Annotated in this window: 107 protein-coding genes and 1 riboswitch (2 of these 108 cut by a window edge); of the genes, 72 read left to right on the top strand and 35 right to left on the bottom strand. The window is 72.9% G+C overall.

Annotation, left to right across the window (positions count from 1 at the left end; genetic code table 11):
- On the bottom strand, positions 1 to 1,264 hold the 5' portion of the coding sequence (locus BUE30_RS08810) for a peptidoglycan-binding domain-containing protein (protein WP_073328773.1). The gene continues 386 nt to the left of window position 1, outside the view; only the first 1,264 of its 1,650 coding nucleotides appear in the window; it begins with the start codon at positions 1,262 to 1,264; its stop codon lies beyond the left edge, outside the window.
- Between the two features lie 181 nt (positions 1,265 to 1,445).
- On the opposite strand from BUE30_RS08810, the gene BUE30_RS08805 reads away from it, so the two are divergent.
- Both BUE30_RS08805 and BUE30_RS08800 read left to right on the top strand, forming a co-directional pair.
- Positions 1,446 to 2,303, top strand: coding sequence for a hypothetical protein (locus BUE30_RS08805; protein WP_073328768.1), 858 nt, complete (start codon positions 1,446 to 1,448; stop codon positions 2,301 to 2,303).
- 9 nt (positions 2,304 to 2,312) lie between these two features.
- A complete protein-coding gene (locus BUE30_RS08800) occupies positions 2,313 to 3,374 on the top strand; it encodes a saccharopine dehydrogenase (RefSeq protein ID WP_073328764.1) in 1,062 nt (353 codons plus the stop codon).
- A gap of 10 nt (positions 3,375 to 3,384) precedes the next feature.
- Here BUE30_RS08800 and BUE30_RS08795 read toward each other — a convergent pair whose 3' ends face one another.
- Together BUE30_RS08795 and BUE30_RS08790 are read right to left on the bottom strand one after the other, a co-directional pair.
- A complete protein-coding gene (locus BUE30_RS08795) occupies positions 3,385 to 3,738 on the bottom strand; it encodes a DUF3775 domain-containing protein (protein WP_073328761.1) in 354 nt (117 codons plus the stop codon).
- A gap of 23 nt (positions 3,739 to 3,761) precedes the next feature.
- The gene (locus tag BUE30_RS08790; protein WP_073330204.1) at positions 3,762 to 4,496 is read right to left on the bottom strand and encodes an SDR family NAD(P)-dependent oxidoreductase; all 735 of its coding nucleotides are present in this window, start codon (positions 4,494 to 4,496) and stop codon (positions 3,762 to 3,764) included.
- 794 nt (positions 4,497 to 5,290) lie between these two features.
- Between BUE30_RS08790 and BUE30_RS17780 the strand changes: the two genes are divergently transcribed.
- The 11 genes from BUE30_RS17780 to BUE30_RS08735 all read left to right on the top strand — a co-directional run bounded on the left by BUE30_RS17780 (position 5,291) and on the right by BUE30_RS08735 (position 18,501).
- The gene (locus tag BUE30_RS17780) at positions 5,291 to 6,028 is read left to right on the top strand and encodes a sulfite exporter TauE/SafE family protein (protein ID WP_073328756.1); all 738 of its coding nucleotides are present in this window, start codon (positions 5,291 to 5,293) and stop codon (positions 6,026 to 6,028) included.
- 72 nt (positions 6,029 to 6,100) lie between these two features.
- The gene (locus BUE30_RS08780) at positions 6,101 to 7,039 is read left to right on the top strand and encodes a phosphate acyltransferase (protein WP_073328752.1); all 939 of its coding nucleotides are present in this window, start codon (positions 6,101 to 6,103) and stop codon (positions 7,037 to 7,039) included.
- A gap of 292 nt (positions 7,040 to 7,331) precedes the next feature.
- Positions 7,332 to 8,405: an acetate/propionate family kinase gene (locus tag BUE30_RS08775; protein WP_073328749.1), complete on the top strand. Its 1,074-nt coding sequence runs from the start codon at positions 7,332 to 7,334 to the stop codon at positions 8,403 to 8,405.
- 75 nt (positions 8,406 to 8,480) lie between these two features.
- Positions 8,481 to 11,306, top strand: coding sequence for a molybdopterin oxidoreductase family protein (locus BUE30_RS08770; RefSeq protein WP_073328745.1), 2,826 nt, complete (start codon positions 8,481 to 8,483; stop codon positions 11,304 to 11,306).
- A gap of 649 nt (positions 11,307 to 11,955) precedes the next feature.
- Positions 11,956 to 12,717 (top strand): 4Fe-4S dicluster domain-containing protein, encoded by a 762-nt coding sequence (locus BUE30_RS08765; protein WP_073328741.1) that lies wholly within the window; start codon positions 11,956 to 11,958, stop codon positions 12,715 to 12,717.
- A gap of 691 nt (positions 12,718 to 13,408) precedes the next feature.
- Positions 13,409 to 14,338, top strand: a complete 930-nt coding sequence (locus BUE30_RS08760; RefSeq protein WP_073328737.1) for a dimethyl sulfoxide reductase anchor subunit family protein — start codon at positions 13,409 to 13,411, stop codon at positions 14,336 to 14,338.
- Positions 14,339 to 14,352: 14 nt separating this feature from the next.
- The gene (locus BUE30_RS08755; protein ID WP_073328732.1) at positions 14,353 to 15,123 is read left to right on the top strand and encodes an SDR family NAD(P)-dependent oxidoreductase; all 771 of its coding nucleotides are present in this window, start codon (positions 14,353 to 14,355) and stop codon (positions 15,121 to 15,123) included.
- Between the two features lie 10 nt (positions 15,124 to 15,133).
- Entirely contained in the window at positions 15,134 to 16,021 is an 888-nt protein-coding gene (locus BUE30_RS08750) for a 2-dehydro-3-deoxygalactonokinase (RefSeq protein ID WP_083601288.1), read from the top strand.
- Between the two features lie 22 nt (positions 16,022 to 16,043).
- Complete coding sequence (locus BUE30_RS08745) at positions 16,044 to 16,661, top strand: 2-dehydro-3-deoxy-6-phosphogalactonate aldolase (RefSeq protein WP_073328722.1); 618 nt, start codon at positions 16,044 to 16,046, stop codon at positions 16,659 to 16,661.
- The gene (locus BUE30_RS08740; protein ID WP_073328718.1) at positions 16,658 to 17,521 is read left to right on the top strand and encodes an SMP-30/gluconolactonase/LRE family protein; all 864 of its coding nucleotides are present in this window, start codon (positions 16,658 to 16,660) and stop codon (positions 17,519 to 17,521) included. The genes BUE30_RS08745 and BUE30_RS08740 overlap by 4 nt, the downstream gene beginning before the upstream one ends.
- Before the next feature lie 14 nt (positions 17,522 to 17,535).
- Entirely contained in the window at positions 17,536 to 18,501 is a 966-nt protein-coding gene (locus BUE30_RS08735) for an aldose epimerase family protein (RefSeq protein WP_244526316.1), read from the top strand.
- A 1,089-nt stretch (positions 18,502 to 19,590) separates the two neighbouring features.
- Here BUE30_RS08735 and BUE30_RS08730 read toward each other — a convergent pair.
- From BUE30_RS08730 to uraH, 4 genes are all read right to left on the bottom strand, one after another.
- On the bottom strand, positions 19,591 to 20,238 hold the full coding sequence (locus tag BUE30_RS08730) for a fumarylacetoacetate hydrolase family protein (RefSeq protein WP_073328713.1): 648 nt from the start codon (positions 20,236 to 20,238) through the stop codon (positions 19,591 to 19,593).
- On the bottom strand, positions 20,235 to 21,464 hold the full coding sequence (locus tag BUE30_RS08725) for a urate hydroxylase PuuD (protein WP_073328709.1): 1,230 nt from the start codon (positions 21,462 to 21,464) through the stop codon (positions 20,235 to 20,237). The genes BUE30_RS08730 and BUE30_RS08725 overlap by 4 nt, the downstream gene beginning before the upstream one ends.
- 410 nt (positions 21,465 to 21,874) lie before the next feature.
- The gene (locus BUE30_RS08720; protein WP_073328705.1) at positions 21,875 to 22,240 is read right to left on the bottom strand and encodes a VOC family protein; all 366 of its coding nucleotides are present in this window, start codon (positions 22,238 to 22,240) and stop codon (positions 21,875 to 21,877) included.
- Between the two features lie 5 nt (positions 22,241 to 22,245).
- On the bottom strand, positions 22,246 to 22,608 hold the full coding sequence (uraH, locus tag BUE30_RS08715) for a hydroxyisourate hydrolase (protein ID WP_073328700.1): 363 nt from the start codon (positions 22,606 to 22,608) through the stop codon (positions 22,246 to 22,248).
- Between the two features lie 287 nt (positions 22,609 to 22,895).
- On the opposite strand from uraH, the gene puuE reads away from it, so the two are divergent.
- Positions 22,896 to 24,314, top strand: a complete 1,419-nt coding sequence (puuE, locus tag BUE30_RS08710) for an allantoinase PuuE (protein WP_073328695.1) — start codon at positions 22,896 to 22,898, stop codon at positions 24,312 to 24,314.
- A gap of 553 nt (positions 24,315 to 24,867) precedes the next feature.
- Here puuE and BUE30_RS08705 read toward each other — a convergent pair.
- Together BUE30_RS08705 and BUE30_RS08700 are read right to left on the bottom strand one after the other, a co-directional pair.
- On the bottom strand, positions 24,868 to 25,527 hold the full coding sequence (locus BUE30_RS08705) for a YiaD family glycine zipper/OmpA-like lipoprotein (protein WP_073328690.1): 660 nt from the start codon (positions 25,525 to 25,527) through the stop codon (positions 24,868 to 24,870).
- 208 nt (positions 25,528 to 25,735) lie between these two features.
- Complete coding sequence (locus tag BUE30_RS08700) at positions 25,736 to 26,575, bottom strand: methylated-DNA--[protein]-cysteine S-methyltransferase (RefSeq protein ID WP_073328687.1); 840 nt, start codon at positions 26,573 to 26,575, stop codon at positions 25,736 to 25,738.
- Between the two features lie 193 nt (positions 26,576 to 26,768).
- Between BUE30_RS08700 and nth the strand changes: the two genes are divergently transcribed.
- Positions 26,769 to 27,452 (top strand): endonuclease III, encoded by a 684-nt coding sequence (gene nth / locus BUE30_RS08695; RefSeq protein ID WP_073328682.1) that lies wholly within the window; start codon positions 26,769 to 26,771, stop codon positions 27,450 to 27,452.
- Positions 27,453 to 27,546: 94 nt separating this feature from the next.
- Positions 27,547 to 28,527 carry an adenosine kinase gene (locus BUE30_RS08690; protein WP_073328677.1) on the top strand — a complete coding sequence of 327 codons (981 nt, stop codon included), beginning with the start codon at positions 27,547 to 27,549 and terminating at the stop codon, positions 28,525 to 28,527.
- A gap of 464 nt (positions 28,528 to 28,991) precedes the next feature.
- On the opposite strand, the gene BUE30_RS08685 is transcribed toward BUE30_RS08690, so the two are convergent.
- Complete coding sequence (locus tag BUE30_RS08685) at positions 28,992 to 29,684, bottom strand: phosphatase PAP2 family protein (protein ID WP_073328673.1); 693 nt, start codon at positions 29,682 to 29,684, stop codon at positions 28,992 to 28,994.
- An 88-nt stretch (positions 29,685 to 29,772) separates the two neighbouring features.
- Here BUE30_RS08685 and BUE30_RS08680 point away from each other — a divergent pair, with 88 nt between their 5' ends.
- Complete coding sequence (locus BUE30_RS08680) at positions 29,773 to 30,369, top strand: deaminase (RefSeq protein ID WP_073328669.1); 597 nt, start codon at positions 29,773 to 29,775, stop codon at positions 30,367 to 30,369.
- Positions 30,370 to 30,534: 165 nt separating this feature from the next.
- Here BUE30_RS08680 and smc read toward each other — a convergent pair whose 3' ends face one another.
- Positions 30,535 to 33,987, bottom strand: a complete 3,453-nt coding sequence (gene smc, locus BUE30_RS08675) for a chromosome segregation protein SMC (RefSeq protein WP_073328664.1) — start codon at positions 33,985 to 33,987, stop codon at positions 30,535 to 30,537.
- Positions 33,988 to 34,166: 179 nt separating this feature from the next.
- Between smc and BUE30_RS08670 the strand changes: the two genes are divergently transcribed.
- From BUE30_RS08670 to BUE30_RS08655, 4 genes are all read left to right on the top strand, one after another.
- Entirely contained in the window at positions 34,167 to 34,589 is a 423-nt protein-coding gene (locus tag BUE30_RS08670) for a YqfO family protein (protein WP_073328659.1), read from the top strand.
- 33 nt (positions 34,590 to 34,622) lie between these two features.
- A riboswitch (cobalamin riboswitch) is annotated at positions 34,623 to 34,848 on the top strand.
- A 35-nt stretch (positions 34,849 to 34,883) separates the two neighbouring features.
- Positions 34,884 to 35,555, top strand: a complete 672-nt coding sequence (locus BUE30_RS08665) for an energy-coupling factor ABC transporter permease (RefSeq protein ID WP_073328653.1) — start codon at positions 34,884 to 34,886, stop codon at positions 35,553 to 35,555.
- 74 nt (positions 35,556 to 35,629) lie between these two features.
- On the top strand, positions 35,630 to 36,685 hold the full coding sequence (cobW, locus tag BUE30_RS08660; RefSeq protein ID WP_073328649.1) for a cobalamin biosynthesis protein CobW: 1,056 nt from the start codon (positions 35,630 to 35,632) through the stop codon (positions 36,683 to 36,685).
- Entirely contained in the window at positions 36,682 to 37,158 is a 477-nt protein-coding gene (locus tag BUE30_RS08655; RefSeq protein WP_073328643.1) for a GNAT family N-acetyltransferase, read from the top strand. Before cobW ends, BUE30_RS08655 begins: the two co-directional genes overlap by 4 nt.
- On the opposite strand, the gene BUE30_RS17775 is transcribed toward BUE30_RS08655, so the two are convergent.
- Positions 37,140 to 37,307, bottom strand: a complete 168-nt coding sequence (locus tag BUE30_RS17775; RefSeq protein WP_170865628.1) for a hypothetical protein — start codon at positions 37,305 to 37,307, stop codon at positions 37,140 to 37,142. The genes BUE30_RS08655 and BUE30_RS17775 overlap by 19 nt on opposite strands.
- Before the next feature lie 81 nt (positions 37,308 to 37,388).
- Between BUE30_RS17775 and cobN the strand changes: the two genes are divergently transcribed.
- From cobN to BUE30_RS08620, 7 genes are all read left to right on the top strand, one after another.
- On the top strand, positions 37,389 to 41,174 hold the full coding sequence (gene cobN, locus BUE30_RS08650) for a cobaltochelatase subunit CobN (protein WP_073328639.1): 3,786 nt from the start codon (positions 37,389 to 37,391) through the stop codon (positions 41,172 to 41,174).
- Positions 41,171 to 41,785, top strand: a complete 615-nt coding sequence (locus BUE30_RS08645; RefSeq protein ID WP_073328634.1) for a nucleotidyltransferase family protein — start codon at positions 41,171 to 41,173, stop codon at positions 41,783 to 41,785. Before cobN ends, BUE30_RS08645 begins: the two co-directional genes overlap by 4 nt.
- A gap of 364 nt (positions 41,786 to 42,149) precedes the next feature.
- Positions 42,150 to 42,617 (top strand): GNAT family N-acetyltransferase, encoded by a 468-nt coding sequence (locus BUE30_RS08640; protein ID WP_073328630.1) that lies wholly within the window; start codon positions 42,150 to 42,152, stop codon positions 42,615 to 42,617.
- On the top strand, positions 42,614 to 43,024 hold the full coding sequence (locus BUE30_RS08635) for a GFA family protein (RefSeq protein WP_073328625.1): 411 nt from the start codon (positions 42,614 to 42,616) through the stop codon (positions 43,022 to 43,024). Before BUE30_RS08640 ends, BUE30_RS08635 begins: the two co-directional genes overlap by 4 nt.
- Complete coding sequence (gene cobO / locus BUE30_RS08630; RefSeq protein ID WP_073328620.1) at positions 43,021 to 43,674, top strand: cob(I)yrinic acid a,c-diamide adenosyltransferase; 654 nt, start codon at positions 43,021 to 43,023, stop codon at positions 43,672 to 43,674. The genes BUE30_RS08635 and cobO overlap by 4 nt, the downstream gene beginning before the upstream one ends.
- A 306-nt stretch (positions 43,675 to 43,980) precedes the next feature.
- The gene (locus tag BUE30_RS08625) at positions 43,981 to 44,349 is read left to right on the top strand and encodes a DUF2237 family protein (RefSeq protein ID WP_073328615.1); all 369 of its coding nucleotides are present in this window, start codon (positions 43,981 to 43,983) and stop codon (positions 44,347 to 44,349) included.
- Positions 44,346 to 44,918, top strand: coding sequence for a DUF4893 domain-containing protein (locus BUE30_RS08620; protein WP_073328610.1), 573 nt, complete (start codon positions 44,346 to 44,348; stop codon positions 44,916 to 44,918). The genes BUE30_RS08625 and BUE30_RS08620 overlap by 4 nt, the downstream gene beginning before the upstream one ends.
- Before the next feature lie 501 nt (positions 44,919 to 45,419).
- Here the strand turns inward: BUE30_RS08620 and BUE30_RS08615 are convergent.
- Positions 45,420 to 46,610, bottom strand: a complete 1,191-nt coding sequence (locus tag BUE30_RS08615) for a BaiN/RdsA family NAD(P)/FAD-dependent oxidoreductase (RefSeq protein WP_073328606.1) — start codon at positions 46,608 to 46,610, stop codon at positions 45,420 to 45,422.
- On the opposite strand from BUE30_RS08615, the gene BUE30_RS08610 reads away from it, so the two are divergent.
- Complete coding sequence (locus BUE30_RS08610) at positions 46,609 to 46,917, top strand: HNH endonuclease family protein (protein WP_073328602.1); 309 nt, start codon at positions 46,609 to 46,611, stop codon at positions 46,915 to 46,917. The two genes, BUE30_RS08615 and BUE30_RS08610, sit on opposite strands and share 2 nt — an antisense overlap.
- 474 nt (positions 46,918 to 47,391) lie before the next feature.
- On the opposite strand, the gene BUE30_RS08605 is transcribed toward BUE30_RS08610, so the two are convergent.
- Entirely contained in the window at positions 47,392 to 48,006 is a 615-nt protein-coding gene (locus BUE30_RS08605) for an enoyl-CoA hydratase/isomerase family protein (protein ID WP_073328599.1), read from the bottom strand.
- Positions 48,003 to 48,752 carry an SDR family oxidoreductase gene (locus BUE30_RS08600; protein ID WP_073328594.1) on the bottom strand — a complete coding sequence of 250 codons (750 nt, stop codon included), beginning with the start codon at positions 48,750 to 48,752 and terminating at the stop codon, positions 48,003 to 48,005. The genes BUE30_RS08605 and BUE30_RS08600 overlap by 4 nt, the downstream gene beginning before the upstream one ends.
- Positions 48,753 to 48,928: 176 nt before the next feature.
- On the opposite strand from BUE30_RS08600, the gene BUE30_RS08595 reads away from it, so the two are divergent.
- Positions 48,929 to 50,455 (top strand): DUF2125 domain-containing protein, encoded by a 1,527-nt coding sequence (locus BUE30_RS08595; protein WP_073328591.1) that lies wholly within the window; start codon positions 48,929 to 48,931, stop codon positions 50,453 to 50,455.
- Between the two features lie 145 nt (positions 50,456 to 50,600).
- Here the strand turns inward: BUE30_RS08595 and pcaC are convergent, their stop codons facing one another.
- Positions 50,601 to 50,975 carry a 4-carboxymuconolactone decarboxylase gene (gene pcaC / locus BUE30_RS08590; protein WP_073328587.1) on the bottom strand — a complete coding sequence of 125 codons (375 nt, stop codon included), beginning with the start codon at positions 50,973 to 50,975 and terminating at the stop codon, positions 50,601 to 50,603.
- 130 nt (positions 50,976 to 51,105) lie between these two features.
- Here pcaC and BUE30_RS08585 point away from each other — a divergent pair, with 130 nt between their 5' ends.
- The 5 genes from BUE30_RS08585 (at position 51,106) to lpxK (ending at position 55,777) form a co-directional block, all read left to right on the top strand.
- Positions 51,106 to 52,452 (top strand): TldD/PmbA family protein, encoded by a 1,347-nt coding sequence (locus BUE30_RS08585; RefSeq protein ID WP_073328582.1) that lies wholly within the window; start codon positions 51,106 to 51,108, stop codon positions 52,450 to 52,452.
- Positions 52,439 to 53,224, top strand: coding sequence for a 3'(2'),5'-bisphosphate nucleotidase CysQ (locus BUE30_RS08580; protein WP_244526315.1), 786 nt, complete (start codon positions 52,439 to 52,441; stop codon positions 53,222 to 53,224). The genes BUE30_RS08585 and BUE30_RS08580 overlap by 14 nt, the downstream gene beginning before the upstream one ends.
- A gap of 149 nt (positions 53,225 to 53,373) precedes the next feature.
- Positions 53,374 to 53,619, top strand: coding sequence for a DUF4170 domain-containing protein (locus BUE30_RS08575; protein WP_073328579.1), 246 nt, complete (start codon positions 53,374 to 53,376; stop codon positions 53,617 to 53,619).
- Positions 53,505 to 54,788, top strand: a complete 1,284-nt coding sequence (locus BUE30_RS08570; RefSeq protein ID WP_244526342.1) for a 3-deoxy-D-manno-octulosonic acid transferase — start codon at positions 53,505 to 53,507, stop codon at positions 54,786 to 54,788. The genes BUE30_RS08575 and BUE30_RS08570 overlap by 115 nt, the downstream gene beginning before the upstream one ends.
- A complete protein-coding gene (gene lpxK / locus BUE30_RS08565; RefSeq protein WP_073328576.1) occupies positions 54,785 to 55,777 on the top strand; it encodes a tetraacyldisaccharide 4'-kinase in 993 nt (330 codons plus the stop codon). Before BUE30_RS08570 ends, lpxK begins: the two co-directional genes overlap by 4 nt.
- On the opposite strand, the gene BUE30_RS08560 is transcribed toward lpxK, so the two are convergent.
- Together BUE30_RS08560 and BUE30_RS08555 are read right to left on the bottom strand one after the other, a co-directional pair.
- Entirely contained in the window at positions 55,774 to 56,493 is a 720-nt protein-coding gene (locus tag BUE30_RS08560; protein WP_073328572.1) for a DsbA family protein, read from the bottom strand. The genes lpxK and BUE30_RS08560 overlap by 4 nt on opposite strands.
- Positions 56,490 to 57,017: a DUF721 domain-containing protein gene (locus tag BUE30_RS08555; protein ID WP_073328567.1), complete on the bottom strand. Its 528-nt coding sequence runs from the start codon at positions 57,015 to 57,017 to the stop codon at positions 56,490 to 56,492. Before BUE30_RS08555 ends, BUE30_RS08560 begins: the two co-directional genes overlap by 4 nt.
- A gap of 56 nt (positions 57,018 to 57,073) precedes the next feature.
- On the opposite strand from BUE30_RS08555, the gene BUE30_RS08550 reads away from it, so the two are divergent.
- The 4 genes from BUE30_RS08550 (at position 57,074) to BUE30_RS08535 (ending at position 60,312) form a co-directional block, all read left to right on the top strand.
- Complete coding sequence (locus BUE30_RS08550; protein ID WP_073328562.1) at positions 57,074 to 58,174, top strand: A/G-specific adenine glycosylase; 1,101 nt, start codon at positions 57,074 to 57,076, stop codon at positions 58,172 to 58,174.
- A 115-nt stretch (positions 58,175 to 58,289) separates the two neighbouring features.
- Complete coding sequence (locus tag BUE30_RS08545) at positions 58,290 to 59,456, top strand: alkane 1-monooxygenase (RefSeq protein ID WP_073328558.1); 1,167 nt, start codon at positions 58,290 to 58,292, stop codon at positions 59,454 to 59,456.
- A gap of 66 nt (positions 59,457 to 59,522) precedes the next feature.
- Positions 59,523 to 59,723, top strand: a complete 201-nt coding sequence (locus BUE30_RS08540; protein ID WP_073328553.1) for a hypothetical protein — start codon at positions 59,523 to 59,525, stop codon at positions 59,721 to 59,723.
- A gap of 88 nt (positions 59,724 to 59,811) precedes the next feature.
- Positions 59,812 to 60,312 (top strand): DUF6653 family protein, encoded by a 501-nt coding sequence (locus BUE30_RS08535; protein ID WP_244526314.1) that lies wholly within the window; start codon positions 59,812 to 59,814, stop codon positions 60,310 to 60,312.
- Between the two features lie 97 nt (positions 60,313 to 60,409).
- Here BUE30_RS08535 and BUE30_RS08530 read toward each other — a convergent pair whose 3' ends face one another.
- The 3 genes from BUE30_RS08530 to petA are packed head-to-tail and all read right to left on the bottom strand — an operon-like array spanning position 60,410 to position 63,250.
- On the bottom strand, positions 60,410 to 61,282 hold the full coding sequence (locus BUE30_RS08530; protein WP_073328548.1) for a cytochrome c1: 873 nt from the start codon (positions 61,280 to 61,282) through the stop codon (positions 60,410 to 60,412).
- 23 nt (positions 61,283 to 61,305) lie between these two features.
- Positions 61,306 to 62,649 carry a cytochrome b gene (petB, locus tag BUE30_RS08525; RefSeq protein ID WP_073328544.1) on the bottom strand — a complete coding sequence of 448 codons (1,344 nt, stop codon included), beginning with the start codon at positions 62,647 to 62,649 and terminating at the stop codon, positions 61,306 to 61,308.
- Between the two features lie 10 nt (positions 62,650 to 62,659).
- Positions 62,660 to 63,250 (bottom strand): ubiquinol-cytochrome c reductase iron-sulfur subunit, encoded by a 591-nt coding sequence (gene petA / locus BUE30_RS08520; protein ID WP_073328540.1) that lies wholly within the window; start codon positions 63,248 to 63,250, stop codon positions 62,660 to 62,662.
- A 343-nt stretch (positions 63,251 to 63,593) separates the two neighbouring features.
- On the opposite strand from petA, the gene BUE30_RS08515 reads away from it, so the two are divergent.
- Positions 63,594 to 64,244, top strand: coding sequence for an outer membrane beta-barrel protein (locus BUE30_RS08515; protein ID WP_073328536.1), 651 nt, complete (start codon positions 63,594 to 63,596; stop codon positions 64,242 to 64,244).
- A 226-nt stretch (positions 64,245 to 64,470) separates the two neighbouring features.
- Complete coding sequence (locus BUE30_RS08510) at positions 64,471 to 65,421, top strand: 1-phosphofructokinase family hexose kinase (protein WP_073328532.1); 951 nt, start codon at positions 64,471 to 64,473, stop codon at positions 65,419 to 65,421.
- On the opposite strand, the gene BUE30_RS08505 is transcribed toward BUE30_RS08510, so the two are convergent.
- The 5 genes from BUE30_RS08505 to BUE30_RS08485 form a co-directional block, all read right to left on the bottom strand.
- On the bottom strand, positions 65,418 to 65,849 hold the full coding sequence (locus BUE30_RS08505; RefSeq protein ID WP_073328528.1) for a DUF1801 domain-containing protein: 432 nt from the start codon (positions 65,847 to 65,849) through the stop codon (positions 65,418 to 65,420). The two genes, BUE30_RS08510 and BUE30_RS08505, sit on opposite strands and share 4 nt — an antisense overlap.
- Before the next feature lie 73 nt (positions 65,850 to 65,922).
- A complete protein-coding gene (gene wrbA / locus BUE30_RS08500) occupies positions 65,923 to 66,510 on the bottom strand; it encodes an NAD(P)H:quinone oxidoreductase (protein ID WP_073328523.1) in 588 nt (195 codons plus the stop codon).
- Between the two features lie 120 nt (positions 66,511 to 66,630).
- Positions 66,631 to 67,509, bottom strand: a complete 879-nt coding sequence (locus tag BUE30_RS08495; protein WP_244526313.1) for a C40 family peptidase — start codon at positions 67,507 to 67,509, stop codon at positions 66,631 to 66,633.
- Entirely contained in the window at positions 67,506 to 68,894 is a 1,389-nt protein-coding gene (locus tag BUE30_RS08490) for a leucyl aminopeptidase family protein (RefSeq protein ID WP_073328519.1), read from the bottom strand. The genes BUE30_RS08495 and BUE30_RS08490 overlap by 4 nt, the downstream gene beginning before the upstream one ends.
- A 359-nt stretch (positions 68,895 to 69,253) precedes the next feature.
- Positions 69,254 to 69,682, bottom strand: coding sequence for a hypothetical protein (locus BUE30_RS08485; protein ID WP_073328515.1), 429 nt, complete (start codon positions 69,680 to 69,682; stop codon positions 69,254 to 69,256).
- Between the two features lie 162 nt (positions 69,683 to 69,844).
- Here BUE30_RS08485 and BUE30_RS08480 point away from each other — a divergent pair, with 162 nt between their 5' ends.
- The gene (locus BUE30_RS08480) at positions 69,845 to 70,501 is read left to right on the top strand and encodes a carbonic anhydrase (protein ID WP_073328510.1); all 657 of its coding nucleotides are present in this window, start codon (positions 69,845 to 69,847) and stop codon (positions 70,499 to 70,501) included.
- 692 nt (positions 70,502 to 71,193) lie between these two features.
- Here the strand turns inward: BUE30_RS08480 and BUE30_RS17770 are convergent.
- The 4 genes from BUE30_RS17770 to trpS form a co-directional block, all read right to left on the bottom strand.
- The gene (locus tag BUE30_RS17770) at positions 71,194 to 71,364 is read right to left on the bottom strand and encodes a hypothetical protein (protein ID WP_170865627.1); all 171 of its coding nucleotides are present in this window, start codon (positions 71,362 to 71,364) and stop codon (positions 71,194 to 71,196) included.
- Positions 71,365 to 71,816: 452 nt separating this feature from the next.
- A complete protein-coding gene (locus tag BUE30_RS08475; protein ID WP_073328506.1) occupies positions 71,817 to 72,839 on the bottom strand; it encodes an aspartate-semialdehyde dehydrogenase in 1,023 nt (340 codons plus the stop codon).
- 147 nt (positions 72,840 to 72,986) lie between these two features.
- Positions 72,987 to 74,165, bottom strand: coding sequence for an MFS transporter (locus BUE30_RS08470; RefSeq protein ID WP_073328501.1), 1,179 nt, complete (start codon positions 74,163 to 74,165; stop codon positions 72,987 to 72,989).
- A gap of 330 nt (positions 74,166 to 74,495) precedes the next feature.
- Positions 74,496 to 75,509: a tryptophan--tRNA ligase gene (trpS, locus tag BUE30_RS08465; RefSeq protein WP_073328496.1), complete on the bottom strand. Its 1,014-nt coding sequence runs from the start codon at positions 75,507 to 75,509 to the stop codon at positions 74,496 to 74,498.
- 110 nt (positions 75,510 to 75,619) lie between these two features.
- Here trpS and BUE30_RS08460 point away from each other — a divergent pair, with 110 nt between their 5' ends.
- Positions 75,620 to 76,333 carry a rhomboid family intramembrane serine protease gene (locus tag BUE30_RS08460; RefSeq protein WP_073330186.1) on the top strand — a complete coding sequence of 238 codons (714 nt, stop codon included), beginning with the start codon at positions 75,620 to 75,622 and terminating at the stop codon, positions 76,331 to 76,333.
- Here the strand turns inward: BUE30_RS08460 and murJ are convergent.
- Complete coding sequence (gene murJ, locus BUE30_RS08455) at positions 76,330 to 77,916, bottom strand: murein biosynthesis integral membrane protein MurJ (RefSeq protein ID WP_073328493.1); 1,587 nt, start codon at positions 77,914 to 77,916, stop codon at positions 76,330 to 76,332. The genes BUE30_RS08460 and murJ overlap by 4 nt on opposite strands.
- A 616-nt stretch (positions 77,917 to 78,532) precedes the next feature.
- On the opposite strand from murJ, the gene BUE30_RS17765 reads away from it, so the two are divergent.
- The 4 genes from BUE30_RS17765 to BUE30_RS08435 all read left to right on the top strand — a co-directional run bounded on the left by BUE30_RS17765 (position 78,533) and on the right by BUE30_RS08435 (position 81,604).
- Positions 78,533 to 78,838 (top strand): bactofilin family protein, encoded by a 306-nt coding sequence (locus tag BUE30_RS17765; RefSeq protein WP_073328489.1) that lies wholly within the window; start codon positions 78,533 to 78,535, stop codon positions 78,836 to 78,838.
- Positions 78,839 to 78,933: 95 nt separating this feature from the next.
- Positions 78,934 to 79,416: a VOC family protein gene (locus BUE30_RS08445; protein WP_073328485.1), complete on the top strand. Its 483-nt coding sequence runs from the start codon at positions 78,934 to 78,936 to the stop codon at positions 79,414 to 79,416.
- Between the two features lie 641 nt (positions 79,417 to 80,057).
- Complete coding sequence (locus BUE30_RS08440; RefSeq protein WP_073328481.1) at positions 80,058 to 80,918, top strand: branched-chain amino acid aminotransferase; 861 nt, start codon at positions 80,058 to 80,060, stop codon at positions 80,916 to 80,918.
- Between the two features lie 86 nt (positions 80,919 to 81,004).
- Complete coding sequence (locus tag BUE30_RS08435) at positions 81,005 to 81,604, top strand: YqaA family protein (RefSeq protein ID WP_244526312.1); 600 nt, start codon at positions 81,005 to 81,007, stop codon at positions 81,602 to 81,604.
- A gap of 4 nt (positions 81,605 to 81,608) precedes the next feature.
- Here BUE30_RS08435 and BUE30_RS08430 read toward each other — a convergent pair whose 3' ends face one another.
- The 3 genes from BUE30_RS08430 to BUE30_RS08420 all read right to left on the bottom strand — a co-directional run bounded on the left by BUE30_RS08430 (position 81,609) and on the right by BUE30_RS08420 (position 84,404).
- Complete coding sequence (locus BUE30_RS08430; protein WP_073328475.1) at positions 81,609 to 82,367, bottom strand: ABC transporter permease; 759 nt, start codon at positions 82,365 to 82,367, stop codon at positions 81,609 to 81,611.
- A complete protein-coding gene (locus BUE30_RS08425) occupies positions 82,364 to 83,299 on the bottom strand; it encodes an ABC transporter ATP-binding protein (RefSeq protein WP_073328471.1) in 936 nt (311 codons plus the stop codon). Before BUE30_RS08425 ends, BUE30_RS08430 begins: the two co-directional genes overlap by 4 nt.
- A gap of 91 nt (positions 83,300 to 83,390) precedes the next feature.
- Entirely contained in the window at positions 83,391 to 84,404 is a 1,014-nt protein-coding gene (locus BUE30_RS08420; protein ID WP_073328467.1) for an ABC transporter substrate-binding protein, read from the bottom strand.
- Between the two features lie 239 nt (positions 84,405 to 84,643).
- On the opposite strand from BUE30_RS08420, the gene BUE30_RS08415 reads away from it, so the two are divergent.
- The 18 genes from BUE30_RS08415 (at position 84,644) to BUE30_RS08330 (ending at position 102,039) form a co-directional block, all read left to right on the top strand.
- Positions 84,644 to 85,816, top strand: coding sequence for a hypothetical protein (locus BUE30_RS08415; protein WP_083601276.1), 1,173 nt, complete (start codon positions 84,644 to 84,646; stop codon positions 85,814 to 85,816).
- A 121-nt stretch (positions 85,817 to 85,937) separates the two neighbouring features.
- Entirely contained in the window at positions 85,938 to 86,393 is a 456-nt protein-coding gene (locus BUE30_RS08410; RefSeq protein WP_073328463.1) for a universal stress protein, read from the top strand.
- Between the two features lie 119 nt (positions 86,394 to 86,512).
- Entirely contained in the window at positions 86,513 to 86,842 is a 330-nt protein-coding gene (locus BUE30_RS08405) for a hypothetical protein (RefSeq protein WP_073328460.1), read from the top strand.
- Positions 86,843 to 87,006: 164 nt separating this feature from the next.
- Entirely contained in the window at positions 87,007 to 87,573 is a 567-nt protein-coding gene (locus BUE30_RS08400) for a NifU family protein (protein ID WP_073328455.1), read from the top strand.
- A complete protein-coding gene (gene tsaB, locus BUE30_RS08395) occupies positions 87,570 to 88,148 on the top strand; it encodes a tRNA (adenosine(37)-N6)-threonylcarbamoyltransferase complex dimerization subunit type 1 TsaB (RefSeq protein ID WP_073328451.1) in 579 nt (192 codons plus the stop codon). The genes BUE30_RS08400 and tsaB overlap by 4 nt, the downstream gene beginning before the upstream one ends.
- Positions 88,145 to 88,564, top strand: a complete 420-nt coding sequence (locus BUE30_RS08390) for a GNAT family N-acetyltransferase (RefSeq protein ID WP_073328448.1) — start codon at positions 88,145 to 88,147, stop codon at positions 88,562 to 88,564. The genes tsaB and BUE30_RS08390 overlap by 4 nt, the downstream gene beginning before the upstream one ends.
- Before the next feature lie 184 nt (positions 88,565 to 88,748).
- Positions 88,749 to 89,744 (top strand): BMP family lipoprotein, encoded by a 996-nt coding sequence (locus BUE30_RS08385; RefSeq protein WP_073328443.1) that lies wholly within the window; start codon positions 88,749 to 88,751, stop codon positions 89,742 to 89,744.
- Between the two features lie 79 nt (positions 89,745 to 89,823).
- Positions 89,824 to 90,180 (top strand): beta/alpha barrel domain-containing protein, encoded by a 357-nt coding sequence (locus BUE30_RS08380; RefSeq protein WP_073328438.1) that lies wholly within the window; start codon positions 89,824 to 89,826, stop codon positions 90,178 to 90,180.
- A complete protein-coding gene (locus BUE30_RS08375; protein ID WP_073328433.1) occupies positions 90,177 to 90,683 on the top strand; it encodes a hypothetical protein in 507 nt (168 codons plus the stop codon). The genes BUE30_RS08380 and BUE30_RS08375 overlap by 4 nt, the downstream gene beginning before the upstream one ends.
- Before the next feature lie 13 nt (positions 90,684 to 90,696).
- Positions 90,697 to 92,295 (top strand): ABC transporter ATP-binding protein, encoded by a 1,599-nt coding sequence (locus tag BUE30_RS08370; protein WP_083601274.1) that lies wholly within the window; start codon positions 90,697 to 90,699, stop codon positions 92,293 to 92,295.
- 3 nt (positions 92,296 to 92,298) lie between these two features.
- Positions 92,299 to 93,429 (top strand): ABC transporter permease, encoded by a 1,131-nt coding sequence (locus tag BUE30_RS08365; RefSeq protein ID WP_073328430.1) that lies wholly within the window; start codon positions 92,299 to 92,301, stop codon positions 93,427 to 93,429.
- Between the two features lie 9 nt (positions 93,430 to 93,438).
- Complete coding sequence (locus BUE30_RS08360) at positions 93,439 to 94,419, top strand: ABC transporter permease (RefSeq protein WP_073328425.1); 981 nt, start codon at positions 93,439 to 93,441, stop codon at positions 94,417 to 94,419.
- A 76-nt stretch (positions 94,420 to 94,495) separates the two neighbouring features.
- Complete coding sequence (locus tag BUE30_RS08355) at positions 94,496 to 95,350, top strand: SDR family oxidoreductase (RefSeq protein ID WP_073328420.1); 855 nt, start codon at positions 94,496 to 94,498, stop codon at positions 95,348 to 95,350.
- A gap of 75 nt (positions 95,351 to 95,425) precedes the next feature.
- Positions 95,426 to 96,247 carry a purine-nucleoside phosphorylase gene (locus tag BUE30_RS08350; protein WP_073328416.1) on the top strand — a complete coding sequence of 274 codons (822 nt, stop codon included), beginning with the start codon at positions 95,426 to 95,428 and terminating at the stop codon, positions 96,245 to 96,247.
- Between the two features lie 349 nt (positions 96,248 to 96,596).
- Entirely contained in the window at positions 96,597 to 97,514 is a 918-nt protein-coding gene (locus BUE30_RS08345) for a sulfite exporter TauE/SafE family protein (protein WP_073328411.1), read from the top strand.
- Positions 97,511 to 98,284 carry a TIGR02186 family protein gene (locus BUE30_RS08340; RefSeq protein WP_073328406.1) on the top strand — a complete coding sequence of 258 codons (774 nt, stop codon included), beginning with the start codon at positions 97,511 to 97,513 and terminating at the stop codon, positions 98,282 to 98,284. The genes BUE30_RS08345 and BUE30_RS08340 overlap by 4 nt, the downstream gene beginning before the upstream one ends.
- 160 nt (positions 98,285 to 98,444) lie before the next feature.
- Positions 98,445 to 99,980 (top strand): ATP-dependent DNA helicase, encoded by a 1,536-nt coding sequence (locus BUE30_RS08335; protein ID WP_073328402.1) that lies wholly within the window; start codon positions 98,445 to 98,447, stop codon positions 99,978 to 99,980.
- A 58-nt stretch (positions 99,981 to 100,038) separates the two neighbouring features.
- Positions 100,039 to 102,039: a CocE/NonD family hydrolase gene (locus BUE30_RS08330; RefSeq protein WP_073328397.1), complete on the top strand. Its 2,001-nt coding sequence runs from the start codon at positions 100,039 to 100,041 to the stop codon at positions 102,037 to 102,039.
- Positions 102,040 to 102,142: 103 nt separating this feature from the next.
- Here the strand turns inward: BUE30_RS08330 and BUE30_RS08325 are convergent, their stop codons facing one another.
- Positions 102,143 to 103,753, bottom strand: coding sequence for an ABC transporter substrate-binding protein (locus BUE30_RS08325; RefSeq protein WP_073328393.1), 1,611 nt, complete (start codon positions 103,751 to 103,753; stop codon positions 102,143 to 102,145).
- Positions 103,754 to 103,998: 245 nt separating this feature from the next.
- Here BUE30_RS08325 and BUE30_RS08320 point away from each other — a divergent pair, with 245 nt between their 5' ends.
- The 7 genes from BUE30_RS08320 to rnr form a co-directional block, all read left to right on the top strand.
- Positions 103,999 to 104,979 (top strand): ABC transporter permease, encoded by a 981-nt coding sequence (locus BUE30_RS08320; RefSeq protein ID WP_073328389.1) that lies wholly within the window; start codon positions 103,999 to 104,001, stop codon positions 104,977 to 104,979.
- Positions 104,976 to 105,899: an ABC transporter permease gene (locus tag BUE30_RS08315; protein ID WP_073328385.1), complete on the top strand. Its 924-nt coding sequence runs from the start codon at positions 104,976 to 104,978 to the stop codon at positions 105,897 to 105,899. Before BUE30_RS08320 ends, BUE30_RS08315 begins: the two co-directional genes overlap by 4 nt.
- Positions 105,889 to 106,218: a FecR family protein gene (locus BUE30_RS08310; RefSeq protein WP_073328380.1), complete on the top strand. Its 330-nt coding sequence runs from the start codon at positions 105,889 to 105,891 to the stop codon at positions 106,216 to 106,218. The genes BUE30_RS08315 and BUE30_RS08310 overlap by 11 nt, the downstream gene beginning before the upstream one ends.
- Positions 106,215 to 107,846 (top strand): ABC transporter ATP-binding protein, encoded by a 1,632-nt coding sequence (locus BUE30_RS08305; RefSeq protein WP_073328376.1) that lies wholly within the window; start codon positions 106,215 to 106,217, stop codon positions 107,844 to 107,846. Before BUE30_RS08310 ends, BUE30_RS08305 begins: the two co-directional genes overlap by 4 nt.
- A 151-nt stretch (positions 107,847 to 107,997) precedes the next feature.
- A complete protein-coding gene (gene dapE, locus BUE30_RS08300; RefSeq protein WP_073328371.1) occupies positions 107,998 to 109,146 on the top strand; it encodes a succinyl-diaminopimelate desuccinylase in 1,149 nt (382 codons plus the stop codon).
- Entirely contained in the window at positions 109,146 to 109,562 is a 417-nt protein-coding gene (locus BUE30_RS08295) for a GNAT family N-acetyltransferase (RefSeq protein ID WP_073330171.1), read from the top strand. Before dapE ends, BUE30_RS08295 begins: the two co-directional genes overlap by 1 nt.
- 43 nt (positions 109,563 to 109,605) lie before the next feature.
- Positions 109,606 to 110,275, top strand: the start of a protein-coding gene (gene rnr / locus BUE30_RS08290; RefSeq protein WP_073328366.1) for a ribonuclease R. Its footprint extends 1,586 nt past the window's final position; 670 of the gene's 2,256 nt are visible here — the first part of the coding sequence; its start codon is at positions 109,606 to 109,608; the stop codon falls past the right edge of the window.

Genomic DNA, 110,275 nt, shown 5'->3' with positions numbered 1-110,275 from the left:
CCGCCTCGGCCAGCTGAAGCGCCTCGATCCGCTCGCGCGCGGTCCCGGCGAAGAGCCCCTCGGGATAGCGCTCCAGATAGGTGGTCAGCCCGGCCAGCGTGCCGCCGGCCCCGGTCTCGTCCCAGTAGGCGCGGTCCAGCCGCTCGCGCTCGGCCCGCTGGCGCTCGGCCTCGGCGGCGCGCTCGGCCTCGGCCCGGGTCGCCTGCGCGTCGAGCCGGACGATCTGCTCGGGCGTGAGGTAGCTGGTCTGGGCGAAGCCGTTCTGCTGCTGCCAGTTGCGGATCGCCGTGCGGCTGCCGGCGCCGAAGATGCCGTCGACCCCCCGCGTGTCGTAGCCCAGCTGCGTCAGGTCGCGCTGGATGCCGCGCCGCTCGTCCCGGCTCAGCTCGATCCGCTCCTCGGCAAGGCGCGCGTCGCGGTTCGGTTCGGCCAGGATGGCGGCGATCGCGTCCTCGGCCTCGCTCCGCCAGGCCCCGCGCGGATAGCGCGACAGGTAGTTGCGGTAGGCCGCCACGGTGTCGAGCGTGCGGCTCCCCTCCCAGAGGGCGGTCTCGGTCGAGCTCGGCCCCTCCGGCTCGGGCTCGGGCTCCGGCGCCCGGCGCTCGGTGCCTTCCGGGATCAGGACGAGGCTCGGCGGCGTGTAGCCGGCGAGGTCGAGCTGCCGGTAGCGCCCGGCCCGGGCGATCAGGTCCGTCCCCGGCTCGGCCAGCTCGTCCCGGATGAAGTCGGAGATCGCGCCGGTCGGTCCCGTGATCACGGTCACCCCCTGCGGCACGTCCGCCAGCGCGGCCCCGTCCGACAGGTAGGGGGTCAGCTCGGCATCGTCGCCGGTCCCCGCGACCAGCAGCAGCGCCCGCCCGGGATGGCGGGCCAGCACGGCCATCACGCTCTCGACCGAGATCGCCCGGTCGCCGAGGCCGAACAGGCTCACCCGGCCCGAATCCGCGGTCAGCAGCCAGCTGCGATCCCCGTCGGTCACGAACCGGCCGGCCAGGACCGCGACCACCCGGTCCGCCTCGGCGGCCGCCTCGGCCCAGGTCTGCAGCGCCGAGATGGCGTTCCCCGAGCGGGCGTTCGGCACCGCCGTCACCGCGAAGTCGAGCGGGGCCAGCGCCTCCGTCGCCGCGACCACGTCCTCGGCGCCCGGCGCGCGCGAGAGGCGTTCGTACCGTTCGATCCCGAGGGCGAGCGCGGCATCCTCGGCGGCGGCAGGCAGCGCCGCGAGCAGCGAGAGCGCGGCGGCAAGGGACAGGGAACGGGGCATGGTCGACCTCCGGTCGTCAGGGAACGTCGTGGCCCGGCAGGCCCGTCTCGGGCCGCGCCGGTCGCGCAACAGAAGGCTCCGCGGGGCGCGCTATGCAATATCAGCGCCCCTGTCAGCGCATACGGGGTGTGTCTCCGCCCCCACTTGCCGCAAGGGCAGCCCGGCGGCGATAGTCCGGTCCATGACCGCGCCGCCCTCCCCCGCCGACCTGCAGGACCGGATCCGCCTCCACGAGGGTCTGCAACTGGTCGAGATCGATCTCGCCGGCCTCGTCATCGCGGACGGCGCGGGGGCCAACCGGTTCTACGATGCGGTGGAGCGCCGGATCGACGAGAGCGGCGAGCCGCTCTGGTTCTTCCTCATCCATACCGGCGCCTACCGCGTCGATCCCGCCGCATGGTTCGCCTTCACCCACCGCGGGCAGGCCGTGCAGGAGGCGCATTCGATGGGCACGGTCCGCGTCGATGACAGCCCCGAGGGGCTGCGCCAGATCGAGCGGGACCGCGCGCGCGGCCAGGCCGATCCGCGCCTCTTCGCCACCCGCGACGCGGCGCTCGCGGCGCTGTCCGCCCTGCCCTCGCGCCGCCGCCGCCGGATCGAGCACGCGCCCAGCTTCGCGCCCGGCGACATCGCCGCGCGCCTGACCTTCCGCCCCCGGGCCGAGGTGCTCGAGCTGGACCTGTCGGGCCTCGACATCGCGCATGGCCGCGACGCGCACGCCGTCTTCGACGCGATCGAGACCGCGATCCGGCCGACCGGGCGGCGCTGGTACCTGCTGACCGACTATACCGGCACCCGGATCCAGAGCGCCGCCTGGCTCGCCTGGTCCCTGCGCGAGGACGCGCTGGCCGCGCGGCACCTTCTGGGCGCGGTGCGCCACGCCCCGGGAAGCGAGACCGAGCGCGACCTTCGCCTGCGGGCCGAGGGGCGCGGACATCGCCCGAACATCCGCAATACGCGGGGCGAGGCGATGGCCCGGATCGACGAGCTGCGGGCCGAGCGCGCGGCGACCCTTGCCGTGCCCGGCGGGGGCGCCTAGGCCGGACGCATGAGCCGCTTCCATCTCCGCGTCGAGACGCGCCCGAACGAACGCCGCGCCGCCCTCACCCCCGAAGGGACCGCGCGGCTGATCGCCGCCGGCCATGCCGTGATCGTTGAGGAAAGCGCGCAGCGCGTCTTCCCGCTCGCCGACTACGTCGCGGCGGGGGCGGGGACCGCCCCGGCCGGCGCGTGGCGCGACGCGCCGGACGAGGCGATCATCCTCGGCCTCAAGGAACTGCCCGAGGAGACGACGCCGCTGCGCCACCGGCACGTCATGTTCGGCCACGCCTACAAGGGCCAGCTTTCGGGCCGTGCGCTTCTGGGTCGGTTCCGCGCCGGGGGCGGCACGCTGCTCGACATGGAATACCTCGTGGATCCGGCGGGCCGCCGCGTCGCTGCCTTCGGCTACTGGGCCGGCTTCGCCGGGGCCGGGGTCACGCTGCTGGCGCTCGCCGCGCAGCGCCGGGGCGGCACGCTCGGCCCGGTCGAGGGGTGGCGCGATGCCGACGCGCTCGCCGCCGAGTCGCGCGCCGGACTGGAGGGCCCCGCCCCCACCGCCCTGATCGTCGGCGCCGCGGGCCGCGTCGGGGCCGGGGTCGCCGACCTGCTGGGCCGCTGCGGCATCGCCCCCACGCTCTGGGACAAGGACGAGACGGCGGAGGGCGGGCCCTTCCCGCAGATCGCGGCGCACGAGCTGTTCTTCAACTGCATCCTCGCCCGGCCCGGCACGCCGGTCTTCGTGGACCGCGCCATGGCCGAGGGCCCCCGCGCGCTGCGCGCCATCGGCGACATCGCCTGCGACCCGGACAGCGACTACAACCCTGTGCCGCTCTACGACGCGGCGACGGGCTGGGAGGCGCCGGTGCTGCGGGTCGCGGCGGACCCGCCGCTCGACCTGATGGCGATCGACAATCTGCCCTCGCTGCTGCCGCGCGAATCCTCCGCGGATTTCGCGGGCCAGCTGCTGCCGCATCTGATGGCGCTAGACGAGGATCCGGGCGGCGTCTGGACGCGCGCCGCGGCCGAATTCGCGCGCCACGCGGCGCGGGACGGCACGCCCGCGACCTGAAAGGGGGGCGTCAGCCCTCCTCGTCGTCCTCGGCGAAGCCCTCGGGGATGTCGTCCTCGTCCTCCTCGTCATCCGCGTCGCCCGCCATCTCGGCGAGCCCGGCCTCGAGGTGGTCGGGGAAGTCCTCGTCCTCCTTCAGCACCTCCGCCGCGTTGTCGGCGGCGTCGGTCATCGCGGTGTTGAGCGCATCCTCCCAGTCGTCGGCGTCGAAATCGCCGCGCCCGACCCACATCAGCGCGATCAGCGCGGCCTGCTCCTCCTCGGTCAGGCCCTCGATGTAGGAATCGAACAGCGACTCGGCGTCGTCGACCTCCTGTCCGAGGGCGATCACGCGGTTCACCTTGGGCGTGGAGATGCCGATCATCGGGGGCCTCTTTCGATTTGGCGTCAGCGGTTGAAGATCGCGGAATGCAGCCAGCGCGGAAAGATCCGGCTCACCCGGAACAGCCACGAGAAGGCGAGCGGGAAGTTCCGGCTGAAGCCCTCGCCACCCATGTGCTCGAAGATCTCGCGCGCGGCGTCCTCGGGCTCCATGATGAAGGGCATGCGGAAGTCGTTCTGTTCGGTCAGGCGCGAGCGGACGAAGCCGGGATTGACCAGCTGCACCTCGAGGGGCGTGTCGCGCAGGTCCATGTCGATCGCCTCGGCCAGGTGCATCAGCCCCGCCTTCGAGGCGCCGTAGCCGACCGTCCCCGGCAGGCCGCGATAGCCGGAGAGCGAGCCGGTCAGCACGATGTGCCCCTTCCCCCGCTCGAGCATCCGGGGGACGAGGTGGCCGAGCACGCGCATCGCGCCGCCCAGGTTGGTGTCGATCATCTGCAGGCCGTGGGCGACGTTCCAGTCGGTCGCCTTCATCGGCCAGTAGGTCCCCGCGAGGTAGACCATCCCGTCGATCCCGCCCGCATCGTCCACGGCCCGGATCACCGCATCCTCGTCCGTCACGTCGAGCGGCAGGATCCGGGACTGCCCCGGCAGCGCGGCCGAGATGGCGGACAGCCGCTCCTCCGACCGGGCGCTGAGGATCACGGAAGCCCCCGCGCGGCTCAGCTGGTGGGCGAGCGCTTCGCCCAGCCCCTCGCTCGCGCCGACGATCCAGTAGGTCTTGCCGTTCCACTCTCGCATGCCGATCCCCATCCGTTCGATTGGCGAACCCGCAGCGCGGGGTCTGGTTCCGGCCCGGATCGCGCCGGGCCGCGATCATCCTAGGATGGGCCGACAGGCGCTGCAAATCGCGCCGGGCCGGAAGGTTCACGCCGGTCGAGGCGCCGGGATCGGGGCCCGCGCCCCGCAGGACCCCCGCCTCCGCGCCGCCCCGTCCCCCGGTCCGCGCCCTTCCCCGGCGCCCCGGTCCGTCACCGCTGCCCGGCCTCTCACCCCCCCGGACCGCACCGCGCTCCGCAGGACCCCCGCATCCGCCCCGCCCCGTCCCCCGGTCCGCGCGCGCCCCGGCGCCCCGGTCCCTCACCGCTGCCCGGCCTCTCACCTCTCCCCGGACCGCGCCGCGCCCCGCGCCCGCCCGCCCTCGATCGCCGCGCCCGCGCTCGCCCCTGCCGCGGGACGGGGCGCGATCCCCCGGACCGCGTCCCGCCCTGCTCTTATCTTGCTCCCAAATACTCGGGCCGCCGCGCCGGGCCGGGCGCCCCGCCGGGGCGGGGCCGGTCGGTCCGGACCCGCCGCCGCGAGGATCGCCCCCGGAGCCGCGGTCGCGATCCGCGCCGCCGCGCCCCGGCGGCCGGATCCCGCCCGCCGGATCCGGACAGCCGGATCCCGGGGGACGAGTCCCCGGCGGCCGACGCCCCGTCCGGGCAGGGACTTCTTCCCGCGATCGTCCCGCCGCGCCCTTCCCCGGCGCCGTTCGCGCCCTAAGCCTCGCCCCCGGACCCGCAGGAGAGTGCGGGCGACCCTGGAGCCGTGCCTTGCCCTTCGACCTCGCCCCCGGCGCCGCGACCTGGCTGGTCCTCGTCTTCTTCGGCGCCGCCTACGTGCGCGGCTATTGCGGCTTCGGTTTCGCGGCGCTGGTGCTGACGGGGGCGGGGCTGGTGATCGACCCTGTGCCGCTGATCGCGACGATCATCGTCGCCGACCTCGCCATGACGCTCGGCCAGTGGCGGGGCATCCGCGCCGGGATCGAGTGGCGGCGGCTGGGCCTGCTGCTGCTCGGGGCGCTGCCATCCGTTCCGCTGGGCGTCGCGGTGATGTCGCGGCTCGACCCCGACGGGGCGCGGATCGCCATCTCGCTGGTCATCCTGACGCTCTGCGCGGTGATCTGGCGGGGCTGGCGGCTGGTGCGGCCGGGCCGCGCGGCGCATGTCGGCGCCGGCCTCGCCTCCGGCCTGGCGCAGGGCGCGGGGGTCGGCGGGCTGCCGGTCGCGGCCTTCTTCGCCGCCGCCGACCTGCCGGCGGTGGTGTTCCGCGCCACGATCATCGCATATTTCACCCTGCTCGACCTCTGGTCGCTGCCCAATCTCGCCTGGCGCGGCCTCGTCACCGAAGACGCGCTGTGGCTGTCGGTCGGCGCGGTGCCGGTCTGCCTGCTGGGCGTGCTGGCCGGCGGCCACCGCTTCGCCGGCGCCTCGCCCGAGAGCTTCCGCAGAATCGCGGTGATCCTGCTCGCCGGGCTGGCGGCGCTCGGCCTCGCCCGCGCGCTGGCCTGAGGCCCGCCCCCGCCCTTGCGCGCCCTTGCACGCCCTTGCAGGGGGGCGCCTGGCCGCTACCGTGATCCGGCGATGACCGAACAACCCTTCCTCTCCCCCCGCCAGCCCCGGCCGCCGGCCGCCCTCCTCGCCCGCGCCCGCGCCGTCGCCCCGCCGCGCGTCGCGCTGGTGAACGCGGGCGCGGCCCTGCCGCTCGAAGGGCTGCGGGAAGCGGCGGAGCAGGGCCTCGCCCGGCCGATCCTCGTCGGAGACCCGGACAGGATCGCCGGGGCGGCCGAGGAGATCGGCTGGGACATCGCCGGGCTTCCGGTGATCGACGCGCCCCGCGAGGGCGCGGCCCCGGCGGCGGCGGCGCTGGTGCGGGACGGCGCGGCGGATGCCGTGATGAAGGGGCAGGTCCACACCTCGGACTTCCTCAAGGCGCTGCTCCCCTCCGCCGCCGGGCTGCGCGATCGCGGCGCGGTCTGCGGCCATGTCTTCCACATCACCCTGCCGGGGCGGGACCGCCCGCTCTTCCTCACCGACGCGGCGCTGAACGTCGCGCCCGACGTGGCCACGCGGAAGGCCTGCCTGCGCCACGCGGTGCGGCTGGCGCGGCTCTGCGGCGACGAGGACGTGCGCGCCGGGCTGCTGGCCGCGTCCGAGGACGTGACCCCCGGCATCCCCTCGACCGGCGAGGCGGCCGAGATCGCGGAGTGGGCGAACGGTGCCCTGCCGGGCGTTCAGGCGCAGGGGCCGATGGCGCTCGACCTCATCCTGTCGCGCGCGGCGGCCGAGGTGAAGGGGTTCGAGGGCCCCGTCCCCGGCGAGGCGGACGTGATCCTGGTGCCCGAGGTCACGACGGGCAACGCGCTCTTCAAGATGATGGTCCTCGGCATGGGCGCCTGCGCGGGCGGCGTCGTGATGGGCGCGCGGGTGCCGATCCTGCTGACCTCGCGCAGCCAGGGCGCGGCGGCGCGGATCGCGACCGCGGCCCTGGGAGCGATCCTCGCGGCGGCGGGACCGGAATGACCGGCCCCTGCCCGGCGGGGCGCCCGGCCCGGCGCGGCGGCCGGAGTATTTGGGGGCAAGATAAGAGCAGGGCCCTGGAGCCGGCGGCGGGCGGCGGCGCGGAGCGCGGCCGCGGCGCTCGGGGCGATCCTCGCGGCGGCGGGACCGGAATGACCGGCCCCTGCCCGGCGGGGCGCCCGGTCCGGCGCGGCGGCCGGAGTATTTGGGGGCAAGATAAGAGCAGGACCGTGGAGCCGGCGGCGGGCGGCGGCGCGGATCGCGGTCGCGGCGGGACCCGGACGGTGGGACCGCGATGATCCTGGTGCTCAATGCCGGCTCGTCCTCGCTGAAGGCGGATCTCTTCGACGCGGCGCTCGCGCCGGTGGCCGGGGCGCGGGTCGGCGAGATCGGCGGAGCGGCGCGGCTGACCCTCGCCGGCGAGACGCGCCCCGTGGCGGCGCCGGACCACGCGGCCGCGCTGGACCTCGTCCTCGGCGCGCTGTCGGAGGCGGGTCACCCGCCGGAGGCGCTGGAGGCCGCGGCGCACCGCGTCGTTCATGGCGGGCCGGACTTCGCCGCGCCGGTCCTGCTGGACGATGCCGCGATCGCGCGGATCGAAGCGCTGGTCCCGCTCGCCCCGCTGCACAACCCGGTGAACCTCGCCGGGATCCGCGCGATGGCGCGGCTCCGCCCGGACCTGCCGCAGACCGCCAGTTTCGACACCGCCTTCCACGCCGCGATGCCCGAGCTCTCGCGCCGCTACGCCCTGCCGGAGGGCGAGGGGCACCTGCGCCGCTACGGCTTCCACGGGCTGTCCTATGCCGGCCTCGTCCATGCGCTGGAACCGGACCTGCCGGAGCGGCTTGTCGCCTTCCATCTCGGCGGCGGAGCCAGCCTCTGCGCGATCCGGGACGGGCGGTCCGTCGCCACCTCGATGGGCTATTCGCCGCTCTCCGGCCTCGTCATGGGCACCCGCCCCGGAGAGATCGACGGCATGGCGGTGCTCGACCTCGCCCGGCGGCACGGGATCGACGGGGCGGCGCGGCTGCTCAACCGCGAGAGCGGGCTGACCGGCCTCGCCGGGACCGGGGACATGCGCGCCCTGCTGGCACGGGACGACGCGGAGGCGCGCTTCGCCGTCGCGCTGTTCGTCGAGCGGGCCGCGCGCGAGGGGGCGGGCGCGATCGTGGCGATGGGCGGGGTCGACGCGCTCGCCTTCACCGGGGGGATCGGCGAGAACGCTGCCGGGCTGCGCGAGGCGATCGCCGCCCGTCTCGCGCCGTTCGGCACCCTTCCGATCCATGTCGTTGCCGCGGACGAGGCGGGGCAGATCGCCCGCGACGCAAGGGCGGTCCTGCGCGGCGCGGCGCGATCCGCGCCGGCGTGACCGCGCGGGGCGTGACTCTTCCAGTGCGCGCGGTAGGTTGGCGGTCATGACAGCTCGCCCCGCCCCCGCCGCCCGATGACCCAGCCGGATCTCGACCTCTCGCCCCGGGTCTCGGACGAGGTGCGCCGGACCACCTGCTACATGTGCGCCTGCCGCTGCGGGATCGACGTGCACATGAAGGGCGGCAAGGTCGCCTATATCGAGGGCAACCGCGACCACCCGGTGAACAGGGGCGTGCTCTGCGCCAAGGGCTCGGCCGGGATCATGCAGGCCAACGCCCCCGCCCGCCTGCGCGCCCCGCTGAAGCGGACCGGCCCGCGCGGCTCGGGGCAGTTCGAGGAGATCGGCTGGGACGAGGCGCTGGAGATCGCGACCTCGTGGCTGAAGCCGCTGCGCGAGACCGCGCCCGAGAAACTCGCCTTCTTCACCGGGCGCGACCAGTCGCAGTCCTTCACCGGCTGGTGGGCGCAGGCCTTCGGCACGCCGAACTACGCGGCGCATGGGGGCTTCTGCTCGGTCAACATGGCGGCGGCGGGCATCTACACGATGGGCGGCGCCTTCTGGGAATTCGGCTCGCCCGACTGGGAGAGGGCGAAGCTGTTCCTCCTCTTCGGCGTGGCCGAGGATCACGACAGCAACCCGATCAAGATGGGGATCGGCCGGCTGAAGGGGCGCGGCGCGAAGGTGGTCGGGATCAATCCCGTCCGGACCGGCTACAACGCCGTCGCCGACGACTGGTACGGGATCACGCCGGGGACCGACGGGCTCTTCGTGCTGAGCCTCGTCCATTGCCTGTTCGAGACGGGATCGCTCGACCTCGACTACCTCGCCCGGTTCACCAACGCGCCCTGCCTCGTCGATTGCGACCCGGCCTCGGCCACGCACGGCCTGCTGCTGCGGGGCGAGGGCGACGCCCCCCTCGTCATCGACCGCCGCACCGGCAAGCCCGCCCCCTGGGACGGGACGGGGGTGGAGCCGGACCTCTCCGCCACCTGGCGGCACCGGGGCACGACGCACCGCCCGGTCCTGCATCTGATGTCGGAGACCTATCTCGACCCCGCCTACGCGCCCGAGAAGGTCGCCGGGCGCACCGGCATCCCGGCGGCCCGCATCCGCACCCTCGCGGCCGAGATCGCGCGCGCCGCCTTCGACGAGCCGGTGGTGATCGAGCGGCCCTGGACCGATTTCCGGGGCCACCGGCACGAGAGAATGATCGGCCGTCCCGTCGCGATGCATGCCATGCGCGGCATCTCGGCCCATTCCAACGGCTTCCAGACGGCGCGGGCGATCCACCTGCTGCAGATCCTGATCGGCAGCGTCGAGACGCCCGGCGGGATGCGGTTCAAGCCGCCCTATCCCAAGCCCGCCCATGCCCATCCCCGCCCCCATGCCGGGGTGCGGCCGGGCCATGCGCTGGACGGCCCGCATCTGGGCTATCCGCAGGGCCCCGCCGACCTGCTGCTGGGCGAGGACGGCCGGGCGAGGCGCATCGACAAGGCCTTCACCTGGGAGAACCCGCTCTCGGCCCACGGGATGATGCACATGGTCATCTCGAACGCCCATGCCGGGGATCCCTACCCGATCGACACGCTCTTCCTCTACATGGCGAACATGTCGTGGAACTCGTCGATGAATACCGGCGCCACGATGGAGATGCTGACGGACACGGACCCCGGGACGGGCGAATACGTGATCCCCCGCATCATCTATTCCGACGCCTATTCCTCCGAGATGGTGGCCTTCGCCGATCTCGTCCTGCCCGACACGACCTATCTCGAACGGCACGACTGCATCTCGCTGCTCGACCGCCCGATCTCCGAGCCGGGCGCCGCCGCCGACGCGATCCGCTGGCCGGTCGTGGCGCCGGACCGCGACGTGCGGCCGTTCCAGTCGGTGCTGCTCGATCTCGGCCACCGGCTGGGACTGCCCGGCATGACGGGCGAGGACGGGGGGCCGCGCTATGCCGATTACGCCGACTACATCGTCAACCACGAACGCCGCCCCGGGGTGGGCCCGCTCGCCGGCTGGCGCATCGGGGCGGGCGGGCTGACCCACGGGCGCGGCGCGCCCAATGGCGGCCAGATCGACAGCTACATCGCCAATGGCGGCTTCTGGACCGGGCATGTCCCCGAGGAGGGCGCGTTCTTCAAGCCGTGGAACCGCGCCTACCAGGACTGGGCGGTCGGGATCGGCCTCTACGACAGCCCGCTGCCCTATATCTTCCAGCTCTGGTGCGAGCCGCTGCGGCGCTTCCAGCTGGCGGCGGAGGGACAGGGACAGCGCCAGCCGCCCGAGGCGCTGCGCGCGCGCATCGCGGCGACGATGACGCCGCTGCCGACCTGGCACGCGCCGCTGATCGACGCGCATGCCGACCCCGCCGAATGGCCGGTCCATGCGATCACCCAGCGCCCGATGGCGATGTACCATTCCTGGGGCAGCCAGAATGCCTGGCTGCGGCAGATCCACGGCCGCAACCCGCTCTACCTGCCGACCGCGATCTGGGAGGCGAACGGCTTCGCCGACGGCGACTGGGCCCGCGTCACCTCGCCCCACGGGGCGATCACCGTGCCGGTGGCGCACATGGCCGCGCTGAACCCGAACACGGTCTGGACGTGGAACGCGATCGGCAAGCGCAAAGGCGCCTGGGCTCTGGACGAGGGCGCGGTCGAGGCGCGGCGCGGCTTCCTGCTGAACCACCTGATCCACGAGCTGCTCCCGCCGCGCGAGGACGGGATGCGCTGGTCCAATTCCGACCCGATCACCGGTCAGGCCGCCTGGTACGACCTGCGCGTCCGGATCGAGAAGAGCGCCCCGCCCGAGGAGGCCCTGCCGGTCATCCCGCCCCAGGTTTCCCCCGTGCCGAAGGGCCCGAGCGAACTGCGCTGGGAGGTGAAGCCGTGACCCTCGGACCCGCCCCCGATACGGCCCGGTCCCGGGCTGCTCCCCCGCCCCGGCCCGTGCCCGCCTGCCCGGCGCCGCGACGCCTCTCCTCCCTCCCGGCCCCTCCGCGGGCGCCGGTCTCCTCGTCCGTCCCGCCCCACCCGGAGCCGGTCCTCGACGCCCGGCCGCCCCATCCCCTCCTCCGCAGGGATCCCGGATACTCGGCCGCCCGCCTCCGGGGCATCGAGGCCGGCGAAAATGCATTGTCGCCGCGCCGCCCCGGAATTCCGGCCCCCTTCCGGCTCCGGGCCACCCCCGCCGTCCCGCCCCTCCGGCAGCAAGCGCCCGCCTTCCGAGCGCCCCGCCCCCTCCTTCGCAGGGTTCCCGAATACCTGTCGGTCGCCCTCCGGGACCCCGACGCGGGGGGGGAGGCGCCCGCGCCGCGCCGCCCTGCGGCCCCGGTCCCCGCCCGATGGCCGGCCGCGCCCGCGGCGCCCCGCCTCGCGGCCCTCCCCGTTCCGGCCGCCTGTCGATGCGGGGCGCCCCCCACCGTCCCGCCCCACCGGGCGCCCGCCTCCGCCGTCCGGGCGCCCCGCCCCCTCCCTCGCAAGGGCCCCGAATACCTGTCGGCGGCCCGCCGAGGCCGCGACGCCGGGGGGCGCGACGCGCGATGACCGCCCTCCCCCCGCCCTCCGAGGTGAAGCTCGGCCTCGTCATCGACCTCGACACCTGTGTCGGGTGTCACGCCTGCGTCGTCGCCTGCAAGGGCTGGAACACGCAAGGCTACGGGGCGCCGCTCTCGGACCAGCAGCCCTACGGGGCCGAGCCGTCCGGCACCTTCCTCAACCGGGTCCATTCCTACGAAATCCAGCCCGAGGAGGGGGCGGCCCGGCTCGTCCATTTCCCGAAATCCTGCCTCCATTGCGAGGACGCGCCCTGCGTCACCGTCTGCCCGACGGGCGCCAGCTACAAGCGGGCCGAGGACGGGATCGTGCTGGTGAACGAGGCGGCCTGCATCGGCTGCGGCCTCTGCGCCTGGGCCTGCCCCTACGGCGCGCGCGAGATGGACGCGGCCGAGGGCGTGATGAAGAAGTGCACGCTCTGCGTCGACCGGATCTACAACGAGACCCTGCCGGAGGTGGACCGGGTGCCGGCCTGCGTGCGCACCTGCCCGGCCGGGGCGCGGCATTTCGGCGATCTGGGCGATCCCGGCAGCGATGTGTCGCGTCTCGTGGCGGAACGGGGCGGCGTCGACCTGATGCCCGAACAGGGCACGCGGCCGGTAAACCAGTACCTGCCCCCCCGGCCGAAGGACGAGGCGCCGGATCTCGACCTGCTGGCCCCGTATCTCGAGCGGGTGACCGAAGAGCCGCGCGGCTTCCTCGGCTGGCTCGACCGGACGCTGGCCAGGATGCCGGGGGCGGGGTCGTGACCCGCCATGACCGCCCCTCCGCCATGAGCCTCCGCGCCCGCCCTGCCGCCGCGAGCACCCAGGCCCGCGCCACGACACCCCGTGCCGGCACCATGCCTGCCCGCACCCGTGCGGGTGCCATGCCTGCCCGCACCCGTGCGGGTGCCATGCCTGCCCGCACCCGTGCGGGTGCCATGCCTGCCCGTGCCGGCGCCGTGCCTGCCCGCGCCCGTGCCGGCGCCATGCCTGCCCGCACCCGTGCGGGTGCCATGCCTGTCCGTGCCGGCGCCATGCCTGCCCGCGCCCGTGCCGGCGGCGCGAGGCCCCGCGCACACCCCGGCGCCGGAGGCCCCCTTTCCCGGCCCGGCCTCACGGGTCCCTTTCATGCTCGCCCCGGCGCCGTGCCTGCCCGCGCCCGTGCCGGCGCCATGCCTGCCCGTTCCGGCACCATGCCTGCCCGTGCCCGTGCCGGCGGCGCGAGCGCGCGCACATGCCCCGGCGCCGGGTGCCCCCTTTTCCGGCCCGGCCTCACGGGTCCCTCCCATGCTCGCCCCGGCGCCATGACTTCCCGCCCCCGTCCGGGCGAGGGCGCCCTCCACGGCCGCCCGGGCCCGGCCGTCCGTCCTGGCGGGCCCGGGAACGGGACCGGCCGCCTTTTCCGCCCGCCCCGGGCAGGGCATCGGGCCGGCGCCCCGGGGCCCGGGGCCGGCGCATGAACCCCGCCCCGTCGATCATCGCCTTCACGACGCTCTCGGGCGCGGGGTTCGGGCTGCTGGTCTTCCTCGGGCTCGGCCTGCCCGCCCCGACCGGCTGGGCCGGATTCGCCTGGTTCGCCCTGGCCTATGCGCTCGCGGCGGGGGGCCTCGTCTCCTCGGTCTTCCATCTCGGCCATCCGGAGCGGGCGCCCCTCGCCCTGACGCAATGGCGCACGAGCTGGCTCTCGCGCGAGGGGATCGCGGCCATCGCCACCCTGGCGGTCCTCGCCATCTACGCCGCCGGCCTCGTCTTCCTCGACCTGTGGCTCTGGCCGCTGGGGATCCTCGGCGCGGCGGGCGCGGCGGCGACGCTCGCCTGCACGGCGATGATCTACACCCAGATGCGGACGGTGCCCCGCTGGCGCCACTGGTCCACGCCCGCGCTCTTCGGCGCCCATGCCCTCGCGGGGGGCGCGATCCTCGCCGGCCTGCCGCCGGCGGCGCTGCCGCTGCTCGCGATCGGCGCGGCGCTGCAGGCCTACGTCTTCCTCGACGGCGACCGGCGCTTCGCCCGCTCCGGCACCGACATGAACACCGCCACCCGGCTGCCCGGCCGGGTGCGCCAGTTCGAGCCGCCCCATACCGGCCCCAACTACCTGCTGGACGAGATGGTCTACGTCGTCGCCCGGCGCCGCGCGGCGCAGCTGCGACTCCTCTGTCTCGCCCTCGGCTTCGCCCTGCCGATCCTCGTCCTCCTCCTCTCGTGGCACCCGGCGGCGCTGGCGCTGGCCGCGTTGTCCCACCTCGCGGGCGTGGCGGCGGGGCGCTGGCTCTTCTTCGCCGAGGCCGAGCATGTGGTCGGGCTCTATTACGGCCGCCGCGTCGGCACGCCGGGAACGGAACTCATGCGCCCCCGCATGGGTAGCCAGACCGGACCCTCCAGCTGAGAAGGCATGCATCCATGACCCAACCCACCTATCCCGATCTCGACGGGGCCTCGGTCTTCATCACCGGCGGCGGCTCGGGCATCGGCGCGGCCCTGACCGAGGGCTTCCTGCGGCAGGGCGCGAAGGTCGGCTTCATCGGCCGGTCGGACTATTCGGACTTCGTGGACGAGATGGAGCGCAGGACCGGCATCCGCCCGCTCTTCGTGCAGGGCGACGCGACCCGCAAGGACGAGCTGACCGGCGCCCTCGACCAGGCGGCGGCGGCGCATGGCGCGCTCGACGTGCTGGTGAACAACGCCGCCAACGACATGCGCTACGACGTGGGCGAGATCGGCGAGGACGACTGGAACAGCCAGATCGCGATCAACCTCAGCCACCAGTTCTTCGCCGCCCAGCACGCGGCCGAGGCGATGAAGGCGCGCGGCCACGCGGGGCGGATCGTCAACTACACCTCGATCACCTTCAAGCAGGGCGCGCCCGGCATGGTCCCCTACGAGACGTCGAAGGCGGGGATCGTCGGCCTGACCCGCGCGCTCGCCCGCGACTACGGCACCGCCGGGATCCGCGTGAACTGCCTTGCCCCCGGCATGGTGCTGACCGACAAGCAGCTGGACAAGTGGATCGACGACGAGGCGAAGCAGGCGATGATCGACGACCAGTGCCTGAAGGTGGAGCTGAAGCCCGAGGACATGGTCGGCCCGACCCTCTTCCTCGCCTCCGCCGCCTCGGGCTCGATCACCGGGCAATGCCTGATCGCCGATGCCGGCGTCGAGTTCGGCGCCTGAGGGGAATTGCATGACACCCGACTGGATCGCCTGCGACTGGGGCACCTCGAACCTGCGGCTCTGGGCGATGAAGGACGGCGCCCCGGTCGGGGAGCGGCGGTCGGACCGGGGCATGGGCCGGCTGGACGGGCCGCAGGCCTTCGAGGACGCGCTGATCGAGGCGGCGGGCGACTGGGCGGCCCCGCCCGTCACCGTGGTCGCCTGCGGCATGGTCGGCGCCCGCCAGGGCTGGATCGAGGCGCCCTACATTCCCGTCCCGGCGAAGCCCTCGGCCAGCGGCCTCGTCCGCGCGCCGACCCGCACGCCCGGCCTCTCGGTCCATATCGTGCCGGGCATGAGCCAGGCGGACCCCGCCGACGTGATGCGGGGGGAAGAGACGCAGATCGCCGGCCACCTCGCCCTGCACCGCAACTGGGACGGCGTGCTCTGCCTGCCGGGCACCCATACCAAGTGGGCCCATGTCAGCGTGGACGAGGTGGTCAGCTTCCAGACCTACATGACGGGCGAGATGTTCGCCGTGCTCGGGCAGCATTCCGTCCTGCGCCACTCGCTGACCGACGGATGGGACGACGCGGCCTTCGAGGCGGGGCTGGAACAGGGCTTCGACCGGCCGGAGCGGCTGGCGAACCGGCTGTTCTCGCTGCGGGCCGAGAGCCTGCTGTCCGATCCCGCCCCCGGCGCCGCGCGGGCGCGCCTGTCCGGCCTGCTGATCGGGGCCGAGATCGCGTCGGCGAAGCCCTACTGGCTGGGGCAGCGCGTCGCCGTTCTGGGCGACGGGGTTCAGGCGGACCTTTATCTCCGCGCGCTGGCGGTCCAGTCTGTCCCCGTCGAGCGGTCGGACGCGACCCGCGCCACGCTCGCCGGGCTGGCCGCCGCGCATGCGGCGCTGACCGCCTGAGGACCACGACGGGAGGAGCCGGATGAGGCGCAACATCATCGCGATCCTGCGGGGCATCCGCCCGCAGGAGGCGGAGGAGATCGGCGCGGCGCTGATCGAGGCGGGGATCGAGACGATCGAGGTGCCGCTCAACTCGCCCGATCCCTTCGACAGCATCGGCCGGATGGCGGCGGCGTTCGGGGACCGGGCCACCATCGGCGCCGGAACGGTCCTGACCGGGGACGAGGTCGCGCGCGTCAGGGCGGCGGGCGGGCGCATCGTCGTCTCGCCCAATGCGGACCCGCAGGTGATCCGCGCCACCGTCGCCGCAGGGATGGAGAGCTGGCCCGGCGTGATGACCCCGACCGAGGCCTTCGCTGCGCTGCAGGCGGGGGCGACGGGCCTGAAGCTCTTTCCCGCCAGCCAGATCGGCCCCACCGGTCTGACGGCGATGAAGGCGGTCCTTCCGCCGGACGTGCCCGTCTATGCCGTCGGCGGGGCGGGGGCCGGGAATTTCGGCGAGTGGATCAAAGCGGGCGCGGCGGGGTTCGGGATCGGCACGGCGCTCTACGCGCCTGGCCTGACCGCCGGCGAGGTCGCGGACCGCGCCCGCGCGATCGTGGCCGCCTATGACGAAGCCCGGGAAGGAGCCGCCGCATGACCGAGGTCCGCATCCACGACGACACCAACTGCCTGCTGGGCGAGGGCGCCTTCTGGCACCCCGAGCGCGCGCAGTTCTTCTGGTTCGACATCCTCGGCCGCAAGCTGCACACGACCGGCCGCCACTGGGAGATGGACCGCATCGCCTCGGCCGCCGGCTGGATCGACCGGGACCGGCTGCTGATCGCGACCGAGACCGGGCTGACGGTGCTGAACCTCGAGAGTGGCGCGACCGAGGACGTGGCCGAGATCGAGGCGGACAACGAGGTGACGCGCTCGAACGACGGGCGTGCCGACCCGATGGGCGGCTTCTGGTACGGCACGATGGGCAAGCATGCCGAGGCCGATGCCGGGTCGATCTACCGCTATTACAAGGGCGAGGTGCGGACGATGTGGTCGGGCCTGTCGATCACCAACGCGATCTGCTTCGCCCCGGACGGGCGTACGGCCTACCACGCCTGTACCGCACGGCGGGTGATCCGGACAGTCGACCTCGATGCCGACGGCTGGCCCGCGGGCGAGCCGCGGATCTTCCTCGACCTGAACGGCGAGGGGCTGAACCCCGACGGCGCGGTGACGGATGCGGACGGCAACCTGTGGAACGCGCAATGGGGGTCGGGCCGCGTCGCCTGCTACGACCCCGCCGGCACCTTCCTGCGGGCCGTAGACTTTCCCGCGCGGCAGACCTCCTGCCCCGCCTTCGGCGGGCCGGATTACCGCACGCTCTTCTGCACCAGCGCCGCCGAGGGGCTGGGCGAGGCCGACCTCGCCGACGACCCCCGGGCGGGCCAGACCTTCGCGGTGGACCTCCCCGCCGATCTCGGCATCGCCGGCCGGCCCGAACCCCGCGTCATTCTCTGAAGGAACCGACGACCATGATGACCGACTGGGGCACCACCGCCGCCGGCGACACCGCCCGCCTGATCGAGCTGTCCGAGGGCGACCTGACCGTCCTGCTCTGCACTTTCGGCGCGCGGATCCATTCCGTCCGGCTGGAGGGGGTGGATCACGACCTGACGCTGCCCGCGCGGTCCCTTCGGGATTACGAAGGCGAGATGGGCTATCACGGCGCGCTCGTCGGCCCGGTGGTGAACCGGATCGGCGGCGCCCGCGCCACGATCGACGGCGAGGAGGTCTCGTTCGAGGGCAACCAGGACGGCCGCGTCACGCTCCATTCCGGCGATGCCGGGACCTGGAACAAGGTCTGGCAGGTGGTCGAGGCCGCCGACGGCTTCGCCCATCTGGCGGTCGACCTGCCGGACGGCGAGGGCGGCTTTCCCGGCAACCGCCGGATCGAGGCGGTGTTCGAGCTGCGGGGCGGCGCGCTGACGATGACCGTCACCGCCACCACCGACGCGCCGACCCTGATGAACTGCGCCAACCATTCCTACTGGCGCGTCGAGGACAGCGACACGTGGGAGGGCTGGACCCTGACCGTCGACGCCGATCACGTGACCGAGGTCGATGCCGACACCGTCCCCACGGGCCGCATCCTGCCGGTCGAGGAGACGGGTCTCGACTGCCGCACGGGCAAGGTGCTGCGGATGGGGGACTTCGTCGCGGACGACAATCTCTGCCTCTCGGACACGAGGCAGGACCTGCGCGAGGTCGCGTCCCTGCGGGGCGGCACCGGCACCACGCTGCGGATCTCGACCACCGAGACCGGCCTGCAGGTCTGGGACGGGCGCAAGCCGGCCGGCGGCTACGCCCCCTATTGCGCCCTCGCGCTCGAGGCGCAGGCCTGGCCCGACGCGCCGCACCACGACGCCTTCCCGTCGATCCTGCTGGTCCCGGGCGAGGAATACCGCGCCGTGACCCGCTGGGCCTTCGCGCGGGACTAGGCCCCCACAGGCGGGCGGGCGGCCGGCCGGGCACGGCGCGGCCCCGCCCCCGGACCCTGCCCCCGGACCCTGGTCCCGGATCCGGCCCCGGGATCGGCGCCGCGAAGGGGCCGCCGCGAGGCGAGGCTCCGCCTTCCCCGCGGGGAAAGTAACCTGCTGTTAACGCTAGGCTCCTTCGTCTCAGCCTTCCCCCTCGGACCCTGCCCGGGACCGGCGCCGCGAGGGAGGGCCGCCGCGAGGCGAGGCGGCACCTTCCCCATGGGGAAGGTAACCTGCTGTTAGCGTTGCGCTCCTTCGCCCCGGCCTCCCCCCTCCGGCCCGGCGCCGGGCCTTTCCCACCTCGACCGGCCCCTGGGGCCCTCTCACCCGGACCCTGCCCGGGACCGGCGCCGCGAGGGAGGGCCGCCGTGAGGCGAGGCGGCACCTTCCCCGTGGGGAAGGTAACCTGCTGTTAGCGTTGCGCTCCTTCGCCCCGGCCTTCCCCCTTCGGGCCCGGCGCCGGGCCTTTCCCACCTCGACCGGCCCCGGGCCCTTCCCCCCCCCGGATCCGGCCCCGGGGCAGACTGCGGCCACCTTCTTCAAAGGATGCGGGCGAACGCGCCCTGTTCCCCGGGAGACCTACCGGCTCTGACCGGCGCCTCGGGGCGCTCCCGCCGCCCCCTTTCCCCGCGGGGAAGGCAACCTGTTGTCAAGGCCGGTCGTCTTCGCGCCAGCTCCCCGCAAACGGCCTCGGGACACCGTTCGGCCGCCCCCTCGGGAGGCGCTCGCCCTTTCCCCGGTCTCCTCGGCCCGGGCAGGATCTCCCGGACGGGAACCGGCTCCCCTTCCCCGCGGGGAAGGTAACCTGCTGTTAACGCTCGCCTCCTGCGCGCCGCCCCGGCCACGGGGATCACCCCAGCCTCGCCCGCCCCGGCAGGATCCGGGGGACGGCATCCGGCCCCCGGGGTTTCCCCGCCGGCGAGGCAACCTGCCGCCATCTTCCGTCGACGGTGCCCACGCCCGGAGCCGGACCGCAGCGGCAGACCCGGCAGGTCCGCCGTGCGGGTGCGTGCCGGATCGCCCGGCGCCGCTCCCCGGCCCCGCCCCCGTTCAGCCCAGCGTCAGGTCCACCGGCTCCAGCCCCGCGACCTGCCCGACCAGCCGCGCCCCGGGACCGACCGCGCCGACCCCGGCGGGCGTCCCCGTCATCACCAGGTCCCCGGGCCCCAGTTCGTGCAGCCCGGAAAGGTAGCGCAGCAGCGCCGGCACGTCGTGGATCATCTCGTCCAGCGTCGCGTCCTGCCGCACCTGCCCGTCCACCTCCAGCGTGATCCGGGCCCCCGGCGCGGGGGCCTGCCGCGAGAGCGGGCCGATGACCGCGCTGCCCTCGAAATCCTTGCCCGCATCCCAGGGGCGCCGCTTGTCCTTGGCCTGCCCCTGCAGGTCGCGCCGCGTCATGTCGAGGCCGGTCGCATGGCCCCAGACCGCGCCCCCCTCGCCCAGCGCGATCACGTATTCGATCTCGTGGTGCAGGTCGGCCGTGCCCCTCGGATAGGGCGTCGCTGCCGGGGACCGGACCAGGTGATCCGGCGTCTTGGTGAAGTGGAACGGCGCCGCGCGGTCGACCTCGTTCCCCATCTCGGCGGCATGGGCCGCGTAGTTGCGCCCGATGCAGAAGATCCGCCGCACCCGGTAGCGCGCCCCGTCCACCGTATCGAGATGGGCCGGCACCTCCGGCGTGAAGACCCAGTTGCTCATGCCCCTGCCTCCCTGAACCACGCGACGATGCGGCCGCGCTCCTCGTCCGTGATGCCCGACAGGTTGCCCGGCGGCATCGCGTGGCTGATCCCGGCCTGCAGGTAGATCTCGCGCGCCGCCTCGGCCACCTGCGCCCGCGTCTCGAGCATCACGCCCTTGGGCGGCCACATCATCCCCGCCCAGGCCGGCTCGGCCGCGTGGCACATCGAACAGCGGCCCAGGACGATGCCATGCACCTCGTCGAAGCCCTCGGCCTCGGCGAAACGCAGGGCGAAGTCCGCCGGAGCGGCGGCCTCCGCCGCCTCGGTCCACTCGTAGACGCGGGGGCTGGACAACCAGACGATCGCGACGAAGAGGACCGCCGTCGCCCCCCAGGTCCAGTGCGGTCGGCCCTTGCGGGCATGGACGGTGTTGAACCAGTGCCGGATCGTCACCCCCATCAGGAAGACGAGGCAGGCGATCGCCCAGTTGTAGGGCGAGGCGAAGGCCAGCGGGTAATGGTTCGACAGCATCAGGAACAGGACGGGCAGCGTCAGGTAGTTGTTGTGGGTCGAGCGCTGCTTGGCGATCCTGCCGTAGATCGCGTCGGGCTTCTTGCCCGCCTTGAGGTCCGCCACCACGATCCGCTGGTTCGGCATGATGACGAAGAAGACGTTCGCCGACATGATCGTCGCGGTGAAGGCGCCCAGATGCAGCAGCGCCGCCCGCCCGCTGAACACGTTCGTGTAGAACAGCGCCATCCCCACCAGCACGGCGAAGAGCAGGACCATGACCCAGCTCTGGTCCGCGCTCACCAGCCCCTTGCAGATCCGGTCGTAGACCACCCAGCCGAAGGCGAGGCTCGCGGCCGAGATCGCCGCCCCCTGCCAGACGGCGATGTCCAGCACGGTCCGGTCGATCAGGTAGAGCTCGCCCCCCAGCCAGTAGACGAGGATCAGGAGCGCCGCGCCCGACAGCCAGGTCGAATAGGCCTCCCACTTGAACCAGACGAGGTCGTCCGGCATCCGCTCGGGCGCGACGAGGTATTTCTGCACGTGGTAGAACCCGCCCCCGTGCACCTGCCATTCCTCGCCATCCGCCCCGGAGGCGAGCGCCCGGTCCCGGTGCAGGCCGAGGTCGAGCGCGATGAAGTAGAAGGACGACCCGATCCAGGCGATGGCGGTGATTACGTGCAGCCAGCGCACGGCGAACTCGACCCAGTCGAGCAGCAGGATCCAGTCGTACATGCGCGTCTCCTCGCGGCTTCCGGAGGGCAGGCTACAGAAGGCCGCTTCCGACCGGAAGGGCGGACGCCGCAGGTCGGCGGGCCGCCCGCCCCGCCCGCGCCCCGCCGCCTGGCGGGCCGGGGCACACCCCCCGTTCTCCCGCCACTCTCCCCGGGGCGCGCCGCGGCCGCCGCGGCCGCCGCGGGCGCCGGGGCGGGCAGACCCTCTCCCGGCCCGACGCCGCCGGATTCCCGCGAAGGCGCATCGAGGGCGTCCCCCCTCCCCGGCCGCGGACGGGCGGTCGCCCCCCCGGGCGGGGCCCGGGCGCCCCTCCCTCCCTTGCCTTGCCCGAAATACTCCCAGGGGGGGCGCCGCAGGCGCGGGGGCGGGACGCCCCCTCCTCCCGCGACGCCACGGCCGGCGGTCGGAACTCAGTCCCGGGCCCGCTCCAGAAGCTCGATCCGGTTGCCGAACGGATCCTCGACGAAGACGCGGCGGATCCCCGGCAGGTCCGCATCCGGGCGCACCGCCAGACCCGCCGCCTCCAGCCGGGCCCGGACCTCGTCCAGCGCGCCGACGACGAAGGCCGGATGCGCCTTGCGCGCCGGGGCGAAGGGCGCCTCCACTCCCAGATGCAGCACCGCGTCCCCGCCGCGCAGCCACAGCCCGCCCCGCCCGGCGAGGGCGGCGGGCTTCTCCACCTCCGCCATGCCGAGCAGCCCGACGAAGAAGGCGCGCGCCGCGTCCTCCCCGCCCTCCGGCATGGCGAGCTGCACGTGGTCGAGCCCCAGGATCATCGCCCTCAGCTGCCCCGGTAGGTCGAATAGCCGTAGGGCGAGAGCAGGAGCGGCACGTGGTAATGCGCCGCCTCCGCCATGCCGAAGCGGATCGGCACCTCGTCGAGGAAGAGCGGCCCGGCCCCGACCCCGCCGCCCGCCTGCCCCGAGAGGCGCAGATAGGCCCCGGCATGGAAGATCAGCTCGTAGGTCCCGATCGCGAAGGCGGCCTCGGGCAGGATCGGCCCGTCGGTGCGGCCGTCGGCATCGGTCACCTTGCGGGCGATCTCCGCGCGCTCGCCCCCGAGGCGGTAGAGGACGATCTCCAGCCCCTCGGCGGGACGGCCGCGCGCGGTGTCGAGAACATGGGTGGTCAGCCAGCCGGCCATGGCGCGCTCCTGTCGTGACGTCTCCGTCCCATCTGCGGCGGGATCGCCCCGCATCGCAAGCCCCGGCGCCCGCTTGCCCGGCCGCCCCCCCGGGGGAGCCAGCCCCTCCGATCCCGCCCCCTCGCGCCCCGTCCCGCCCCTCCGGCGTCCGGGACGGGGACGGGGACGGGGGCGAGAGCGGGAGCGGGACGGCGGGCGGGGCGATGGCGTCAGCCGAGCGCCGTCCCGCTGGACCCTCCTCGACCGGCGGCCTACCCTGCCGCGATCCTGCCCGGAGGTTCCTTTCCATGCCCGACCGCTATCCCCGCGACACCTACGGATACGGCCCCGACCGGCCCGATGCCGGCTGGCCCGGCGGCGCGCGGATCGCGGTGCAGATCGTGCTGAACTACGAGGAAGGGGGCGAGAACAGCCTGCTGCACGGGGATGCCGCCTCGGAGGGGTTCCTCTCCGACATTCCCGGCGCCCAGCCCTGGCCGGGACAGCGGCACTGGAACATGGAATCGATCTACGATTACGGCGCCCGGGCCGGGTTCTGGCGGCTGCACCGGCTCTTCACCGGGATGGACATCCCGCTCACGGTCTACGGCGTCGCCACCGCCCTCGCCCGCTCGCCCGCGCAGGTCGCGGCGATGAAGACGGCCGGCTGGGAGATCGCCTCGCACGGGCTGAAATGGGTCGAGCACAAGGACATGCCCGAGGCGGAGGAGCGCGCCGCGATCGCCGAGGCGATCCGGCTCCACACCGAGGTGGTCGGCACGCCGCCGCGCGGCTGGTATACCGGGCGCTGCAGCGCGAACACGGTCCGCCTCGTGGCCGAGAGCGGGGCATTCGACTACGTCTCCGACACCTACGACGACGACCTGCCGCACTGGATGCGCTTCGGCGACCGCGACCAGCTCGTGATCCCCTACACGCTGGAAGCGAACGACATGCGCTTCGCCACCGCGCCCGGCTGGGTCACGGGGCGCGACTTCGAGGAGTATCTCGTCGACGCCTTCGACACGCTCTACGCCGAAGGGGCGGCCGGAAAGGCGGCGATGATGAGCGTCGGCCTCCATTGCCGGCTCGTCGGCCGACCGGGCAAGATCGCGGGGCTGCGCCGCTTCCTCGAGCATGCCCGCGCGCAGGAGGGGGTCTGGTTCCCCCGCCGCATCGAGCTGGCGGAGCACTGGGCGCGGGCCCATCCGCCCGTCCCGCGCGAACGGCCGAGCGCGATGGACAGGGAGACGTTCCTCGCCCGGTTCGGCGGCATCTACGAGCATTCCCCCTGGATCGCGGAGCGGGCCTTCGCGCTCGAGCTCGGACCCGCCCACGACACCGCGCAGGGGCTGGGCCACGCACTGGCACGGATGTTCCGCAGCGCCTCGGCGGAGGAACGGCTCGGCGTCCTGCGGGCCCATCCCGACCTCGCCGGCAAGCTGGCCGCCGCGAGGCGCCTGACGGCGGACAGCTCGTCCGAACAGGCGAGCGCCGGGCTCGACGCGCTGACCGACGACGAGCGCGCGACCTTCGAGCGGCTGAACGCCGCCTACACGGCCCGATTCGGCTTTCCCTTCATCATTGCGGTGCGCGACCACGACAAGGCGGGGATCCTGCACGCCTGCGAGCGGCGGCTGGACCAGGACCGCGAGACCGAATTCGCCGAGGCCTGCCGGCAGGTGGAACGCATCGCCGCCCTGAGGCTGGCGCAGATCCTGCCCTGAGACGGATCCCGCCCAGTCCGCGCCCCGCGCCGGCCCGGCAGCGCGGGGCGGAGGGGACGGACGGTATTTGCGACCCTGCGAAGCGGGGGAGGGCGGCGCGAAGCGACGGCCGGGGCGCCCGGGCCGGGCGGTGGGGGGGACAGGGCGGTCGGCCTTCGGGACCGTGCGAAACCGCGAAACGCGGCGACCGGCGCCCCGCGCCGGCACGGCAACTCGGAGCGGAGGGGGCGGACGGTATTTGCGACCCTGCGAAGGGGGGGAGGGCGGCGCGAAGCGTCGGCCGGGGCGCCCGGGCCGGGCGGTGCGGGGGACAGGGCGGTCGGCCTTCGGGACCGTGCGAAACCGCGAAACGCGGCGACCGGCGCCCCGCGCCGGCGCGGGGCGGAGGGGGCGGACGGTATTTGCGACCCCGCGAAGGGGGGAGGGCGGCGCGAAGCGACGGCCGGGGCGCCCGGGCCGGGCGGTGCGGGCCGGACCATCCTGGCGCAGGAAGGGCCGCCCCGGCGGGACGGCCCTTCTTGGTCCTGTCGAGCGGGGCGGGGGCCCCCCGGGATCAGGCGTTCGGCGTGATGATGATCTCGACGCGGCGGTTCTGCTGGCGCCCCTCGGCCGAGAGGTTGGTCGCGACCGGCTGGTCCTCGCCGCGGCCGATGGCGCGGATCCGGCTCGGCGCGACGCCGGACTGGGTCAGCACCGAGGCCACGGCCTGGGCGCGGCGCTCGGACAGCGACTGGTTGTAGGCGGCGGCACCCGTGTTGTCGGTATGGCCGATCACGTTCACGGTCGTGTTCGGGTAGCGGTTGAGCGACGCGGCGACGGTCCGCAGGTCGTTCGTCAGCGACCCGGTCAGCGTCGCGCTGTCGGTGGCGAAGAGGATGTCCTGCGGCAGCGTCACGACGAGCTGGTTGCCGTTGTTGACGATGTCGACATTGCCGCCGAGCTGCTGGCGCAGTTCCGCTTCCTGGCGGTCGAGCTGGTTGCCGATCGCGCCGCCGATCCCGGCGCCGACGATCGCGCCGCCGAGGCCGCGCTCGATGCGCTCGGCCCGGTCGTCGCCCGAGGCGACGCCGGCAAGCGCGCCGAGGCCGGCGCCGATCAGCGCGCCGCGGTCCTGGTTCTCGGTCGTCTGGCCCGGCAGCGGCGCCTGGCAGGCGGCGAGGCCGAGGGTGGAGACGGCGAGGATGGCGAGGGGGGCCTTGAATGCGAGAGTCATGGGAGCGTCCGTTCCTGGTGCGTGGCGAGTCGGCCCTTTCGTGGCCGTTCTGACGGGCGAGCTAGGACGATACGGGCTGATAGCCAATATCGCGGCCGCGCTAGAGGCTCGCCGGGCGATTTTCCGCGCCCTGCCGGCGGGGGCGCGCGGCCCGGATCCCGGGCCCCTCCCCCTGAGCCCCTCGCCCCTGTCTCCTCTCCTCCCTCGGTCATGCGGCGTCCGCATCCGCCCGCGCGCTCTCCCAGGCCAGGATCGCGCGCTTCACCGGCAGGCCCCAGTGATAGCCGCCGAGCCCGCCGGACTTGCGCAGGGCGCGGTGGCAGGGGATCAGGAAGGAGACGGGGTTGCGCCCGACGGCGGTGCCGACCGCCCGCACCGCGCGCGGATGGCCGATCGCGGCGGCGAGGTCGGAATAGGTGGTCACCTGCCCGGAGGGGATGGTCATCAGCGCCTCCCAGACCTTGATCTGGAACGGCGCGCCGACCAGATGCAGCCGCGCCTCGCCGCGTTGCGCGAAGGCGGCCCGGACCCAGGGCTCCAGCGCCCCGGGATCGTCGGCATAGCGCGCCCCGGGCCAGCGGCCGCGCAGGTCCGCCTCGGCCGCGTCGCGGCCCGTCTGGGCGGTGAAGGCGAGGCCGCAGAGCCCGCGCCCGGTCCCCATCGCCAGCACCTCTCCGAAAGGGCTGGGGAAGATGCCCCGGCGGATCGTCAGACCCGCCCCCCCGGCCGCGAAGTCGCCGGGGCTCATCGCCTCCCACCGCAGGAAGAGGTCGTGCAGCCGCGACACGCCCGACAGTCCCACCGCCCCGGCCGTGTCCAGCGTCGTGCGCCGCTCGCGCAGCAGCGCCTTGGCATGGCCGAGGGTGAGGTATTGCTGCAGCCGCTTGGGCGAGACCCCGGCCCAGGCCGAGAAGACGCGCTGGAAATGCGCGGGAGAGAGGCCGATCTCGGCGGCGAGGTCGGCCAGCGGCAGCGTCTCGCCGCCGCGCGCGTCGATGGCGGCGATCGCGCGGGCCATCACGGCGTAATGGTAGGGGTTCTGGTCCATCGGGCTCTCCGTCGTCCTCGGGGGGAAGACTAGCGCCCCGGCCGCCGCCACGCGATCCGGTCCTTGCGGATTCGCCCCCCGGGCGGCCCCGGGAGGCGGGACGCGGGACGCCGCGGCCCGCGCGGGCGCCACCTCGCGCCCGTCCGGCTTTGCCCTTGCCCTTCGCGGGGCCCTCGGGGCATGTGGACCTGCGATGGCGAGACAGCTTCCCTATTCCACGATCCGCGAGATCTTCGCCCGCTTCCGCGCCGCGGAGCCCGAGCCGAAGGGCGAGCTCGAACACGTCAACGCCTACACGCTGGTCGTGGCCGTGGCGCTGTCGGCGCAGGCGACGGATGCCGGCGTCAACAAGGCGACCCGCGCCCTGTTCGCCGTCGCCGACACGCCGCAGAAGATGCTCGACCTCGGCGAGGAGGGCCTGACCGAGCATATCCGGACCATCGGCCTCTACCGCCAGAAGGCGAAGAACGTCATCCGGCTCAGCCGCATCCTGGTCGAGGAGCATGGCGGCGAGGTGCCGTCCTCGCGCGCGGCGCTGACCGCGCTGCCCGGGGTCGGGCGCAAGACCGCGAACGTGGTACTGAACATGTGGTTCCGCCACCCCGCCCAGGCGGTCGACACCCATATCTTCCGGGTCGGCAACCGCACCGGGATCGCGCCCGGCAAGGATGTCGACGCGGTGGAGCGCGCCATCGAGGACCACGTCCCGGCCGAGTTCCAGCAGCACGCCCATCACTGGCTGATCCTGCACGGCCGCTACATCTGCCTCGCCCGCAGGCCGCGCTGCCCCGATTGCCTGATCGCCGATCTCTGTCCCTTCGAGGACAAGACCCCGCCCGCCCCGCCGCCGCGCAAGGCCCCCCCCCCCCCCCTGTGATCCCGGGGGCGCCCGCCCCCCTTCGCATGCTCCCACCCACTCCCGCCGGAGGCGGCCCGCCCCCTCCGACCGCCCCGCCAGAAGGACCCGCCCCATGCCCTACGACGTGATCGGCATCGGCAATGCCATCGTCGACGTGATCTCCCACGCCTCGGACCTGTTCCTCGACCAGATGGCGATCGAGAAGGGGATCATGCAGCTGATCGACCGCGAGCGGGCCGAGCTGCTCTACGCCGCGATGCGCGACCGGACCGAGACGCCGGGCGGCAGCGTCGGCAACACGATCGCGGGGATCGGCGCGCTCGGCCTGTCGACCGCCTTCATCGGCAAGGTGAAGGACGACGCGCTCGGCCGGTTCTACGCCCGCGCACTGGAAGAGGCCGGCACCGCCTTCCCGAACCCGCCCAAGAAGACCGAGGCGCCGACCTCGCGCTCGATGATCTTCGTCTCCGAGGACGGGGAGCGGAGCATGAACACCTATCTCGGCGCCGGGGCCGACATCTCCTCCGCCGATGTGCCGGAGATCTTCGAGGGCGAGGGGATCCTGTTCCTCGAGGGCTACCTCTTCGACAAGGACGAGGGGAAGACCGCCTTCGCCGAAGCGGCGCGCCGGATGCATGCCGCCGGGGGCCGGGCCTGCATCACCATCTCGGACCCGTTCTGCGCCGAACGGCACCGGTCGGACTTCCAGCGCCTGATCGAGCACGAGATGGACATCGCCATCGGCAACGAGAAGGAATGGATGACGCTCTACGAGACGGACGACCTCGGCGCGGCGCTGGACCGCGCGGCGGCGGTCTGCGGCATCGTGGCCTGCACCCGGTCGGGCGAGAGCGTGCTGGTGCGGCAGGGGGACCGGGCCTTCGAGGCGCCGGTGCAGCGGGTCACGCCGGTCGACGCGACCGGCGCGGGCGACCAGTTCGCGGCCGGCTTCCTCTACGGCGTGGCGCGGGGGCTCGACCTCGGCGTGGCGGCCCGCATGGGGGTGATGTGCGCGGCCGAGGTGATCGGCCATGTCGGCCCGCGCCCGCAGCGCGACATGAAGGCGGCCTTCGTCGAGGCGGGCCTGCTCTAGGGCGCGGCGCGGGAGCGGTTCCGCCGGAGGATCGGATACGCGGTGGGCTGTCCCCGCCCCGGCCTCGATGCCCCCCGGGAGACGACCCGCGCCCCGCCCCCGCAGGGTGGGTCGCACGCACCCCAGCGCCGGCCGGGCGACCGACGCCGCATCACCCCCGCGCTGTACTGCCCCCGCGCCGGACGACGCCCCTCGCCGCCCCCGCAGGGTGGGTCGCACGCACCCCAGCGCCGGCCGGACGACCGACGCCGCATCACCCCCGCGCTGTACTGCCCCCGCGCCGGACGACGCCCCTCGCCGTGTCCGCAGGGTGGGTCGCGCCCACCCCGGCGCAAGCCGGGCGACCGCAGCCGCATCACCCCCGCGCTATCCTGCCCTTGCCCCGTAAGGCGACCCTCGCCCTGCCCCCGCAGGGTGGGTCGCACCCACCCCAGCGCCGGCCCCACCGGCCGTCCGCCCCCCGCTCAGTCGCCGCCTTCGGCGCCGCGCAGGCGGCCCCGCCGCGCCAGGAGACGGGCGCCCTGCGCCCAGAGCAGCGCCCAGACCGCGCCCAGCGCCCAGCCGGCGAGGACGTCGGTCGGCCAGTGCACGCCGAGATAGACCCGGCTGATCCCGACCGCGAGCGCGATGCAGACCGCGATCGTCAGGACGAAACCGCGCTCGCGCCGCCGCTCCACCCGGCGCGCGACGAGCAGGCCCAGCGTCAGCCAGACCACCGTCGCCATCAGCGTGTGCCCCGAGGGGAAGGACGCGGAGGAGACGAGCGTGCCATGCGGCACGAGATCGGGGCGCGGCCGGTCGTAGAGCGTCTTGAACAGCGGCGAGAGCAGCATGCCGAGCCCCGTCGCCGCCACGAGGTAGAGCGCCGTGCCCGCGTCCCGTCGCAGCCAGAGCCAGATCGCCCCGCCGATCACCACCAGCGTCAGCAGCGCCACCCCTCCGAGGCCGGTGACGTCGCGCATCGCGATCTCGACCCAGTGCGGGCCGACCGGGTCGGAGAGGTCGTCCTGCGCCCGCAGCGCCAGCATCACGGCGCTGTCGAAGCCGGTCCAGTCGCCCTCGCCGACCGCGTCGCCGAGTTCGAGAAACGCCCAGAGCCCCCCGGCGGCGAGGGCGAGGACGAGGATGGTGGCGAGATCGGGGGCGAAGCGGCGCATGCCGCCCCTACCCCCGCCCCGCCCCTGCGGTTCCGCCTTCCGGGCGCCGCCGGGCGGGGCTAGCCTCCCCCGCGACAGGAGACCCGCCATGACCGACGCCGCCACCGACCCCCGCCTCGCCGCGCGCACCCTCGCCGCCATCGAGGAGGACGTGCTGCCGCTCACCCGCGCGGGCGTCGCGCGCGGCAACAAGATCTTCGGCGCGGCGCTGCTGGAGAAGGACGGCCTCGCCACCGCCTTCGCCGAGACGAACAACGAGACGGAGAACCCGCTGTGGCACGGCGAGGTCCACCTGATAAAGAAGCTGCACGAGCATCCGGTGCTCGGGCGGCGCGACCCGAAGGATTTCGTCTTCGTCTCCACGCACGAACCCTGCCCGATGTGTCTGGCCGCGATCACCTGGGCGGGGTTCGACCGGATCGTCTACCTCTTCACCTACGAGGACAGCCGCGACGCCTTTGCCATTCCGCACGACCTGCGCATCATGGCGGAGGTGTTCGGCGTGGCGGATGGGGGCTACCGGCGCGACAACGACTTCTTCGCGGCGCGGTCGGTGGACGACCTGATCGGCGGGCCGGAGGCCGGGGCGCTGCGGGCCCGCAAGGCCCGCATCGCCGCCGAATACGACGCGCTGTCGGCGGCCTACCAGTCCGGCAAGGCGGGCAGCGCGATCCCGCTGAACTGAGGCGCCGAGCCCGGCGCGCGGGACGGGACTCGAAGGCGTTGCCAGCAGCCCGATCCCGGCGCACGGAGCGGGAAGACGGACACGGACGCGTCGCGGGCGGCCCGATCCCGGCGCGGACCCGTCCGCCCCGCTCCGCCGTCCCTTCCCCTGACCGCCCCTGCCCGGTCAGGCGACCAGCGCCTCGGCCTTGCGCAGGTCGACCGAGACCAGCTGGCTGACCCCCTGCTCGCCCATCGTCACGCCGAAGAGCCGGTCCATCCGGCTCATGGTCACCGCGTGGTGGGTGATGATGAGAAAGCGGGTGCGGGTCCGGCGCGTCATCTCGTCGAGGAGGTCGCAGAACCGCGTGACGTTGGCGTCGTCGAGCGGGGCGTCCACCTCGTCGAGCACGCAGATCGGGGCGGGATTGGCCAGGAACACGGCGAAGATCAGCGCCAGCGCCGTCAGCGTCTGCTCTCCGCCCGACAGGAGCGACAGGGTCGAGAGCTTCTTGCCGGGCGGCTGGCAGAGGATCTCGAGCCCCGCCTCGAGCGGGTCGTCGCTCTCGACCAGCGTCAGCTTGGCCTCGCCGCCCCCGAAGAGATGGGTGAAGAGGGTCGAGAAATTGCCGTTCACCTCGTCGAAGGCGGTCAGCAGCCGCTCGCGCCCCTCCTTGTTGAGCGAAGCGATGCCGGAGCGAAGCGTCGCGATGGCGGCCTCGAGATCGGCCTTCTCGGTGACCAGCGTGTCGTGCTCGGCCTGCACCTCGCGCGCATCCTCCTCGGCGCGCAGGTTCACCGCGCCCAGCCCGTCGCGCTGGCGGCGCAGCGCCGCGACCTCGCCCTCGATCGCGTCGGCGGGAGGCAGGCCCTCCGTCCCGCCCAGCGTATCGGCGAGGGCGGCGGGCGTGGTCTCCAGCGCCTCGGCGATCCGGGCCTCGGCGGCGGCGACGGTCTCGCGCGCGGCCTCGGCGCGGGCCTCGGCCCCGGCGCGGGCCTCCCGGCTGTCGGAGGCGGCGCGTTCGGCGTCGCGCTCGTGCAGGGCGGCGCCCCGCAGGGCGGCCTCGGCGGCTTCCAGCGCCTCGGCCGCGCCGGCGCGCCGGGACTCGGCTTCTGCGATGGCCTTCGCCGTCTCGGCCTGGCGGGCGGCGATCTCGTCGGGGCGCCGGCGGGCCTCGGCCAGCTGGCTCTCGGTCTGGTCGCGGCGCTGCGACAGCTCGTCCGCGCGCTTCGAGGCGGTGTCGAGGCGGCCGGTCCAGGTGGCCAGCTCGCGCGCCACCTCGGCGGCGCGGCGGGCGCGCGCCTCGCCCTCGCGGCGGGTCTCGTCCAGCGCCGAGCGGCGGGACATCATCGTGATGCGCGCGGCCTCGACCGTCGTCTTGAGATCCGCCGCGACGCCGCGGGCGGCTTCCAGGTCGCCCAGCTTTTCCGCCCCGGCCTCGGCGGCGGCGAGGGCGCGGGCGGCTTCCGCCGCCTCCTCCTCGTGGCGCGTGACGGCGAGGGCGGCGCTCTCGCGCCGGCCGGCGGCGAGATCGCGGTCGGCCTCGGCCCGGGCGAGGCGGCGGTTCGCCTCGGCCACCAGCCGGTCGGCGTCGCGACGGGCGGCGCGGGCCTGCGCGTCGGCCTCCGTCAGGGCGGACAGGCGCCCGGCCAGCGCCTCGTGCGCGGCGCGGGCCGCGTCGGCCGCCGCCTCGGCCGCGTCGAGGTCGCGGCGCATCGCGGTCAGCCGGTTGACCTGGCGCAGTCGCAGCGCCGCGGCCGAGGGGGCATCCGCCGCCCCGGCGCGGAACCCGTCCCAGCGCCACAGATCCCCCTCGGCGCTGACGAGGCGCTGCCCGGGGCGGAGCGCGGCCTGCAGGCGGGGCCCCTCCGCCGCCGCGACGAGGCCGACCTGCGCGATCCGGCGGGCGAGCACGTCCGGCACCTGCACCACCTCGGCCAGCGGCCGCGCGCCGGCCGGCAGGGGCTGCGCCGCGTCGTAGGGCGGCAGCGCCGCCCAGCCGGTCGCGGCGCCCGGCCCGGCGAGCGGGGCCCGCAGGTCGTCGGCCAGCGCGGCGCCGAGCGCGGTCTCGTAGCCGCTCTCGACGCTCAGCAGATCCATGACCGAGCCGCCCTCGACCCGGTCGCGGTCGACGAGCCGCGCCAGCGCCGCCACCTCGGCCCTGAGCGCCGTCGCCTCGCCCTCCGCCTCCGAGCGGGCGGCGCGGGCCTCGGCCTCCTCGCCCTGCGTCTCGGCGCGGGCGGCCTCGGCCGCGGCGAGCGTGGAATCGGCATTGCGGGCGGTGGCGGCGGCCTGCGCCTCCGCCGCCTCGGCGGCGGCGAGGTCGGTGCCGGCGCTGCCGACCTTCGCGGTCGCCTCGGCGAGGGCGGCGCGGGCCCGCTCGGCCTCGCGCCCGGCCTTGTCCAGCGTGCGGCGGCCGTCCTCGACCTGCCGCCGCGCCGATTGGTGGCGCGCGGCGAGGCGGGCCACCTCCTCGGTCTGGGCGGACAGGTCCGATTCGCGCGCCGCCAGCACCTCGGCCGCCTCGCGCGCGCCCTCCTCGGCGGCGGCGAGGGCCTGCGGGTGGCCCTGCCCCGCCGCCTCGAGTGCGGACGCCTCCGCGCGCAGCCGGGCGATGGTCTCGCCGGCATCGGCGTTGAGGGCGGTCTCGCGCTCCATGTCCTTGTCGATCTGGGCGAGCCGGCCGGTCAGGGCCGAGATCGCGCCGCGGGCGCGGCCCGCCTCGGCCTCGGCCGTGTCGCGCTGGACCTGCAGGCGCTGCAGGATCGCGGCGGCCACACCATCCTCCTCGCGCAGGGGCGGCAGCGCGGCCTCGGCCCCCTCGCGCGCCTCGGTGGCGGCCGCCGCGTCCCGCTCGGCCGCGACGGAGGCGGCGGCGCGCTCGCGCAGGGCGGCGAAAGCGGAGACGCGCGCGGCCTCGGCATCGGACCAGCGCCGGTAGAGCAGCAGCCCCTCGGCCCGGCGCAGCCGCTCGCCGATCTCGCGGTAGCGCGCGGCGGTCCGCGCCTGCCGGGCGAGCGAGGCGAGCTGCGCGGCCAGCTGCTCGATCACGTCGTCGACCCGGGCGAGATTCGCTTCCGCCCCCTTGAGCTTCAGTTCGGCCTCGTGGCGGCGGGCATAGAGGCCCGAGATCCCGGCCGCCTCCTCGAGGATGCGGCGCCGGTTCTGGGGGCGGGCATTGATCAGCTCGCTGATCTGCCCCTGCCGCACCAGCGCGGGGGAATGCGATCCGGTGGAGGCGTCGGCGAAGAGCATCTGCACGTCGCGGGCGCGCACGTCCTTCGTCCCGACCTTGTAGGCGCTGCCCGCGTCGCGCGTGATGCGCCGGACGATGTCGAGTTCGTCCGCATCGTTGAAGGCGGCGGGGGCGAGCCGCTCGGAATTGTCGATATGGAGCGAGACCTCGGCGTAGTTCCGCGCCGGGCGGGTGGCCGCGCCGGCGAAGATCACGTCCTCCATCCCGCCGCCGCGCATCGCGGTCGGGCGGTTCTCGCCCATGACCCAGCGCAGCGCCTCCAGCAGGTTGGACTTGCCGCAGCCGTTCGGCCCGACGATTCCGGTCAGCCCGTCATGGATGACGAGGTCCGTGGGGTCGACGAAGCTCTTGAAGCCGTTGAGGCGAAGGCGCGTGAAGCGCATGGGGCGGGTCCGGGGGCTGCTCTTCTTGTTGCGGGCAAGGGTGCCGGGCGGGGGGCCGTCCGTCAACGGGGTCGCCCCAGATGCGGCGGGATCGGCGGCGCTTCTCCACAAGATATCGCTTTTCCGCGGGCGCGGCGCATGGTCCCGTGCCCCCTCCCGCCCTGCCGGAAGGACTGCCGATGACCGTCCCCGCCCCCGCCGACCGCTACGCCATCGAATCGGGCACGATCCTGGTGGTGGAGGTGCCCGCCTCGACCGCGACACGCGTCCGCCGCGCGATCGAGGACGCCGCCGGCCTCGGCTACGGCGACTACGACCGCGTCTCCTTCACCTCGGCCGAGGGGATCCAGCGCTTCCGCACCCTGCCGACCGCCCGCAACCCGGCGACGGAGGACGTGGTCGAGGCGCGGGTCCTGTCGCTGCGGGTCTTCCTGCCCGACGCGGCGCTGGAGCCGGCTTTGCGCGCGATCTACGCCACGCATCCCTACGAGGAGCCGGTGATCCTGCTGTCCCCCGGCCACCGCGCCCTGCACCGGCGCGGCCTGGACGAGGACAACCCGAACCGCCTGTGGAACGGACCCGCCCCGGACTGGATCGACTGAAAAGCTGCGCTTGACCCGGCCCGGTCCGCCGGACCATCAAGGGCGCGTGAAGGTTCCCCGTCCGGGCAGCGAAGCGCCCGGGGATGAAACGGGAATGCGGTGCGGGCCGATCCCAGGCGGAGGCCCAATTCCGCAGCCGCCCCCGCGACTGTAAGCGGCGAGCGGCCTGCCAGAGGCCACTGGGGGCGACGCCCCCGGGAAGGCGGCAGGTCGCTGCGACCCGCGAGCCAGGAGACCGGCCTGTCACGCGATGAAAAACCAACCCGTCGGTGGGACGGGAGAGGAGACAGACCAATGCATATCGAACACGGCATCGTCGCCGGGGCCAAGCTGCTGCTCGGCGCCGCGACCGCGACCGGATCGGCCCTCGTGGCCGGCAAGCTGGCGCTGGACGCGCTGCGCGAGACGGGCGCCGCCTCGCTGGCCGCGCGCTCGGCAATGGCCACCGCCGCCACCTTCACCTTCTTCCAGGTGCTGCCGCATTACCCGGTCGGCGTGAGCGAGGTGCATTTCATCCTCGGCTCCACCCTGTTCCTGATCCTGGGCGCGGCCCCCGCCGCGATCGGGCTGGCGATGGGCCTGCTGCTGCAGGGCCTGTTCTTCGCGCCGTTCGACCTGCCGCAATACGGGATGAACGTGACCACGCTGCTGGTGCCGCTCTTCGCCGTCGCCGCGCTGGCGCGGCGCGTGATCGCCCCCGGCACCGCCTATGTCGACCTGACCTACGGCCAGACCCTCGCCCTCTCGACCGCGTTCCAGGGCGGCGTCGTCGCCTGGGTCGCGTTCTGGGCGGTCTGGGGCCAGGGCTTCGCCGGCTTCTCCTCGGTCGCGACCTTCGGCGCGGCCTACATGACGGTGATCCTGATCGAGCCGCTGGTGGACCTCGCCGTGCTCGGCGCGGCGAAGGGGATGCGCGGCCTGCGCGGCTCCGCCCTCGTCACGCCGCGGCTGTTCCGGGCCGCCTGATCCCCGCCCGACCTGCCCGACAGGCGGCCCCCGACCCGGGGGCCGCCCTTTCGCCGTTTGCCCCGGAGGCCCCCATGCCCGCGAAGATCCCCGCCACCATCGTCACCGGCTTTCTCGGCGCCGGAAAGACCACGCTGATCCGCCACATGCTGGAGAACGCGCAGGGCCGCCGCATCGCGCTCATCGTCAACGAGTTCGGCGATCTCGGCGTGGACGGCGAGATCCTGCGCGGCTGCGGCGTCGAATCCTGCCGCGACGAGGACATCGTCGAGCTGTCGAACGGCTGCATCTGCTGCACCGTGGCCGAGGATTTCGTCCCCACGCTCGAGGCGCTGCTCGAGCGCGAGGACCGGCCCGACCACATCGTGATCGAGACCTCCGGCCTCGCCCTGCCGCAGCCGCTGGTCCGCGCGTTCAACTGGCCGGCCATCGCGGGCCGCGTCACGGTGGACGGGGTGGTGACGGTCGTCGACGGCAAGGCGGTGGAGGAAGGGCGCTTCGCCCATGACGTCGCCGCGGTGGACCGCCAGCGCGCCGCGGACGAGAACATCGACCACGAGACGCCGCTGAGCGAGCTCTTCGAGGACCAGATCGCCTGCGCCGACATGATCGTCGTGAACAAGGCCGACCTCCTCGGCGCCGAAGGGGCCGAGGCGCTGTCCGCGCGGCTCCGCGGCGAGGCGCGGCCCGGCGTGCAGGTGATTCGCGCGACGAAGGGCGCGCTGCCGGTCGAGGTGCTGCTGGGCCAGGGCCGCGCCGCCGAGGGCGATGCCGAGGCCCGGGCCGAGATCCACCACCATCACCACGACGACGACGAGGACCACGAGCACGAGCACGAGCACGGCCACGACGATTTCGAGACCTTCGTCGTCGAGCGGGGCGAGGTGACCGACCCCGCCGCCTTCGCGCAGGTGGTGGCCGACACGATCCGCGCCCACGACATCCTGCGGCTGAAGGGCTTCGCCGCCGTGCAGGGCAAGCCGATGCGCCTGACGCTGCAGGCCGTCGGCCCGCGCGTCGACACCCATTACGACCGCCCCTTCGGGGCCGATCCCCGCGCCACCCGGCTGGTCGTGATCGGCGAGGCCGGCCTCGACCGGGAGGCGATCGCGGCGGCCCTCTCGGCATGATCCGGATCCTCCGCGTCTCGCCCTTCGACCCCGGCCCCCGCGCCCTGCTCGAGGCGTCGCATGCCCTGATGCGCCGCCTCTACACGCCCGAGCAGAACAACTTCCTCGGGCTGGAGGAGCTGGCCGCGCCCCATGTCCGGCTCTTCGCCGCGATGGAGGGAGAGAGCGCGCTCGGCACCGCCGCGCTGGCGATCCACGAGGGCTACGGCGAGGTGAAGTCCCTCTTCACCGCCGAGGCGGCGCGGGGCCGCGGCGTGGGCCGGGCCCTGCTCGCCCGGCTCGAGGACGTCGCGGCGGAGGAGGGCCTGCCGCTCCTGCGGCTGGAGACGGGGCACGAGCTGGCGGAGGCGATGCGCCTCTACGCCCGCACGGGCTACGTGCAGCGCGGCCCGTTCGGCCCCTATGCCGAGAACGGCAGCTCGGTCTTCATGGAGAAGGCGCTGGCCCCGGACGGTCAGTCGGCGCTGTCGTGACCCGTCGCGCGCTCCTTGGGATCCTTCGGCTTCGGATCGTGGTCCTTGCCGTCGATATCCTCCGCGCCGCGCACCGGCTTGCCCTTCTCCTCGTCGATGGAGAAGTCGTCCTCGGGCTTGGCCGGGCGGTCGAGATCATTCCTGTTCATGCCGCCCGAACGCCCGGCGTCGCCGCTCCGTTCCCGCCCCGCGTCATGCCGCCGCGCCCGACCTGACCGAAGGCCGACCCGATGCATCTTCTCGCCGCCCAGCCCGGCGCCATCGACGACGGGACCGAGCCGGTCGACCTCGCGCAGGATCCGGCCGACCTCGTCGTCATCACGGCCGCCGACACCGAGATCGCGCTGCTTGCCCGGGCCCGCGCGGAGATGGACGCGCCGCCGAGCCTGCGCCTCGCCAGCCTCGCCCATCTGGCCCACCCGATGTCGGTGGACCTGCATCTCGACAGCTGCGCCACGAAGAGCCGCCTCGTCGTGATCCGCCTGCTCGGGGGCCTGGGCTACTGGCGCTACGGGGCCGAGCAATACGCCGCCCGCCTGCGCGAGGCGGGCGTGCCGCTCGCCCTGCTGCCGGGCGACGACCGGCCCGATCCCGAGCTGCGCGCCCTCTCGACGATCGCGGATGCCGATTACGACGCGCTCTGGTCCTGCCTCGTCGAGGGCGGCGCGCAGAACGCCGCCGCCTTCCTCGCCCATGCGCGGCACATGCTGGACGGGACCGGGGCGCCGCCCGCCGCCCGGCCGCTGCCGCGGGCCGGCCTCTACTGGCCGGGCGAGACCGCGCCCGGCCTCGACACGCTGCGCGCCCACTGGGCGCCGGGCGCGCCGCTCCTGCCGATCGTCTTCTACCGCGCGCTCGTCCAGGGCGCCGGCCTCGCCCCGATCGACGCCGCGATCCGCGGCGCCCTGTCGGCCGGGCTCGCCCCCCTCCCCGTCTTCGTCGCCTCGCTGAAGGACCCGGTCAGCCAGGGCGTGCTGGAGGGGCTTTTCGCGCAGGCCCCGCCCGAGGTGATCCTGAACTGCACCGCCTTCGCCACCGGCACCCCGCACGAGGGGGCGGACCCCTCCGCCAACCCTCTCGCGGGTCCGGCGGCGAACGCGGCGCCGGTGCTGCAGGTCGTGCTGTCGGGCGGAACCGAGGCGGCCTGGGCGGATGGACAGGCCGGCCTCTCCGCCCGCGACATCGCGATGAACGTGGCCCTGCCGGAGGTGGACGGCCGGATCCTGACCCGGGCCGCCAGCTTCAAGGCCGAGGCCTTCTTCGATACGGCCACGCAATGCCCCGTCGCCGCCTGGCGCCCGGTCCCGGACCGGATCGACTGGACGATCCGTCTCGCCGCTCGGTGCGCCCGGCTGCGCCGGACGCCCCCGGCCGCGCGCAAGGTGGCCCTCGTCCTCGCCAACTATCCCAACCGCGACGGGCGGCTCGCCAACGGCGTCGGCCTCGACACGCCCGCCGCCACCGCCCATGTCCTGCGCCTGCTGCGCGAGGCCGGCTACGACACCGGCGGCGCGCCCGAGGACGGCGCTGCCCTGATGGAGCGCCTTCTGGCCGGCCCGACCAACTGGCTGACCGACCGGGTGGAGCGGCAGGGCGGCGAGGCGCTGCCGCTCTCCGTCTACGAGGCCTGGCACCGGACCCTTCCCGACCCCGTGGCCCGGCGCCTCGCGGATCGCTGGGGCGCCCCGGCGGACGATCCCTTCTTCGCAGGGGTCCCGAATACCTCGGCACCCGCCCCCCGCCCGGACGACGCCGCAGAAGAGGGTGCAGAAGAGGGCGCCTTCCGCCTCTCCCTCCACCGCTTCGGAAACGTGACGATCGGCCTGCAGCCCGCGCGGGGCTACAATGTCGACCCGGCCGAGACCTACCACGCCCCCGATCTCGTCCCGCCGCACGGCTATCTCGCCTTCTACCGCTGGATCACCGATCACTGGGGGGCGGACGCGGTCGTCCACATGGGCAAGCACGGCAACCTCGAATGGCTGCCGGGCAAGGCGGTGGCGCTGTCGGGGGAATGCTGGCCCGAGATCGCGCTGGGGCCGGTGCCGCATCTCTATCCGTTCATCGTCAACGATCCCGGCGAGGGCACGCAGGCCAAGCGGCGCGCGGCGGCGGTGATCCTCGACCACCTCACACCGCCGCTGACCCGGGCCGAGAGCTACGGGCCGCTGCGCGATCTCGAGGCGCTGGTCGACGAATACTACGAGGCGGCCGGCGTCGATCCGCGCCGGACCGAGCGTCTGCGCCGCGAGATCCTGTCCCTGACCGCCGCGACCGGGATCGACCGCGATGCGGGCTTCACCGGGGTGGAGGGAGAGGATCTCGGCCGGCTCGACGCCTGGCTCTGCGAACTGAAGGAGGCGCAGATCCGCGACGGGCTCCACGTCTTCGGCCAGAGCCCCGAGGGGCGGCTCGCCCGCGACACGCTGATCGCGCTGGCCCGGGTGCCGCGCGGCGACGGAACCGGGGGCGGCGCCTCGCTGCTGCGGGCGATGGCGGCGGATCTGGGGCTCGGCTTCGATCCGCTCGATTGCGACATGGCCGCCCCGGCGGAGGCGCGGCCGGACGCGCTGGCGGACCTGTCGGGCGATGCCTGGCGCAGCCAGGGCGACAGCGTCGAGCGGCTGGAACTGCTGGCGCAGCACCTGGTGGAGGGCGCCCTGCGGGAGGGCGGGTGGGGCGATGGCGACAGCCGAGCGTCACCCGGCCCCGCCACCAACGCCGTGCTCGACTGGATCGCGGGGCGGATGGCCCCGACCCTCGCCGTCTGCGGCCCGGCCGAGGGGGCGGCGCTGCTGCGCGGGCTGGAGGGGCGCGCGATCCCTCCCGGCCCGTCGGGCGCGCCGACGCGGGGCCGGCCCGACGTGCTGCCGACGGGGCGCAACTTCTACTCGGTCGACAGCCGCGCCGTGCCCACCCCCACCGCCTGGGCGCTGGGATGGAAATCGGCGAACCTGCTGATCGAGACCCATCTGCAGCGCGAGGGCGACTGGCCCCGCAGCCTGCTGGTCACCGCCTGGGGCACGGCCAACATGCGCACGGGCGGCGACGACATCGCTCAGGCCCTGGCCCTGATGGGGGTCAAGCCGCGCTGGGATTCCGCGAACCGCCGGGTGACGGGGTTCGAGGTGCTGCCGCTCTCCGTCCTCGGACGGCCCCGGGTCGATGTCACGCTGCGGATCTCGGGTTTCTTCCGCGACGCCTTTCCCCAGCTCGTCGCCCTCGTCGACAGCGCCGCCCGCGCCGTGCAGGCGCTGGACGAGCCGGCGCAGGACAATCCCGCCGCCGCCCGGGCCCGCGCGGGCGAGGGCGCCGCGCGTGTCTACGGCAGCAAGCCCGGCGCGTACGGGGCGGGCCTGCAGGCGCTGATCGACGAGCGGCTCTGGTCCGAGAGCGCCGATCTCGGCCGTGCCTATCTCGAATGGGGCGGCTACGCCTACGGCGCCGCGCAGGAGGGGGTGCCGGACCGGGCGGGCCTGGAGGAGCGGCTGGGCCAGACCGAGGCCATCGTCCAGAACCAGGACAACCGCGAGCACGACCTGCTCGACAGCGACGACTACTACCAGTTCGAGGGCGGCGCGGCCGCGGCGGTGGAGCATCTGCAGGGCCGGCGCCGGCCCGTCTACCACAACGACCATTCGCGCCCCGAGCGCCCGGTGATCCGCAGCCTCGAGGACGAGCTGGCCCGCGTCGTCCGGTCGCGCGTCGTCAACCCCAAATGGATCGAGGGGGTGAAGCGGCACGGCTACAAGGGCGCGTTCGAGATCGCGGCGACGGTCGACTACCTCTTCGCCTATGCCGCGACGACGGGGGCGGTCGCGAACCACCATTTCGACCTGGTGGAGGAGGCGTTCCTCGCCAACGACGCCACCCGCGACTTCATCGCGAAGGCGAACGCCCCCGCTCTGGCCGAGATCGCGGACCGCCTGCAGGAGGCGATCGACCGAGGGCTCTGGCGGCCGCGCTCCAATTCCGCGCGCGGCCGGATCGAGGCACTGCGCGGCGCCCGGCGATGAGCCACCTTCGCCATTCCGGCACCGGCGGGGCCGCCCAGCGCGCCGCGCTGGAGGGGATCGTGCGGGCCAGCCCGGTGCTGATGCGGGTTCTCTCGGCGATCCGCGAGACCGGACTGCCGGACGGCTGGCTTGTCTCGGGCGCGGTCTACCAGCAGGTCTGGAACCACCTGGCCGGCCGGCCCGATCTGCACGGCGTGCGCGACATCGACGTGTTCTGCTTCGATCCCGATACCTCGTGGGATGCCGAGGATGCCCGGCAGCGCGCCCTCGCCGCGCGCCTTCCGCCCGACCCGCCGGTCGAGCTGCGCAACCAGGCGCGGGTCCACCTGTGGTACGAGGCGAGGTTCGGCGCGCCCTACCCGCCTCTCGGCTCGGCCCGGGAGGGCATCGACAATTTCGCGCTCCGCACCCATGCGGTCGGGATCCGGCTAGCGGCGTCGGGGCTGGAGATCCACGCCCCCTACGGGCTCGAGCCGATCTTCGCCTTCCGGCTGGTGCCGAACCCGCTGCGCGCGAGCCGCGCCACCCACGAGGAGAAGGCGCGGCGGCAGAAAGCGATCTGGCCCGAGCTCACCGTCGAGCCGTGGCCGCAGGACGCGCCGGAGGCGTGAGCGACTGTCGGCCGTATGGAAACGGGGGCGGCGGGAACGGCGGGGTGGAAACAGCCCGGTGGGAAACAGCCCTGGCGGAAACGGGCGGGGGCGCTCAGCCGACGGCGAAGGCCGCCATGCCGAGATAGACGAAGAGCAGGGCGAGGGAGAAGTATTTCATGGTGGCAGACCGGATTCGGGGCGGCGGGCGGCGCCGCGTTCGGGGTGACAAGGCCGTGAACCGCGAAAAGGTTTCCAGTCGATTGCGAAAGCCGCGCGACGAAGCCCGGGCGCTGTGGCCGGGCCGCCTCAGCGGCGCCGCGCGCGGGCCCCGCCCCCTCCCTCCGGCCGCCTTCCGGGCAAGGCCCAGCGGCGGCGATCCGACGTGACCGCGCCCCGCCGCCTCGCCCCCGGCGACCCGGCGCTGGCGCAGGTGCTGGGGCTGCTGCACCGGGCCTTCGCCTACATGGAGGGGCGGATCGACCCGCCGTCCTCCCTCCTCCGGCTCGACGCCGCCGCGATGGACGTTCCGGCCCGGGCGGGCGAGGTCTGGGCGCTCGGCGATCCGGTCAGGGCCACGGTGACGCTGACCCCGCAGGAGGGCGCGCTCTACCTCGGCAAGCTGGCGGTGGACGAGGCGGCGCGGGGCCGCGGCCTCGCCCGCGGGCTGGTCGATCTCGCCGGGGCGCGCGCCCGGGCCCTCGGCCTGCCGCGCCTGCGCCTGCAGGTCCGGGTGGAGCTGACCGGCAACCAGCGCGCCTTCTCGGCGATGGGATTCGTCGAGGTGGCGAGGCATGCCCATCCGGGTTACGCTTCCCCCACATCGATCACCTTCGAGAAGGACCTGCCGTGACCGGACCCGCCCTGACCGGACATTGCCTCTGCGGCGCGGTGACCTTCCGCGCCGAGGGACCGCCGCTCTGGTGCGGGCATTGCCATTGCGAGAGCTGCCGCCGCCATACCGGGGCCGCGATGGCGACCTTCGTCCGGGTCCGCAGGGCGGGGCTGGAGATCGACGGGCCGGTCGCGTCCTACGCCTCCTCCCCCGGGCGGACGCGCAGCCATTGCGGCACCTGCGGCTCGCCGCTCGCCTTCCTTTGGGACGAGCGTCCGGACTCGGTCGACCTGATGGCCGCGCTGCTGGACGATGCCGGATCGGTGACGCCGACCTCGCACGACTTCGTCGAGGAGCGGATCGCCTGGATGCACCCCCTTCCCGAGGTGGCCACGCCGCCTACCCGAAAAGAGGAGACGCCATGACCGACGAGACGACGAACGACACGGGTCCAGCGGCGCCCGGCGGCGTGCCCGATGCCGACCGCCACGCCGCCAAGATGGCCAAGAAGAAGGCCGCCCGCGACAAGATCATGGCGACCAAGACCGGCGAGAAGGGTCTCGTCATCGTCCATACCGGAAAGGGCAAGGGCAAGTCCTCGGCCGCGTTCGGAATGATCTTCCGCATGATCGCGCACGGCATGCCCTGCGCGGTGGTGCAGTTCATCAAGGGCGGGATGGAGACCGGGGAGCGCACGCTCATCACCGAGCGCTTCGGCGATCTGTGCCAGTTTCACACGATGGGCGAGGGCTTCACCTGGGAGACGCAGGACAAGGCGCGCGACATCGAGATGGCGCAGGCCGCCTGGACGAAGGCCAAGGAGCTGATCCGGGACGAGAACATCCGGATGGTGCTGCTCGACGAGATCAACATCGCGATCCGCTACGATTACATCGATGCCGGGGAGGTGGTCGCCTTCCTGACCACGCAGCGGCCCGAGATGACCCATGTCGTCCTGACCGGGCGCAACGCCCATTCCGACCTGATCGAGATCGCGGACCTCGTCACCGAGATGGAGCTGGTGAAGCACCCGTTCCGGTCGGGCGTGAAGGCGCAGAAGGGCGTGGAATTCTGACCCCTGCCGGGGGCCCGCGCGCCGAGCCCACCGGATCGGGGGCGGGCCGGTCGAGCGGCAGGTCGCCCGCCGTCCGCTGCGGCCGCGGGCCGGGCCGCACCAGCCCCGCGACGCCCGTCCGGACTACGGGAGAAGGCGGGCCGGGAAGGGTCGGCAGCGCCGCCCTCGCCCCCCCCTCCCCGCGCCGTTGGACGGCACGTCTGCGGGACGGTGCGCGCGGCGCCGCGTGACGCGGACCCGGCGCGCCCTTGATCGCGGGTCGGTGCGGGACACCTTCTGCGGCGGGGATTCGGAAGGAGGTGACAGATGGAGCCGGACCTCTCCGTCAACGTATTGGGACAGAAGCTGCGGCCCTGCGGAACCGACCCGATGACCGGCTATTTCCGCAACGGGTCCTGCGACACCTGCGCGGCGGATGCCGGCAGCCACACGGTCTGCGCCGTGATGACCGCCGAGTTCCTGGCCTTCTCGGCCTATGTCGGGAACGACCTGTCCACGCCGCGCCCCGAATTCGGGTTTCCGGGGCTGAAACCGGGGGATCGCTGGTGCCTCTGCGCCGCGCGGTTCCTGCAGGCGCACGAGGAGGGCTGCGCGCCCCGGATCGACCTCTCCGCGACCCATGCCCGCGCGCTCGACATCGTGGAGATCGACATCCTCAAGGCGCATGCGATATGAGGGGCGCGCTCGTCGCCCTCGCGCTGGTCGCCGCCCCGGTGGCCGCGCAGGAGCTGCGGCCCGCCGATGCGGGGCGGCTGGCGGGTTGGGAGACATCGCTTGGCGCCGCGCTGCACGGCGCGCTCGCCGCCGGGGCGCCCGCCGACGTGGAGCTGCTGGTCGAGTCGCTGTCCGGCGTGCCGGGCGAAATCGCGCCCGAGGGCGACTGGTCCTGCCGCACGATCAAGATGGGCGAGCTTTCGGACCTCGTCGTCTACGCGCCCTTCGCCTGCCGGATCACCGCCGGCGAAGGGGGCTGGCGGCTGGAGAAGCTGACCGGCTCGCAGCGGATGGGGGGCACCATCCATGCCGGCGAGGTCCCCGCGCTCTATACCGGGACGGCCTGGGTCGATGGCGGCCCCGCGACGGATTATGCGGGCCTGCCCCCCGAGGACCAGACCCCGGTGGAGCCGGGGCAGACCGTCGCGCAGGTCGGCTGGTTCGAGCAGGCCGGGCCCGGGCAGGCGCGGCTGCTGCTGCCCGACCCGATCCTGGAGAGCCGGTTCGACATCCTCTGGCTGACGCGTTGAGGGCGGGTCCGCCGGGGGGTCGGCCCTGACATCAGCCGCTGGCGCCGAGGGCGAACCGCACGGCGAAGGGGGCTGCGCCGCGCCGGCGCGCTCGTTCCCCCGCCTCGCCGGTTCCGGCACGGGGGAAGCGGGCCGATCTTCGCTCCGGGGCGGATGGCGTGGGCCTAGCGGCCCGGTCTGCCTAGGAGGACCGGCGCCGGGAGCGGCGCTACGGGGCACGGGCGCCGGGGGCGGCGCGGATCCCCCTCGCCCGATCCCCTCTCTCGATCCGGCTTCGCCGTGTGCCGACGGGGTCCGCCCCTCCCGGCCTGACGCCGCGCCTCCAGGGGAAGGACCGGCAGGAAGGTGGCGCGGGCCGGTCGTCCGGCGCTCCGCACGGCCTTCGACGCCCCCGGTTTTCCCCCTCGCCTCCCGGAAGGGATCGCCGTACCCGACGCGAGGGCGACTGGCCGGCCCGATCGTCCGGCGTTCCGCGGCGCGGGCGAAGGCTCCGGGCGGGTCCTATCCCCGCCCCCCGTCCGACAGCCAGTCGGCGGCCTGCCGTCCCGCCGCGCGGCCGGTGGCGAGGGAGGCGGTGATGAGCCATCCGCCGGTCGGCGCCTCCCAGTCCAGCATCTCTCCGGCGGCGAAGGTGCCCGGGCGGCCGCGCAGCATGAGCCCGTCCAGCCCGGAGAGGCGCAGCCCGCCGGCGGTCGAGATCGCCTCGTCCAGCGGGCGGGGGCCGGAATGGCGGACCGGCAGCGCCTTGATGAGCGGGGCCAGATCGTCGGGAAAGGGGCGGCCGAACTCGTTCAGCAGAGCGGCCGATACGGGAGGCAGGCGCAGCCCCTTGCGCAAACGGTTGGCGAGGCTGGCCTTGCCCTGCAGCGCCGCGCGGATGCGGGCCGGCGACCAGTCCGGCTTGAGGTCCAGCAGCAGCGGCGCCCCGTCCCGCACCGCCCGGCTGACGGCGTAGATCCCGCCGCCCTCGATCCCCCGGGCCGAGAGGACGAATTCCCCGCGCGAGGTCAGCCCCCCGGCCGAGAGGGCCACGCCCTTGACCGGCTGGCCGAGCAGGGGCGCCATGTGGTCCGACCAGGCGACGTCGAAGCCGCAATTCGCCGGGCGGAACGGGGCCACGGGGCCCAGCCTCTCCGCCCATTGCCCGTCGGAGCCGAGCCGCGCCCAGCTCGCCCCGCCGAGGGCGAGCACGGTCACGTCCGGGTGCAGCACGCGCGGCCCCTCCGGGGTGGCGAAGGCGGCCCCCGCCCCGTCCCACCCGGTCCAGTGCCAGCGGGTCAGCAGCCGCGCCCCCTGCCCGGCCAGCCGCGCCAGCCAGGCCCGCAGCAGGGGCGAGGCCTTCATCGCGGTGGGAAAGACCCGCCCGGTGGAGCCGGTGAAGACCGGCTGTCCCAGCCCCTCGGCCCAGGCGATCACCTCGGCCGGGCCGAAGGCGCGGACGGCCCGGGCCACGGGATCCGGCAGGCCCGGGCCGAACCCGTCGAGAAACGCGTCGATCCCGCGATCCATCGTCAGGTTGAGCCCCGACTTGCCGGCCATCAGGAACTTGCGCGCGGGCGAGGGCATGCGCTCGGCGATGGTGACGGCGAGGCCGGCGCGGGCCATCTCCTCGGCCGCCATGAGGCCGGCGGGACCGGCGCCGATCACCAGCGCCTTGCCGCGCGCGGCCGGCGCCTCATCCTCGCTGGTCATGGATGCCGACACGCCCGACCCGATCTGCCCGCTCTGCCTGCGCCCGATCCCGCCGGGCGTGCCGCAGAGCCTCCACCACCTGATCCCGAGGCTCAAGGGCGGCAAGGGCGGCCCCACGGTTCTGATGCATCACATCTGCCACCGCGAGATCCACGCGGCGCTCGGCGAGGCCGAGCTCGCGCGGGAGTGGAACACGCCCGAGGCCCTGCGCGCCCATCCCCGGCTGGCAAGGTTCGCCGCCTGGGTGGCGAAGCGGCCGCCCGATTTCACGTCGAAGGTGCCGGGCAGGCGGAGATCCCGGCGCTAGCGGGCGGCCAAGGCGCGGGACAGCCGGCGGCGGGGCAGGAGACCCGTTCGGGGAAATCTCGGCGGAGGGGCCCGGGCGCCCGGCGGCGGCGCAGGATTGCGGGCGCGGCCGGTATTTGCGGACCCTGCGAAGGGGGAGGCGGGGTGCCGTGTCCCGGCGGGGACGCGGGCGGCGGGGCCGGACACCCGTCCCGGGCAAATGTCGGCGCAGGGCCCCGGGCGCCCGGCGAAGCGCGGGACGGTGGGTGCGGACGGTATTTGCGGACCCTGCGAAGGGGGAGGCGGGCGCCGTGTCCCGGCGGGGACGCGGGCGGCGGGGCGCCGCGTCCCGGCGGGGCGCGGGCGGCGGGGCGCATCGCGGCCTTCGGGCGGATCGTTTTCGTCGAACGGGCCGCAGGCAGGGGGGGCATCGCGGATGCGCGGCGGGTCGCGGGCATCGGCCGGATCGCTTGATGCGGGGCGACCCCGCCCGGCCTCAGGGGATCAGCGCCGCGATGCGCGCCGTCAGCCCCTCCGGCGCGGCGAGGGCGGGGGCGGCCCATGCGCGGGCCGCCGCGAGCGGATCCGCGGCCATGGCCTGGGCGAGGCCCCAGGATTCCAGCGCCGCGCCCTCGACCCGGTGCCCGGCGAGGAGGATCGCCCTGGCGCGGGCGGGCCCGACCAGCGCCGCGAGCCGGGCGGGATCGGAGGGCGGGGGCGTCAGGCCCATCCGCATGACCGGGTAGAAGAGCGCGGCCGTCGGGGCGGCGACGCGCAGGTCGCAGGCCAGCGCCATCCCGCAGGCCCCGCCCGCGACCGGCCCGTTCAGCGCGGCGATCGACAGGCCGGGGAAGGCGGCGACGGCGCCCGACAGCCTCTCCCAGAGCGGGGAGGCGCCGAGGCCCTGCCGCACGGCGCAGAGGTCCGCCCCGGCCGAGAAGACACGGCCCCGCCCGCTCAGGATCAGCGCCCGGCCCCGGTAGTCCCCGATCGCGGCGCAGAGCGCCTCGAGCATGTCCCCGGTCAGCGCGTTGGCCTTGTCCGGCCGGTCCAGCACGACGAGGCGGAGCGCGCCGCCCGCCTCGTCCGTGACGGCGACATGGCCGCTCACCCCAGGCCGATCCGGGACCGGATGCCCTCGTCCCGCAGGCTCACCTCGCGGCCCAGCAGGTCGTCCGCCTCGGCCCCGCACATCCAGACCAGCGCCCGGGCCGGCCAGTCGGGCGGGATGTGGGCGGACCAGTCGAGCTGGCTGACGGGGTTGATGCCGCTCTCCTTGATCTCGCGCTGCATCTGCGTCGCCACGGTCCCGGGCGAGAGGCTGAGCGCGCGGATGCCGCGCCCGCGATATTCGAGGTCGAGGCATTCGGTCAGCATCGCCGCGCCGGCCTTGGACGCGCAGTAATGCGACCAGGCCTCGACCGGGTTGTGGGCGGCGCCGGAGGAGACGGTGATGATCGTGCCGCCGCCCGCCTCCACCATGCCGGGCAGCGCGGCGCGCATCCCGTGGAACACGCCCTTGAGGTTCACGTCGATGACCCGGCCCCATTCGTCGGGGTCGACGCGGCCGAGATGGGCGATCGGCTCGATCGCGCCGGCATTGCCGATCAGCACGTCGAGCGCGCCGAACGCGTCCTCGGTCGCGGCGATCGCGGCCTCCATCTCCCAGTAGCGGGCGACGTCGCAGGGGATGGCGATGGCGCCCTCGCCGATCTCGGCCGCGATGCGCCCGATCTCCTCGGCCGAGCGGGCGGTGAGGGCGACCCTCGCCCCGGCGGCGGCGAAGGCGCGGGCCGCCGCCTCGCCGATGCCCCGGCTCGCCCCCGTCACGAGGACCGTCTTTCCTTCCATGGACATCGCATCTCTCCCCTTGTCGCGACATGCCGCCGGCACGGATCCGGCCGCCCGGCCGGGCCCCGGTCACCTTAGCCGGCGATCCCCGCCGGTCCAGCCGGAGCACACGGTTTCGCGCCTTGACCCCGCGCGGCCGAACGGAGGATCATCCGCGCAGATTTCGACAGGGGAGTTCCTTCATGCAGATCCGTCCGCGCAATTACGCGTCCGCCGCCACCGTGTCCGCCCTCGCGCTCGTCCTCGCCGGGCCGGCCGCCGCCGACGTCACCGCCGAGGACGTCTGGGCGATGCTGGAGGGCAGCTTCGAGGTCTACGGCGACGGGCTGACCTACGACGCGCCCACGATGGACGGCGACACGCTGACGATCGCCAACATCCGCGTCGACGCGGTCACCGACGGCATGAGCTTCGCGTCGGACATGGGCTCGCTCACCTTCACCGAGAACGGCGACGGCACCGTCACCGTCGGGATGGCGGACGAGATCACCCTGATCCTCGGCCCGGAGGAGGGCGCGAACGACGGCGAGCGGATGGAGATCCTGCTGCGCCAGCCGGACCAGCAGATCGTAGCCAGCGGCACCCCCGAGGAGATGCTGTTCGACGTGACCGCCCCCACGGTCGAGCTGTCGCTGGTCGAGTTCGTCGACGGGGGCAACCCGGTCCCGGCCGAGGCGAGCCTGACCCTCAACGACATCTCGGGCAGCTACACGATGCGCGAGGGCGACCTGCGCGAGATCGACTACGACATGGCGATCGGCGGCATGAACGTGCTGATCGACGTGAGCGAGGGCGACGAGGTGGTCTTCTTCCTGTCCGGCCAGGCGGCGGATCTGGGGATGGAGATGTTCCTCGCCACCCCGCCCGGCATGGACATGATGGCGGATCCCGAGGAGATGGCCGACATCTTCGCGCAGGGCTTCGCGATGGACCTGGCCTACTCGATCGGCCAGTCGGCCTACATGTTCGAGTTCAACGACGGCCCCGACAGCGGGTCCGGCACCGTCTCGGCCGCGACGAGCGCGCTCGACATGTCCTTCGACTACGACGCGGTGAGCTATGACGCGGCGATCACGGGGCTCGACCTCAGCATCCTGACGCCCGACCTGCCCTTCCCGATCGAGGCGAGCCTGTCGGAATACGGGATCGGCCTGTCGATGCCGCTCTCGGCGACCGAGGAACCGGCGGAATGGTCGGTCTCGGCCGATCTCGTCGACCTGGTGATCAGCGACATGATCTGGTCGATGCTCGACCCCTCGGGCCAGTTCGCCCGCGCCCCGGCGACGCTGCGGCTCGCGATGTCGGGCACGGCCACGCTGTTCTACGACCTGCTCGACCCCGCCCAGCAGGAGGAGCTGGCGATGGCCGAGATGCCGGGCGAGCTGAACTCGGCCAGCCTCGACCAGCTGCAGCTCTCGGTCGAGGGGGCGGAGCTGACCGGCGAGGGCGCCTTCACCTTCGACAACACGGACACGACGACCTTCCCGGGCTATCCGCGTCCGACCGGTGACCTGGCGCTGCGCGTCTCGGGCGCCTTCGCGCTGATGGAGTCGCTCGTCGGGATGGGCCTGCTGCCCCCCGACGCGGTGAACCAGGCGCGGATGATGTCGGGCATGTTCGCCCGCTCGACCGGCGAGGACCAGTTCGAGACAACGGTAGAGGTCAACGAGCAGGGTCACCTGATCGTCAACGGCCAGCGCCTGCAGTAACGGCCGAAGGGGACCGGACGGGGGGGCGTCCCGGCGGGGCGCCCCCCCCCCGTTGCAGGGTGCCCCCCCGGGTGGCGCGGCCGGCCCTGCCGGCGGCAGGCACAATCGCGGCCCGCAAGGCCGCGCCGCCTGTCCCGGGGGGAGGTCAGTCCGCCCGCTCGGCGAAGACGCGCTTCGCGATGCCGATCGCGTGGTTCGCGCGCGGCACGCCGGCATAGATCGCGACGTGGAGCAGCGCCTCCATCACGTCGGCCTCGCTGGCGCCGGTGCGGGCGGTGGCGCGCAGATGCAGCTCGAGCTCCGCGTCCTGCCCCAGCGCGGCGAGGAGGGCTATGGTCAGCATCGAGCGCTCGCGCAGCGGGATCGTGTCCCGCGCCCAGACCCGGCCCCAGGCGGCCTCGGTGATCAGCTCCTGGAACGGCGCGTCGAAGGCGGTGACCCCCGCCCGGGCCCGCGCGACGTGACCGGTGCCCAGCACCTCCTCGCGGATCGCCGTGCCCCTGCGCTGCAGATCGTCCATCGCCGTCCCCTCCCCTCGATCCTTCGTCCGGTCTAGGCCCCGGCCGGCCGCGGGGGAAGGGCCCGCACTTGCGCCCCGGTGCGGGCGGGCCTACCTGCCACGGCACGCCCCTGATCCCGAAGGCCGCCCCATGCCCCACGACCTCTCCGCGCTGACCGAGGCCCTGCTGAGCGCCGCCCGCAAGGCGGGGGCCGACGCGGCCGACGCGCTCGCGGTGGAGGGCACGCAGATCGAGATCGGGGTCCGCGCCGGCGCGCTGGAAGAGGCGGAACGGTCCGAGGGGATCGACCTCGGCCTGCGGGTCCTGATCGGGCGGCGGCAGGCGGTCGTCTCGTCCTCCGACGCGCGGGGCCCGACGCTGGAGCGGATGGCCGAGCGAGCGGTCGCGATGGCCCGCGAGGCGCCCGAGGATCCGCATGCCGGCCTGGCCGATCCCGGCCAGCTCGCGCGGGAGCGCGACGCCGCCCGGCTGGAGCTCGCCGATCCCGGCGACGAGCCCGACCCCGCCGCGCTGGAAGAGGCCGCCCGCCGCGCCGAGGACGCCGCCCGCGCGGTCGAGGGCGTGACGCAGGTGCAGTCCGCCGGCGCCGGGTTCGGGCGCCGCCGCGTGCACCTCGCGGCTACGAACGGGTTCGAGGGCGGCTATGCGCGCACCGACCGCGCCATCTCCTGCGTCGCGATCTCGGGCAGCGGCACCGGGATGGAGCGCGACTGGGACCACGACAGCCGCATCTTCGCCGCCGACCTGCGATCCCCCGAGGAGATCGGGCGCCTCGCGGGCGAGCGGGCGGCGGCGCGGCAGGGCGCGCGCCGGCCGAAGACCGGCACCTATCCGGTGCTGTTCGACGAGCGCGTCTCCGCCAGCCTGATCGGGCATCTGGTGCAGGCGGTCAGCGGGTCGGCCATCGCGCGCGGCGCCTCGTTCCTGCGGGATGCGAAGGGCACGCGCATCCTGCCCGAGGGGCTGTCGCTGGTCGAGGATCCGCACCGTGTCCGCGTCCAGGCCTCGCGCCTGTTCGACGCCGAGGGGCTGCCGACCGCCCGCCGCGCCATTGTCGAGGACGGGGTGCTGACGGGATGGATCCTGGACCTCGCCACCGCGCGCAAGCTGGGCGAGGAGAGCACGGCGAACGCCGCGCGGGCGACCTCCGGCACGCCCTCGCCCTCGGTCACCAATCTCGAGCTGACGCAGGGCGCGCGCGCGCCGGACGAGCTGATGCGCGACATGGGGACCGGGCTGCTCGTCACCTCGTTCATCGGGGCGACGATCAACCCCAACACGGGCGACTATTCCCGCGGCGCCTCGGGCATGTGGATCGAGAACGGGGTGCCCGCCTACCCGGTCAGCGAGATCACGGTGGCCGGCAACCTGACCGAGATGCTGGCCCGGCTGGTGCCGTCCAACGATGCCCGCCCGTGGCTGACCCGGGTCGTCCCCTCGCTGCTGATCGACGGGCTCACCCTTGCCGGCGATTGAGGCGGATGCCGCCGACCTCGCCCTGCTGATCGAGGCGGCGGAGGAAGCCGGCGGGATCGCGCTGCGCTACGCGCGGCGCGGCTTCCGCACGACGTGGAAGCCCGACGACAGCCCGGTGACCGAGGCCGACATGGCGGTCGACGCGCATCTGCGGGCCCGCCTCCTCGCCGCGCGGCCGGGCTATGGCTGGCTGTCGGAGGAGACGCCGGACGGACCCGAGCGGCTGGCCGCGCGCCGGGTCTTCGTGGTCGATCCGATCGACGGCACGCGGGCCTATGCCGAGGGCGCGAAGGACTGGGCCCATTCGCTCGCCGTGGTCGAGGACGGCGTGCCCGTGGCGGCGGTGGTGCTGCTGCCGATGCATGGCCGCCTCTACGCCGCGGCGCGGGGCGGCGGCGCGGCGCTGAACGGCGCGCCGATCCGGGCGAGCCGGCGCGAGGAGGTGGCGGGCGCCGCCGTGCTGGCCGCCAAACCCGCCCTCGCGCCGCATCACTGGACGGGAGGCGCCCTGCCGCCGTTCCGGCGCACCTTCCGCTCGTCGCTCGCCTACCGGCTGGCCCGCGTGGCCGAGGGGGCGGACGACGCGATGCTGACGCTGCGCCCGGTCTGGGAATGGGACGTGGCCGCCGGCGCGCTGCTCGTGACCGAGGCCGGCGGCGCCGCCACCGACCGGCGCGGCGCCCCCGCCCGGTTCAACGCGGCGCATCCGCAGCTCGACGGGATGGTCGCGGGCGGGGCGGTGCAATCGCCGCTGCGCGCCCTGCTGGCCTGAGCGGCCGGCCTTTGCCCGGCCCTTCCGCCCCGGCCCCCGGCCCGCCCCTTGCATCCGCCATGTCGGGCGGGCGACGGACCGCTTGACCACCCCCCCGCCGCCCTTACCTTGGGCGCGCATCCCACAGCCCCGCCCAAGGAGGGCCGCCCATGACCCAGCGCCTGCATCTCGTCTTCGGGGGAGAGCTCGTCGACCCGCAGAAGAACGTCTTCCGCGACGTGGCCGACCTGCATATCGTCGGGATGTATCCCGACTACAAATCGGCCTATGCCGCGTGGAAATCCGAGGCGCAGCGCACGGTCGACGACGCCCACATGCGCTACTTCATCGCCCATATCCACCGCCTGCGCGACGAGGAGACGCCCGCCTCCCCGACGGAGGAGCTGGGGATCTGAACCGCTCGCTCCCCCTCGCGGCCTATCTCGCGCTCCGGCGCGGCGGTCTGCCGCTGGAGGAGGCGACGGCCCGGCCGACCGGCCCGCTGGTCTGGATCCATGCCTCCCGGCCCGACATCGCGGCCCGCGCCCGTGTTCTTGCCCAGCGGATCGAGGCGGCGGAAGAGGGCGCGGCGGTGATGCTGACGGGGACCGGGCCCGGCCTCGCCCCGCCGCCGCCCGACCAGATGGCGGCGGTGCGCGGCTTCCTCGCGCATTGGCGCCCCGACGCGCTGGTCTGGCTGGGCGGCGATTTCCGCCCCGTCCTGCTGGCCGAATGCGAGCTGCCGCGCGAGGCGCGCTGCCTCGCCGAGATCGACGCGGACGGCCTGCAGATCGACGGCGGCAGCTGGATGCCCGGCGTTCTGCGGCCGGTCCTCTCGGGCTTCGGCCTCGTCCTGCCGGCGGATGCCGCGGTGGCGACCCGCATGCGGCGGCTCGGCCTTCCGCCCGAGGCGCTGGGCCGGCCGGGAACCCTGGGGGCGGTGCCGCCGCCCCTGCCGGTGCGGGGGCGGGACCATGCCGACCTGCTGGAGGCGCTGGGACCGCGGCCGATCTGGCTTGCCGCCGGCGCCCCGGCCGAGGAGGCGGCGCTCCTCGTCGCCGCGCAGCGCCACGCCGCGCACCGGACCCATCGCCTTCTGATGGTCGCCGCCCCCGCCACGCCGGAAGAGGCCGAGCCGCTGGCCGCCGCGCTCGAGGCCGAGGGCCTCGTCGTGCGGCGCCGCGCCGAGGGCGAGGAGCCGGATGAGCCGACCGATGCCTACATCGCCGACGGCTGCGCCGAGATGGGCCTGTGGTACCGCCTCGCCCCCGTCACCTATCTCGGCGGCTCGCTCACCGGGCGGGCCTGCCGCTCGCCCTTCGAGGCGGCGTCGCTCGGTTCGGCGCTGCTGGTCGGCCCCCAGACCGACCCGCATGGAGAGGCGGCGCGGACCCTGCGCGCGCGCAGCGCGCTGCGCGAGCTCTCGAGCCCCGATGAGCTGGGGCCGGCCCTCGAATCCCTGCTCTCGCCCGAGACCGCTGCCCGGCTCGCCCGGTCGGCCTGGGACGTCGCCACCGAGGGGGCCGAGGCGACGGACGCGGCGCTGTCCTTCGTCGCCGCCGCACTCGAACGGGAGGCGGCGTGACCCCCCCCCGCCACTGGAGCGCCGATCCCGCCGCGCCGGGCCTGCTGCCGCGACTGCTCTCGCCGCTCGGCGCGGTCTATGCCGGCCTGACGGCGCGCCGGATGGCGCGCGGCGCGGGGGCCCGGGCCGGAATCCCGGTCGTCTGCGTCGGCAACCTGACCGCCGGCGGCGCGGGCAAGACCCCCACGGTCATCGCCCTGCGCGAGCGGCTGGCCGATCTCGCGCCGCATGTCGTGGCGCGCGGGCATGGCGGGCGGCTGGCCGGCCCCGTTCAGGTGGACGAGCGACGCCATGTCGCGGCGGATGTCGGGGACGAGCCGCTGCTGCACGCGGCCTTCGGCCCGACCTGGATCGCCCGCGACCGGGCGGCGGGGGTCCGCGCGGCCGAGGCGGCGGGGGCGGGCTGCGTGATCCTCGACGACGGGTTCCAGAACCCCTCGGTGGCCAAGGACCTGTGCCTGCTCGTCGCCGATGCGCGGGCGGGCTTCGGCAACGGACGGCCGATCCCGGCCGGACCGCTGCGCGAGAGGATACCGGACGGCCTGGCGCGGGCGCATGCCCTGCTCACCATCGGGGACGAGGACGAGCAGGCGGCGTTCGACGCGCGCTGGGGCGAGGCGACGGACTGCCTACCCCGCCTGCGCGGCCGGCTGGAACCCCTGGCGATGGGTCTGCCCTGGGCCGGGCTTCGCGCCTTCGCCTTCGCCGGGATCGGGCGGCCCGGGAAGTTCTTCGCCACACTCCGGGGCGAGGGGGCGATCCTCGTGCGCGAGATCGCCCTGCCCGACCATGCCGCGCTGCCCCTGTCGCTGCTGCAGCGGCTCGAGCGCGAGGCGCGGTCCGCCGGCGCTCAGCTCGTCACGACGGAAAAGGACGCCGCGCGGCTGCCGGCGTCCTTCCGGCCCCGGGTCCTGACCCTGCCGGTGCGGCTGAGGGTCGCGGATTGGGGGCCCTTCGGCGAGAGGCTGGAGGCGCTGCGCCGCCCCTAGCGGGCCGGCGGCTCGACCCCGGCCTCCTCGAGCCGCGCGTCGATGATGTCGGCGAGGTCGTCATAGGCCATGTTGGAATACTTCTCGCCGTCGATGATCAGCGTCGGGGTGGAGTTCACCTCGTCCGCCGCGGCGTTCTCCTGGAACCAGGCGACGAGCGTCGCGGCCTGGTCGCCGTCGGAGAGGCAGGCATCCACGGCCTCGCCGTCGAGACCGGACTGCACCCCGATCGTGCGCAGGTTCTCGGCGATGGCCGCCGGGTCCTGCCCGCCGGCGATCCAGTCGCGCTGGCTGGCATAGAGCTCTTCGGCGATACCGAAGAAGCGCATCTCGCCGCCGCAGCGCGCCACCATCGAGGCCCAGAGGCCGAAGCGGTCGAAATAGACCTCGCGCATCGTGAACCGGACCAGGCCGGTATCAATGTAGTCGGTCTTGAGTTGCTGGTACTGGTTCTCGGAGAAGTCGGCGCAATGCGGGCAGGTGAACGAGGCATACTCGATCATCTCGACCGGCGCGTCCTCGGATCCCTGCACCATGTCCACGATGGAGGAGGTGTCGACCTCGGCCGCGGGGGCGTCGCCGGCGGCGTCCTGCGCCATCGCGGCGCCCGGGATCGAGGTCGCGCCGAGCGGGGCGTCGCCAGGCCGGGTCAGCATCCAGGCGCCCCCGGCGGCGAAGGTCAGGCCCAGGGCGGTGGCGGCGAGATAGGTCTTCATCGGCTTTCCTCGTCGGTCTTGGACGTGCGTTTGCTCAGGACATTGGCTGCCAGCGCCTCGAGCGCAAGTCGCAATTGCGTGTCCGTGACCGCGCCGGTCATGCGCGCCGCCTCCGGCGGCGGGGGGCCCGGGGGGGCGGCGGCGGGCGCCGGGGAGAAGCTGGCCTGCCCCTCGGCGAAGCCGGTCGCGGCGGTCTGGGTGATGCGCAGCCGGGCGACGGCCCGGTAGCCGTAGGCGGCGTTCACCCGCTCGACCAGCCGCTCCTTCTGCATCTCGAGCATCGGGGCCTGGGCCCCGGTGGTCAGGACCGTGAGGGTCGCGCCGATCCCGCCGCGCGCATAGCTGATCTCCACGGGCCGGCAGATCGCGGCCATGTCGGCGCCCGCGATCTCGGCCCAGTGGGTCAGCACCCGGCTGACGGCGAAGCCGCGCGATTCGGACGCCTTGCGGATCCGCCCCTCCAGCAGCTTGGAGGTGCGGGCGAAGCCGTAGGTGGAGGGGGTGCGTCGGGACTGGTGCGCCATGAGGGGGCAGACTACACCCTTCCGCGCCGATGCGGGAGCGGGGGAGAGACGGAAAGATGGGGAGGGACGCGCGCGAGGTGGCGGCGCTGCAGGCGGAGCTTCTCGCCTGGTACGACCGACATGCCCGCGCCCTGCCCTGGCGCGTGCCCCCCGGGTCCGGGGCGCGGCCCGACCCCTACCGGATCTGGCTGTCCGAGGTGATGCTGCAGCAGACCACCGTCGCGGCGGTGAAGGACTACTTCCACCGCTTCACCGCGCGCTGGCCCACGATCGCCGACCTCGCCGCGGCCGAGGACGGCGAGGTGATGGCCGAATGGGCGGGCCTCGGCTACTACGCCCGCGCCCGCAACCTGCTGAGATGCGCCCGCGCCGTGACGGCGTCGGGCGGCGCCTTTCCCGACACGCGCGCGGGGCTGATCGCCCTGCCGGGCATCGGGCCCTATACCGCCGCCGCGATCGCCGCGATCGCCTTCGACCGGGCCGAGACGGTGGTCGACGGCAATGTCGAGCGGGTGATGGCGCGCCTGCACGACATCCGCACGCCGCTGCCGGCGGCGAAGGCCGAGCTGAATGCCCGCGCGGCCGAGCTGACCCCGGCCCGCCGGCCGGGCGATCACGCGCAGGCGGTGATGGATCTCGGCGCGACGATCTGCACGCCCCGCAATCCTGCCTGCGGGATCTGCCCCTGGCGCGGAGCCTGCGCCGCGCGGGCGGCCGGCACGCAGGCCGAGCTGCCGCGCAAGGCGCCGAGGAAGGCCAAGCCCCTCCGGCACGGCATCGCCTGGATCGGACGCCGGGCCGACGGCGCCTGGCTGCTGGAGCGGCGCCCGGAGACGGGCCTGCTCGGCGGCACGCTCGGCTGGCCCGGCACCGACTGGACCGAAGCCCCCCCGGGCGGCGCATCGCCGGGCGGCGAGTCCTCGGACGGCGCGCCCCCCGCCCCGGCCGCGTGGCACGCGGCGGGCGAGGTGCGCCATACCTTCACCCATTTCCATCTGGTCCTCGACATCCGCGCGGCGGACCTGCCAGAGGGATGCGCTCCGGCGCGGGGCGAATTCGTCGCGGCGGCGGCCTTCGATCCCGCCGCGCTCCCCACCCTCATGCGCAAGGCCCATGCCCGCGCGCTGCCCGCGCTGGGGGGCCGCCCGGCCGGGTGACCCCGCCCCCCCTTATCTTGCCTCAAATACTCCGGCGACCGGCCCGCCACAGGCGCGGATCCGGGACGGGTCGCCCCGATTGCCACGTCCCGCGGGGACGGCGTATCCTGCCCCCATGACCGCCCAGGCCCCGACCCCCTTCGCCGGCCGCGCGCGCCTGCGCGCGGCGCTGCCCTTCTGGCTGTCGCTGGGGCTGATCCCGCTGGCCTGGTTCGTCGCCGGGCGGGGGGGCTGGACGATCGCGCTACTGCCGATCGCGACCTGGTGGCTCTTCATCCTGCTCGACGCGCTGCTCGGCGCCGAAGAGCGCAATGCCGACCCCGGGACGGCGGAGGCCGAGCTGCGCTGGTACCGGCTCGTCACCTATCTGTGGCTGCCGGCGCAGGTCGTGACCCTGTTCGGGATCCTCGCCTGGGTCACCCGGTCGGACCATCTCGATCCGGTGGGGCAATGGGCGCTCTTCGCCGCGCTGGGAATCCTGTCGGGGACGATCGGCATCAACTACAGCCACGAGCTCATGCACCAGAAACCGCGGTGGGAGCGGTGGCTAGCCGACATCCTGCTGGCCATGGTGCTCTATTCCCATTTCCGGTCCGAGCACCTGCTGGTCCATCACCGCCATGTCGGCACGCCACGCGACCCGGTGACGGCCCGTTACGGCGAGGGATTCTACCGGTTCTTCCTGCGGGTCCTGCGGCAGAGCCCGGTCTCGGCCTTCCGCGCCGAGGCGGCGATGCAGGCGCGCCGGTCCCGCCCCTGGTGGCATCGCAGCAACCCGTTCTGGCGCTACTGGGCGCTGCAGGGCGGGTTCGTCCTGCTCGCGCTGGTCCTCGGCGGGCCCTGGGGGCTGTTCCTGTTCCTGACGCAGGCCTTCTGGGCGGTGTTCCAGCTGGAGCTGGTGAACTACGTCGAGCATTACGGGCTGACGCGGCGCCATCTCGGCGGCGGGCGATACGAGCATGTCCTGCCCCGGCACAGCTGGAACGCCGACCACAAGGCGTCGAACTGGCTGCTGATCAACCTGCAGCGCCATTCCGACCACCATTACAAGCCCGACCGCCGCTTCCCCCTGCTCCAGACCTACGCCGACGAGGAGGCGCCGCAGCTGCCCTACGGCTACCCGGTGATGACGCTGGCGGCGCTGGTCCCGCCGCTCTGGCGGCGAGTGATGAATACGCGCGTCCGCGACTGGCGCGCGCGCTACTATCCCGACATCGCCGACTGGCGGCCCTACAACCGGGGCACGCTGCCGCCGTCGGGCGGGGCGGCCCGGGGCGCCTGAAGGACCGGGTGCGCGGCACCGCACGAGGCGCTTGACGCGCCGCGCGGCCGGGCGCTCTCTACGCTCATGCACCTGGTCTATCGTCCCCTCCGCTATGCCGCGATCGGCTTCGCCGCCGGATTCTTCGGCATGGTCTTCGCGCATTTCTTCGGGCCGGATGCGGGCGAATCGACCAATTGGGGCCCGGCGATCTGGGCCGGGGCCGGGTTCGCGGTGCTGGCCACGATCCTCGGCCTCTGGCGGGACGCCCGGATCCGCCGCCGCTAGGCCTGGCAGAAGCCGGGGACCGGTCCCCGGCGAAGACGAGGGAGGATCGGTCCTGGGACTCTTCGACTTCGGCGCGCGGGTGATGACCATGTCCGACGCGACATGGGCCCGGCATGCCAATCCATGGAGCGGCTGGTCGCGGCTGTCGATCCTCCCCCTGCTCGCGCTTGCCGGGTGGAGCCGCCTCTGGCTGGGATGGGGGGCGTCGATCCCGGCGGGGGCGGTGCTGGCCTGGGCCTGGCTGAACCCGCGCCTGTTCCCGGCCCCCGCCGGCATCGACGCCTGGATGTCGAAGGGGGTCCTCGGCGAGCGGATCTGGCTGTCGCGCCGCGACGACCCGATCCCGGCGCATCACGCGCCCGTCCTGCGTGTCCTGACGATCGTGGTCCTTGCGGGCACCGCCCTGCTGCTGGCGGGGATCCTCCTCCTCGACCCGGTCCTGACGCTCACGGGCCTGTCCGTGGCCATGCTGGGCAAGCTCTGGTTTCTGGACCGCATGGTCTGGATCTTCACCGAGGCGGACCACACCGAATGGCCCCTGTCGCCCGGCGCCGGGCCGAGCGGCGCCCGCGACAGGCGGGCCGGCTGACGGGGCCCCTGCCCGTTCCCCCGAACGGAAAAGGGCCCGCCCCCTTCGGGGACGGGCCCTCGCGATGTCCCCCGGCGATGCCGGGCGGCCCGAGGGATCAGTGATCCCGCTCGACCCTGGTCTTGTGCGGCGCCCAGAGGCGCTTGTTCGTGAGGTAGAGCAGCGCGGCGAGGATCACGAGGAAGATCATCCCCTGCATGCCGGCCGCCTTGCGGGCATTGAGATGCGGCTCGGCCGTCCACATCAGGAAGGCGGCCACGTCCGCGGCCTCGTGGTGCAGGTCGTTCTCGTGCCCGTCGTCGAAGACCACGTCCTCGCCCAGCAGCGGCGGGGGCATGGCGATCCACGACCCCTCGATCGTCACGTGCCCGTGCTCGTCCCGGCAGCTGTCCGGCACCGACCCGTTCGCGAAGGCGGTGTTGTAGTAGAAGCCGGCCGGCTCGTTGCCGATCGCGCATTCCGGCGCTTCCTCGTAGCCGACCATCAGCGAGGCGATGTATTCCGGCCCGCCCATCCCGTAGAGGATCTGGTTGATGCCCAGCCCGTAGGGCCCGTGGAAGCCGGCCCGCGCCTTCGCCATCAGGCTCAGATCCGGCGCGTTCGCCACGGCCGAGCGGCCGAACCGGTCCGCGGGCGTCGCGGGCCGGTAATCGCCCTGCCCGTCGGCCAGCGTCTCGTCGAAGACCTCGTACTGCGCGGCATAGGCCCGCATCTGGTCCTCGGGCAGCATCGGGCCGCCCTCCTCGCTGAGGTTGCGGTAGGACAGGTACTGCAGCCCGTGGCAGGCGGCGCACACCTCGGTGTAGATCTTCAGCCCGCGCTGCAGCTGCAGCGGATCGTAGGATCCGAACGGCCCCTCGAAGGGGAAGTCGAAATCCTCGACATGGGCCTCTCCGGCGGCGAGCGCCGCCGTTCCGGTCCCGAGGGCCGACAGCCCGAGAAGGGCGGAGAGAGCGAGTTTCTTCAGCATCGTTTCGGTCCTTCGCTCTCTTCTCATTCCGCCGGGTTCACGACGGTCTTGGTCCCGCCCGTATGCGCGCTGTAATGGGCCGCGAAATCCTCCTCGATGGTCGAGGGCGGGGTCAGCGGCCTCTCGAACACGCCGAGCAGCGGCAGGATCACGAGGAAATAGGCGAACCAGTAGGTCGCGCCGATCAGGGCGATGTAGGGGTAGATCCCCTCGGCCGGCATCGCGCCGACCCACATCAGGACGACGAAGTCGACGACCAGCAGCGCGAACCACCACTTGAACATCGGCCGGTAGCGGCCCGAACGCACGCTCGACGTGTCGAGCCAGGGCGCCAGCGCCATCACCGCGATGGCCCCGAACATCGCCAGCACGCCGAAGAACTTGGCGTCGACGATGCCGAAGGTCACCCAGTTCGCGAACATCACGACCCAGACGTCGGCGGTGAAGGCCCGCAGGATCGCGTAGAAGGGCAGGAAGTACCATTCCGGCACGATGTGCGACGGCGTCGCGAGCGGGTTCGCCTCGACGTAGTTGTCGGGGTGGCCGAGGAAGTTCGGCATGTAGGCGACGATCCCGAAGAAGACGATCAGGATCACGGCCAGCGCGAACAGGTCCTTGATGACGAAGTAGGGCCAGAAGGGCAGCGTGTCCTTCTCGGCCTCGGCCTTGGACGTGCGGCGCACCTCGACGCCGGTCGGGTTGTTGTTGCCCGTGGAGTGGAAGGCCCAGACGTGCACGACGACGAGGCCGGTGATCACGAAGGGCAGCAGGTAGTGCAGCGAGAAGAACCGGTTCAGCGCCGGCTGGCCGACCGCGCCCGCGCCCAGCAGCCAGGTCTGGATGCTGTCGCCGACGAAGGGGATCGCGCCGAAGAGGCCGGTGATCACCGCGGTGCCGTGGAACGACATCTGCCCCCAGGGCAGCACGTAGCCCATGAAGCCGGTCGCCATCATCAGCAGGTAGATCAGCATGCCGATGATCCAGGTCACCTCGCGCGGGGCCTTGTACGAGCCGTAGTAGAGGCCGCGGAAGATGTGCAGGTAGACGGCGAAGAAGAACAGCGACGCGCCGTTGGCATGCAGGTAGCGCAGCATGAAGCCGCCGTTCACGTTGCGCATGATGTGCTCGACGCTGGCGAAGGCCATGTCGACATGCGGCGTGTAGTGCATGACCAGCACGATGCCGGTCGCGATCTGCAGCACCAGGGCGAAGACGAGGACGATGCCCCAGATCCACATCCAGTTCAGGTTCTTGGGCGTGGGGATCATCAGCGTGTCGTAGAGCAGCCCCACCACGGGGAGGCGGCGGTTCAGCCACTTCTCGCCGCTGGTCCTCGGCTCGTAGTGATCGTGCGGAATGCCGGACATGTGCGCCTCCTCAGCCGAGCTGGATCGTGGTCTCGTCGACGAACTCGACGAGGGGGATGGGCAGGTTCAGCGGCGCGGGCCCGCGCCGGATGCGTCCGGCCGTGTCGTAATGCGAGCCGTGGCAGGGGCAGAACCAGCCGCCGAAATCGCCCTGCTCGCCCAGCGGCACGCAGCCCAGATGCGTGCAGACGCCCCACATCACCAGCCAGGGGCTGTCCACGTCGCCCTCGGCGCCGAAGGGGGGCAGCGCGCGGTTGGCATCGGTGGCCGGGGCCGAGACGTCGATGTTCTCGTTCTGCGACAGCGGATCGGGAAGGGAGGCGACGTCGACGCCGTTCGCGGCCTCGATCTCGCCCGCGGTGCGGTTGCGGATGAAGACGGGCTTGCCTTGGAACAGGACGGTGAGCTGCGTGCCCTCGGCGACACCGGACAGGTCGACCCGGATCGAGGAGAGGGCCTGCACGTCGGCCGAGGGGTTCATCTGGTTGACCAGCGGCCAGATCGCGGCGCCGGCGATCACCGCGCCCGCGCCGGCGGTCGCGTAGTAGATGAAATCGCGGCGGGTGCCGGTCCCGGGCTCGTGCTCGTCTGCGTGTGCCATGAAACGCCTCTCCTTCTGGCGCGGGCCTGCCGGCTCCCCCGGAGGCGGCCCTCGCGGCCATGTCCCCTTGCCCGCGGACGACGGTCCCCGGGCGGTCGGCCCCCGTTTAGCGCCGCGGGGCGGGTGCGTCCAGCGGTCAAAGCCCCCCGGGGCCGCGACCATTCGTCATAATCCCGGCCCGCGCGGCGCGCCCCCGCCGCGGCACCGCTCGCCCCGCCCCGGCCCTCCCTCCCCGCCCGGCCGGGCGGGGAAAAAGCGCACCGGGCCGCCGCCCCTTCACCTTGTCTCGACGCGCGCAGGGCATATACTGGTCAACGACAGACCCGAGCGATCGAGCCCCCCCGTGATCCGCCTTGCCGCCATCGTCGCCGCCTTCGGGCTGCTGCCCGTCGCCGCCGCCGCGGAGGTGCAGCTGTCCTTCTACGGCGGGCTGCAATCCTCGCCCCATTCGGGCGTGACGGTCAGGGGCGATTCCGTCCTGCCCGATGCCGACTTCACCGCCGGGTGGGAGGGGCGCTCGCTCGACACCCCGCCCTATTATGGCGTGCGCGCGACCTGGTGGCGGTCGCCGAATCTGGGCTTCGGCCTCGATATGAACCACACCAAGGTCTATGCCGACGACGAGACCCTGTCCGAGACCGGCTACGACCATCTGGAATTCTCCGACGGGCTGAACATCGTCACGGTCAACGCCTATTACCGCTGGCCCGAGGCGTTCGGCCGGGTGACGCCCTATGTCGGCGGCGGCGTCGGCGTCGCCGTTCCGCATGTCGAGCTGCGCGAAGGGGCGAGCGACACGTTCGGCTACCAGGTGACCGGGCCCGCCGCGGCCCTGATCGCCGGGGTCGAGGTGCCCATCTCCGAGGACTGGAGCGTCTTCGGCGAGTACAAGGGCACCTATTCGATGAACGAGGCCGATCTCGACAGCGGCGGCACGCTCGAGACCGACATCGTCACGAACGCCCTCAACGTGGGCGTCAGCTTCAACTTCTAGGCGCCCCGCCCTCCCCTTCGCAGGGTCGCAAATACCGTCCCCGGCCGCCACGGGCGCCGCGCCGGGACAAGGGGCTCGCCGCGCCGCACGCTCCGACAAGGGAAATGCGGGCGCCAGCCCGCTCCGCCGGATCGCCCGTCCCGGCCGGTCGCCCCTTCCGCCCCTTGCGCCACGGGCCCCCAGCGGTAAGTCTCCCCCCGACGTCCTGACGGCAAAGGCCCGCCCCATGCGCGACATCCTCACGGTGACCCTGAACCCCGCGCTCGACCTCGCGACCTCGGTCGCCCACATGCAGGCCAACGTGAAGCTGCGCTGCGGCCCGCCCGAGATGGATCCCGGCGGCGGCGGGCTGAATGTCAGCCGCGCGATCCGGCTGCTCGGCGGCGAGAGCCGGGCCTTCGTCTCGATCGGCGGCGATACCGGCCAGGCGCTGCTGAAGCTGCTGCACGATTTCGGGCTGACCCCCGTCGTCCACGACGCCCCGGGCGAGACGCGGCAATCGCTCGCCGTGACGGACCTGTCCTCGCACGACCAGTTCCGCTTCATGCTGCCCGGGCCCGACTGGTCCCGCGGCGACATCGACAATGTCCGCCGCGCCATCCGCGAGGCGGCTCCGACGGATGGCGGCTTCCTCGTCCTGTCCGGGTCCGGCCCCTCCGGCGCGGCGCCGGACCTCTACGCCAGGATCTGCCAGGATTTCGCCGATACCGACGTGAAGATCGTGCTCGACACGTCCGGCCCCACCCTCGCCCATCTCGCCGCGGGACAGGAGAAGCCCCCCTTCGTGCTGCGGATGGACGGGCACGAGGCCGAGGAGCTGGCGCGCCGCCCGCTCGCCAGCCGCAAGGACAGCGCGCTCTTCGCCCATACCCTCGTCGGGCGCGGCGCGGCCGAGGTGGTCATCGTGGCCCGCGACGCGGACGGATCCGTGCTCGCGGTCGAGGGGCGGCTCATCCATGTCGCGGCGGCCAAGGTCGACGTGGTGAGCAAGGTCGGGGCGGGCGACAGCTACATGGGGGCCTTCACCATGGCGCTGGCGCAGGGCAAGTCCCTGGACGAGGCGATGAGCTACGGCGCCTGCGCGGCGAGCGCGGCGGTGATGAGCCCGGGCACGCAGCTCTGCGCGAAGGAGGATTTCGACCGCCTCCTGCCGGAATGCGTGGTGACGGAGCTCTAGGGCGCCGCCCGGACGGGCCAGCGCCGGCCGAGATCGGCGAGCCCGGCCGCGATCAGCTCGGCCAGCACGTCCGTGTCCACGCGATCGAGCCGCCCGAGATAGAGGCAGGACTTCCCCGTCCTGTGCGGGCCGACCCGGGACAGGATCGTGCCGAACTCCGCGTAGCCCGGCAGGATGTAGACGACCATGTTTGCCCGGCGCGGGGCGAAGCCGGTGGCGAGGAACGTGCCCGAACGACCGCTCTCGTAGCGGTAATCGTAGGCGCCGTAGCCGATCATCGACGGCCCCCACATCGCCGGCGCCCACCCGGTCACCTGCCGGAAGATCGCGTCCAGCCGGATGGCATCGACGCGCCGGCCCTCGGGCTCGACCCCCGCGATGTACTCCTCGACCGGAACGCCGGTCGGCCGCGTCGAATTCTCCGCCATGACCCGAGCCTAACACGAAGAAGGGGCTGCCGCGGCAGCCCCTTTTCGTCGCTCGGGTGCGCTGCGTCGCGGCTCAGCCGTTCACCTTGCCGGCGATCTCCACGAGACGCTTCGCCTGGTAGGAGATCGACTTGCGGCCGGTCTCGCTGACCTCGCCCGGCTGCTGGGAATAGCCGTAGGGGTTGCCGCCATCCTCGAACTTGACCGGATCGGCATAGCCGGGCGCGACGATCACGGCGCCCCAGTGCATGACCGAGATGTAGAGGTTCAGCATGGTCGTTTCCTGACCGCCATGCACGTTCATGGCCGAGGTCATGCCGGTGACCGCCTTGTTCACGAGGCCGCCGGACTGCCAGAGCGGGCCCAGCGTGTCGATGAAGGCGCGGGCCTGGCTCGCCATGCCGCCGTAGCGGGTCGGCACGGACCAGAACTGGCCGTCGGCCCATTTCAGGTCGTCGGGGGTCACGACGGGGATGTCGGCCTGGCGCGCGGCTTCTTCCTTCCAGGCGTCCTGGCCGTCGATCACCTCCTGCGGGGCGGTCTCGGCGATGCGGCGCAGCCGCACCTCGGCGCCGGCGGATTCGGCGGCCTCGGCGGCGACCTTCGCCATCGCGTGGTTGGTGCCGTAGGTCGAGTAGAAGAGGACGAGGATCTTGGTCATTTCGGGGACCGCTCCTGTGATTGGGACGTCTTGCGGGGCAGACCTAGCGCCCGGCCGACCGCTCGTCATCGCCGGCCCGCGCGGATCGACTGTGCGCCGGTGCAGGGCCGGCCCCGTTGCTCATCCGAGCCGGCGCCGGGTCCGGACCGGCCCATCCCCCGCCGCCGCGATCCGGGCGCAGGCGGCGTCCAGATCCTCGAAGGCGACGGCCATGTCGGTCGCGTTGGCGTGCAGGATCGTCTCGGCATCGGCCATCAGGGCGACATGCCCCTTCCAGAAGAGCAGGTCGCCGCGGCGGGGCGGCTCGCCCTCCGGCAGCACCTCGCCCACCGACTCCTCCTGCAGGTCGGCATCGCCGGGGCAGGCGATCCCGCAGGCCAGCAGCGCCCCCTGGACGAGGCCCGAGCAATCGATGCCGAAGCCGGAATTGCCGCCCCAAAGATAGGGCGTGCCGAGGAACAGCTCGGCCACCGCGACGGGATCCTGCGGCCGGACGTCGAGCGGGCGCAGATGCGCGGCCGGCAGGTAGACGGTCCGGTGCGGGTCGATGCCGTCGTCTTCGGTCCGCAGGCGCGCGGCCTCGCCCCAGCGGCCGCCCTCGTGCCGGGCCCCGACGGCGAGGCGGGTGCCGAACGAGACCGGCTCGGGCACCGCCCCCGCCTTCAGCTCCGGCACGTCGAAGGCGTAGCTCTGCCGCGTCGCGACGACGTGGGTCGGAGGGAGCGGATCCTCCCGCAGGTCGGCGGCGCGCATCCAGCCGACATAGCCGCAGCGCTCGGCAAAGCCGAAGCACCAGCCATCGCGCGCCTCCAGCACGACGAAGCCCTCGTGCAGGACCAGCTCGCGCTCGCGCGGACCGCCCGGCCGGGCGGCGAGCGGGGCGACGGTGCGGGTGCAGCCCATGCGCCGGCCGGGAATGCGGGTGCGGCCGGGGGCCTCGCCGCCCCACCCTTCCCAGACGATCCGGTCGGTGCCGGGGAACAGGCGCGGATCGGTCACGTGCGGATCATCTTCGGCAGGGCGGCGAGAAGGGCGCGCGCCCCCATCCCGACCCCGCCCTTCGGCCGGCCGGGGCGGTCGGACTGGTTCCAGCCGTAGATGTCGAAATGGGCATAGGCCCCCGCCCCGGCGAAGCGGCGCAGGAACAGGGCGGCGGTGATCGACCCGGCCATGCCGCCGCCGGGCGCATTGTCGAGATCGGCGATGCCGGGCTCGATCAGCGACTCGTAGGGCTCGTGGTAGGGCATGCGCCAGACCGGGTCCGCGACCTCGGCCCCCGCGGCGGCGATGGCGGCGGCGATCCGGTCCTCGGTCGCGTAGAAGGGCGCGATGTCCGGCCCGACCGCGACGCGGGCCGCGCCCGTCAGGGTGGCCATGGAGACCATGAGATCCGGCTCCTCCTCCGCGCCGAGCGCCAGCGCGTCGGCGAGGACGAGCCGCCCCTCGGCATCGGTGTTGTTGATCTCGACGCTCAGCCCCTTGCGCGAGGGCAGGATGTCGCCGGGCCGGAAGGCGGGGCCAGAGACCGAATTCTCCACCGCCGGGATCAGCACGCGCAGCCGTAGCGGAATCCCGAGCGTCATGATCATCCGCGCGAGGCCGAGGACGGTGGCGGCGCCGCCCATGTCCTTCTTCATCAGCGCCATCGAGGCCCCGGGCTTGAGGTTGAGGCCCCCGGTGTCGAAGCAGACCCCCTTGCCGACCAGGGTCAGCTTCGGCCCCCAGGCGCCCCAGCGCAGGTCGATGAGGCGCGGCCCGCGCGCGGCATCCGCGGCCCGCCCGACCGTGTGGATCAGCGGCAGGTTCGCATCGAGCAGCGCGTCGGCATGGGTCACCTCGACCCTGGCCGCGTGATCGGCGGCGAGGGCGCGGACCGCCGTCTCGAGCTCGGCCGGGCCCATGTCGTTGGCCGGCGTATTGATGAGATCGCGGGTCAGGCATTCGCCCGCGGCGATCGCCTCGATCCGCCCGGCATCGATGCCGTCGGGCGCGACCAGCCGGGCCTTGCGGGCGGGCCGCGATGCGTAGCGGTCGAAGACGTAGCTCTCGAGCAGCCAGCCGAGGGCGGCCTCCTCGAGGTCGGCCTTGTCGAGCGTGCCGCCCGCGATCTCGTAGGTGCCGGCCGGCAGGCGGCTGGCCCCCCGGCCGACGGCGAAGCGGTGGCGCCGCGACTCGCGGGGGCCGGTGCCGACCATCGCCATGGCGACCTTGCCCGACGCGTCGGGAATGGCGAGGCACTCGCCGGCGCCGGCGGCGAATCCCTGCGCCTCGACCCAGGTGCGGGCGATCTCGGGCAGGGCCGCGATCCGGGCGGACAGCCCCTCGGGCGAGACGGCGAAGAGGGGGATGCGCGGGTCCTGCGGGTCGGCGAAACTGGGTTGCATGGGGGGTCCTTCGGGCTCTGTCCCGGCGGGATCGAGGGGCCGGGCGGGGATCGGCGCCACCGTAGCGCCGCGGCGGGCAGCCGCAACCGGCGGGACGGGGGAACGGCCCCTCCCGCGGGGTCAGGGGCGGGGGGGCGTGCAGGACCGGGGGGCGGGAACCGGCAGGCGCGAATGGTCAGGTGGCACGACCCGCCGCGACGGGTCTGGCCCGGGGCCCGCGATACGGGGGGCGGAGGCTCGGTACGGCCCCGCAGAGTCAGGGGAGGGGACCCCAGGGCGCGCGGCCGGTCCGCATCCCGGGTCCGCCCGCCGGGGTCCTGCGCCCCGCCCCCGGCGCCGGTACGGGTGCGGGGGCGCGATCAGATCTGGCCGGTCAGGCCCAGCCCCGGCGGCAGGCCCGCCAGCGCCGCGCGGCAGAGCCGCGACAGCCGGGCAGAGGTGGCGGCGATCGCGGTCGGGTCGCGCCCCCCCACGCAATCGGCCAGGTTCAGCGCCGCCTCCCGCAGGCAGGGCAGGCCCAGATCGGCGGCCACGTCCGACAGCGCGACCGCCTGACGGGCGACGTCCCGCACCTCCCCCGCCTCGAGCGCGGCCCAGATCCGCAGGCGCGAGCGGACGAGGACCGTGCGAAGGCGGCGCAGTTCCTCCCGCGCGGGGCGGGTGCCCCGCTCGGCCGCCAGGCGCGTCAGCCTGGCCGGTTCGATACGCATCACCTCCGCGTGGACGAGATCGACCACGGCGCAGGGGGGCGGCGCCGGATCGGCGCGCACGTCCAGAGACGAAGCCATTCCCCGGCTCCTTCCATGTGTGACGCCCCTACCCGGGGCCGGTTCAACCACAACCGTCTTGCCAAATCCTTACCCCTGGCGGGTCCCCTGCGCGGCCCCTCGCCAATCGCGCCGCGGGGCCGTATCACAAAGGCCTACGACCGCCCCGACAGGAGCCTCGCCATGACCGACACGTCCCACGCGCGCCCGCTGCCCGAATACCTCATCCGCCGCTATCACGGCTGGAAGGCGACCAGCTACGAGGAGAACAAGGGCTGGTACAAACGCCTCGCCGACGAGGGACAGCGTCCGCGTGCGATGGTCATCTCGTGCTGCGACAGCCGCGTCCACGTCACCTCGATCTTCGGCGCCGACCAGGGGGAGTTCTTCATCCACCGCAACATCGCCAACCTCGTCCCGCCCTACGAGCCCGACGGCAAGCAGCACGGCACCTCGGCGGCCGTCGAATACGCGGTCACGGCGCTGAAGGTGGCGCATCTGATCGTCCTCGGCCATTCGTCCTGCGGCGGCGTGCAGGGCTGCTACGAGATGTGCGAGGGCCGCGCCCCCGAACTGGAAGAGACGTCGAGCTTCGTCGGGCGCTGGATGGACATCCTGCGCCCGCAGCATGGCGGCCTGCCCGAGGGCGACGACCCGACCCGCCTGCGCGCGCTGGAGAAGCGGGCCATCCTGGCGTCGATCGACAACCTGATGACCTTCCCCTTCGTCGCCTCGGCGGTCGAGAACGGATCCCTCACCCTGCACGGCGCCTGGAACGACATCTCGACCGGCGCGCTCGAGGTCTGGGACCCGGCCGACCGGGAGTTCCTTCCGGTCTGAACCGCCCCCCGGGGCGGCAGGGCCCGGACCCGCGATAGTGGCGAACGAAATGCCGCCCCCCGGGGGACCGAAGCCCGGGAGGCGGCGATACGGAACCGGCGGGATGAGGGCCGGTCCCGGTCTCGGACCCCCCCGGGGGGTGACCTTTTCGAGCGTCTGCCGGACGCCGGCACGTGGCCGCCGCCTGGGCGGCCGGACCGCCACCGGGCCGGGGCGGCGCCGCGCTGGCTTGCGGCCGGACGCGGCCCCCGGACGCGACCTCCGAGACGACCTCAGTCGGCGGAGGCGGGCCGCTCCTGCACGTCGCGGCGGTTGCCGAGGGCGATGGTGCGGTTGCGGCGGGCTTTTTCGGCGAGGGTCATGGGGGGCGTCCTTATCTACGCGGGGGGACTCGAAAACGAACGGGCGGGGCGTCAGCGGCGCGGGGCGCGACCGAACTCGGTGGAAAAGATGTTGCTTGTGCGGGCGCGCACGCCGGTCACGGCGACCTGGCGGTTGCGGCGGGCTTTCTCGGCGAGGGTCATGGCGTCTCTCCCTGTCCGGCGCGGATCAGCGGCGCGGGGCGCGGCCGAACTCGGCGGCGAAGATGTTGCTGGTGCGGGCGCGCACGCCGGTCACGGCGGCCTGGCGGTTGAGGCGGGCTTTTTCGGCGAGGGTCATGGCGGGTCTCCTGTCGGAAGATCGGATCGGGATCAGAGGCCGGCGGGACGGCCGAAGCCGGTCTCGCTGCGGAACGTGCGGGACACCTGGGTCCGGGTCACGTGCCGACGGTCGGTCACGGCCGAGGCGGCAGCCCCGAGATGCGAGGTCCGTTCCCGCAGGAGGGCGGGGGCGAAACGGGATTGGGCGATCATGCGAGACATCTGGATTCGGTCCTGTTGGTCATCGTGGGCCAACCAGCGGGCAGCGGAGTTGGTAGGGATGATTAAGGGGGGCATTTGCGGCGAGACTCGGGCCGTTCGCAGCCCAAGAAAAGCCAGAAACACGTCAAGCCATTGATCCTGAACGAAAACTTACCGAAAAATATTCTCGGAAAAGCCGTTCGGGCGCCCAAACCCTGCCAATCGGCCGATCTAGGGGCGTGGCACACACCACGTTTTTGACATGAAGCGGGGCCTGTGCCCCATGATCGCCACCATTGAAGGTGTCGGCCGATCCTGCCGGTGCGATCCCCGACCCGCTGCCCGTGGACCGAATCGCACTATCGTCATTCATAAGCTCGCGGGGCGAATCGCGGAACCTGCCGTTTAGGTCAGGTGGAGGCGGCCGGCCCCGGGGCGGGCCGCCCTGCGGCGCCGCCCCCCTGCGGCGGGCCTCAGCCCTTCTTCAGCGCGCGCTGGCCCAGCACCTCGGCGATCTGCACCGCGTTTAGGGCCGCGCCCTTGCGCAGGTTGTCGGACACGCACCAGAAGGACAGGCCGTTGTCGATCGTGGGATCCTGGCGGATGCGGCTGACGAAGGTCGCGAAGTCGCCGACGCATTCGACGGGCGTGACGTAGCCGCCGTCCTCGCGCTTGTCGACGACCATGATCCCCGGCGCCTCGCGCAGGATCTCGCGCGCCTCCTCCTCGTCGAGGAAATCCTCGAACTCGACGTTCACCGCCTCGGAATGGCCAACGAAGACCGGGACGCGCACGCAGGTCGCGTGGACCTTGATCGACTTGTCGATGATCTTCTTCGTCTCGGCCACCATCTTCCACTCTTCCTTGGTGGAGCCGTCCTCCATGAAGACGTCGATATGCGGTATCACGTTGAAGGCGATCTGCTTGGTGAACTTGGCGGCGGGGACGTCGGTGACCGGGTTGTAGATGGACTTCGTCTGGTCCCAGAGCTCGTCCATCCCCTCCTTCCCGGCGCCCGAGACGGACTGGTAGGTCGCGACGACGACCCGCTTGATCCGGGCGCGGTCGTGCAGCGGCTTGAGCGCCACGACCATCTGCGCGGTGGAGCAGTTGGGGTTCGCGATGATGTTCTTCTTCGTGTAGCCCATCACGGCGTCGGCATTCACCTCCGGCACGACGAGCGGAACGTCCGGGTCGTAGCGGTAGAGGCTGGAATTGTCGATCACCACGCAGCCGGCCTTCGCGGCGCGGGGGGCATGTTCCTTCGTCGCCTCGGATCCGACCGCGAAGAGGGCGATGTCCCAGCCGGCGAAGTCGAACTGCGCCAGGTCCTTGGTCTTCAGCGTCTGGTCCCCGAAGCTGACCTCGGTGCCCTGGCTCCGGCGCGAGGCGAGCGCCGCGATCTCGTCCACGGGGAATTCCCGCTCGGCGAGGATGTTGAGCATTTCCCGGCCCACGTTGCCCGTGGCGCCGACGACGACGACCCTGTAGCCCATTCGACTGGCCCCTTCTCCGACAAGACGTCCCCCGGGGGGACGGGGCGCTATATCGCGGGCGCTTCCCCCGCGAAAGGGGCTGTCGGGGAGAGGGCCGGTCGCGAGGGGCCCCGCCCGGCGGGGATCGCCCCAGGGGGCCCGGCGTCCTCAGTCCAACCGGTCGCGGGAGAAGAGGTACGCGACGAGACCGACCGCCAGAAGGGCCGCGTAGAAGACGAAGAGCCGGCGGAAGCCCTCCACCGGGTCCGCCCCCTGTCCTGCCCCGCCCTCGAAGACAGGGCCGGTGGCGAGCTGCATGATCCCCACCCCGCCGATCGAGAACAGATTGGCCAGCGTCACCCCCCGCCCCGCCAGGTGCGCGGGGGCGAAGGCGCGGGCATGGGCGACGATGGCCGGGTAGGACGCGCCCGCGGCGCCGACGACCATCAGGAGCGCTGTCGCGGCCCACAGCCCCGAGGCCGGCGCGAGGGCGAGCGCGAGGCAGGCACCCGCGCAGATCGCGTTGCCGCCGAAGATCACCCATTTGCGGGTGCCGAGCAGCCGGTCGAGCGGGCCGTAGGCGAAATTGCCCGCGATCATGGCGAGGCCCATCGCCAGCGTGACGGTCCCGATGGTCCCGGCATCGGCGCCGAAGACCTGCCCCGCATAGGGCCCGGCCCAGAGGCCGCGCAGGCTGGCCGCCGGCGCGTAGTTCACCGCCGCCAGCGCGAGGACGGGCCAGAGCGCGGGAATCCGCAGCAGGTCGGAAAGGCCGCCCGCCGTTCCGCCCGCGGCCCGCTCGGGGTCGCGGACGGTCAGGGCGATCAGCGCCGCCACGGCGAGCGACAGCACGGCGAGCGCCACGAGCGTCTCGCGCCAGCCGAAGGCCGTGGCCGCCCAGGCCATCGGCGCGGCGGCGGCGACGTTGCCGAGCGAGCCCAGCCCGATCACCGCCCCCGCCAGCGTGGCGAAGACCCGGGGCGGGTAGATCCGCGCGAAGATGTAGTACGACGCCATGAGCACCGGCGAGCAGCCGATGCCGAGCAGCACCATCCCCCAGGTCACGGCCCCCGGCCCCTGCGCCAGCGCGAAGACCGCCGCGCCCCCGCCCCCGCCCAGCGCCAGCAGCCAGGCCGCCGTCCGTCGCGGCCCGAGCCGGTCCAGCGCCCATCCGACGGGGATCTGCATCAGGGCGAAAACGAGGAACCAGAGGCCGGAGGCCGTGGCCAGCCCCTCGGGCGTCGCGCCGATCTCGGCGATCAGGGTCGGGGCCAGGACGGCGAGGAAGGCGCGGTAGAACTGCGACAGGGCATAGGCCACCACCAGGACCGCCAGTCCGACACGCATCGCCTCTCTCCCCCGGTCTTCCCGGGCGGCAGGTGGCACGAGGGGCGGGGTGCCGGCAAGGGGGCCGGCGCGCCCCGGGGCCTCCGGGGACAAGGCGAAGGGGGCTGGGCTTCGGGGGGAGGTTCATGTCGCGTCCGGCCCCGGGGGTCCGGGGCGGCGGCGATGTGGGGGGCGATGGCGCGGACCGTTCTTCCCGCCGTGCCCCGCCCCCCGGGCCGAAGCCGCGGGGGAAAAGGCGGAAGAGGCCGGGCTTCGAGGAAAGGTTGGTCCCGTCCGGCCCCGGGGCTGCGGGGCGGCGGCGATGGCCGCGCCCTCTCCCGCCCTGCGGGATCAGCGGCCGATCAGGCCCATGATCTCGGTCGTACGCTTCAGGATCGGGGCGGCGATGGCGCGCGCCCGCTCCGCCCCCCGTGCGAGGGTGCGGTCGATCTCGGCCGGGTCGTCCAGCAGGCGGCGCATCTCGCCCGAGATCGGGGCCAGCTTCTCCACCGCGAGATCGGCGAGGGCGGGCTTGAACGCGCCCCAGCCGGCACCCGCATGCTCGGCGATCACCGCCTCGGGGGTCATGTCGGACAGGGCCGCGTAGATGTCGACGAGGTTGCGCGCCTCGGGCCGGCCCTCCAGCCCCTCCGCCGTCTCGGGCAGGGGCTCGGCATCGGTGCGCGCCTTGCGGAACTTCTTCGCGATCGTGTCGGCGTCGTCGAGCATGTTGATCCGCTCCATGTCGGATTCGCCTGACTTGGACATCTTCTTGGTTCCGTCGCGCAGGTTCATTACCCGCATCGCCGGCCCCTCGATCACGGGCTGCGTCTCGGGGAAGAAGTCCACCTTGTAATCGTGGTTGAACTTCGCCGCGATGTCGCGCGTCAGCTCGACATGCTGCTTCTGGTCCTCGCCCACGGGGACGTGGGTCGCGTGGTAGAGCAAGATGTCGGCGGCCATCAGCGCCGGGTAGGCGTAGAGGCCGAGCGACTGCTTCTCGGCGTTCTTGCCCGCCTTCTCCTTGAACTGGGTCATCCGGTTCATCCAGCCGACCCGGGCGACGCAGTTGAAGAGCCAGGCGAGCTCGGCATGTTCGTGCACCGCCGCCTGGTTGAACAGGATCGACCGCTCGGGGTCGATCCCTGCGGCGAGGTAGCCGGCCGCCACCTCGCGCGTCATGCCCGGCAGCTCGGCCGGGTCCTGCCAGACGGTGATCGCATGCAGGTCGACGACGCAGTAGATCGTCTCGAAGTCGGTGTCCTGCATCTGCACGAAGCGCTTGATCGCCCCCAGGTAATTGCCGAGCTGCAGCCCCCCCGACGGCTTGATGCCCGAGAAGATGCGCGGGGTGAAATCGGTCATGGCGGGCCTCCGGGCAGCGCGGGCGCGGCTCTGGCGCCCGGACAACGCCTCGCTTACCCATGCCCCCGATGGGCGTCAACTTGGGGCGCCCCCGGCGCGAGGGCCCCGACATGCACGATCCCCGGAACGAGGACGACAGGGACGGCCCGGCCTTCGAGAGCCCGTTCAACGCGGTGCCGCCCGTCATCCTCGCCGTCGCGGCGCTGGCCGCGCTGATCGAGGCGGCCTTCTCGCTCGGCGCCTCCGGCCTCGTCGGGGGGCCGGGCGCGGTCGGGTGGCGGCTGGCGGCGGCGCGGGATTACGGCTTCTCGCCGCTGGTCTTCGACCAGATCCTCCTGGGCGATACCAGCCTGTCGATGTGGCAGCGCCTCGTCACCTACGCGCCGATCCACGGCTCCTTCACCCAGGCGCTGTTCGGGATCGCGCTGCTGCTCGCCCTCGGCAAGTTCGTGGGCGAGGTCTTCCACTGGGGCGCGACGCTGATCCTGCTGATGCTCACGACCGTGGCGGGCGCGCTCGCCTTCGGCGCGGTCTTCGACGGGCCGATCGCGCTGATCGGCCTCTATCCCGCGACCTACGGGCTGATCGGGGCGTTCACCTACCTGCTCTGGACGCGGCTCGGCGCGGATGGCGGCAACCGGCTGATGGCCTTCCGCCTGATCGGGGTGCTGATGGGGCTGCAGCTGGTCTTCACGCTGCTCTTCGGGTCGAACCCGACCTGGGTCGCGGACGTGGCGGGCTTTGCCGCCGGGTTCGCCGCCTCGATCCTGCTGGCCCCCGGGGGCTGGACCGCCTTCCTCGACCGGATGCGGCGCCGGACCTAGCGGCGGACGGCGCGCCGCAGGTCGGTGATCCGCATCCCGCCGAAGAGGTGGGCGAGGGCGAAGTAGCAGACGATCCCCCCCCCGACGAGCAGGGCGAGCGCCGGGTACCGCGAGACAGGCGAGCCGAGCCAGGTGATCAGCACGACCTGCAGCAGCCACAGGATCACGCCCATTCCCGCGCTGGCCAGCGCGATGCGCCAGATCCGCGACCGGAACCGCGCGTCGAGCCGCGCCGCCGGGCCCATCCGGCGCGCCCCGGCCCAGAGCAGGCCGACCATCGCCCAGCCGGCCAGGGTCGTGGCCAGCGCCGCGGCGGCGAAGCCGATGACGGGCGACAGGCCGATCGCCACGGCCGCGTTCACCACCATCGCCCAGACCGCGTAGCGGAACGGGCTGCGCGTGTCCTCGCGGGCGTAGAAGAGCGGCTGGTAGCATTTCTGCAGCACGAAGGCCGGCAGGCCGAGGCCGTAGATCATCACCGCCAGCGCGGTGGCCGCCGCGTCGTCCGGCCCGAAGGCGCCGCGCTGGAACAGGACGCTGACCAGCGGCATCGGGATCACCAGCAGCGCCACCGTCGCCGGCAGGGTCATGGCGAGCGAGAATTCCGCGGCGCGGGAGAAGGCGCCCTGCCCCCCCGCCTCGTCCCCCGCGCCGAGGCGGCGCGACAGGTCGGGCAGCAGGACGATCCCGACCGCGATGCCGATCACCCCCAGCGGCAGCTGGTAGAGCCGGTCGGCATAGCTGAGCCAGGCGACCGCGCCGTCGAAATGGCTGGCGACCTGCCGCCCGACGAGGAGGTTGATCTGCACCACCCCTCCCGCCAGCAGGGCGGGCACGGCGATCACGGTCAGCCGCCGCAGGTCCGGGGTCAGGCGCGGCCGGCGCCAGGCCATCGCGAAGCCGGCGCGGCGCGCGGCCCACCAGACAAGCAGCAACTGCACGAGCCCCGCGATCGGGACCGAGGCGGCGAGCGTCGATCCGGTCTGCAGCCGCAGCAGCTTGTCGAGGCCGAGGCCGAACGCGTTCTCGACCGGCACGCCGAGCAGCCGCCCGCCCAGCAGCGCCACGATGAAGACGACGTTCAGCAGGACCGGCGCGGCGGCGGCGGCGGCGAAGCGCCCCGTCGCGTTGAGCACGCCCGAGAGCAGCGCCGCGAGCGAGATGAAGAGGATGTAGGGAAAGGCGATGCGCCCGTATTCCACGGCGAGGCCGAAGCGCTCGTCCCCCGCGAAGCCGCTCGCCATCAGCCAGACGAGCCCCGGCATCGCGACGATCCCGATCACGGTGAAGAGCGTCAGCAGCGCCGCCATCGCGACGAAGGCCTCCTGCGCGAAGCGCTCGGGCTGCTCGCCGCTTTCCAGCTTCTTGGCGAACATCGGCACGAAGGCCATGTTGAACGCGCCCTCGGCGAAGAAGCGCCGGAACATGTTCGGCAGGGAGAAGGCGATCAGGAAGGCTTCGGCCACCGGCCCCGTCCCGAGGATCGCCGCCATCAGGATGTCGCGCGCGAAGCCGAGCACGCGGGACATCAATGTCCAGACTCCCACGGTAAGGAAGCCGGTGACGAGGCGGATCGGTTTCATGGGGCGGGGGGGTCCTGTCCGGGTGCCGCGCCTCATAGCGCCATCGGGGCGGCGCGGGAAGCGCCGGCGATGCCGGGCCGGGTCGGCCCGCCGAGGAGTCCGGGCGCGCCGCCGGGGGGCCGGCCGGACAGGCCCGTGCGGGGGCCGGGTGGTGGCGTCCCGCCCGACGGCGAGGGGCAGCCGGGCCCGCCCGTGTCGGGTCCGGGTGGATGCGACGCACCCTCCGACGAGGGGCCGCCGGACATGCCCGTGCGGGGTGGGCTGCACCCACCCTCATCCGCCCCGGCCGAGACCCCCCGCAGGGTGGGTTGCCCCCCCCCCCGCCCACCACCTCCCTCCGCCTCGCCTTTCCCCCGCCCCTTCGCACGGCCCACCGGCGGGAATTCCGGGCGGGCCCCACTCTTCCCGATACATGGGGTCCGCCGGGCAATCCCCTCCGCCGGGCGGGTGCGCCCCACCCCGCCCCGATCCCGGCCGGGCCGCCCTCGCCCCCTCGCCCCGGTCCGACCGGCGCTTTCCCGTCACGCCGGCCGCCCCTGACCCCGCGGGGCGCTCGCATTGCGGCGCGGCCCGTGCCATCGTCCCGCCCGACGAAGGAGCGCGAGGGAGAGGCGCGATGAGCAAGACCACGATCAGCGAGGAACTCACGATCGAGGGCGACGTGACCGGCCAGGGCACGATCGACGTGCGCGGCACGGTGATCGGCGACATCCGGGCGGGCGGGATCGACGTGCTCGTCGGGGGCCGGGTCGAGGGCCGCGTGACCGTCGACAGCGCCGAGGTGCGCGGCATCCTCAAGGGCGGTCTGCAGACCCGGACGCTGAACCTCTATTCCCAGGCCGAGGTCGAGGCCGATGTCAGCGCCGAGACGATGTCGGCCGAGCGCGGGGCGCGGCTGAAGGGGCGGGTGACGATCGGCTGAGGGCTGCGGCGGCGCAGGGGATCGGTGCGCCCGCGGCGGATGACGCGGGGGCGTCCCGCCCGTATCTGCGATGACGCATCGAGAGGAGCCGTCCCATGCCCTATACCGCCCCGGCCGATACGAGGGTCGGCCATGTCCATCTGAGGGTCTCGGACCTCGAGCGCGCGATCGACTTCTATTCGGGCGTGCTCGGCTTCGCGCTGACGCAGCGCTACGGCGCGCAGGCCGCGTTTCTCTCGGCCGGCGGCTACCACCACCATATCGGCCTCAACACCTGGGAGAGCCTCGGCGCCGGTCCGGCGCCGGCGGGGCATCCCGGCCTCTACCACTCGGCCTTCCTCTACCCGGACCGCAAGGCGCTGGGCGGGGTGCTGCGAAGCGTCGTGGAGGCGGGGATCCCGCTGGACGGGGCCGCCGATCACGGGGTGAGCGAGGCGATCTACCTGCGCGATCCCGACGGCAACGGGGTAGAGCTCTACCGCGACCGACCCGAGGCCGAGTGGCCCCGCGATGCCGCGGGCGCGTTGCGGATGGTCAACGCCCCGCTCGACCTGCAGGCCCTGCTGGACGAGGCCTGACAGGGGGCCGAGGGGCACCTGAGATCAGGCTGCCGGCGGGCCGTCCGACCGGGGCGCTCCGGGGGCCCGACCGGGACCGGGCCGGGGCCGGCTCGCGGACCTTCCGGGGTTCTGCCCGCCGGATGCCGCCCGCCGCCCCGGAGGCCGGCCTTCGTGGCGGGGCGTTCTTCACCCTTCCTTCACCTCGCGGGCCTAGGACCGGCAGCGGGCGTCGAACGCGCCCGCCAGAGGTCCGGCCGCGATTCCAGACGGCCGGCCGAGCGGCCAAAGCGCCGGCTCATCGGCTGTTCCCGCCGATCCGGCCCGCATCCCGGCATCGGCGGTGCGGGCCGTCCGGCGGGCCGGCCCGGCCGCCCCCTTCCGGCCCCCCGGCACGGCCCCCCCGCATCACGAACCCCGCGACAAGATCCCGTGTCAGGATTTTCCCCGGCGGCAGGATCCCCGCCGTCACGCCCCCGCCGGCGACCGTGGCCGCGCCCGTGGCAGCGCCCGCGACTGCGCCCGCGACTGCGCCCGTGACCGGACCGAGACCCCGCCCGTGCCCGTGCCCGTGCCAATGCCAGTGACCACACCCGTACCTCGGACTGGACCTCCCGGCGCGCCGCGCCTAGCGTCCGCCCGCAGCGAAGAGGGAGACGCCCATGGCCACCGGCACCGATATCCGCACCTGGTTCGACGGTCGGTGGCACGAGGGCGATCTTCCGGTGATGCGGGCCGCCGATCACGGCGCCTGGCTCGGCTCCTCGGTCTTCGACGGGGCGCGCCACGCGCGGGGCCGGGCCCCCGATCTCGGCCCCCATCTCGCGCGGGTGAACCGCTCGGCCGAAGCGCTGATGCTGCGCCCCACCCGTTCGGTCGAGGAGATGACGGAGATCGTGCGGGAGGGTCTCGCCCTCTATCCCGCGGAAGCGGCGATCTACATCCGTCCGATGTACTGGGGCATCCACGGCGACGCGACCGCCATCGTGCCGCAGCCCGAGGAGACGGGATTCGCGATCTGCCTCGAGGCGATCCCGCTGGCCCCGGAGGAGGCGAGCGTCACGCTGGGCCGCACCCGCTTTCGGCGGCCGACGCTCGAGAGCGCGGTCGTGAACGCCAAGGCCGGTTGCCTCTATCCCAACAACGCGCGGATGCTGGCCGAGGTGCGGGGCCGGGGCTTCCACAACGCGCTGGTGGCCGACGCGATGGGCAACGTGGCCGAGAGCGCGACCTCCAACGTCTTCATCGTGCGGGACGGGGCGGTCGAGACGCCGGTCGCGAACGGCACGTTCCTCGCCGGGATCACCCGGGCGCGGATCATCGACCTGCTGCGCCGCGACGGGATGGAGGTGCGCGAGACGGTCCTGACCTTCGACGACGTCGAGGCGGCGGACGAGGTCTTCCTCACCGGGAACATGAACAAGGTCACCCCCGTCACCGGGTTCGAGGCGCGCGCCTACCAGGTCGGCCCCGTCACCCGGCGGGCGCGCGACCTCTACTGGGACTGGGCCGCCACGGCCTGATCGGGACGGGACGGACGCCACGGCCCGATCGCGAACGGCCCGTCGATCCCCGGGGAACCGGCCGCGCGCGACCGGGTTTCGCCCCCGTGACGCAGGACAAAGACACCGAGAGCACCGCCGGCGCCCCCGACTGGACCGAGCGTCTCGCCCGGCACCGCACGGGCATGGCCGCGCTGTCCTTCGCCGAGAGCACGGTGGTGCCGATCCCGCTGGAGACGCTCGCCGTCCCGCTGATGGTCGGCCATCCGAAACGGTCGATCGCGATCGCCGTCGCGATCTGGATCGGCTGCCTTGTCGGGGCCTCGCTCTTCTACTTCGTCGGTCTGTGGCTGCGCGACCCGGTCGTGCTTCCCGCGATCGAATGGCTGGGGCTCACGCAGAGCTACGAGGATCTCGCCGCCGATCTCGAGGGGGGCGGGCTGTTCTGGACCGTGTTCCTCGTCTCGTTCTCGCCCGCGCCGATGCAGCTGGCGACCCTGGGGACCGGCGCGGTGCAGGGCAATTTCGCCGTCTTCTTCGCCGCCATCGCCGCCAGCCGGGGACTGCGATATTTCGGTCTCGCCCTGCTGGCGCAACTCGTGGGCGAGCGGCTGCGCAAGTTCGACATCTCGGTCGGGAAGATGGTGCCGATCATCGCCGGGCTGCTGCTCGGCGGCTGGGCGCTCTACGAGGTGCTGCCGATCTGAGGGCTCAGCCCTGCGGCCGCTCGGCCCAGCCGGCGAAGACCTTCTCCAGCGCGACGACGGCGTAGTAGAGCGCGATCCCCAGAACCGCGAGCGCGATGAGCACCGCGAACATCAGCGGGTAGTTCGAGTTCGTCTGACCCGACAGGAACAGCGCCCCCAGCCCGCGCCCGTGGGGCGAGACGATCTCGACCAGGTTGGTGCCGATGAAGGCGAGCGTCACCGCCACCTTCAGCGCGCCGAAGAACTCGGGCAGCGTCTTGGGCAGGGCGATCTTGCGGAAGATGGTGAAGCGCGACGCGCCGAGCGAGCGCAGGATGTCGCGGTATTCGGGCTCGAGCGTCGACAGGCCGATCCCCACGGACACGGCGATGGGGAAGAACGAGATGAGGAAGGCCATCATCACCGTGTTGAAATCGTGCTGCCCGATGAAGAGCAGCGCGAGGACGGGCACGAGCGTCGCCTTGGGGATCGCGTTGAACCCGACGAGCAGCGGGTAGAGCCCGTCGCGCGCGGTGCGCGAGAAGCCCATGATCATGCCCAGCAGCAGCCCGAACAGCACGGCCAGCGCCAGCCCCGCGACGGTGCGCCAGAGCGTCTGCCAGGCGCCGGTCAGGAACAGCCCCCAGAACCGCGCATAGGACTGCGGCAGGTCGGAGGGGGAGGCCATGACGTAATCCGGCCAGCCATTCGCCCAGACGAGCAGTTCCCACAGGGCCACGAAGAGGGCGAGCGCGGCGACGGGGACGGCGACCTTGCGGATCATCGCGCGGCCCCCCGCGTCGCGCCGTCGGGCGCGGTCTTCCGCGCCGGTCCGTCGGGCGCGCCGCCCGGCCCCCCCGCGTCCCGCGCGGCCCCCGGAGTCGTCAGGCCCTGCGCCGCGCTGCCGGGCAACAGGTCCGACCCGGTGTGGGCGGGGGGATCGTCCCGCCCCTGCGCGATCCTGATCTGGTCGCGCAGCAGGTGGAGCATGTCGCCCGCCCGCCTGTCGTAGAGGATGTCGATGGTCCGGTCCTCCGGCAGGTCGACATCGAGGACGTATTGCGTGCGCGCCGGACGCCCCGACAGGACGACGACCTGGTCGCCGAGGAAGACGCTCTCGCGCAGGTCGTGGGTGATGAGCACGCAGGTGAAGCGCTCCCTGGCGCGCAGGTCGCGCATCGTCTGCCAGAGGTCCTCGCGCGTGAAATTGTCGAGCGCGCCGAAGGGTTCGTCCATGATGAGGACGGAGGGGCGGTGCACCAGCGCCCGGCAGAGCGAGGCGCGCTGGCGCATGCCGCCTGACAGCTCGGAGGGACGCTTGCCCTCGAACCCGGCGAGGCCGACCATGTCCAGAAGCTCTTCCGCCCGGGCGACGCGCTCGGCGCGCGGCATCCGGGGGGCGACGATCTCGAGCGGCAGGATGACGTTGTCGAGGATCGACCGCCATTCCAGCAGGACCGGATTCTGGAAGGCCATGCCGACCGTCCTGCGGGGAGAGGTCACGCGCCTGCCCTCCAGCCGGACCTCGCCCTGGTCGGGCTTCATCAGGCCGGCGATCAGACGGGTCAGGGTGGACTTGCCGCAGCCGGACGGGCCGACGACGGCGCAGAACCGGCCCTCGGGCACGGACAGCTCCAGCCCGTCCAGGACGGGGAGCGGGCCGGCCTTTGTGCGGTACGCGTGGCGCACGCCGCTTATGGCGATGAGGTCGGTCATGGCAGCGGGCCTTCGGACGAGGAATCGGCCGGGCGAAGGCGCCGCCCGGCCGGACGGGTGCCGGCGGCAGGGACGCCGCCCGGCGGTCGGATCACTCCGCCGCGCTCAGCATCCGCGCCTCGGCGGGCGGCAGGTAGCTGTCGTCGAAGTAGAGCGCGGCATCGGGCTCGTTCTGGAACTCGTAGACGGTGCGCGTCTGTTCGATCGAGGCGTCCATCCGCGCGGGGTCGATCCCGCCGAAGCCGTTCTCCATCACCCAGTCGGTCAGGACGTTGGCGTCGATCGCCATCTGCAGGCGGCGCGTCTCCAGCTCGGCATCGGCGGCCGGGTTGCGCTCCATCAGGCTGGCGATGGCGGCGTCCGGGTCGTCGATGGCGGCCTGCCAGCCCTCGGCGATGGCGGTGAGGAAGCCGGTCACGGCCTCGGGATTCTCGGCCGCGTAGTCCGTGTTCACGATGATGGCGTTGCCGTAGAGATCGACGCCGTGATCGGCCATCAGCAGGACGGAGATGTCCTCTTCCGGCACGCCGAGACGGATCAGGTTGAGCGTCGAGGAGAACGAGAAGCCGGTCACGCTGTCCACCTCGCCGCTCGCCAGCATGGGCTCGCGCGTGGGAAAGCCGACCGGCTCGACCGTGATGTCGGCCATGTCGAGGCCGTTCTCGGCGGCGAAGATCGGGAACTGCGCCCAGGCTCCGTCGGGCGGCGGCGCGCCGAGGACCGATCCGGCGAGGTCGGCGGGGGTCTCGATCCCCTGGCTGATCCGGCCCACCACCGCGAAGGGCGGCTTGTCGTAGACCATCATGACCGGCACGACCGGCGCGCCGGGATTCTGGTCGAGGAAGCGCATCACCGAATTGATGTCGGCGAAACCGACCGGGAAGGCGCCGGTCGCCACCTTGGGGATCGCGTCGAGCGAGCCGTTGCCCTCGGTGATCGTGACCGACAGATCCTGCGCCTCGAACAGCCCCTGGTCGATGGCGAGCGTGTAGGGCGCGGCGGGACCCTCGAACTTCCAGTCGAGCGCGAAGGGCATCTCGGTCTGCGCGAGGGCGGCGGTCCCGGTCAGCGCCAGCGCGGCGCCGGCGACGATATGGCGGATCATCTGTCTCTCCCCTTGAATGACGTCGACCGACACCCTTCCGCCGCGGGGTCCCGCTGCGGAAGGGCATGGGCCGCACGGAGGGCGCCTGCGCGCGATGCCGGCCGGCGGACGCCCAAAACCCGGGCAGCTCGCCCGCCGTTTGGTCATCCCGAAAGACCACGGCGGAGTGGACCGGACGCCCGGCCCGGGTCTAGGCTGGACCCGACCGGGCCGTCAGAGACCGGCGAGAGGCATGGCAGATGTCAGCGACCCACGATCTCCGGGCCGATCCGCGCTGGCGCGCGGGCGGCCCCGTGCCGGCGCCACGGCCGCGCCGCGCCGGGCGCGACCGGCGGCGCCCCGCCCCCGCGCGCCGGATCCTCGCCGCCTGCCTTGCCCCCGTGCCGATCCTCGCCTCGGCCGCGCTGCTGCTCTGGACGCTGACCCTGTCGCCCTTCACCGCGCCGTTCGTCGAGCGCGGCACGCAGGAGGCGGAACTCGCGATCCGCACGGCGATGGCGCGCGAGGTCGATGCCGCCTGGGTCGCGGCGCGGCTCGACCGGGCGCTCGCGGCGGAGGATCTCGACGATGCGCGGCTCGCCCTGTCGCTGGCGGAGCGGTTCGGCGTGCCTGTCCGGGCGGACCAAGCAGAGGCGGTCGGCGCGATGGAGGCCGAGCTGACGGGACCCTGGGCGACGGCCACGGCCTGCGGGGCCTGTGCGGTCGACATCGCGTCCTGCCCGCGGCTCGACCTGCTGGCGATCTGCGGCGTGCCGGTGGAGATCAGCCCGGTGGGCGACGTGAACGCGCTCCGCCGCGCCGGTGTCGCCGCCTGGCGGGGGGAGGAGGTCGACCGCCTCGATGCCGGCCTCGCCGTGGCGGGGCTGGCCGCGACCGGGGCGGTACTCCTGAGCGGGGGCACCTCGGTGACGGTGAAGGCGGGGACCGGCCTGCTGCGGACGGCGCGGCGGCTGGGCACGCTGACGCCGGCCTTCCGCGCCAGCCTGGGGCGGCTCGCCGATATCGGGCTGCGGACCGACCGGATCCTGCCCTACCTGCTGGGCCGGACAGCGCTGGACGAGGTGGCCGACATGGGCCGCGTCGCCGCGCTGTCCGCCGTCGCCGCCGATATCGGCCGGGTGGCGGATCGCACCTCGCTGACCGATACCGCGCTGCTGCTGCGGCATGTCGACGGACCGGACGACGCCGCCCGGCTGGCCCGCGCGGCCGAGGCGATGGGCCCCGAGACCCGGGCCGCCTTCGACGTGCTGGGCAAGGCGCGGGTGTTCCGGGCGCTGGTGCGGTTGTCGGGCCTCGCCCTGCTCGCCGCCGGGATGGTCTATGCCCTGGCGCTGCAGGTGGCGCTGTGGTTGGCCGGGCGGTTCGGACGCCTGTTCTGGACCGCGCTGACCGAGGTGGTACGCGGCCGCTGATACGGGGCGCCGAGACGGGAAACTGATACGGGGCGCCGATCCCGGCCAGCGAAACCCACACGCCGCTCCCCGTTGCCCCGGGGCGGTGCCTGCTGCATGCTCCGCCGGCAGGGAGAGCAAGATGCGCAAGTTCCTCGTCATCCTCGACGACAGCCGCGAATGTCTGAACGCGATGCGCTTCGCCGCGATGCGCGCGAACCATACGGGAGGGGCGGTGACCATCCTGTCGGTGATCCCGCCCGACGAGTTCAACCACTGGATGGGCGTGGCCGAGATCATGCGCGAGGAGACGCGCGAGCGCATCCACGCCCATTTCGAGGTCTTCGCCAAGTGGATGCGCGACCGGCAGAACGTCGATCCCGAGCTGGTCATCCGCGAGGGCGAGCCGGTGGCGCAGATCCTCGCCCAGATCGAGGAGGATCCCGAGATCGGGGTGCTGGTCCTCGGCGCGGGGACGGACCGCAAGGGGCCGGGCCCGTTGGTGACCGAGCTGTCGCGCAGCGCCGGGTCGCTGCAGATTCCGGTGACGATCGTGCCGGGCGGGATGTCGAAGGAGCGGCTCGAGCAGGTTACCTGATCACCCGATCGTGTCCCTGCACCAGCGCACAGACGGGATGCGGTTCGGCATGTCGTTCTCGCAGCGCCGCACACCTAGCTGGGGGTCACAGGTCAACGACAAGACGAAAGGACCTCCCCATGAAAAACCTCCTCACCGCCTCCGCCGTCGCGCTCGTCGCCAGCTTCGGCGCGGTTTCCGCCGCCTCGGCCAATAGCGGCTTCGTTCCCTCCGACCGGCAGGCCACCGGCGCGCCGACCTTCAACGTGAATGTCGGCACGGTCCTGGCCGATGCCGCCGGCACCGTGTCCGTCTACGATACCAATGGCGAGCTGCTGGGCACCACGCCGGTGAAGGCCGGGCTGAACACCGATGTCCGCGTGCATTTCGTCCGGCCCGCGCTGACGGATGTCGTCGCGGTGCTCGACATCGACGGCACGCGGCTCGACGACCTGCGCCTCGGCCTCTGAGCCCGGACGGTCGGGGCCCGGCGCCCCGATCCGGCGCCCCAATCCGGCAACGGACGGGTCGGCTCTTGTTGGGCCGGCCCGTTCTGCTTTAGAATGGTTCCAGCTTGAAGGGTCGCGCGCCGCGGCCCATATCGGCGTCTCCCGCGACCGAAAGGCCCCGCCCCATGTTCATCCAGACCGAATCGACCCCGAATCCCGCGACGCTCAAGTTCCTGCCCGGGCAGGAGGTGCTGTCCGCCGGCACCGCCGACTTCCCCGCCGCCGAGAGCGCGTCGCCCTCTCCGCTGGCGCAGCGGATCTTCGGCGTGAAGGGTGTGACGGGCGTGTTCTTCGGCACCGACTTCGTGACGGTGACCAAGGAGGAGGGTGCCGACTGGGACGCGGTGAAGCCGCAGGTCCTCGGCGCGATCATGGAGCATTACCAGTCGGGCGAGCCGGTGATGGCCGGGGCCGAGGCCGCCGCCCGGTCGGGCCATGCCGAGCATGACGGCGAGGACGGCGAGATCGTCTCGCAGATCAAGGAACTGCTCGACACGCGCGTCCGCCCCGCGGTCGCGCAGGACGGCGGCGACATCACCTTCCACGGCTTCGAGCGCGGGGTGGTCTACCTGCACATGCAGGGGGCCTGCGCCGGCTGCCCGTCCTCGACCCTGACGCTCAAGATGGGGATCGAGAACCTGCTGCGGCACTACATCCCCGAGGTGACCGAGGTCCGGCCCGTCGCGGCCTGATGCCCGGGCCGACCCTTCTCGCCTTCGACACGTCGGCCGCGCATTGCGCGGCCGCGTTGCTGTCGGACGGGCGGATCCGCGACGCGCGGGTCGAGGAGATGGCCCGCGGCCAGGCCGAGCGGCTGATGGACCTCTGCCGGGAGGTGCTGGACGCGGCCGGTCTGGACTGGCAGGCGCTGGACGGGATCGGCGTGGGCGTGGGGCCCGGCAATTTCACCGGCATCCGCATCTCGGTCGCAGCCGCGCGCGGGCTGGCGCTGGGCCTCGGCGTGCCGGCGATCGGTGTCTCGCGGCTGGAGGCGCAGGCGCTGGACGCCCCCCGCCCCTGCCGTGCCGCGATCGAGGCCCCGCGCGGCGCGGCCTACGTGCAGGATTTCCCCGGCGGCGCCCCGTCGCTGGTGCCGGCGCGCCCCGAGGGCGCCCTGCCGCCGCTGGACGCGCGCGAGGAGATCGCGCGCATCGCCCGGATCGCCGCCGACCGGCTCGGCACCGACCAGCCGCGCCCCGCGCCGGTCTATGTCCGCGCGGCCGACGCCGCCCCCGCCTCGGACCCGCCGCCGGTCCTGCTGCCGTGACGCCCGAGGCGCTGGCCCTGACCCACGCCGCCGCCTTTGCCGGGGAGCGGGGCTGGAGCGCGGCGGAATTCGCGGACCTGCTGGCGGCCCGGGGCGCGATCCTGTCGGGCGACGCGGCGGCCTTCGTCCTCGGCCGGGCGATGCTGGACGAGGCCGAGATCCTGACCGTCGCCACCCGGCCCGAGCGGCGCCGCGCCGGCCTCGCCCGGGCCGCGCTCGCCGCGTTCGAAGCCGCGGCGGCCGCGCGCGGCGCAGCGCGGATCTTCCTCGAGGTGGCCGAGGACAACGGCCCGGCCCGCGCGCTCTATGCGGGGGCGGGCTATGCGCGCATCGGGCGCCGCAGGGCCTATTATGCCCGCCCCGGGGCCCCGTCGGTCGACGCGCTGGTGCTGGAGAAGCGGCTGCCTCGATCGTGATCGCCCGAAGCTGACCGGCTGGTCAAAAATCGCGCGAACGCTACGAAATTGCGGTTGACCTGCCCCATCGCCTGCCCCCTTGATTGACAAGTCCGCGCCCACGGGGCGTGACTAAGGGCCACGAGGACGAACCCGGACGGACAAGGCTCCGGGATCCGATCCAGGGAACCAACGGGAGAGACCCATGACCTTCATGAAAACGCTGCTCGGCGCGACCGCGACGCTGGCGATGACCGCCGGCGCGGCGCTCGCCGACCCGGCCGTGATCTTCGATCTGGGCGGCAAGTTCGACAAGTCGTTCAACGAATCCTCGTTCACCGGCGCCCAGCGCTGGGCCGAAGAGACCGGCGGCACCTTCGCCGAGGTCGAGCTGCAATCCGACGCCCAGCGCGAGCAGGCGATCCGCCGCTTCGCCGAGGCCGGCTACAACCCGGTCATCATGGCCGGCTTCTCGAACCAGACCGCGCTCGAGACCGCCGCGCCGGACTACCCGGACACGACCTTCGTCATCATCGACGCCGTGGTCGACCAGCCGAACGTGCGCTCGGTCGTGTTCGACGAGCACGAGGGCTCCTACCTGGTCGGCGTGATGGCCGCGATGGCGTCCGAGACCGGCACCGTCGGCTTCATCGGCGGCATGGACATCCCGCTGATCCGCAAGTTCGGCTGCGGCTACGCGCAGGGCGTGATGGACACCAACCCCGACGCGACCGTCGTCGCCAACATGACCGGCACCACCCCGGCCGCCTGGAACGATCCGGTCCGCGGCTCGGAGCTGACGCAGGCGCAGATCAGCCAGGGCGCCGACGTGGTCTTCGCCGCGGCCGGCGGCACCGGCGTGGGCGTGCTGCAGACCGCCGCCGACGAGGAGATCCTCTCCATCGGCGTCGACAGCAACCAGAACTACCTGCATCCGGGCCTCGTCCTGACCTCGATGCTCAAGCGCGTGGACAACGCCGTCTACGACGCGATGATGGCCGGCCCCGAGGTCGAGACCGGCGTCAACGTGATGGGCGTGGCCAATGGCGGCGTCGGCGTCGCGATCGACGAGAACAACGAGAGCCTCGTCACCGACGAGATGATGGCCGCCGTCGAGGAGGCGATCGCCGGCATCGAGGACGGCTCGATCGAGGTCCACGACTACATGTCCGACGAGTCCTGCCCCGCCATCAGCTTCTGATCGCGGCACGAGACAGCGGAAGGGCCGCGCGGGCGACCGCCGCGGCCCTTTCCGCACCACGGACCGGAGGGCAGGATCCATGGCCGACACGATCGAGACCTTCTTCGCCGCCTGGGGCGAGACCGACCCGGATGCCCGGCTCGAGGCGATCGCCGGCACGCTCGCCACCGGCTTCGTCTATTGCGACCCCCGGACGGGCGGACGGATCACGACCGAGGACGAGCTGCTGGACTACATCGCCGCCTATACCGAACAGGCCCCCGGCTGGTGGGCGAAGGTGGAGCGTGTGGACACGCATCACGGCTACCACCGGGTGCTCGTGGGCTTCGGCGAGGGGGATGAGACGCGCATGCGCGGCACCTATTTCGCCGAACTCGACGAGCTGGGCCGGATCGAGCTTCTTGCGGGGTTCCGCGGCGACGGGGCGGCCGAATGACCGCGCCGGCACGACTGCGGCTCGCGGCGGCGGGGACGGCGCTGCTCGCCCTGGCCGCCTGCATGCAGGAGCCCTGGCCACTGAGCGCGTGGTACCGCGCCGGCATCGCGCCGGGCGTCCTCGATCGCGCGCAGACGGCCTGCGAGGTCGAGGCCGCGCAGCAGGTCCCGGTCAGCACGCAGATCCGCACCATGCCGAGCTACACCACGCCGACCCGCACCGACTGCACCAGCGACGACGCGGGCAACACCACCTGCGTCACCACCGGGGGCGAAACGCGCGGCGGAGACGTCGTCAGCTACGACGCCAATACGGAGCTCAGGCAGCGGGTGATCGCGCAATGCATGGGCGCGCAGGGCTATTCCAGGATCAGCCTGCCCCGCTGCACCGACGACCAGCTTGCCGGGCGCAGCATCGGCTACCAGCAGATCCCCGACCTGTCCCCCGGGGCCTGCGCGGCCCGCGCGGTCGGGGGCGGCACCATCTTCGTCAATCCCCAGTGACAGGCAGCCCCTCGTGACAGCGCCCGCCATCGAACTCAAAGGCATCTCCAAGGCCTTCGGCCCGGTCCAGGCCAACAAGGACATCTCGATCCGGGTGATGCCCGGCACGATCCACGGCATCATCGGCGAGAACGGCGCCGGCAAGTCGACGCTGATGTCGATCCTCTACGGCTTCTACAAGGCCGATGCCGGCGAGATCTGGATCAACGGCCAGCGGACCGAGATCCCCGACAGCCAGGCCGCCATTGGCGCCGGGATCGGCATGGTCTTCCAGCACTTCAAGCTGGTCGAGAACTTCACCGTGCTCGAGAACATCGTGCTGGGGGCCGAGGACAGCGCGCTCCTGATGCCGTCGCTGTCGCGCGCGCGGCGCGAACTCAAGGCGCTGGCCGAGGAATACGAGCTGAGCGTCGATCCCGACGCACGGATCGAGGATATCGGCGTCGGGATGCAGCAACGGGTCGAGATCCTCAAGGCGCTCTACCGCGGGGCCGACATCCTGATCCTGGACGAGCCGACGGGCGTGCTGACCCCGGCCGAGGCGGACCACCTGTTCCGCATCCTCGAGGGGCTGAAGCGCGAGGGCAAGACGATCATCCTCATCACGCACAAGCTGCGCGAGATCATGGAGATCACCGACACGGTCAGCGTCATGCGCCGCGGCGAGATGACCGCCACGGTGAAGACGTCCGAGACCGATCCCGCCGAGCTGGCGGAGCTGATGGTGGGCCGCAAGGTGCTGCTGCGCGTCGACAAGGCGCCCGCCACCCCCGGCGCGACGATCCTGCAGGTGCGCGACCTGCACGTGACCGACGACAAGGGCGTGGAACGGATCAAGGGCATCTCCTTCGACATCCGGGCGGGCGAGATCCTCGGCATCGCCGGCGTGGCCGGGAACGGCCAGTCGGAGCTGCTCGAGGTGCTGGGCGGCTACGAGGTCGCGCGCGGAGAGGTGCTGATGAACGGCGAGCCGATCGACCTGTCCGGGTCGAAGTCGGACGGCCGGTCCCGCCGCCGCCGGGGCATCGCCCACGTGCCCGAGGACCGCCAGCGCGAGGGCCTGATCATGGACTTCGCCGCGTGGGAGAACGTGGCCTTCGGCTATCACGACGATCCGGGCTACCAGAGCAACGCCCTGCTGATGGACAATTCCGCGATCCGCGCGGACACGGCGCGGAAGATGGAGCGTTTCGACGTGCGCCCGCCGAACCCGGCGCTCGCGGCCAAGAACTTCTCGGGCGGCAACCAGCAGAAGATCGTGGTGGCGCGCGAGATCGAGCGGAATCCGGACCTGCTGCTCGTCGGCCAGCCGACGCGGGGCGTCGATATCGGCGCGATCGAGTTCATCCACCAGCAGATCGTCGCGCTGCGCGACCAGGGCAAGGCGATCCTGCTGGTCAGCGTCGAGCTGGACGAGATCATGTCCCTGTCCGACCGGATCGCGGTCATGTTCGACGGACGGATCATGGGCGAGCGCCTGCCCTCCGAGACCGACGCCAAGGAGCTGGGCCTGCTGATGGCCGGAATCACGGATACGGGGCGCGCCCACGGTGTCGGGGAGGTCGAGGAGAACCTCGCCCACGCTGGCGGCGACGCCGCGAAGGAGGTCTGATCCATGCAGAAGATGCCCGCCTGGGCCGAGGTCGTCCTCGTTCCCCTGATCTCGCTCATTCTCGCCGCGCTCATCTCGGCCATCGTGATCCTCGCCATCGGCGAGAATCCCTGGACCGCGCTGAAGCTGATGGTCGACGGGGCACTCGGCAGCACCTACGGCTGGGGCTACACGCTCTACTACGCGACCAACTTCGTCTTCACCGGCCTGGCCGTCGCGGTGGCCTACCACGCCCGTCTGTTCAACATCGGGGGCGAGGGGCAGGCCGCGCTCGGCGGGCTCGGCGTGGCGCTGGTCTGCCTCTACATTCCCTGGCCGCACTGGTCGCTGGCGCTGATCGGCGCGACGGCCGGCGCGGCGATCGCGGGGGCGGCCTGGGCGGCGATCCCGGCCTTCCTGCAGGCCAAGCGCGGCAGCCACATCGTCATCACGACGATCATGTTCAACTTCATCGCCGCGGCGTTCCTCAACTACCTCCTCGTCGGCCCGCTCAAGCCGACGGGTTCGATGGATCCCGCCACGGCCGGTTTCCCGCAGACGACCTTCCTGCCGACCTTCCAGGACATGTTCAGCTTCGGCGAGACCGTGCTGTTCCGCGGCACGCCGGCCAACGTCACCTTCTTCGTCGCCGTGGCGGCCTGCGTGCTGGTCTGGCTCATCATCTGGCGCACGCGCCTCGGCTACGAGATCCGCGCCTTCGGCCATTCGCAGCCGGCGGCGCGCTATGCCGGGATCGGGCCGACCTGGATCATCATGATCACGATGCTGATGTCGGGCGGCCTGGCCGGACTGATGGCGATCAACAACGTCATGGGCGAGGCGGAGCGGCTGATCCTGAACTCGGTCGAGGGCGCGGGCTTCATCGGCATCGCGGTGGCGCTGATGGGGCGCTCGCACCCGTTCGGGGTGCTGCTGGCGGCGATCCTCTTCGGCTTCCTCTACCAGGGCGGGGCGGAGCTGGCCTTCTGGACGACGATCCCGCGGGAGCTGATCGTCGTGATCCAGGCGCTCGTGATCCTGTTCACCGGGGCGCTCGACAACATGGTGCGGATGCCGCTGGAGGCGATCTTCGGGCGCCTCTCGCGCCCGCCGAAGCCGGACCGCCGGTCGGCCCAATCCGAACCGTCGGCGTAAGGGGACGACATGGACTATCTCGCGATCCTGCAGATCCTCGATTCGACGATCCGCCTGGCGACCCCGCTGCTGCTGGCCTGCCTCGCCGGGCTCTATTCCGAGCGGGCGGGCATCTTCGACATCGGGCTGGAGGGGAAGATGCTGGCGGCAGCGTTCTTCTCGGCCGCCGTGGCCTATACCAGCGGCAATGCCTGGGTGGGCATGATGGCGGGGATCGGCGCGTCGCTGGTCCTGTCGGCGGTGCACGGCATCGCCTCGATCACCTTCCGCGGCAACCAGCTGATCTCGGGCGTGGCGATCAACTTCCTCGCCGCGGGCCTGACGGTCGTGGTCAGCCAGAGCTGGTTCGCGCAGGGCGGGCGCACGCCCCAGCTGTCGGGCGACGGGCGGTTCAATCCCATCGTCTGGCCCGGCGCGGTGGAGCGCACGCGCGACATCATGCAGGCCGATCCGGGCCAGCAGCTCTATTCCGAACTGATCTCGGGCCATACCTCGCTGGTCTACATCGCGCTGCTGATCGTGCCGCTGACCTGGTGGGTGCTGTTCCGCACCCGCTTCGGTCTGCGCCTGCGCGCGGTGGGCGAGAACCCTGCCGCCGTGGACACGGCGGGCGTGTCGGTCGTGGGGCTGCGCTTCGCCGCCGTCGCGATCGCCGGCGTGCTCTGCGGCATCGCGGGGGCGTATCTGGCGACCGCGCTGCAGGCCGGCTTCACCAAGGACATGACGGCCGGGCGGGGCTACATCGCGCTGGCCGCGCTCATCTTCGCCAAGTGGCGGCCCTGGTACGCGCTGGGGGCCACGATGCTGTTCGGCTTCCTCCAGGCGGTGGCGCTGCGGCCCGACATGATCGAGGGGACGCTCGGCTGGGACGTGCAGATCCAGCTGCTCGACGCCCTGCCCTACATCCTCACGGTCATCATCCTCGCCGGCTTCGTCGGCAAGGCGATCCCGCCCCGGGCGGGCGGCGAGCCCTACGTCAAGGAGCGGTAACGCCGGCCTGATAGCGGAACCCGCCCTCCCGGGGGCGGGTTCACCGCTGGAGATTCACAGCCAGCGGAGCAGACCCATGGCCGAGCCAGAGAAGATCCCCGCCCAGCATCAGGACAGCATGCCGGCGGACGAGTACAAGATGGACCCCGCGCCCGACTACACGCCCCGCCATCCCGGCGTCGGCAAGCTGAAGGGCAAGGTCGCCTTCATCTCCGGCGGCGACAGCGGGATCGGCCGCGCGGTGGCCGCCCTCTTCGCCCGGGAGGGGGCGAATGTCGCCATCGCCTACCTGGAAGAGGACGAGGACGCCGCGAGGACGAAGGAGATCGTCGAGCGGGAAGGCGGCGAGGCGCTGCTGATCCGGGGCGACCTGGCGGTGAAGTCCCACGCGGAGGATGCGGTCAGGCAGACCGTCGAAACCTTCGGCCGGCTCGACATCCTCATCAACAACTGCGCCCAGCAATGGGTGGACGAGGATATCGAGACCCTGTCCGAAGAGCGGCTGCGCCGCACGATGGACAGCAACGTGATGGCCTACTTCTTCTGCACGCAGGCCGCGCTGCCGCATCTGAAGGAGGGTGCCTCGATCATCAACACGACCTCGGTCAACGCCTTCAAGGGCAACGACTCGCTCATCGCCTATTCGACGACGCGCGGCGCGTCGCTGGCGCTGGCGCGCTCGCTCGCCTCGAACCTGTCGGATCGGGGGATCCGGGTGAACGCGGTCGCGCCCGGCCCGGTCTGGACGCCGTTCATCCCCGGCTCGATGCCGGCCGAGCAGGTCGAGGGCTTCGGCTCGGGCACGAAGTTCGGCCGCCCGGCCCAGCCCTGGGAGGTCGCGACCTCCTACCTGTTCCTCGCCTCGTCCGACGGCAGCTTCTTCACCGGGCAGACGCTGCACCCCAATGGCGGGACGATCGTCAACGCCTGACGCCGCGCGGACTGGACGGCGGGGGTCCCGGGTGGCAGACCGTCCGGGACCCCCTTTCCTGTCCGAGGCCCCCTCATGAGCGATATCGACAGTCTCGCCGCCCGCATCCGCGAGGAGGCCGGCGCGGCCCCCGTGGAGATCGCGATGATCCTCGGCTCCGGCCTCGGCCATATCGCCGGCAGCGTCGAGGGCACGACCATTCCCTACGACCGGCTGGACGGGTTCCCCCATGCGGGCGTGTCGGGCCACAACCCGGTGCTCGCGATCGGCGACCTCGAAGGGGTGCGCGTCGCCGTTCTCGGCGGGCGGGCGCATTACTACGAGAACGGCGACAGCACGGTGATGCGCCGCCCGCTCGAGGTGATGAAGGCGCTGGGGGCCGGGACGCTGTTCGTCACGAACGCGGCGGGGTCGCTCGATGCGGACATGCCGACCGGCTCGATCATGGCGCTGAGCGACCACATCAACTTCTCGGGCCTGAACCCGCTGATCGGCGAGCCGACGGATGCGCGCTTCGTCCCCATGACCAACGCCTACGACAACGAGCTGCGCGCCGCCCTGCGCGCGGCGGCGGACGAGACCGGGACCGGCCTGCGCGAGGGGGTCTACGCCTGGTATTCCGGCCCCTCCTTCGAGACGCCGGCCGAGATCCGCGCGATCCGCACCCTCGGCGCGGACGCGGTCGGCATGTCGACCGTGCCGGAGGCGATCCTCGCCCGGTTCCTGGGGATGAAGGTCGCCGGCATCTCGGCCATCACCAACATGGCGGCCGGGATGAGCGACGAGAACATCGGCCACGAGCACACCAAGGCGATGGCCCCGATCGGCGCGAAGAAGCTGGAGACGGTGCTGCGCGCCTTCCTGCGCGCGCGGGCCGCGGCGCGCCGAGGCGCCTGACGGCGGCCCACGGGCCAGACTTGGGCAGGGCACGGGCGGGGCGGGGATCGCGCGGGCGGGCGCCGTTCCGGCGCCCCCGGCCTGCGGCCGCCGGAGGCCGGGGGCTCTGCCCCCGGACCCCCGCGGTATTTGGACCCCTGCGAAGCGGGGGCCGCGAGGACGTGACCGGGCCGCCGCGGCGCGGGTGGATGGCGGGCGGGCCGTGGTCCGGGCAGCAGGCGGGATGCGGGCAGGATGGGGGGCGGGCCGACCGACGAGGCGGGCGCCCCGCCGCCCGGCGGCCCGCGCGGGCGGTCTGGTTTTCGGCCCCGAACAGTGATTTGACGGAAAGGGTCCACAAGGGCCGACAATGCAACTCTACCTCCCCATCGCCGAGGTTTCGGTCAATGCCTTCCTGCTTCTCGGGCTGGGCGGGCTGGTCGGGCTGCTGTCGGGCATGTTCGGCGTCGGCGGCGGTTTCCTGATCACGCCGCTGCTCTTCTTCATCGGCATCCCGCCCGCGGTCGCGGTGGCGACCAGCGCGAACCAGATCGTCGCCTCGTCCGTCTCGGGCGTGCTGGCGCATCTCAAGCGGCGGACGGTCGACATCCCGATGGGGCTGGTGCTGCTGGCGGGGGGGCTGATCGGCTCCACCCTGGGGATCTGGGTGTTCAACCTGTTCCGCTCGATGGGCCAGGTCGACCTCATCGTGAAGCTGTCCTACGTGCTGTTCCTCGGCACGGTGGGCGGGCTGATGTTCGTCGAGAGCCTGCGCGCGATCCTGCGCAGCCGCCGGGCGGGGCCGCGGCCGCAGCGGGTCCGGCACAACCGCCTGCACGCGCTGCCGCTGAAGGTGAAGTTCCGGGCCTCGGGGCTCTACATCTCGGTCTTTCCGCCGCTGGCGGTGGGGATGCTGGTCGGGGTGATGGGCGCGGTCATGGGGGTCGGCGGCGGCTTCCTGATGGTGCCCGCGATGATCTACCTGCTGCAGATGCCGACCAAGGTCGTGATCGGCACCTCGCTGTTCCAGATCCTGTTCCTGTCCGCCTACACGACGATGATGCACGCGATCACCAACCAGACGGTGGACCTCGTGCTCGCGCTGATCCTGATCCTCGGCGGCGTGATCGGCGCGCAGGTCGGCACGACGATCGGGGCGCGGATGAAGGCCGAGAACCTGCGGGTCATGCTGGCGCTGATCGTGCTGGCCGTCTGCTTCCAGCTGGCGCTGTCGCTGGTCTGGACGCCGTCCGAGCTCTACTCCATCGACCCGGTGGAGGCGACATGAGGCGGCTCGTCCTGGCGCTGCTGCTGGCGCTGCCGCTGCCGCTGGCCGCGCAGGACACGGAGGGCCGCCTCGGCGAGGAGATCGTGCTCGGCCTCTCGGCCGACGAGGTGGCGATCACCGTGACGTTCGACGGATCGGACCTGCTGGTCTTCGGCGCGATCCGGCGCAGCGCCCCCCCGCCCGCCACCCCGGCGGAGATCGTGCTCGTCGTGTCCGGTCCGCTGGTGCCGGTGACGGTGCGCCGGGCCGAGCGTGTCGCCGGGATCTGGATGAACACCGACGCCGCGCATGTCGACCTCGCCCCGTCCTTCTACGCCGTCTCGACCAGCGGCCCGCTGCCCGAGGTGCTCTCGGCGGTGGAGAACCAGCGCCATTCCGTCACCGTGCCGCGGGCGATCCGCTCGGTCGGCAACCGGATCGAGGGGGCCGACACCTTCGTCGAGGCCCTGATCCGCATCCGCGAGGCGGAGGGGCTGTACCGGATCGAGGAGGGGGCGGTGGATTTCGAGGAGGAGACGCTGTTCAGCGCCTCGGTCGGGCTGCCCGCGAACCTGACCGAGGGCAATTACGACATCCGCATCTACCTGACCCGGGACCGCCGCGTGGTCGACTGGTACGAGGCGACGATCGGCGTGCAGCGGGTCGGGATCGAACGCTGGCTCTACAACCTGTCGATCCAGGCCCCCCCGCTCTACGGTCTGCTCGCCCTCGCGATCGCCGCCCTGGCGGGCTGGACCGCCTCGGCCGCCGCGCGCTACCTGCGTCGCTGACCGGCGGGCGCGGTCGCGGGCCCTGCGGGGCGGTGTGGACGGATAGCCGCCTCCGCGGGACGGCGCCCCCCGCTCCCTCCCCCCGGGGGGGGCCGAAAGGGGCCGAAGGCGCGCCGGCCGGCCCTTTCCCCTGCAGGGGGGGAAGGATAGGGTCCGCCGCATGTCCGACGCCCCCGCGCTCACCTTCTCCGACGACCAGGCCGAGGCGTGGGACCGGCTGGCCGAGCTTCTGCGCTCCTCGGGGATCGAGCTCGACGACGGGCTGCTCCAGCCGCCGCCCTCGGACGCGGACAAGGTGCTGGCCGTCATCGGCAAGGCGGGGTCGGGCAAGACGCTGCTGCTGGCCGAGCTGACCCGCGCGCTCAAGGAGGCCGGGGTGCAGATCGTCGGCGGCGACTGGGAGGGGCGCCGCAAGAAGGACGCGCGCACGCTGTCCATCCTCGCCCCGACCAACAAGGCGGCGAGCGTGCTGCGGGGTCGCGGCGTGCCGGCGACGACGATCCACCGCATCCTCTACACCCCCGTCTACGATCCCCAGTTCGAGAAGGTCGCCGAATGGCTGGCCGGATCGGCCGACCGGCCGGAGGTCGAGGGGCTGAGCGAGGAGGCGCTGGACCGGGCCTTTGCGTCCTACCAGACCCACGGATCTGTCCCCGCGGCGCTGGCCGCGGCGGGGCTGAAGGGGTCGGACTTCATCACCGGCTGGAAACGGCGGGAGGATCCGCTCGACATCGGCTTCGTCGACGAATCCTCGATGCTGGACCAGCGCGCGCTGGACGACCTGAAGGAGATCTTTCCCACGCTCGTCCTGTTCGGCGATCCGGCCCAGCTGCCGCCCGTGCAGGCGGGGGGCGACGGCATGGTCTTCGAGACCCTGCCCGAGAACCGCCGCCTGACGCTGACGCGGATCCACCGTCAGGCGGACGACAACCCGATCCTCGACCTCGCGCATGCGCTGGCAGATCCGGATGTCGACTTCTACCGCTTCGAGAAGCTGGTGGAGGAGGCCGCGTCCCGCGATCCGCGCGTCGTGATGGCGGGGCGGGTGGAGGCGGACCTGATGGCCCGCTCGCCCGTGCTCGTCTGGCGCAACGCGACGCGGATCCGCCTGATCCACGCCTTCCGCCGCGCCTACGACGCGCCGGAGGCGGCGCTGCTGCCGGGCGAGCCGCTGATCTGCGACGGGATCGAGCTGCCGCTCAAGCATCGCAAGCGCCGGATCGAGCTGGAGGCGCGCGGCCTCATCAAGGGCGCGCAGGCGATCTATCTCGGCCCCGGCAAGCGCGGGGGGTTCTCGCGCCTGCACCTGATGGGCGCGCCCGAGCCGCAGATCTCGGTCGCGTCGATCGTCAAGATCGAGCAGGAGGGCGAGGAGGAGCCGTTCATCCCCTTCGCCGCGCATATGGGCGCGGTCTTCCTGCACGGGGCGGCCGTCACCATCCACAAGGCGCAGGGCAGCCAGTGGGACACGGTGCAGGTCTTTGCCCCCGATATCGAGATCGCCGCCCGGATGGGCCGCGTCGAGGCGGGCCAGCCGCTGTGGAAGCGCCTCGCCTATGTCGCCATCACCCGGGCCGAGCGCGAACTGCGCTGGGTGGTCCGCAACCGTCTCGGCCGCCCGGAGGAGGCGCTCGGCGTCGCCGACCTCGGCGCCCAGCCCGGCGCGCTGTCGCTTGCCTCAGAGGACGAGGGCTGACCGGCCCCCGCCCTGCCCGAACTCGCGCCGGCTCCGCCACGCGCCGACAGGAGATCCCATGAAGACCGTCACCGACTTTCCCCGCGCCGTCACCTGCCACGAGAGCGTCGAGATCCCGATGACCGACGGCACGGTCCTGCGGGCCCGGCTCTGGCTGCCGGACGATGCGGACGCCGATCCCGTCCCGCTGATCCTCGAGCACCTGCCCTATCGACGTCGCGACGGGACGATCGTCCGCGACGAGCTGACCCACCCGTATTTCGCGGGGCACGGCTATGCCTGCCTGCGCACCGACATGCGCGGCAACGGCGACAGCGAAGGCCTGATGGAGGACGAATACACCGCGCAGGAGCTGCAGGATGCCTGCGACGTGATCGCCTGGGCGCGGGCCCAGCCCTGGTGCAGCGGCACGGCCGGGATGATGGGGATCAGCTGGGGCGGGTTCAACTCGCTCCAGGTCGCGGCCCTGAAGCCGGAGGGGCTGAAGGCCGTCGTGACGCTCTGCTCCAGCACGGATCGCTACGCCGACGACATCCACTGGAAGGGCGGCGCGATGCTGGGCGAGAATCTCGGCTGGGCGTCCCAGATGCTCGCCTATTCGTCGCGCCCGCCGGATCCCGAGGTCGTGGGGGCGGACTGGCGGAGGATGTGGCTGGACCGGCTGGAGGCGCAGCCCTTCCTCTTCGAGACCTGGATCGCCCACCAGCGGCGCGACGCCTTCTGGCAGCACGGGTCGATCTGCGAGGACTGGTCCGCCGTCGAGGCGGCGGTCCTGTCCTTCGGCGGCTGGCACGACGGCTATCGCAACACGCCGGCCGCGCTGGCGGCGTACCTGTCCGGCCCGGTCAAGGCGATCGTCGGCCCCTGGATCCACAAGTACCCGCATTACGCCGCCCCCGACCCGGCCATCGGCTTCCTGCAGGAGAGTCTGCGCTGGTGGGACCGCTGGCTGAAGGACATCGACACGGGCGTCGAGGCGGACCCGGCGATGCGCTGCTGGCTGATGGACAGCGTCCGGCCCCATGCCTGGCTCGAGGATCGGCCCGGCCGCTGGATCGCCGAGGCGGAATGGCCCTCGCCCGATATCGGCATGCGGACCTGGCACCTGACCGATGCGGGCCTGTCGACGAAGGAAGGCGCGCTGACCCGCGCCGTCACCTCGCCCGCGGATTGCGGGGCCGGGACGGGGGAATACTTCCCCTTCGCCTACGGGCCGGAACTGCCGCTCGACCAGCGTGGGGACGACGCGCTGTCGGCCTGTTTCGAAGGGCCCGAGACCGGCAAGCCGATGGACATCGTGGGGGCGCCGCGCGTGACGCTGCGCCTGACCTCGGATGCGCCGCAGGGGCAGGTCGCGATCCGTCTGACGGACGTGTTCCCGGACGGGACCTCGGCCCTGATCACGCACGGCTTCCTCAACCTGTCCCACCGGGAGAGCCATGCCGAACCGGTGCCGATGGTCCCGGGCGAGGAGGTGGAGATCACGGTCGATCTCGACCAGATCGCCTATCGCCTACCGGCCGGGCATCACCTGCGGGTCGCCATCTCCACCGCGTATTTCCCCTTCCTCTGGCCCGCGCCCAAGCCGGTGGAACTGGTGCTGAGCGCCGGCCGGCTCGACCTGCCGGTCCGGCCGCTGGCCGAGGGCGCCGAATGGTCCTTCGAAGGGCCGGAGGGGGCGACGCCCTGGCAGCACGAGGTGCTGTCCGAGGGCGGGCTCACCCGGCGGCGCGAGATCGACCTCGCGACGGGGGCCTCGACGCTGGTCATCTCGCATGACAGCGGCGGGACACGCGATCTCGCCCACGGCCTCGCCAGCCGCTCGACCACCGAGGAGCGCTGGTCGATCCGTCCCTCCGATCCGACCTCCGCGCGGGTGGAGACGCGCTGGACCGAGGAGATGTCGCGCGGCGACTGGGCCGTGCGGACCGAGACGACGAGCTGGCTCACCTCCGACGAGGACAGCTTCCATCACGGCGCGACGCTCACCGCCTGGATCGGAGACGAGCAGGTCTTCGAGAAGAGCTGGAAGGACAGCACGCCGCGCGACAACATGTGACGCGCCCCGGCCCTGTTCCGGGGCCGGGGCCGCCCCTCCACCGCAAGCAAAAAGGGGCGGCGCCGGTGCGCCGCCCCTTTTCAGTTTCGCCGCGAGGCGGGACTTACGACATCCACCAGCGCTCGTGCGACTTGTTGCCGTCGTTGATCCAGTTCGAGGCGACATCCTCGCCATGGGTCACGCCGCCACCGACGCCCATGATGTAGTTGGCGAACATCGGCACGATGGCCCCGCCGTCGTCATGGATGAGGGTCTGGCACTCGGCATACATCTCGGCCCGGCGCGCCTCGTCGAGTTCGCCCCGCGCCTCGTCGACGAGCATGTTGAACCGCTCGCTCGCCTCGGTGCCGGTCCAGGCGGTGTCGTTCCACTCGATGTCGTTGGTGTAGCCCGAGGTGTACATCCAGTCCTGCGTCGGGCGGCCGCCCCAGTAGCAGGCGCACCACGGCTTCTTGTTCCAGACGTTGGACCAGTAGCCGTCTGCCGGCTCGCGCACGATCTCGACCTCGATCCCGGCGGCGGCGGCGCTCGCCTGGATGAGCTGGGCCGCGTCCACCGCGCCCGCGAAGGCGGCGTCGGAGGCGGAGAGCTGCAGCGCGCCGGAATGGCCCGACCGCTCGTAGTGGAAGCGGGCCTGTTCGGGGTCGTATTCGCGCTGGGGCAGATCCGCCCAGTAGGGGACGGAGGGGCTGATCGGGTGGTCGTTGCCGATCGTGCCGTGGCCGAGCAGGATCTTGTCGACCATCTCCTGCCGGTTGACCGCCAGCTTCAGCGCCATCCGCAGGTCGTAATTGTCGAAGGGCGGGCTGTCGAGCCGCATCGGGAAGGTGTAGTGCAGGTACCCGGTCTTCTCGAGGATCTCGAGGTTCGGGTTGCGGGCCATCAGCGCGACCGTCTTGGGGTCGAGCCGGTCGGCCACCTGCACCTCGCCCGACATCAGCGCGTTCTGGCGAGCCGTCGTGTCGATGATCGACAACAGCTCCATGTCGTCGAAATAGGCCGCGTCCGACTTGAAGTAGTCGGGGTTGCGGGTGCCCTGGAAGCGCACGCCCGGCTCGAAGTTGACCATGGAATAGCCGCCGGTGCCGATGCCGGCGGTCGGGTCGATCGTCTCGCCGTCCTCGGAGGGGAGGATGATCAGGTGGTAGTCCGACACGATGTAGGGGAAGTCGGCGTTCGGGCCGTCGAGCTCGAACACGACGACGTTGTCGCCCTCCTTGGTGATGTTCACGACCGGCGAGAGGATGCCCTTCGCGGCGGAGGAGGAGTTCTCGCCCCGGTGATAGTTCATCGTGGCGATGACGTCGTCCGCGTTCAGCGTCTTGCCGTTGTGGAAGGTCACGTCGGGACGCAGGGTGAAGGCCCAGACCGCCCCCTCTTCGCGCGGCTCGTAGCTTTCGGCGAGTTCGGCGCGCAGGCTCATGTCCGGCGCCACCTCGGTCAGGCAGTTGCCGTAGGAGAAGCTGACCTGGGTCATCATCCCGTTCTCGTAGGTGCCGGGATCGAGACTGTCGGTGGTGGAACCGAACGCCATGCCGTGACGATAGGTCCCGCCGCGCTGCGGCGTCTGCGCCTCCACCCGGCTCGCCATGCCGAGCGCGGCCGGAACCGCGATGCCGGCCCCGACGAGCGAGGTGATGAAGCTGCGGCGGCTGATCTGGCCGCCCGAGTAGCGGGCCGTGCGTTCGGCGATGTAGAGTTGCTTGCGATCCATGCGGATGCGTCTCCCCTGATTGGTTATCGATCTTGGCGGGGCGCGGACCCCGCGGGCTGTGGCCGGAACAATGACCCCTGACGCCCCGCAAAACAAGGCGAGGGTTCGAAGCTGTGACATATGCGTGGGCATTTGTCCCGCGGGCGGGCAAAAGCGTTTACTTCCGGTCGGCAATCTCCAAGGATAGGCTTCAATACGAGGGCCGGGTCCAACCGCGCCCGATCCTTCTGGGGGATACCCGACACATGCACCCGGTCCTGAAGACCGTTCTCGCCCGCCTCGGCCTCGGGCTGATGACCCTGTTCTTCGTCTCGGTGGTCATCTTCCTGTCGATCGAGATGCTGCCCGGCGACTTCACGCAGGCCGTGCTCGGCCAGGCCGCGACGGAAGAGACGGTGACGGCCTTCCGCCGCGAGCTGGGCCTCGATCAGCCCGCGATCACCCGCTACTTCGACTGGATCGGCGGGGTCGCGACAGGCGATTTCGGCACCTCCTTCTCGGGCCGGGCCGCCTCCGGCGTCGACCGCTCGCGCCCCGTGGTGGCGCTGATCGGCCCCCGGCTGGAGAACACGCTCTTCCTCGCCGGGATGACGGCGGTCATCGCGGTGCCGCTGGCGCTGTTCCTGGGTATCACCGCCGCGCTCTGGCGCAATTCGATCTACGACCGGATCGTCAGCTCGACCACGCTCACCACGATCTCGTTCCCCGAATTCTTCGTCGCCTACCTGCTGATCCTGTTCTTCGCCTCGCTCTGGCCGGTCTTCCCCAGCCTCGCCAATGTCTCGCCCCAGATGGACCTGTGGGAACGGGTCTATCGCTGCATCCTGCCGTCGGCGACGCTGATGCTGGTGATCGTGGCGCACATGATGCGGATGACGCGGGCCGCAATCATCAACCTGCTGGCGCAGCCCTATATCGAGATGGCGCGGCTCAAGGGCCTGCCCGCGCGGACCGTGATCCTCAGGCACGCGCTGCCGAACGCCTGGGCGCCGATCGTCAACGTCATCGCCTTCAACCTCGCCTATCTCGTGGTCGGCGTCGTCGTGGTCGAGGTGGTGTTCGTCTATCCCGGGATCGGCCAGCTGATGGTCGACGCGGTGACGACGCGCGACATCCCGGTGGTGCAGGCCTGCGCGCTGATCTTCGCCGCGACCTACATCCTGCTGAACCTCTTCGCCGACATCATCTCCATCATCACCAATCCGAGGCTGCTGCATCCGCGATGACCAACACCACGGACGAGACGTATTCGGCGGCGGCGGAAGTCGCGCAGGTCAGGGTCCGGCGGACCTGGCGCGAGCGGGCCTGGCTGTCGCTGAAGAAGGCGCCGCCGACCGCCTGGTTCGGCATGGTGGTGATCGCGATCTACCTGGTCGTGGCGATCCTGGCGCCGCTGATCGCGCCCTATGGCGAGGCGCAGGTCTTTCCCGCGCCCTACGCGCCCTGGTCGGCCGAGCACCTGTTCGGCACCGACCAGATCGGGCGCGACATCTTCTCGCGGCTGATCTACGGCGCGCGCAACACGATCGGCATCGCGCTGGCGACCACGCTGCTGGCCTTCACCATCGGCGGCGGGCTGGCGCTGGCGGCGGCGATCCTGCGCGGCTGGACCGACCAGATCCTGAGCCGGATCGTCGACGTGCTGATGGCGATCCCGTCCCTCATCTTCGCGCTGATGCTGCTGTCGATCTTCGGCGCCTCGGTCGTGTCGCTGATCCTCATCATCGCGGTGCTGGACAGCACCCGCGTCTTCCGCCTGACCCGGGCCGTGGCGATGAACGTCGTCGTCATGGAATATGTCGAGGCCGCGCGCCTGCGGGGCGAGGGCACGGGCTGGATCATGCGGCGCGAGATCCTGCCCAACATCCTGCCGCCGCTGGTCGCCGAGTTCGGGCTGCGCTTCTGCTTCGTCTTCCTGACGGTCGCGGCGCTGAGCTTCCTCGGCCTTGGGATCCAGCCGCCCACGGCGGACTGGGGCTCGATGGTGCGCGAGAACGCCTCGCTCATCCAGTTCGCCCAATACGACCTGAAGGCCGCGCTGACCCCGCTGCTGCCGGCCGCCGCGATCGCCCTGCTGACGGTGGCGGTGAACTTCGTCGTCGACTGGTTCCTCTACAAGACCAGCGGCCTGCGCGATGAGCGCTGAGCGTCGCCTCGTGGCGCCGGCCGTCCTGCTGGCGGCCGTGTCGGCCTGCGCGCCCGTGGCCGGCCCGGCGGGCGGCCTGCCCTTCCTCGGAAGCTGGGCCTGCACCGGCGGGCTTGGCCCCGCGCTCGACTTCACGGGCGTGACCTATACCGAGGGCGGGCAGACCCTGAACGTCGTCGAAACGGCCAGCTACGGGCCGAACTACACGCTCGACCTCGCCGACGGGTCGCGCGTGACCCTCTTCGACGTGACGGGCACCACCCTGACATGGCACCGCCCCGCCACGGGCGAGAGCCGCGACTGCACGAGGATTCCATGAGCGAGCCGCTTCTGAAGATGCGCGACGTCCGGATCGACGGCTTCACGGACGAGCGCTGGCACGAGATCATCAAGGGCGTCGATCTCGACCTCCATCACGGCGAGGTGCTGGGGCTGATCGGGGAATCGGGCGCGGGCAAGTCGACGCTCGGCCTCGCCGCCATGGGCTTCGCCCGGCCGGGCTGCCGCCTGACCAGCGGCGAGATCGTGTTCGACGGCATGGACCTGATGGCGATGTCCGAGCGCCGGAAGCAGAAGCTTCGCGGCACCCGCATCGCCTATGTCGCGCAATCCGCCGCCGCCGCCTTCAACCCCGCGCATACGCTGCTGAAGCAGACGACCGAGGTGGCGGTCCGCACCGGCGTGATGGGGCAGAAGGAGGCCGAGGAGTATGCGCGCGAGCTCTACGCCGCGATGGACCTTCCGAACCCGCGGACGATCGGCGAGCGCTTTCCGCACCAGGTCTCGGGCGGGCAGCTGCAGCGGGCGATGACGGCGATGGCCATGTGCGCCAAGCCCGACCTCATCGTCTTCGACGAGCCGACGACGGCGCTCGACGTGACGACGCAGGTCAACGTGCTGGCCGCGATGCGCAAGGCGGTCAAGGACTACAACACCGCCGCGATCTACATCACCCACGACCTCGCCGTGGTCGCGCAGATGGCCGACCGCATCAAGGTGCTGCGCTTCGGCGAGGAGGTGGAGGAACAGCCCACGGCGCAGATGCTCAGCGATCCGAAGGAGGATTACACCCGCTCGCTCTGGGCGGTGCGGGGCATCGAGAAGCCGGGCGAGAGCGGGCCCGACAAGATCCTCGAGTTGAAGAAGATCACCGCCGCCTACGGCACGACCCCGGTCCTGACCAAGGTGAACATCGCGGTGCCGCGCGGCAAGACGGTCGCGCTGGTGGGCGAGAGCGGGTCCGGCAAGTCGACCACGGCCCGCGTCGTGACGGGCCTGCTGCCCCCGGTCTCGGGCCAGGTGATCTTCGACGGGGCGCCGCTGCCGCCCGAGCTGAAGAACCGCAGCAAGGACCAACTGCAGAAGATCCAGATGATCTACCAGATGGCCGACACCGCCATGAACCCCAAGCAGAGCGTGGGCGAGATCATCGGCCGGCCCCTGCGCTTCTACCACGGGATGAGCGGGACGGCGCAGCGCGAGCGGATCGCCGAGCTGCTGGAGATGATCGAACTCGACCCCTCCTTCGCCGACCGGCTGCCGGGCGAGCTGTCGGGCGGGCAGAAGCAGCGGGTCTGCATCGCCCGCGCGCTGGCCGCCGAGCCCGAGCTCATCATCTGCGACGAGGTGACGAGCGCGCTGGACCAGATCGTGCAGGAGGGGATCCTCAAGCTGCTGCTGCGCCTGCAGAAGGAGCTGGGCGTCAGCTACATCTTCATCACCCACGACATCGAGACGGTGCGCGCCATCGCGGACGAGGTCGTCGTGATGTATCAGGGCGAGGTGGTCGAACAGGGCCTGAAGGAAGAGATCTTCGCCCCGCCGCATCCGGACTATACCGAACTGCTGCTCTCCTCCGTTCCGCAGATGGAGGCGGGTTGGCTCGACCGGGCGATCGCGGAACGGCGCGAGCTGGTGGATTCGCGCGGCGAGGTGGCGACGGACTAGGGCGCTGCCCTCCGGCCCCTGACAGTGCACTCCCCCGTCCGACCGCCGATCGCCGTGCCGGCGGGTGAACCGGCCGGGCCGCAAGCCTCCTGCCCCGATGGCGGCGCCCCCCGGAACCTGCTAACCCGCCCCCGACCGAAGGAGGGCGCGCATGACCGATCCCGTCGATCCCGTCGACCTGACCGCGCGGCTGGTCCGCTGCCCCTCGGTCACGCCCGAGGACGGCGGCGCGCTGGACATCCTGCGGGACCTGCTGGAGCCGGCGGGCTTCGCCTGCACCCGCGTCGACCGGAACGGCACGCCGAACCTCTTCGCCCGCTGGGGCCGGGCCGGGGCGAACCGGACATTCGGCTTCAACGGCCATACCGATGTCGTGCCGGTGGGCGATCCCGCCGACTGGTCGCGCGACCCCTTCGGAGGCGAAATCGTGGACGGCATCCTCTGGGGGCGCGGGTCGGTGGACATGAAATCCGGCGTCGCCGCCTTCGCCGCCGCGGCGGTGGATTTCGTGCGGGACACGCCCCCGGACGGCGCCCTCGTGCTGGCGATCACCGGCGACGAGGAGGGGCCGGGCAAGGACGGCACGACGGCCCTGCTCGACTGGATGGCCGAGCATGGCGAGCGGATGGATCACTGCCTCGTCGGAGAGCCGACCTGCCCCGACACCTTCGGCGAGATGATGAAGATCGGGCGCCGCGGCTCGCTCAACGCCCATGTCACCGTGACCGGCGTGCAGGGCCATGCCGCCTATCCGCATCTGGCGAAGAACCCCCTGCCCGCGCTCGCGCGGCTCTGCGACCGGCTCTGCTCGGCGGTGCTGGACGAGGGGACGGACCATTTCGATCCCTCGACGCTGGCGCTGGTGACGATGGACGTGGGCAACCCGGCCACCAACGTGATCCCCCGGCAGGGGCGCGCGACGGTGAACATCCGCTACAACGACGCCCATTCGGGGCAGAGTCTGTCGGACTGGCTGCGCGCGCAGGCGGATGAGGTGGCCGGGGATTTCGGGGTGGAGATCGCGGTCCGCGTGTCGAACAGCGGCGAGAGCTTCGTGACCCCGCCGGGCGAGCTGTCGGATCTGGTCGCCGCGGCCGTGAGGGCGGAGACGGGCCTGGACCCGGCCCTGTCCACCACCGGCGGCACGTCGGACGCCCGCTTCGTCAAGGACCACTGCCCGGTGGTGGAGTTCGGCCTGGTGGGGCGGGGCATGCATGCCGTGGACGAGCGCGTGCCGGTGGAGGACATCCGCCGCCTCAAGGCCGTCTATGCCCGCATCCTGAAGGACTATTTCGCATGATCCGCGTCGAGGAGACCCGCGACCTCACCCATCCCCGCGCGATCCGCCGCACCGTCTTCATCGAGGAGCAGCGCGTGCCGGAGGCCGAGGAATGGGACGGGCTGGATGGCGAGGCGATCCAGCTCGTCGCCTTCGACGGGGACCGGGCGGTCGGCACCGCGCGGATCCTGACCGGCGACGGCTACGGCAAGATCGGCCGCGTCGCCGTGCTGAAGGAGGGGCGCGGCCTCGGGACGGGAGCGGCGCTGATGCGCGCCGCGATCGAGCGCCTGCGCGCGACGCCGGGGATCCGCGAGGCGCGGCTGGGCGCGCAGACCCATGCGCTGGGATTCTACGAACGGCTCGGCTTCGTCGCGCATGGCGAGGAATACGACGATGCCGGCATCCCGCACCGGAACATGACGCTGCGCTTCTAGCCCCTCCTGTCCGAGCCTGCCTGCCCGTGCTAGGTGCGGCTCCATGACAGACCTCCCCAGCAAGGCGCAGATCCGCGACTGGATCGCGCAGCATCCGCAGGAAACCACCAAGCGCGAGATCGCGAAGGCGTTCGGCATCAAGGGGGCCGCGCGGATCGACCTCAAGCGGATGCTCAAGGAGCTGGAGGCGGAAGGGGTCGTCCTCAAGTCGCGCAAGACCTTCCGCGACCCCGAGACGCTGCCGCCGGTGAGCGTCATGCAGGCGCTGGCGCCGGACGCGTCGGGCGATCTCTACCTCAAGCCGATGGAATGGCATGGGCAGGGGGCCGAGCCGCGGATCCTGTTCCAGCCCCGCGACGGCGACCCCGCTTTGGCCGAGGGCGACAGGCTGCTGGCGCGGCTGACCGCAACGCCGGGGGAGGAGCAGGACTACACCGCCCGGATGATCCGGCGCATCGCCCAGGCCGCGGGCTCGGTCGTCGGCATCTACCGCAAGGAGGCCGAGGGCGGCCGCATCCTGCCGGTCGAGAAGGGGTCGAGCCGGGACTGGCTGGTCCCGGCGGGGGCCGAGAACGGCGCCCGCGACGGCGAGCTGGTGGAGGCGGAGCCCGCGGGGCCGAAGGGCCGGATGGGCCTGCCGAAGGCGCGGATCACCGCCCGGCTCGGCGATCCGTCCGCGCCGCGCGCCGTGTCGCTGATCGCGATCCACGAGC

It is taken from the genome of Wenxinia saemankumensis, from assembly GCF_900141735.1.
GTDB classification, from domain to species: Bacteria; Pseudomonadota; Alphaproteobacteria; order Rhodobacterales; family Rhodobacteraceae; genus Wenxinia; species Wenxinia saemankumensis.
Note: the sequence above shows the minus strand (reverse complement) of the source record. Positions and strands in the feature narration are given on the sequence as shown.

What these genes read in the sequence shown, in the direction of transcription:
- BUE30_RS08585 (WP_073328582.1), top strand. Translation starts at nt 51,106, where the DNA reads ATGCCCCACGACCTCTCCGCGCTGACCGAGGCCCTGCTGAGCGCCGCC.
- BUE30_RS08740 (WP_073328718.1), top strand. Translation starts at nt 16,658, where the DNA reads ATGACCGAGGTCCGCATCCACGACGACACCAACTGCCTGCTGGGCGAG.
- BUE30_RS08720 (WP_073328705.1), bottom strand. Translation starts at nt 22,240, where the DNA reads ATGATCCTGGGGCTCGACCACGTGCAGCTCGCCATGCCGGAGGGCGGG.
- BUE30_RS08355 (WP_073328420.1), top strand. Translation starts at nt 94,496, where the DNA reads ATGGCCGAGCCAGAGAAGATCCCCGCCCAGCATCAGGACAGCATGCCG.
- trpS (WP_073328496.1), bottom strand. Translation starts at nt 75,509, where the DNA reads ATGACCGATTTCACCCCGCGCATCTTCTCGGGCATCAAGCCGTCGGGG.
- BUE30_RS08745 (WP_073328722.1), top strand. Translation starts at nt 16,044, where the DNA reads ATGAGGCGCAACATCATCGCGATCCTGCGGGGCATCCGCCCGCAGGAG.
- uraH (WP_073328700.1), bottom strand. Translation starts at nt 22,608, where the DNA reads ATGGCCGGCTGGCTGACCACCCATGTTCTCGACACCGCGCGCGGCCGT.
- BUE30_RS08725 (WP_073328709.1), bottom strand. Translation starts at nt 21,464, where the DNA reads ATGTACGACTGGATCCTGCTGCTCGACTGGGTCGAGTTCGCCGTGCGC.
- BUE30_RS08415 (WP_083601276.1), top strand. Translation starts at nt 84,644, where the DNA reads ATGTCAGCGACCCACGATCTCCGGGCCGATCCGCGCTGGCGCGCGGGC.
- dapE (WP_073328371.1), top strand. Translation starts at nt 107,998, where the DNA reads ATGACCGATCCCGTCGATCCCGTCGACCTGACCGCGCGGCTGGTCCGC.
- BUE30_RS08335 (WP_073328402.1), top strand. Translation starts at nt 98,445, where the DNA reads ATGTCCGACGCCCCCGCGCTCACCTTCTCCGACGACCAGGCCGAGGCG.
- BUE30_RS08405 (WP_073328460.1), top strand. Translation starts at nt 86,513, where the DNA reads ATGAAAAACCTCCTCACCGCCTCCGCCGTCGCGCTCGTCGCCAGCTTC.
- BUE30_RS08345 (WP_073328411.1), top strand. Translation starts at nt 96,597, where the DNA reads ATGCAACTCTACCTCCCCATCGCCGAGGTTTCGGTCAATGCCTTCCTG.
- BUE30_RS08625 (WP_073328615.1), top strand. Translation starts at nt 43,981, where the DNA reads ATGGAGCCGGACCTCTCCGTCAACGTATTGGGACAGAAGCTGCGGCCC.
- BUE30_RS08780 (WP_073328752.1), top strand. Translation starts at nt 6,101, where the DNA reads ATGACCGAACAACCCTTCCTCTCCCCCCGCCAGCCCCGGCCGCCGGCC.
- BUE30_RS08690 (WP_073328677.1), top strand. Translation starts at nt 27,547, where the DNA reads ATGCCCTACGACGTGATCGGCATCGGCAATGCCATCGTCGACGTGATC.
- BUE30_RS08575 (WP_073328579.1), top strand. Translation starts at nt 53,374, where the DNA reads ATGACCCAGCGCCTGCATCTCGTCTTCGGGGGAGAGCTCGTCGACCCG.
- BUE30_RS08705 (WP_073328690.1), bottom strand. Translation starts at nt 25,527, where the DNA reads ATGACTCTCGCATTCAAGGCCCCCCTCGCCATCCTCGCCGTCTCCACC.
- BUE30_RS08485 (WP_073328515.1), bottom strand. Translation starts at nt 69,682, where the DNA reads ATGGCTTCGTCTCTGGACGTGCGCGCCGATCCGGCGCCGCCCCCCTGC.
- puuE (WP_073328695.1), top strand. Translation starts at nt 22,896, where the DNA reads ATGCCCGACCGCTATCCCCGCGACACCTACGGATACGGCCCCGACCGG.
- cobW (WP_073328649.1), top strand. Translation starts at nt 35,630, where the DNA reads ATGCCCGCGAAGATCCCCGCCACCATCGTCACCGGCTTTCTCGGCGCC.
- BUE30_RS08560 (WP_073328572.1), bottom strand. Translation starts at nt 56,493, where the DNA reads ATGAAGACCTATCTCGCCGCCACCGCCCTGGGCCTGACCTTCGCCGCC.
- BUE30_RS08440 (WP_073328481.1), top strand. Translation starts at nt 80,058, where the DNA reads ATGGCCACCGGCACCGATATCCGCACCTGGTTCGACGGTCGGTGGCAC.
- wrbA (WP_073328523.1), bottom strand. Translation starts at nt 66,510, where the DNA reads ATGACCAAGATCCTCGTCCTCTTCTACTCGACCTACGGCACCAACCAC.
- petB (WP_073328544.1), bottom strand. Translation starts at nt 62,649, where the DNA reads ATGTCCGGCATTCCGCACGATCACTACGAGCCGAGGACCAGCGGCGAG.
- BUE30_RS08670 (WP_073328659.1), top strand. Translation starts at nt 34,167, where the DNA reads ATGACCGTCCCCGCCCCCGCCGACCGCTACGCCATCGAATCGGGCACG.
- BUE30_RS08770 (WP_073328745.1), top strand. Translation starts at nt 8,481, where the DNA reads ATGACCCAGCCGGATCTCGACCTCTCGCCCCGGGTCTCGGACGAGGTG.
- BUE30_RS08555 (WP_073328567.1), bottom strand. Translation starts at nt 57,017, where the DNA reads ATGGCGCACCAGTCCCGACGCACCCCCTCCACCTACGGCTTCGCCCGC.
- BUE30_RS08775 (WP_073328749.1), top strand. Translation starts at nt 7,332, where the DNA reads ATGATCCTGGTGCTCAATGCCGGCTCGTCCTCGCTGAAGGCGGATCTC.
- BUE30_RS08380 (WP_073328438.1), top strand. Translation starts at nt 89,824, where the DNA reads ATGGCCGACACGATCGAGACCTTCTTCGCCGCCTGGGGCGAGACCGAC.
- BUE30_RS08315 (WP_073328385.1), top strand. Translation starts at nt 104,976, where the DNA reads ATGACCAACACCACGGACGAGACGTATTCGGCGGCGGCGGAAGTCGCG.
- BUE30_RS08360 (WP_073328425.1), top strand. Translation starts at nt 93,439, where the DNA reads ATGGACTATCTCGCGATCCTGCAGATCCTCGATTCGACGATCCGCCTG.
- BUE30_RS08400 (WP_073328455.1), top strand. Translation starts at nt 87,007, where the DNA reads ATGTTCATCCAGACCGAATCGACCCCGAATCCCGCGACGCTCAAGTTC.
- BUE30_RS08410 (WP_073328463.1), top strand. Translation starts at nt 85,938, where the DNA reads ATGCGCAAGTTCCTCGTCATCCTCGACGACAGCCGCGAATGTCTGAAC.
- BUE30_RS08665 (WP_073328653.1), top strand. Translation starts at nt 34,884, where the DNA reads ATGCATATCGAACACGGCATCGTCGCCGGGGCCAAGCTGCTGCTCGGC.
- BUE30_RS08365 (WP_073328430.1), top strand. Translation starts at nt 92,299, where the DNA reads ATGCAGAAGATGCCCGCCTGGGCCGAGGTCGTCCTCGTTCCCCTGATC.
- BUE30_RS08480 (WP_073328510.1), top strand. Translation starts at nt 69,845, where the DNA reads ATGACCGACACGTCCCACGCGCGCCCGCTGCCCGAATACCTCATCCGC.
- BUE30_RS08530 (WP_073328548.1), bottom strand. Translation starts at nt 61,282, where the DNA reads ATGCTGAAGAAACTCGCTCTCTCCGCCCTTCTCGGGCTGTCGGCCCTC.
- BUE30_RS08470 (WP_073328501.1), bottom strand. Translation starts at nt 74,165, where the DNA reads ATGCGTGTCGGACTGGCGGTCCTGGTGGTGGCCTATGCCCTGTCGCAG.
- BUE30_RS08550 (WP_073328562.1), top strand. Translation starts at nt 57,074, where the DNA reads ATGGGGAGGGACGCGCGCGAGGTGGCGGCGCTGCAGGCGGAGCTTCTC.
- BUE30_RS08805 (WP_073328768.1), top strand. Translation starts at nt 1,446, where the DNA reads ATGACCGCGCCGCCCTCCCCCGCCGACCTGCAGGACCGGATCCGCCTC.
- BUE30_RS08535 (WP_244526314.1), top strand. Translation starts at nt 59,812, where the DNA reads ATGTCCGACGCGACATGGGCCCGGCATGCCAATCCATGGAGCGGCTGG.
- BUE30_RS08330 (WP_073328397.1), top strand. Translation starts at nt 100,039, where the DNA reads ATGAAGACCGTCACCGACTTTCCCCGCGCCGTCACCTGCCACGAGAGC.
- BUE30_RS08685 (WP_073328673.1), bottom strand. Translation starts at nt 29,684, where the DNA reads ATGCGCCGCTTCGCCCCCGATCTCGCCACCATCCTCGTCCTCGCCCTC.
- BUE30_RS08340 (WP_073328406.1), top strand. Translation starts at nt 97,511, where the DNA reads ATGAGGCGGCTCGTCCTGGCGCTGCTGCTGGCGCTGCCGCTGCCGCTG.
- BUE30_RS08385 (WP_073328443.1), top strand. Translation starts at nt 88,749, where the DNA reads ATGACCTTCATGAAAACGCTGCTCGGCGCGACCGCGACGCTGGCGATG.
- BUE30_RS08490 (WP_073328519.1), bottom strand. Translation starts at nt 68,894, where the DNA reads ATGCAACCCAGTTTCGCCGACCCGCAGGACCCGCGCATCCCCCTCTTC.
- BUE30_RS17765 (WP_073328489.1), top strand. Translation starts at nt 78,533, where the DNA reads ATGAGCAAGACCACGATCAGCGAGGAACTCACGATCGAGGGCGACGTG.
- BUE30_RS08305 (WP_073328376.1), top strand. Translation starts at nt 106,215, where the DNA reads ATGAGCGAGCCGCTTCTGAAGATGCGCGACGTCCGGATCGACGGCTTC.
- BUE30_RS08760 (WP_073328737.1), top strand. Translation starts at nt 13,409, where the DNA reads ATGAACCCCGCCCCGTCGATCATCGCCTTCACGACGCTCTCGGGCGCG.
- BUE30_RS08615 (WP_073328606.1), bottom strand. Translation starts at nt 46,610, where the DNA reads ATGACCAGCGAGGATGAGGCGCCGGCCGCGCGCGGCAAGGCGCTGGTG.
- BUE30_RS08730 (WP_073328713.1), bottom strand. Translation starts at nt 20,238, where the DNA reads ATGAGCAACTGGGTCTTCACGCCGGAGGTGCCGGCCCATCTCGATACG.
- BUE30_RS08610 (WP_073328602.1), top strand. Translation starts at nt 46,609, where the DNA reads ATGGATGCCGACACGCCCGACCCGATCTGCCCGCTCTGCCTGCGCCCG.
- BUE30_RS08600 (WP_073328594.1), bottom strand. Translation starts at nt 48,752, where the DNA reads ATGTCCATGGAAGGAAAGACGGTCCTCGTGACGGGGGCGAGCCGGGGC.
- BUE30_RS08795 (WP_073328761.1), bottom strand. Translation starts at nt 3,738, where the DNA reads ATGATCGGCATCTCCACGCCCAAGGTGAACCGCGTGATCGCCCTCGGA.
- BUE30_RS08735 (WP_244526316.1), top strand. Translation starts at nt 17,536, where the DNA reads ATGATGACCGACTGGGGCACCACCGCCGCCGGCGACACCGCCCGCCTG.
- BUE30_RS08655 (WP_073328643.1), top strand. Translation starts at nt 36,682, where the DNA reads ATGATCCGGATCCTCCGCGTCTCGCCCTTCGACCCCGGCCCCCGCGCC.
- cobN (WP_073328639.1), top strand. Translation starts at nt 37,389, where the DNA reads ATGCATCTTCTCGCCGCCCAGCCCGGCGCCATCGACGACGGGACCGAG.
- BUE30_RS08425 (WP_073328471.1), bottom strand. Translation starts at nt 83,299, where the DNA reads ATGACCGACCTCATCGCCATAAGCGGCGTGCGCCACGCGTACCGCACA.
- BUE30_RS08310 (WP_073328380.1), top strand. Translation starts at nt 105,889, where the DNA reads ATGAGCGCTGAGCGTCGCCTCGTGGCGCCGGCCGTCCTGCTGGCGGCC.
- cobO (WP_073328620.1), top strand. Translation starts at nt 43,021, where the DNA reads ATGACCGACGAGACGACGAACGACACGGGTCCAGCGGCGCCCGGCGGC.
- BUE30_RS08680 (WP_073328669.1), top strand. Translation starts at nt 29,773, where the DNA reads ATGACCGACGCCGCCACCGACCCCCGCCTCGCCGCGCGCACCCTCGCC.
- BUE30_RS08700 (WP_073328687.1), bottom strand. Translation starts at nt 26,575, where the DNA reads ATGGACCAGAACCCCTACCATTACGCCGTGATGGCCCGCGCGATCGCC.
- BUE30_RS08645 (WP_073328634.1), top strand. Translation starts at nt 41,171, where the DNA reads ATGAGCCACCTTCGCCATTCCGGCACCGGCGGGGCCGCCCAGCGCGCC.
- BUE30_RS08505 (WP_073328528.1), bottom strand. Translation starts at nt 65,849, where the DNA reads ATGGCGGAGAATTCGACGCGGCCGACCGGCGTTCCGGTCGAGGAGTAC.
- BUE30_RS08595 (WP_073328591.1), top strand. Translation starts at nt 48,929, where the DNA reads ATGCAGATCCGTCCGCGCAATTACGCGTCCGCCGCCACCGTGTCCGCC.
- BUE30_RS08510 (WP_073328532.1), top strand. Translation starts at nt 64,471, where the DNA reads ATGCGCGACATCCTCACGGTGACCCTGAACCCCGCGCTCGACCTCGCG.
- BUE30_RS08445 (WP_073328485.1), top strand. Translation starts at nt 78,934, where the DNA reads ATGCCCTATACCGCCCCGGCCGATACGAGGGTCGGCCATGTCCATCTG.
- BUE30_RS08475 (WP_073328506.1), bottom strand. Translation starts at nt 72,839, where the DNA reads ATGGGCTACAGGGTCGTCGTCGTCGGCGCCACGGGCAACGTGGGCCGG.
- BUE30_RS08765 (WP_073328741.1), top strand. Translation starts at nt 11,956, where the DNA reads ATGACCGCCCTCCCCCCGCCCTCCGAGGTGAAGCTCGGCCTCGTCATC.
- petA (WP_073328540.1), bottom strand. Translation starts at nt 63,250, where the DNA reads ATGGCACACGCAGACGAGCACGAGCCCGGGACCGGCACCCGCCGCGAT.
- BUE30_RS08540 (WP_073328553.1), top strand. Translation starts at nt 59,523, where the DNA reads ATGCACCTGGTCTATCGTCCCCTCCGCTATGCCGCGATCGGCTTCGCC.
- smc (WP_073328664.1), bottom strand. Translation starts at nt 33,987, where the DNA reads ATGCGCTTCACGCGCCTTCGCCTCAACGGCTTCAAGAGCTTCGTCGAC.
- BUE30_RS08375 (WP_073328433.1), top strand. Translation starts at nt 90,177, where the DNA reads ATGACCGCGCCGGCACGACTGCGGCTCGCGGCGGCGGGGACGGCGCTG.
- BUE30_RS08325 (WP_073328393.1), bottom strand. Translation starts at nt 103,753, where the DNA reads ATGGATCGCAAGCAACTCTACATCGCCGAACGCACGGCCCGCTACTCG.
- BUE30_RS08800 (WP_073328764.1), top strand. Translation starts at nt 2,313, where the DNA reads ATGAGCCGCTTCCATCTCCGCGTCGAGACGCGCCCGAACGAACGCCGC.
- BUE30_RS17770 (WP_170865627.1), bottom strand. Translation starts at nt 71,364, where the DNA reads ATGTCTCGCATGATCGCCCAATCCCGTTTCGCCCCCGCCCTCCTGCGG.
- BUE30_RS08420 (WP_073328467.1), bottom strand. Translation starts at nt 84,404, where the DNA reads ATGATCCGCCATATCGTCGCCGGCGCCGCGCTGGCGCTGACCGGGACC.
- BUE30_RS08460 (WP_073330186.1), top strand. Translation starts at nt 75,620, where the DNA reads ATGCACGATCCCCGGAACGAGGACGACAGGGACGGCCCGGCCTTCGAG.
- BUE30_RS08545 (WP_073328558.1), top strand. Translation starts at nt 58,290, where the DNA reads ATGACCGCCCAGGCCCCGACCCCCTTCGCCGGCCGCGCGCGCCTGCGC.
- BUE30_RS08755 (WP_073328732.1), top strand. Translation starts at nt 14,353, where the DNA reads ATGACCCAACCCACCTATCCCGATCTCGACGGGGCCTCGGTCTTCATC.
- pcaC (WP_073328587.1), bottom strand. Translation starts at nt 50,975, where the DNA reads ATGGACGATCTGCAGCGCAGGGGCACGGCGATCCGCGAGGAGGTGCTG.
- nth (WP_073328682.1), top strand. Translation starts at nt 26,769, where the DNA reads ATGGCGAGACAGCTTCCCTATTCCACGATCCGCGAGATCTTCGCCCGC.
- BUE30_RS08320 (WP_073328389.1), top strand. Translation starts at nt 103,999, where the DNA reads ATGCACCCGGTCCTGAAGACCGTTCTCGCCCGCCTCGGCCTCGGGCTG.
- murJ (WP_073328493.1), bottom strand. Translation starts at nt 77,916, where the DNA reads ATGAAACCGATCCGCCTCGTCACCGGCTTCCTTACCGTGGGAGTCTGG.
- BUE30_RS08750 (WP_083601288.1), top strand. Translation starts at nt 15,134, where the DNA reads ATGACACCCGACTGGATCGCCTGCGACTGGGGCACCTCGAACCTGCGG.
- BUE30_RS08790 (WP_073330204.1), bottom strand. Translation starts at nt 4,496, where the DNA reads ATGCGAGAGTGGAACGGCAAGACCTACTGGATCGTCGGCGCGAGCGAG.
- BUE30_RS08350 (WP_073328416.1), top strand. Translation starts at nt 95,426, where the DNA reads ATGAGCGATATCGACAGTCTCGCCGCCCGCATCCGCGAGGAGGCCGGC.
- BUE30_RS17775 (WP_170865628.1), bottom strand. Translation starts at nt 37,307, where the DNA reads ATGAACAGGAATGATCTCGACCGCCCGGCCAAGCCCGAGGACGACTTC.
- BUE30_RS08620 (WP_073328610.1), top strand. Translation starts at nt 44,346, where the DNA reads ATGAGGGGCGCGCTCGTCGCCCTCGCGCTGGTCGCCGCCCCGGTGGCC.
- BUE30_RS08430 (WP_073328475.1), bottom strand. Translation starts at nt 82,367, where the DNA reads ATGATCCGCAAGGTCGCCGTCCCCGTCGCCGCGCTCGCCCTCTTCGTG.